This window comes from Terribacillus jepli, assembly GCF_047228925.1.
Lineage (GTDB): Bacteria > Bacillota > Bacilli > Bacillales > Amphibacillaceae > Terribacillus.
Map to the genome: position 1 here is coordinate 111,545 of NZ_JBFEGH010000002.1, position 115,343 is coordinate 226,887.

112 protein-coding genes, 1 tRNA gene, 1 other RNA gene, 1 pseudogene and 2 riboswitches (2 of these 117 running past the window's edge) are annotated in these 115,343 nt (G+C 45.0%); of the genes and pseudogenes, 24 read left to right on the forward strand and 91 right to left on the reverse strand.

All coding sequences use genetic code 11. From position 1 onward, the window contains the following. Nucleotides 1-521, reverse strand: partial view of an MFS transporter gene (locus tag AB1K91_RS02955; protein WP_413087998.1) — the 5' portion only. Its footprint begins 664 nt before the window's first position; only the first 521 of its 1,185 coding nucleotides appear in the window; its start codon is at nt 519-521; the stop codon falls past the left edge of the window. Nucleotides 522-727: 206 nt separating this feature from the next. On the opposite strand from AB1K91_RS02955, the gene AB1K91_RS02960 reads away from it, so the two are divergent. Next, nucleotides 728-2,323 (forward strand): solute:sodium symporter family transporter, encoded by a 1,596-nt coding sequence (locus AB1K91_RS02960; RefSeq protein ID WP_413088000.1) that lies wholly within the window; start codon nt 728-730, stop codon nt 2,321-2,323. Between the two features lie 30 nt (nt 2,324-2,353). On the opposite strand, the gene AB1K91_RS02965 is transcribed toward AB1K91_RS02960, so the two are convergent. Next, nucleotides 2,354-3,424 (reverse strand): methyl-accepting chemotaxis protein, encoded by a 1,071-nt coding sequence (locus AB1K91_RS02965; protein WP_413088002.1) that lies wholly within the window; start codon nt 3,422-3,424, stop codon nt 2,354-2,356. A 138-nt stretch (nt 3,425-3,562) separates the two neighbouring features. Here AB1K91_RS02965 and AB1K91_RS02970 point away from each other — a divergent pair, with 138 nt between their 5' ends. Further along, a complete protein-coding gene (locus tag AB1K91_RS02970) occupies nt 3,563-4,630 on the forward strand; it encodes a nitric oxide synthase oxygenase (protein WP_413088004.1) in 1,068 nt (355 codons plus the stop codon). Nucleotides 4,631-4,673: 43 nt separating this feature from the next. Here the strand turns inward: AB1K91_RS02970 and AB1K91_RS02975 are convergent, their stop codons facing one another. The 4 genes from AB1K91_RS02975 to AB1K91_RS02990 all read right to left on the reverse strand — a co-directional run bounded on the left by AB1K91_RS02975 (nt 4,674) and on the right by AB1K91_RS02990 (nt 8,356). After that, complete coding sequence (locus tag AB1K91_RS02975; protein WP_413088006.1) at nt 4,674-5,615, reverse strand: siderophore ABC transporter substrate-binding protein; 942 nt, start codon at nt 5,613-5,615, stop codon at nt 4,674-4,676. 95 nt (nt 5,616-5,710) lie between these two features. Then, a complete protein-coding gene (locus AB1K91_RS02980) occupies nt 5,711-6,466 on the reverse strand; it encodes an iron ABC transporter ATP-binding protein (protein WP_093725726.1) in 756 nt (251 codons plus the stop codon). Beyond that, entirely contained in the window at nt 6,463-7,413 is a 951-nt protein-coding gene (locus tag AB1K91_RS02985) for an iron chelate uptake ABC transporter family permease subunit (RefSeq protein ID WP_413088007.1), read from the reverse strand. Before AB1K91_RS02985 ends, AB1K91_RS02980 begins: the two co-directional genes overlap by 4 nt. Further along, the gene (locus AB1K91_RS02990; protein ID WP_413088009.1) at nt 7,406-8,356 is read right to left on the reverse strand and encodes an ABC transporter permease; all 951 of its coding nucleotides are present in this window, start codon (nt 8,354-8,356) and stop codon (nt 7,406-7,408) included. Before AB1K91_RS02990 ends, AB1K91_RS02985 begins: the two co-directional genes overlap by 8 nt. Nucleotides 8,357-8,669: 313 nt before the next feature. Between AB1K91_RS02990 and tlp the strand changes: the two genes are divergently transcribed. Next, nucleotides 8,670-8,909 (forward strand): small acid-soluble spore protein Tlp, encoded by a 240-nt coding sequence (gene tlp, locus AB1K91_RS02995; protein ID WP_413088010.1) that lies wholly within the window; start codon nt 8,670-8,672, stop codon nt 8,907-8,909. Between the two features lie 30 nt (nt 8,910-8,939). Here tlp and AB1K91_RS03000 read toward each other — a convergent pair whose 3' ends face one another. The 7 genes from AB1K91_RS03000 to AB1K91_RS03030 all read right to left on the reverse strand — a co-directional run bounded on the left by AB1K91_RS03000 (nt 8,940) and on the right by AB1K91_RS03030 (nt 12,859). Beyond that, on the reverse strand, nt 8,940-9,551 hold the full coding sequence (locus tag AB1K91_RS03000) for a spore coat protein (RefSeq protein ID WP_413088012.1): 612 nt from the start codon (nt 9,549-9,551) through the stop codon (nt 8,940-8,942). 66 nt (nt 9,552-9,617) lie between these two features. After that, a complete protein-coding gene (locus AB1K91_RS03005) occupies nt 9,618-9,749 on the reverse strand; it encodes a YfhD family protein (RefSeq protein ID WP_413088372.1) in 132 nt (43 codons plus the stop codon). A gap of 49 nt (nt 9,750-9,798) precedes the next feature. Continuing rightward, nucleotides 9,799-10,020, reverse strand: a complete 222-nt coding sequence (locus AB1K91_RS03010; protein WP_413088014.1) for an alpha/beta-type small acid-soluble spore protein — start codon at nt 10,018-10,020, stop codon at nt 9,799-9,801. Then, entirely contained in the window at nt 10,017-10,187 is a 171-nt protein-coding gene (locus AB1K91_RS03015; RefSeq protein ID WP_413088016.1) for a hypothetical protein, read from the reverse strand. The genes AB1K91_RS03010 and AB1K91_RS03015 overlap by 4 nt, the downstream gene beginning before the upstream one ends. A gap of 96 nt (nt 10,188-10,283) precedes the next feature. Then, nucleotides 10,284-11,135 carry an undecaprenyl-diphosphate phosphatase gene (locus AB1K91_RS03020; protein ID WP_413088017.1) on the reverse strand — a complete coding sequence of 284 codons (852 nt, stop codon included), beginning with the start codon at nt 11,133-11,135 and terminating at the stop codon, nt 10,284-10,286. A gap of 16 nt (nt 11,136-11,151) precedes the next feature. Beyond that, nucleotides 11,152-11,766, reverse strand: coding sequence for a DedA family protein (locus AB1K91_RS03025; RefSeq protein ID WP_413088019.1), 615 nt, complete (start codon nt 11,764-11,766; stop codon nt 11,152-11,154). 490 nt (nt 11,767-12,256) lie between these two features. Further along, nucleotides 12,257-12,859: a TetR/AcrR family transcriptional regulator gene (locus tag AB1K91_RS03030; protein ID WP_413088021.1), complete on the reverse strand. Its 603-nt coding sequence runs from the start codon at nt 12,857-12,859 to the stop codon at nt 12,257-12,259. Nucleotides 12,860-13,011: 152 nt separating this feature from the next. Between AB1K91_RS03030 and AB1K91_RS03035 the strand changes: the two genes are divergently transcribed. The 6 genes from AB1K91_RS03035 (at nt 13,012) to katA (ending at nt 19,343) form a co-directional block, all read left to right on the forward strand. After that, nucleotides 13,012-13,713, forward strand: a complete 702-nt coding sequence (locus AB1K91_RS03035; RefSeq protein ID WP_413088022.1) for an ABC transporter ATP-binding protein — start codon at nt 13,012-13,014, stop codon at nt 13,711-13,713. Beyond that, the gene (locus AB1K91_RS03040; RefSeq protein ID WP_413088024.1) at nt 13,710-14,720 is read left to right on the forward strand and encodes an ABC transporter permease; all 1,011 of its coding nucleotides are present in this window, start codon (nt 13,710-13,712) and stop codon (nt 14,718-14,720) included. Before AB1K91_RS03035 ends, AB1K91_RS03040 begins: the two co-directional genes overlap by 4 nt. 550 nt (nt 14,721-15,270) lie before the next feature. Next, the gene (locus AB1K91_RS03045) at nt 15,271-16,398 is read left to right on the forward strand and encodes a conserved virulence factor C family protein (protein WP_413088025.1); all 1,128 of its coding nucleotides are present in this window, start codon (nt 15,271-15,273) and stop codon (nt 16,396-16,398) included. Then, the gene (locus AB1K91_RS03050; RefSeq protein ID WP_413088026.1) at nt 16,399-16,827 is read left to right on the forward strand and encodes a BrxA/BrxB family bacilliredoxin; all 429 of its coding nucleotides are present in this window, start codon (nt 16,399-16,401) and stop codon (nt 16,825-16,827) included. A 572-nt stretch (nt 16,828-17,399) separates the two neighbouring features. Next, nucleotides 17,400-17,558, forward strand: a complete 159-nt coding sequence (locus AB1K91_RS03055; RefSeq protein ID WP_413088028.1) for a hypothetical protein — start codon at nt 17,400-17,402, stop codon at nt 17,556-17,558. 333 nt (nt 17,559-17,891) lie between these two features. Next, on the forward strand, nt 17,892-19,343 hold the full coding sequence (gene katA / locus AB1K91_RS03060; RefSeq protein WP_413088029.1) for a catalase KatA: 1,452 nt from the start codon (nt 17,892-17,894) through the stop codon (nt 19,341-19,343). 696 nt (nt 19,344-20,039) lie between these two features. On the opposite strand, the gene AB1K91_RS03065 is transcribed toward katA, so the two are convergent. From AB1K91_RS03065 to smpB, 5 genes are all read right to left on the reverse strand, one after another. Continuing rightward, nucleotides 20,040-20,870, reverse strand: coding sequence for a lysozyme inhibitor LprI family protein (locus AB1K91_RS03065; protein ID WP_413088030.1), 831 nt, complete (start codon nt 20,868-20,870; stop codon nt 20,040-20,042). A gap of 566 nt (nt 20,871-21,436) precedes the next feature. Next, on the reverse strand, nt 21,437-22,357 hold the full coding sequence (murB, locus tag AB1K91_RS03070) for a UDP-N-acetylmuramate dehydrogenase (RefSeq protein WP_413088374.1): 921 nt from the start codon (nt 22,355-22,357) through the stop codon (nt 21,437-21,439). Between the two features lie 152 nt (nt 22,358-22,509). Next, complete coding sequence (locus AB1K91_RS03075) at nt 22,510-23,127, reverse strand: nuclear transport factor 2 family protein (RefSeq protein ID WP_413088031.1); 618 nt, start codon at nt 23,125-23,127, stop codon at nt 22,510-22,512. Between the two features lie 639 nt (nt 23,128-23,766). Continuing rightward, nucleotides 23,767-24,132, reverse strand: a transfer-messenger RNA (tmRNA) gene (gene ssrA, locus AB1K91_RS03080). Nucleotides 24,133-24,228: 96 nt separating this feature from the next. Beyond that, nucleotides 24,229-24,693, reverse strand: coding sequence for an SsrA-binding protein SmpB (gene smpB / locus AB1K91_RS03085; protein ID WP_093725697.1), 465 nt, complete (start codon nt 24,691-24,693; stop codon nt 24,229-24,231). A gap of 115 nt (nt 24,694-24,808) precedes the next feature. On the opposite strand from smpB, the gene AB1K91_RS03090 reads away from it, so the two are divergent. Continuing rightward, the gene (locus tag AB1K91_RS03090; RefSeq protein WP_413088032.1) at nt 24,809-25,669 is read left to right on the forward strand and encodes a GNAT family N-acetyltransferase; all 861 of its coding nucleotides are present in this window, start codon (nt 24,809-24,811) and stop codon (nt 25,667-25,669) included. Between the two features lie 35 nt (nt 25,670-25,704). Here AB1K91_RS03090 and rnr read toward each other — a convergent pair whose 3' ends face one another. The 3 genes from rnr to secG all read right to left on the reverse strand — a co-directional run bounded on the left by rnr (nt 25,705) and on the right by secG (nt 29,142). Further along, a complete protein-coding gene (gene rnr, locus AB1K91_RS03095) occupies nt 25,705-27,993 on the reverse strand; it encodes a ribonuclease R (RefSeq protein ID WP_413088034.1) in 2,289 nt (762 codons plus the stop codon). A gap of 41 nt (nt 27,994-28,034) precedes the next feature. Further along, entirely contained in the window at nt 28,035-28,790 is a 756-nt protein-coding gene (locus tag AB1K91_RS03100; protein ID WP_413088035.1) for an alpha/beta hydrolase, read from the reverse strand. Between the two features lie 118 nt (nt 28,791-28,908). After that, complete coding sequence (gene secG / locus AB1K91_RS03105) at nt 28,909-29,142, reverse strand: preprotein translocase subunit SecG (RefSeq protein ID WP_413088037.1); 234 nt, start codon at nt 29,140-29,142, stop codon at nt 28,909-28,911. 213 nt (nt 29,143-29,355) lie between these two features. Here secG and AB1K91_RS03110 point away from each other — a divergent pair, with 213 nt between their 5' ends. The 5 genes from AB1K91_RS03110 (at nt 29,356) to ptsP (ending at nt 35,006) form a co-directional block, all read left to right on the forward strand. Next, nucleotides 29,356-30,108 carry a DeoR/GlpR family DNA-binding transcription regulator gene (locus AB1K91_RS03110; protein WP_413088038.1) on the forward strand — a complete coding sequence of 251 codons (753 nt, stop codon included), beginning with the start codon at nt 29,356-29,358 and terminating at the stop codon, nt 30,106-30,108. Continuing rightward, nucleotides 30,105-31,016 carry a 1-phosphofructokinase gene (gene pfkB, locus AB1K91_RS03115; RefSeq protein WP_413088039.1) on the forward strand — a complete coding sequence of 304 codons (912 nt, stop codon included), beginning with the start codon at nt 30,105-30,107 and terminating at the stop codon, nt 31,014-31,016. The genes AB1K91_RS03110 and pfkB overlap by 4 nt, the downstream gene beginning before the upstream one ends. Before the next feature lie 14 nt (nt 31,017-31,030). After that, on the forward strand, nt 31,031-32,941 hold the full coding sequence (locus tag AB1K91_RS03120) for a PTS fructose transporter subunit IIABC (RefSeq protein ID WP_413088041.1): 1,911 nt from the start codon (nt 31,031-31,033) through the stop codon (nt 32,939-32,941). A 77-nt stretch (nt 32,942-33,018) separates the two neighbouring features. Continuing rightward, on the forward strand, nt 33,019-33,285 hold the full coding sequence (locus tag AB1K91_RS03125) for a phosphocarrier protein HPr (protein WP_038564763.1): 267 nt from the start codon (nt 33,019-33,021) through the stop codon (nt 33,283-33,285). Nucleotides 33,286-33,290: 5 nt separating this feature from the next. Beyond that, on the forward strand, nt 33,291-35,006 hold the full coding sequence (gene ptsP / locus AB1K91_RS03130; protein ID WP_413088043.1) for a phosphoenolpyruvate--protein phosphotransferase: 1,716 nt from the start codon (nt 33,291-33,293) through the stop codon (nt 35,004-35,006). A 39-nt stretch (nt 35,007-35,045) separates the two neighbouring features. On the opposite strand, the gene blaI is transcribed toward ptsP, so the two are convergent. Both blaI and AB1K91_RS03140 read right to left on the reverse strand, forming a co-directional pair. Beyond that, entirely contained in the window at nt 35,046-35,420 is a 375-nt protein-coding gene (blaI, locus tag AB1K91_RS03135; RefSeq protein ID WP_413088045.1) for a penicillinase repressor BlaI, read from the reverse strand. 13 nt (nt 35,421-35,433) lie between these two features. Further along, nucleotides 35,434-37,197 (reverse strand): BlaR1 family beta-lactam sensor/signal transducer, encoded by a 1,764-nt coding sequence (locus AB1K91_RS03140; RefSeq protein WP_413088047.1) that lies wholly within the window; start codon nt 37,195-37,197, stop codon nt 35,434-35,436. A gap of 115 nt (nt 37,198-37,312) precedes the next feature. Here AB1K91_RS03140 and bla point away from each other — a divergent pair, with 115 nt between their 5' ends. Both bla and AB1K91_RS03150 read left to right on the forward strand, forming a co-directional pair. After that, nucleotides 37,313-38,215 (forward strand): class A beta-lactamase, encoded by a 903-nt coding sequence (bla, locus tag AB1K91_RS03145; protein ID WP_413088049.1) that lies wholly within the window; start codon nt 37,313-37,315, stop codon nt 38,213-38,215. A gap of 417 nt (nt 38,216-38,632) precedes the next feature. Then, nucleotides 38,633-39,403, forward strand: a complete 771-nt coding sequence (locus AB1K91_RS03150) for a DeoR/GlpR family DNA-binding transcription regulator (RefSeq protein ID WP_413088051.1) — start codon at nt 38,633-38,635, stop codon at nt 39,401-39,403. 34 nt (nt 39,404-39,437) lie between these two features. On the opposite strand, the gene fba is transcribed toward AB1K91_RS03150, so the two are convergent. From fba to AB1K91_RS03245, 19 genes are all read right to left on the reverse strand, one after another. After that, nucleotides 39,438-40,310, reverse strand: a complete 873-nt coding sequence (fba, locus tag AB1K91_RS03155; protein ID WP_413088053.1) for a class II fructose-1,6-bisphosphate aldolase — start codon at nt 40,308-40,310, stop codon at nt 39,438-39,440. A 34-nt stretch (nt 40,311-40,344) separates the two neighbouring features. Then, entirely contained in the window at nt 40,345-41,184 is an 840-nt protein-coding gene (locus tag AB1K91_RS03160) for a sugar phosphate isomerase/epimerase family protein (protein ID WP_413088054.1), read from the reverse strand. A 15-nt stretch (nt 41,185-41,199) separates the two neighbouring features. Beyond that, complete coding sequence (locus tag AB1K91_RS03165) at nt 41,200-42,063, reverse strand: sugar phosphate isomerase/epimerase family protein (RefSeq protein WP_413088056.1); 864 nt, start codon at nt 42,061-42,063, stop codon at nt 41,200-41,202. A 24-nt stretch (nt 42,064-42,087) separates the two neighbouring features. Beyond that, entirely contained in the window at nt 42,088-43,122 is a 1,035-nt protein-coding gene (gene iolG / locus AB1K91_RS03170) for a bifunctional inositol 2-dehydrogenase/D-chiro-inositol 1-dehydrogenase (RefSeq protein ID WP_413088058.1), read from the reverse strand. A 16-nt stretch (nt 43,123-43,138) separates the two neighbouring features. Next, a complete protein-coding gene (locus tag AB1K91_RS03175; protein ID WP_413088060.1) occupies nt 43,139-44,596 on the reverse strand; it encodes a sugar porter family MFS transporter in 1,458 nt (485 codons plus the stop codon). 19 nt (nt 44,597-44,615) lie between these two features. Beyond that, on the reverse strand, nt 44,616-45,509 hold the full coding sequence (gene iolE, locus AB1K91_RS03180; RefSeq protein WP_413088062.1) for a myo-inosose-2 dehydratase: 894 nt from the start codon (nt 45,507-45,509) through the stop codon (nt 44,616-44,618). A 16-nt stretch (nt 45,510-45,525) separates the two neighbouring features. Continuing rightward, nucleotides 45,526-47,436 carry a 3D-(3,5/4)-trihydroxycyclohexane-1,2-dione acylhydrolase (decyclizing) gene (iolD, locus tag AB1K91_RS03185; RefSeq protein ID WP_413088064.1) on the reverse strand — a complete coding sequence of 637 codons (1,911 nt, stop codon included), beginning with the start codon at nt 47,434-47,436 and terminating at the stop codon, nt 45,526-45,528. A 13-nt stretch (nt 47,437-47,449) separates the two neighbouring features. Further along, nucleotides 47,450-48,442: a 5-dehydro-2-deoxygluconokinase gene (iolC, locus tag AB1K91_RS03190; protein WP_413088066.1), complete on the reverse strand. Its 993-nt coding sequence runs from the start codon at nt 48,440-48,442 to the stop codon at nt 47,450-47,452. 16 nt (nt 48,443-48,458) lie between these two features. Beyond that, nucleotides 48,459-49,271, reverse strand: coding sequence for a 5-deoxy-glucuronate isomerase (iolB, locus tag AB1K91_RS03195; protein WP_413088067.1), 813 nt, complete (start codon nt 49,269-49,271; stop codon nt 48,459-48,461). A gap of 15 nt (nt 49,272-49,286) precedes the next feature. Further along, complete coding sequence (gene iolA / locus AB1K91_RS03200; protein WP_413088068.1) at nt 49,287-50,750, reverse strand: methylmalonate-semialdehyde dehydrogenase; 1,464 nt, start codon at nt 50,748-50,750, stop codon at nt 49,287-49,289. A gap of 495 nt (nt 50,751-51,245) precedes the next feature. Then, nucleotides 51,246-51,959, reverse strand: coding sequence for a 3-ketoacyl-ACP reductase (locus AB1K91_RS03205; protein WP_413088069.1), 714 nt, complete (start codon nt 51,957-51,959; stop codon nt 51,246-51,248). 207 nt (nt 51,960-52,166) lie between these two features. Beyond that, on the reverse strand, nt 52,167-52,910 hold the full coding sequence (locus AB1K91_RS03210; RefSeq protein ID WP_413088071.1) for an alpha/beta hydrolase: 744 nt from the start codon (nt 52,908-52,910) through the stop codon (nt 52,167-52,169). A 174-nt stretch (nt 52,911-53,084) separates the two neighbouring features. Then, on the reverse strand, nt 53,085-54,371 hold the full coding sequence (gene eno / locus AB1K91_RS03215) for a phosphopyruvate hydratase (RefSeq protein WP_413088072.1): 1,287 nt from the start codon (nt 54,369-54,371) through the stop codon (nt 53,085-53,087). Nucleotides 54,372-54,387: 16 nt separating this feature from the next. Further along, nucleotides 54,388-55,926, reverse strand: a complete 1,539-nt coding sequence (gene gpmI / locus AB1K91_RS03220; protein ID WP_413088074.1) for a 2,3-bisphosphoglycerate-independent phosphoglycerate mutase — start codon at nt 55,924-55,926, stop codon at nt 54,388-54,390. Beyond that, nucleotides 55,923-56,681, reverse strand: coding sequence for a triose-phosphate isomerase (gene tpiA, locus AB1K91_RS03225; RefSeq protein ID WP_093725667.1), 759 nt, complete (start codon nt 56,679-56,681; stop codon nt 55,923-55,925). Before tpiA ends, gpmI begins: the two co-directional genes overlap by 4 nt. A 22-nt stretch (nt 56,682-56,703) precedes the next feature. Beyond that, on the reverse strand, nt 56,704-57,885 hold the full coding sequence (locus AB1K91_RS03230) for a phosphoglycerate kinase (protein WP_413088076.1): 1,182 nt from the start codon (nt 57,883-57,885) through the stop codon (nt 56,704-56,706). Nucleotides 57,886-58,127: 242 nt separating this feature from the next. Then, nucleotides 58,128-59,135, reverse strand: coding sequence for a type I glyceraldehyde-3-phosphate dehydrogenase (gap, locus tag AB1K91_RS03235; protein ID WP_413088078.1), 1,008 nt, complete (start codon nt 59,133-59,135; stop codon nt 58,128-58,130). A gap of 42 nt (nt 59,136-59,177) precedes the next feature. Next, nucleotides 59,178-60,197 (reverse strand): sugar-binding transcriptional regulator, encoded by a 1,020-nt coding sequence (locus AB1K91_RS03240; protein ID WP_413088080.1) that lies wholly within the window; start codon nt 60,195-60,197, stop codon nt 59,178-59,180. 228 nt (nt 60,198-60,425) lie between these two features. After that, nucleotides 60,426-61,793, reverse strand: a complete 1,368-nt coding sequence (locus AB1K91_RS03245; RefSeq protein WP_413088081.1) for an MATE family efflux transporter — start codon at nt 61,791-61,793, stop codon at nt 60,426-60,428. 386 nt (nt 61,794-62,179) lie between these two features. On the opposite strand from AB1K91_RS03245, the pseudogene AB1K91_RS03250 reads away from it, so the two are divergent. Next, nucleotides 62,180-63,085, forward strand: a pseudogene (locus AB1K91_RS03250) (transposase). A gap of 107 nt (nt 63,086-63,192) precedes the next feature. Here the strand turns inward: AB1K91_RS03250 and acsA are convergent. The 6 genes from acsA to metX all read right to left on the reverse strand — a co-directional run bounded on the left by acsA (nt 63,193) and on the right by metX (nt 70,424). Next, nucleotides 63,193-64,878: an acetate--CoA ligase gene (acsA, locus tag AB1K91_RS03255; protein WP_413088083.1), complete on the reverse strand. Its 1,686-nt coding sequence runs from the start codon at nt 64,876-64,878 to the stop codon at nt 63,193-63,195. After that, nucleotides 64,838-65,590: an ABC transporter ATP-binding protein gene (locus tag AB1K91_RS03260; RefSeq protein ID WP_413088084.1), complete on the reverse strand. Its 753-nt coding sequence runs from the start codon at nt 65,588-65,590 to the stop codon at nt 64,838-64,840. Before AB1K91_RS03260 ends, acsA begins: the two co-directional genes overlap by 41 nt. Nucleotides 65,591-65,606: 16 nt before the next feature. Further along, nucleotides 65,607-66,383: an ABC transporter permease gene (locus AB1K91_RS03265; protein WP_413088085.1), complete on the reverse strand. Its 777-nt coding sequence runs from the start codon at nt 66,381-66,383 to the stop codon at nt 65,607-65,609. A gap of 6 nt (nt 66,384-66,389) precedes the next feature. Further along, nucleotides 66,390-67,391, reverse strand: a complete 1,002-nt coding sequence (locus AB1K91_RS03270) for an aliphatic sulfonate ABC transporter substrate-binding protein (RefSeq protein ID WP_413088086.1) — start codon at nt 67,389-67,391, stop codon at nt 66,390-66,392. Next, nucleotides 67,384-69,174, reverse strand: coding sequence for a PLP-dependent aspartate aminotransferase family protein (locus AB1K91_RS03275; protein ID WP_413088087.1), 1,791 nt, complete (start codon nt 69,172-69,174; stop codon nt 67,384-67,386). The genes AB1K91_RS03270 and AB1K91_RS03275 overlap by 8 nt, the downstream gene beginning before the upstream one ends. A 71-nt stretch (nt 69,175-69,245) precedes the next feature. Further along, nucleotides 69,246-69,355: riboswitch (SAM riboswitch) on the reverse strand. Continuing rightward, a complete protein-coding gene (gene metX, locus AB1K91_RS03280; RefSeq protein ID WP_413088089.1) occupies nt 69,354-70,424 on the reverse strand; it encodes a homoserine O-acetyltransferase MetX in 1,071 nt (356 codons plus the stop codon). Its footprint overlaps the riboswitch before it by 2 nt. Nucleotides 70,425-70,499: 75 nt before the next feature. Further along, nucleotides 70,500-70,612, reverse strand: a riboswitch (SAM riboswitch). A 651-nt stretch (nt 70,613-71,263) separates the two neighbouring features. Between metX and AB1K91_RS03285 the strand changes: the two genes are divergently transcribed. Both AB1K91_RS03285 and AB1K91_RS03290 read left to right on the forward strand, forming a co-directional pair. Continuing rightward, nucleotides 71,264-72,475: an ammonium transporter gene (locus tag AB1K91_RS03285; protein WP_413088091.1), complete on the forward strand. Its 1,212-nt coding sequence runs from the start codon at nt 71,264-71,266 to the stop codon at nt 72,473-72,475. A gap of 18 nt (nt 72,476-72,493) precedes the next feature. Next, entirely contained in the window at nt 72,494-72,844 is a 351-nt protein-coding gene (locus AB1K91_RS03290; protein WP_093725641.1) for a P-II family nitrogen regulator, read from the forward strand. 184 nt (nt 72,845-73,028) lie between these two features. Here AB1K91_RS03290 and AB1K91_RS03295 read toward each other — a convergent pair whose 3' ends face one another. Next, nucleotides 73,029-73,304, reverse strand: coding sequence for a hypothetical protein (locus tag AB1K91_RS03295; RefSeq protein ID WP_413088092.1), 276 nt, complete (start codon nt 73,302-73,304; stop codon nt 73,029-73,031). A 20-nt stretch (nt 73,305-73,324) separates the two neighbouring features. Continuing rightward, on the reverse strand, nt 73,325-73,624 hold the full coding sequence (locus AB1K91_RS03300) for a hypothetical protein (protein WP_413088093.1): 300 nt from the start codon (nt 73,622-73,624) through the stop codon (nt 73,325-73,327). 132 nt (nt 73,625-73,756) lie between these two features. On the opposite strand from AB1K91_RS03300, the gene AB1K91_RS03305 reads away from it, so the two are divergent. Next, complete coding sequence (locus AB1K91_RS03305; RefSeq protein WP_413088095.1) at nt 73,757-74,311, forward strand: GNAT family N-acetyltransferase; 555 nt, start codon at nt 73,757-73,759, stop codon at nt 74,309-74,311. Nucleotides 74,312-74,339: 28 nt separating this feature from the next. Here AB1K91_RS03305 and AB1K91_RS03310 read toward each other — a convergent pair whose 3' ends face one another. From AB1K91_RS03310 to AB1K91_RS03390, 17 genes are all read right to left on the reverse strand, one after another. After that, nucleotides 74,340-74,675: a cystatin-like fold lipoprotein gene (locus AB1K91_RS03310; protein ID WP_413088096.1), complete on the reverse strand. Its 336-nt coding sequence runs from the start codon at nt 74,673-74,675 to the stop codon at nt 74,340-74,342. Nucleotides 74,676-74,733: 58 nt separating this feature from the next. Then, on the reverse strand, nt 74,734-75,018 hold the full coding sequence (locus tag AB1K91_RS03315) for a holin (protein WP_413088098.1): 285 nt from the start codon (nt 75,016-75,018) through the stop codon (nt 74,734-74,736). Nucleotides 75,019-75,127: 109 nt separating this feature from the next. Then, nucleotides 75,128-75,964 carry a manganese catalase gene (locus AB1K91_RS03320; RefSeq protein WP_413088099.1) on the reverse strand — a complete coding sequence of 279 codons (837 nt, stop codon included), beginning with the start codon at nt 75,962-75,964 and terminating at the stop codon, nt 75,128-75,130. 88 nt (nt 75,965-76,052) lie between these two features. Further along, nucleotides 76,053-77,258 (reverse strand): MFS transporter, encoded by a 1,206-nt coding sequence (locus AB1K91_RS03325; protein ID WP_413088101.1) that lies wholly within the window; start codon nt 77,256-77,258, stop codon nt 76,053-76,055. Between the two features lie 243 nt (nt 77,259-77,501). Further along, nucleotides 77,502-78,695 carry a CaiB/BaiF CoA transferase family protein gene (locus AB1K91_RS03330; RefSeq protein ID WP_413088103.1) on the reverse strand — a complete coding sequence of 398 codons (1,194 nt, stop codon included), beginning with the start codon at nt 78,693-78,695 and terminating at the stop codon, nt 77,502-77,504. A 17-nt stretch (nt 78,696-78,712) separates the two neighbouring features. Continuing rightward, on the reverse strand, nt 78,713-80,476 hold the full coding sequence (locus AB1K91_RS03335) for a thiamine pyrophosphate-binding protein (RefSeq protein WP_413088105.1): 1,764 nt from the start codon (nt 80,474-80,476) through the stop codon (nt 78,713-78,715). 33 nt (nt 80,477-80,509) lie between these two features. After that, nucleotides 80,510-81,937: an aldehyde dehydrogenase family protein gene (locus AB1K91_RS03340; protein WP_413088107.1), complete on the reverse strand. Its 1,428-nt coding sequence runs from the start codon at nt 81,935-81,937 to the stop codon at nt 80,510-80,512. A 6-nt stretch (nt 81,938-81,943) separates the two neighbouring features. Continuing rightward, nucleotides 81,944-82,771 carry a citryl-CoA lyase gene (locus AB1K91_RS03345; protein WP_413088109.1) on the reverse strand — a complete coding sequence of 276 codons (828 nt, stop codon included), beginning with the start codon at nt 82,769-82,771 and terminating at the stop codon, nt 81,944-81,946. Nucleotides 82,772-82,795: 24 nt separating this feature from the next. Next, nucleotides 82,796-83,626, reverse strand: coding sequence for a sugar phosphate isomerase/epimerase family protein (locus tag AB1K91_RS03350; protein WP_413088111.1), 831 nt, complete (start codon nt 83,624-83,626; stop codon nt 82,796-82,798). Between the two features lie 64 nt (nt 83,627-83,690). Then, nucleotides 83,691-84,965 (reverse strand): TRAP transporter large permease, encoded by a 1,275-nt coding sequence (locus tag AB1K91_RS03355; RefSeq protein WP_413088113.1) that lies wholly within the window; start codon nt 84,963-84,965, stop codon nt 83,691-83,693. Between the two features lie 31 nt (nt 84,966-84,996). After that, nucleotides 84,997-85,512: a TRAP transporter small permease gene (locus AB1K91_RS03360; RefSeq protein WP_413088114.1), complete on the reverse strand. Its 516-nt coding sequence runs from the start codon at nt 85,510-85,512 to the stop codon at nt 84,997-84,999. 19 nt (nt 85,513-85,531) lie between these two features. After that, nucleotides 85,532-86,533, reverse strand: coding sequence for a TRAP transporter substrate-binding protein (locus tag AB1K91_RS03365; protein ID WP_413088116.1), 1,002 nt, complete (start codon nt 86,531-86,533; stop codon nt 85,532-85,534). A gap of 36 nt (nt 86,534-86,569) precedes the next feature. After that, nucleotides 86,570-87,616: a Gfo/Idh/MocA family protein gene (locus AB1K91_RS03370; protein ID WP_413088118.1), complete on the reverse strand. Its 1,047-nt coding sequence runs from the start codon at nt 87,614-87,616 to the stop codon at nt 86,570-86,572. Nucleotides 87,617-87,676: 60 nt separating this feature from the next. Beyond that, a complete protein-coding gene (locus AB1K91_RS03375) occupies nt 87,677-88,378 on the reverse strand; it encodes a GntR family transcriptional regulator (protein WP_413088120.1) in 702 nt (233 codons plus the stop codon). Between the two features lie 521 nt (nt 88,379-88,899). Further along, the gene (locus AB1K91_RS03380; RefSeq protein WP_413088121.1) at nt 88,900-89,280 is read right to left on the reverse strand and encodes a hypothetical protein; all 381 of its coding nucleotides are present in this window, start codon (nt 89,278-89,280) and stop codon (nt 88,900-88,902) included. A gap of 411 nt (nt 89,281-89,691) precedes the next feature. Continuing rightward, entirely contained in the window at nt 89,692-90,513 is an 822-nt protein-coding gene (locus AB1K91_RS03385; protein ID WP_413088122.1) for a glycerophosphodiester phosphodiesterase family protein, read from the reverse strand. Between the two features lie 385 nt (nt 90,514-90,898). Next, nucleotides 90,899-91,096, reverse strand: a complete 198-nt coding sequence (locus tag AB1K91_RS03390; protein WP_413088123.1) for a sporulation protein Cse60 — start codon at nt 91,094-91,096, stop codon at nt 90,899-90,901. Nucleotides 91,097-91,249: 153 nt separating this feature from the next. Between AB1K91_RS03390 and AB1K91_RS03395 the strand changes: the two genes are divergently transcribed. Next, nucleotides 91,250-92,065 (forward strand): SMI1/KNR4 family protein, encoded by an 816-nt coding sequence (locus tag AB1K91_RS03395; protein ID WP_413088124.1) that lies wholly within the window; start codon nt 91,250-91,252, stop codon nt 92,063-92,065. A 358-nt stretch (nt 92,066-92,423) separates the two neighbouring features. Here AB1K91_RS03395 and AB1K91_RS03400 read toward each other — a convergent pair whose 3' ends face one another. Further along, nucleotides 92,424-93,317, reverse strand: coding sequence for a DMT family transporter (locus AB1K91_RS03400; RefSeq protein ID WP_413088125.1), 894 nt, complete (start codon nt 93,315-93,317; stop codon nt 92,424-92,426). Between the two features lie 116 nt (nt 93,318-93,433). Here AB1K91_RS03400 and pdxR point away from each other — a divergent pair, with 116 nt between their 5' ends. Continuing rightward, nucleotides 93,434-94,828, forward strand: coding sequence for a MocR-like pyridoxine biosynthesis transcription factor PdxR (gene pdxR, locus AB1K91_RS03405; protein ID WP_413088127.1), 1,395 nt, complete (start codon nt 93,434-93,436; stop codon nt 94,826-94,828). Between the two features lie 166 nt (nt 94,829-94,994). Here the strand turns inward: pdxR and AB1K91_RS03410 are convergent. Further along, nucleotides 94,995-95,070 (reverse strand) — tRNA-Arg (locus AB1K91_RS03410). A 160-nt stretch (nt 95,071-95,230) separates the two neighbouring features. Further along, entirely contained in the window at nt 95,231-96,037 is an 807-nt protein-coding gene (locus AB1K91_RS03415; RefSeq protein ID WP_413088129.1) for a manganese catalase, read from the reverse strand. 301 nt (nt 96,038-96,338) lie between these two features. Here AB1K91_RS03415 and clpP point away from each other — a divergent pair, with 301 nt between their 5' ends. Beyond that, a complete protein-coding gene (clpP, locus tag AB1K91_RS03420; RefSeq protein WP_413088130.1) occupies nt 96,339-96,926 on the forward strand; it encodes an ATP-dependent Clp endopeptidase proteolytic subunit ClpP in 588 nt (195 codons plus the stop codon). A gap of 42 nt (nt 96,927-96,968) precedes the next feature. On the opposite strand, the gene AB1K91_RS03425 is transcribed toward clpP, so the two are convergent. The 21 genes from AB1K91_RS03425 to AB1K91_RS03525 form a co-directional block, all read right to left on the reverse strand. Continuing rightward, the gene (locus AB1K91_RS03425) at nt 96,969-97,631 is read right to left on the reverse strand and encodes an RDD family protein (protein WP_413088131.1); all 663 of its coding nucleotides are present in this window, start codon (nt 97,629-97,631) and stop codon (nt 96,969-96,971) included. Between the two features lie 11 nt (nt 97,632-97,642). Further along, nucleotides 97,643-98,650 carry a signal peptide peptidase SppA gene (gene sppA / locus AB1K91_RS03430; protein WP_413088133.1) on the reverse strand — a complete coding sequence of 336 codons (1,008 nt, stop codon included), beginning with the start codon at nt 98,648-98,650 and terminating at the stop codon, nt 97,643-97,645. Nucleotides 98,651-98,776: 126 nt separating this feature from the next. Continuing rightward, complete coding sequence (locus AB1K91_RS03435) at nt 98,777-99,043, reverse strand: HPr family phosphocarrier protein (protein WP_413088135.1); 267 nt, start codon at nt 99,041-99,043, stop codon at nt 98,777-98,779. A gap of 109 nt (nt 99,044-99,152) precedes the next feature. Next, nucleotides 99,153-100,103: a DNA-binding protein WhiA gene (gene whiA, locus AB1K91_RS03440; protein ID WP_413088137.1), complete on the reverse strand. Its 951-nt coding sequence runs from the start codon at nt 100,101-100,103 to the stop codon at nt 99,153-99,155. A gap of 32 nt (nt 100,104-100,135) precedes the next feature. Continuing rightward, nucleotides 100,136-101,080 carry a gluconeogenesis factor YvcK family protein gene (locus AB1K91_RS03445; protein WP_413088138.1) on the reverse strand — a complete coding sequence of 315 codons (945 nt, stop codon included), beginning with the start codon at nt 101,078-101,080 and terminating at the stop codon, nt 100,136-100,138. Beyond that, the gene (rapZ, locus tag AB1K91_RS03450; RefSeq protein WP_413088139.1) at nt 101,080-101,961 is read right to left on the reverse strand and encodes an RNase adapter RapZ; all 882 of its coding nucleotides are present in this window, start codon (nt 101,959-101,961) and stop codon (nt 101,080-101,082) included. Before rapZ ends, AB1K91_RS03445 begins: the two co-directional genes overlap by 1 nt. 14 nt (nt 101,962-101,975) lie before the next feature. Then, entirely contained in the window at nt 101,976-102,443 is a 468-nt protein-coding gene (locus tag AB1K91_RS03455; protein ID WP_413088140.1) for an 8-oxo-dGTP diphosphatase, read from the reverse strand. 288 nt (nt 102,444-102,731) lie between these two features. Continuing rightward, entirely contained in the window at nt 102,732-103,685 is a 954-nt protein-coding gene (gene trxB / locus AB1K91_RS03460; RefSeq protein WP_413088141.1) for a thioredoxin-disulfide reductase, read from the reverse strand. Nucleotides 103,686-103,778: 93 nt separating this feature from the next. Then, nucleotides 103,779-104,786: a tetratricopeptide repeat protein gene (locus AB1K91_RS03465; protein WP_413088143.1), complete on the reverse strand. Its 1,008-nt coding sequence runs from the start codon at nt 104,784-104,786 to the stop codon at nt 103,779-103,781. 117 nt (nt 104,787-104,903) lie between these two features. Beyond that, entirely contained in the window at nt 104,904-106,586 is a 1,683-nt protein-coding gene (locus tag AB1K91_RS03470; RefSeq protein WP_413088145.1) for a glycerol-3-phosphate dehydrogenase/oxidase, read from the reverse strand. 197 nt (nt 106,587-106,783) lie between these two features. Then, nucleotides 106,784-108,274, reverse strand: a complete 1,491-nt coding sequence (gene glpK, locus AB1K91_RS03475) for a glycerol kinase GlpK (RefSeq protein ID WP_413088146.1) — start codon at nt 108,272-108,274, stop codon at nt 106,784-106,786. After that, on the reverse strand, nt 108,274-109,116 hold the full coding sequence (locus AB1K91_RS03480) for an MIP/aquaporin family protein (RefSeq protein ID WP_413088148.1): 843 nt from the start codon (nt 109,114-109,116) through the stop codon (nt 108,274-108,276). Before AB1K91_RS03480 ends, glpK begins: the two co-directional genes overlap by 1 nt. A gap of 275 nt (nt 109,117-109,391) precedes the next feature. After that, the gene (locus AB1K91_RS03485) at nt 109,392-109,934 is read right to left on the reverse strand and encodes a glycerol-3-phosphate responsive antiterminator (protein ID WP_413088150.1); all 543 of its coding nucleotides are present in this window, start codon (nt 109,932-109,934) and stop codon (nt 109,392-109,394) included. Between the two features lie 31 nt (nt 109,935-109,965). Next, nucleotides 109,966-110,475 (reverse strand): acyltransferase, encoded by a 510-nt coding sequence (locus tag AB1K91_RS03490; protein WP_413088152.1) that lies wholly within the window; start codon nt 110,473-110,475, stop codon nt 109,966-109,968. Then, nucleotides 110,447-111,118 carry a pyrophosphatase PpaX gene (gene ppaX, locus AB1K91_RS03495; protein ID WP_413088154.1) on the reverse strand — a complete coding sequence of 224 codons (672 nt, stop codon included), beginning with the start codon at nt 111,116-111,118 and terminating at the stop codon, nt 110,447-110,449. The genes AB1K91_RS03490 and ppaX overlap by 29 nt, the downstream gene beginning before the upstream one ends. Nucleotides 111,119-111,136: 18 nt before the next feature. Then, nucleotides 111,137-111,961, reverse strand: a complete 825-nt coding sequence (gene lgt, locus AB1K91_RS03500; protein WP_413088155.1) for a prolipoprotein diacylglyceryl transferase — start codon at nt 111,959-111,961, stop codon at nt 111,137-111,139. Then, a complete protein-coding gene (gene hprK / locus AB1K91_RS03505; RefSeq protein ID WP_413088156.1) occupies nt 111,948-112,904 on the reverse strand; it encodes an HPr(Ser) kinase/phosphatase in 957 nt (318 codons plus the stop codon). The genes lgt and hprK overlap by 14 nt, the downstream gene beginning before the upstream one ends. 106 nt (nt 112,905-113,010) lie before the next feature. Further along, a complete protein-coding gene (locus tag AB1K91_RS03510; protein WP_413088158.1) occupies nt 113,011-113,367 on the reverse strand; it encodes a phage holin family protein in 357 nt (118 codons plus the stop codon). 1 nt (nt 113,368) lies between these two features. Further along, entirely contained in the window at nt 113,369-114,472 is a 1,104-nt protein-coding gene (locus AB1K91_RS03515; protein WP_413088160.1) for a DUF4097 family beta strand repeat-containing protein, read from the reverse strand. Between the two features lie 27 nt (nt 114,473-114,499). Further along, complete coding sequence (gene bshB2, locus AB1K91_RS03520; RefSeq protein ID WP_413088162.1) at nt 114,500-115,174, reverse strand: bacillithiol biosynthesis deacetylase BshB2; 675 nt, start codon at nt 115,172-115,174, stop codon at nt 114,500-114,502. Between the two features lie 15 nt (nt 115,175-115,189). Continuing rightward, nucleotides 115,190-115,343 carry the final stretch of a YojF family protein gene (locus tag AB1K91_RS03525; RefSeq protein ID WP_413088163.1) on the reverse strand. 194 nt of this gene lie beyond the right edge of the window, so only the last 154 of its 348 coding nucleotides appear in the window; its start codon lies beyond the right edge, outside the window — the gene reads right to left on this strand; the stop codon is at nt 115,190-115,192.

Below are 115,343 nucleotides of genomic sequence, written 5' to 3' on the forward strand. Positions count from 1 at the left end.
AATGCAATAAGCCAGAATACGAGTCGCCACTCGATAAGCGAACCAAGATAGGCTCCGAATGGCACACCAATCATGATGGCAATCGTCAGCCCGCCATTGACGGCTGCAATCGCCTGGACCCGTTTGCGCGGCTCCACCAGTTCACTCGCCATGACGAATGCCAACGCAAAAAACGGGCCATGGATAAAAGCGGACGTAACCCTTGAGACGAGTAAAACTGCAAAATTCGGTGCAGTCGCACTAATAATATTACTGATGATGAATACCAGCATGAATAAAAGCAGCATCGGCTTACGAGGCAGCTTGACCGAAAGTGTGGTCATAAGCGGACCAAATACCGCCACGCCAAGCGCATACATGCTTACCACAAGGCCGGCAGCTGCAATCGTCACCCCAAGGTCCTGCGCAATATGTGTCAACACACCCGTCACTACATATTCCGTCGTCCCGATGGAAAAAGCACAGATCATCAACACGGCAATCACTGTCGCGGGCTTGAACTGTCTGCTTGCTAAAGACATCTTGACTCCTCCTTTTTCTGACATGACATTGGCTAAAGATACAACAGATACGTGCTCGATACAAACCAAAACTCATTAATTTAACAAAAAAATCATAGGAAGCGGATTCAAATATTTTGATAGGTTTTGAAAGTTAAAGGCAGGGGAATTCCATGAGGAGGATTACAGCGCTCAGCTGTTGTGAAAGTACTTAAGGAGGAACAGATATGCTTTATGCGTTCATCATTCTATCATTTGTCATTGTTACGTTCGGAATTGCCTATTATTCCTGGCGAAAGACGAAGGGAATCGACCTTGCTACTTCGGACGGCTATTTCCTTGGAGGCCGCAGTCTGACAGGTATAGCCATCGGAAGCTCCATGCTATTGACAAATCTCTCCACAGAGCAGCTTGTCGGACAGAACGGTCAGACATTCGGCGGCAACTTCACTGCAATGGCATGGGAAGTCACATCCCCGCTCGCACTATTCGTCCTTGCATTTCTATTTCTTCCTCGTTATTTGAAAACAGGAATCACAACCATTCCTGATTTCCTTGAACAGCGATTCGATATGCGGACGCGTCAGTTTGTTTCTGTTTTGTTCATTCTTGGCTATATGACTTCATTCTTGCCAACGGTCCTTTATTCCGGGGCATTGGTACTGGATTCTATTTTCAACATAACTGGCGGCTTACATATCAGTACTTTTTGGGCCGTTGCATTGATTGCTGGTGTAATCGGGTTAGTCAGTCTTGGATACGTTGTATTTGGAGGATTACGTGCAATTTCAGCTGCTGACACCTTATACGGCATCGCCTTGATCATCAGTGGAATAGGTATTCTGCTGCTTGGCCTTTGGGCTTTGGGAGACAGCAGCATCACTGGCGGTATCGATAAGCTAATCGACAATCATCCTGAAAAACTGAATGCAATCGATAGCAGCAATGATGCCAATGTTCCTTGGCCGACAATCTTTACCGGATTGCTTGTAAACAACTTGTTCTACTGGGCAGCCAACCAAGCAATCGTCCAGAAATCACTAGGTGCTAAAAATCTGGCCGAGGGACAAAAAGGCGTCCTGCTGACAGGATTCTTCAAGTTGTTCGGCGTTCTTTATCTGCTATTGCCTGGTACGATAGCATTCCATCTTTACGGCGACACATTGAAAACTGCGGATGATGCCTATCCGACTTTGATCATCGATTTGCTGCCGACCGCCATAACCGGTATTTTTGCAGCCATCCTGTTCGGTGCCATTCTCAGCTCGTTCAATGGTGCATTAAGCAGTACGATGACATTGTTCACGTTGGACTTGTACAAGCCTATTTTCCGTAAGAATGCAACAGACTCCGAGCTTGTGAAAGCAGGTCGTCTATTCGCAATTGCAGTAGGTGTCATTTCCATTATCATTGCACCATTCATCATCTTCTTCCCTAGCGGATTATACAATTATCTGCAGGAGATGTTCGGATTCATCAACGTACCGATCGTGGCAGCCATTTTCATAGGATTCTTTACCAAACGGGTACCAGCTTTTGCGGTCAAGACCGCTATTGTTACCCACTTAATCTTATATGGGCTGTCCAAACTGCTATTCGGAGAAGTACATTTCCTTTATGTATTGGCGATCCTCTTCCCGTTCAGCTTGCTGCTTATGATTGCACTCGGCAAATGGAAGCCGCGGAAAGAGCCTTACGTACTAAGAGATGCAGAGGTTGTCGATATGACGCCTTGGAAATACGCGAAGCCGTTTGCCATCTTCATTACCATTTGCATCATCGGCCTGTATATCCTTTTCTCCCCTTGGGGAATTGCAGCCTAAGTGAAAAAGCGACCATTGCTGGTCGCTTTTTCATTGATTGTTGAATTTTTGCTGAATATCCTGCGTAATGGCAGTAACCTCCTGCATACTTGCTGCATTCTGTTCCGCCACGGAAACAATGCTATTGATACTATCTGTAACACCGCGTGTGTTATCGAGCACATCATACATTGCTGCAGAAATCGCTTCGATTTGACTGCTTGTGATTCCAATCTCTTTTTGCAGCTGCTCAAACGTGCTTTGAGTAGTCGTGATTTTATCCGAACCTGCAACTACGGCCTCCTTGCCTGCACCGAGAGCGTCGACTGCATCCTTCGATTCTGTCTGGATGCTTTGAAACACACCTGTTATATCTGTCACAGCAACGCGGACCTGGTCGGAAAGTTTGCGCACTTCATCAGCAACTACAGCAAATCCTCGCCCTTGATCGCCTGCCCGTGCAGCTTCGATGGCAGCATTCAGCGCCAATAAATTCGTCTGCTCGGCAATATCCTTGATTGCCTTCAGCAAAGAACTGATTTGCTCTGTCTTGCCATTCAAACCTCTTACTTTTTCATAGGAGAATGTGATCTTACTGGTTATTGTCTCCATATGATTTACGGAATCGTCCATATGAGAAGCGCCTTCTTTTGTCAAAGCATCCATTTCGGCTGCAATCTGTTTCGCTTCTTCTCCTTTCAATGCAACCATCATGACATTTTCTGCGAACTTCTGCATCGTCGCAGCCAGTTCTGCTGATGACTGGGATTGATTCTCCGATCCAACCGTCACTTCTTCCAATGCTATGACAATTTGCCTCAGCGCTTCACCTGTCTGTTCCAGTTCAGTGGTCCCCTCTTCTATCATTGGTTCAACATCAGGCTCGATTGTTGCTGCTGGTTCCTGAAAAATAGGCTCTTCCATAATCTGTTCGGCCGTCTCCTCCAGTTTTTCCTGTTTATATACAAAAATAAAGGCAAAGCTTCCCCCTGCCAAGACGAGACCAATGATAACATTGATCCACCATTCCAGAAAGAAAACCCTTTCATTTTGCAGGATAAGTAAACATGCATAAAGGTATCCCACACTCAGCATCGTGACTACATGTCGTTTCTTCATCATTGTTTCCCCCTTCCCCTCTCTTCTTTTCTATCGGCTAATTTGTTACAATCATGAATCTTTTTCTACAATTTCTGCCTCTTTAAGTCTTTTCTCAGTATGGATGCTATACTACTTGCTGACTAAAGGAGGTACCTTCACATGCAGGGACTTATGGAAGAAGCAATCCAGTTCATCCGGGAAAGCTACCAGGAGCTTGGAAAATCAGAAATGGAAACAAATCAGCGTCTGTCGGAAATCAAACATGACATAACTCAAAATGCAATATACACGCATACAACCGAAGAACTGGAGCATGGAGCCAAAATGGCATGGCGAAATTCAAATCGCTGCATCGGGCGCTTGTTCTGGAATGGATTAGAAGTGATAGATGCCCGCGATTCCATCAACGCAGAAGAAATAGTGCAAAAGCTGTTTGATCATATTGAAAAAGCAACGAATGACGGAAAAGTAAAACCATTGATCACGATTTTCTCACCGAACGAAAATATCCGGATCTGGAATCATCAGTTGCTTCGATACGCTGGATATGAGACAGAGCACGGCATCATTGGAGATCCTGCATCCATCCGTTTTACAGAAATGTGCCATACCCTTGGCTGGAAGGGCAAAGGGACAGCCTTTGATATCCTGCCGCTCATTGTACAAATCGGTGATGAGCAGCTCATACTTAAGGAAATACCAGCAGAAATTGTGAAAGAAGTACGTATCGAGCACGAGGAATATCCTGCATTTTCTGATCTTGGCCTGCGTTGGTACGCGGTTCCGATCATTTCGGACATGAAATTGGAGATTGGCGGCATCATTTATCAGGCAGCTCCATTCAATGGATGGTATATGGGCACGGAAATCGGCGCCCGGAACCTTGCCGATGAGAATCGTTATGACATGCTGCCGAAAGTGGCGGAGTCAATCGGGCTTGATCGAAGCAAGGCATCTACTTTATGGAAGGATCGAGCTTTGGTCGAACTGAATATTGCCGTGCTTCAATCTTTTCATAAAGCAGGCATTACAATTGTCGATCACCATACCGCAGCTAAGCAGTTTGCCCATTTCGAGAAGCAAGAGCAAAAAGCAGGACGTGATGTAACAGGTATGTGGAGCTGGCTCATTCCCCCAATGTCACCAGCGACGACCCACATTTTTCACCAGCCTTATCAGAATAAGATTCTAAAGCCGAATTACTTCCATCAAGAAAATGCCTACTGAAAAAAGCGCAAATGCATGTGCATCTGCGCTTTTTGGTTCTTACTTATTTCAATGCATCGGAGACTTCTTTTACTTTCTCCAATTCAGACTCCAGTCCGCCGCCAGATAGGTACCAGTAATCTGGGCTTAGATACGTGATGTGGTTTTCCTTGGCTGCATTCGTGCCATTTACCAACTCATTATCCAATACTTTTTCCGCCGAAGATGTACCGTTGCCTACAACAGCTCCGCGGTCAACTACGAACAAGTAATCAGGATTCTTTTCTGAAATGTATTCAAAGCCAATGGATTGACCGTGTGTGGAAGCTTCGATTGTTTCATCGACTGCAGGCACACCATAGACATCATGGATCACACCGAAACGGGAAGCTTTTCCATAAGCACTTACACTGCCGTCATTCACAAGTGTGATCAATGCTTTTTGGTCCATGCCTTCTGCTTTCGTTTTCAGTTCGGCAATTGCATCATCAATTTCACTTAATGCTTCTTCAGCTTCTGTTTCTTTACCTACGATTTTGGCAATTGTTTCGGTATTCTTTTTGAATGAATTCATATAATCCGTCGTGTCAACGCCGACATAAATTGTTGGTGCAAGCTCACTAAGCTGGTCATAATAATCGCTTTGTCGGCCGGAAATGAAGATGACATCCGGCTGCATTTCAGCGATTTTCTCCAAATCAGGCTCTTTCAGGCCGCCGACATTTTCATAATCGCCACTGCTGTATTTGGAAAGATAATCAGGAAGATTCTCTTGTGGGACACCAGCTACATCAACACCTAGCTTATCCAATGTGTCCAATGCTCCCATATCGAATGTAACGATCTTCTCTGGATTCTTGGTCACTTCCGTTTCACCTAGTTCATGCTTGATTGTAAGCTTTTCTTCTTCTTTATCTGCACCGCTTGCGTTATCGGAATTGCTTCCGCATGCTGCAAGCAGAAGTATGAATAATAGACCTGTCATCAACAAAGTTAGTTTTTTCATTTTATCCCTCTCCTTTTTCTATCTGATGGATGAATTGCTGGCCAAGAAAGGCATTATGCTTCATAACGGCACCACCCCTTTAACCTGTAAGCTGATTAAAAGTAAACACAAATCCGATTACAGCTTATATTATGGACGTCGATATCCAGATCATATATTGATTTCAGCACATCGGACTGGATGATATCTTCCGTTGGACCTTCTGCAACAATCTGGCCATCCTTCATCGCCACAATCCGGTCTGAATAAACAGAAGCGAAATTGATGTCATGGATGACGAGCAGGATCGTCTTCCCAAAATCCTCCACCAGCTTACGAAGCAGCTTCATCATTTGAACGGCATGCTTCATATCGAGATTATTCAGCGGTTCATCAAGCAGGATATATTCTGTATCCTGCGCCAGCACCATGGCGATGAATGCTCGCTGTTTTTGTCCCCCGCTCAGTTCGTTCAAGTATTTATCTTCCAATTCCTCCAGATTTACATAGGCAATGGCTTCACTAACCTTCTGCTCATCTTCGGCAGTGAGACGTCCGCTCGAATACGGGAATCGGCCAAAGCTGACTAACTCGCGCACTGTCAGTCTCATCTGGACGACATTGGACTGACGCAGAATTGCTATCGTCTTCGCCAAATCCTTACTTTTTTGTTTATGGACATCCTTACCGTCAAGATATACAATCCCATCATCTTGTTTCAGCAGTCGGCTTACCATGGAAAGCAAGGTACTTTTCCCTGCACCATTCGGACCGATGAAGGAAGTGATCGCACCGCGCTTCACCTCGACGGAAACATCCTGAATGACTTTCTTGGACCCAAAAAACTTGGAAAGCTTTTCTGCTACGATCATATCTTCTTACTCTCCTTTACTAATAAATAAATGAAGTAAATACCGCCAACAAAATTGATGATGACACTGATCGGTGTAGAGAAAGAGAAAATCCTCTCGACTATCAGCTGGCCGCCCAGCAGTGCGATGACACTGAGCAAGCTGGCTGCAATCAGTAAATACGTATGACGGAACGTTTGCAGGAACTCTCGTGCCAGATTGGCCGTCAATAGTCCCAAGAATGTGATGGGTCCAACCAATGCAGTCGATACGGCAACCAGTACGGCAATCACCAGGAACATCCGTTTGACGATTTTTTCGTAAGGGACTCCAAGGTTGACTGCATGATCACGCCCGATTGACATGACATCGAAATAATGACGGTATCGGAATATGTAAATACATAAGGCAACGATGATCACTGCCGAGACAAACAGGAGATTCGTATTTACATTTGTGAAGCTTGCGAACATACTATCCTGGATCAGCAGAAATTCATTCGGGTCGATAATCATTTGCATGAAAGATGAAAGACTGCTGAAAAATGTCCCCAGCACCAACCCGACAAGCAACAGCAGGAACAAATTATTCTCCCCTCTGCGGAACAGCAGCTGATATAATCCGAAAGCGAAGCCGACCATCAGCAGGATGGTGACAAAGAAATAGGCATCACTTTGGAGGATGGCGAATGTTCCTGAACCAAATAGGAAAACGACAATGGTCTGAATGAACATATACACACTATCGAGACCCATGATGCTTGGAGTCAAAATCCGATTTTGTGTGATCGTCTGGAAGACAACAGTCGATACACCAATTGATACCGCACATAAGAACATGGCTAAGATTTTTTCCAGCCGTGTACGCAGCAAATACTCCATCGCTTGCAAGTTCATATGGATGAACAAGTACAAACCAGCCAACCCAATGGCGATCAAAATGAGCAAAATAATTTTTCTTTTAAGCATAGGCCTTCCTCCTCAGCAGCATATAAAGGAAGATACCTGTTCCAATGACACCTACCATCAGACCGACAGAAATTTCATATGGGTAGATGATCAACCGCCCTGCTATATCACATACAAGCAGGAATAATGCACCGAGAACTGCTGTGTGCCAAATGCTGTTTTTCAAATTATCACCGCGATATATGCTGACAATGTTCGGGACAATCAAACCGAGAAACGGGATGACACCGACGGTCAGGATGACTACAGCGGTAATGATCGCAACAATGATCAAACCGACGTTCACAACATATTTATATGGAAGGCCGAGATTCGTAGCGAAGTCTTCTCCCATGCCAGCGACTGTGAACATGTTGGCAAATAAAAAGGCGACGATCAACAGCGGAACACTTATATAAAGAAGTTCGTAACGTCCTTCCATGATTAAGGAAAAGTCACCCTGCAGCCATGAGGACATGTTTTGGACCAAGTCGAATTTCAGTGCGAAAAATGTCGCAATGGAACTGACTACATTTCCTAACATAATTCCGACCAGCGGGATGAATATCGTATCTTTCTGCTTCAATCTTTGGAGGATACCCATGAAGAGCAAAGTGCCAAACAAAGCAAAGGCAGCAGCGATGCACATCTTCCATATCGGGCTAGCATCGGTAAAGAACAACAAGGAAACCAGAATCCCCAATCTAGCCCAATCCATCGTTCCTGCAGTTGTCGGTGATACAAATTTATTCTGGGTGAGCTGCTGCATGATCAGTCCGCATATGCTAAGACTTGTACCGGCCATGACAATACTCAGCATCCGGGGCAGCCGGCTGATTAGCACAATATTCCAAGCTTCCTCATCCATGTTCCACAAAGCAGAAAAAGATACGTTTTCCACTCCGACAAACAGGGAACAAACAGCTAGTAGAACAGTAATGATAAGCAAGTAAATCAACTTCATAAGCGTCAAACCTTTTCAGCAGCATCGATGATACTGATATTCATTATCAATTAGATTCTTATTAAGTATAGTAAATGGAAAAAGAGTCGTCAATAGAATCTTAGTATCTCTTTAAAAATATTGACAGTTCTGTTACAAGGCATTATGCCCTTAACAAATGAAGACACTAACAGCCATACTGCACAGCTCCCTGATATTATGACGCAGAGCCATACAAGGAAAATGCCCTTTCCATCATAGGGACATGAGATATACATAACTTCCCCTTCTATAGTGGATACTATTTTATATCTGCTTGGAAAGGAGGTTTATCATGACAAAACCAAATCCGGACAACCGCGCAGATAATGCCGAAAGGATTGAGGATACAATCCAGCATACGCTGCAGCGGGTACATCAGACTGAGGATTTCGTCAAAGCGAACAGTGAGCATTTAACAGATGAGGAAATCTCCTACTTACACGAAAAGAACGACCGACGCGCAGCAAGTGTGGACAGCCTGCGCCATGAATTGAAAGAAGAAGCCAATTATCAGCAGCAAAAAGATCAATAAGAAGGTCCGCCATGATGGCGGACCTTCTATTTAATGCATTTGATTCATAGGAGCCGTATCATAACTTTGCATCATAGCAGCCATATCACTTGGCTGTAATTGAGCTACCTGATAATAATGATGTTTGTTTTGATACAAGAAGATTTCATAGCTCATCTCGATCAAGTTCGGTACGGAATCAGCTACAATCCTTCTTAAAACCGGGTTTGTCAGTTCACAGGCACTTTGTGCACTCATGGAAGCAAGTCCTTTCACCTGTGAAAGCATATACGTGGAGACACATTCGTCTGTAACTTCGTTGACGGATGTGATTGGCTTTTTCGGCTTCGCCGGCTTTATTCCGTACACAACATCATTTCCTTGCTGCATGCTGTAGGAAGTAGTCGGCACTGTCGGATCCTGTCCAGTCTTGAAAGATTCAACCATTGTATTATACGTTTGCTTCAGGAAATCACCTTGGCGTTGTGCAATTGTCTTGAGCTCCGTATCTTGGATGAATTGTTCAAAAATTTTATATTGATCCATCACACTGATCATTCCAGTAAGAATTTCATGCGCATCAAAGATTTCATGACCACCATGGTTCTGTTTGCCATGCAATGTTGTCGGCTGATTTTGTGCAGTCTGCATTTGGTTTTCCAAAGTGATTACCCCCTATGAATGTCGTGCATTGTTAGTATGGCATACGCTGCGGGCAGATATGACCGGTTATTTATGCCTTTTCTTAACGCGGGCATCAGCGGCATCAGAACGGGCCTGCGCCTCCAAATCGTCAACATCTGCTTCCTCCTGGGAAAAAGCGATATCTTTTCCGTCCCCATCCAAATCAGTATATTTCATATAATAATCTTCCAGTGACTTGTCCTTGTCGTTCACGGGCTTTCCCTCCTTAACGGTGCTTCAGATTCTCTTCTGCCATCCGTATGAGTTCGCGGACCATGTTACCGCCGATACTGCCGCCTGTCTTTCCATTATCCCGGCTTGTTTTATTTCCTAAGTCCCCAGCCTGTTCTGTTTTATATGGCTGGTTGGCCTCCTGGATGATTTGATGCTTCAGCCGATCAAGACCTTCCCGGGCTTGGGGAATCAAAATACGGTTGCGCCTAGTCATCGGTAATGCCCAAGTGTATGTGCATCACCTGTATTGCCTTCATAGTCGGCCCGCACATGCTTTTTGTTCGGATCCTGCTCGTCCCGGTTGGCTGTAAGTCCTTCCTCCATGCCCGGCTGATACGTATCATCAATCCAGATTCCACCATCAACGCGATGCTTTTTCATGATGCTTCTCCTCCTTTCTGCATTAGTTTCTGTCTTTGGCGCCATAATATGAAAGGCACTTCTAGCCAAAAAAAAGACCCCTGTACAAGACAGGGATCAGTTGTTGATGATCAAGAAAATTACGATCACAATCGCCAAAGCGATACGATAGTAGGCGAAAGGAACGAGTTTGTATTTGGAAATGATTTTCAAGAACGTCCGGATAGCAATCAGTGCAAAGATAAACGCGCTGATGAATCCTACGATGAAGAATGGAATCACATCAGGTGTAAAAGCATGCAAGTGATTACGCAGCGAGACAAGGCTTGCTCCAGCCATGATAGGCACTGCCATGATGAAAGTGAAGTCTGATGCAACGCGGTGATTCAATCCAAGGATGACACCGCCGGAAATTGTTGCTCCTGAGCGGGAGAAACCAGGCCATAAAGAGATACACTGGAATAACCCGATCAGAAAAGCTTTTTTATACGTAAGACCATCCAATGAATCGATTGTTTCTGTCTTTTTGGATGATACTTTATCTGCAAAGATCATGAAAAATGCCCCAACGACCAATGCTACGATAACATACCATACGGAAAACAGATACTCATCAATCAGATCATCAAACAATAGTCCAAGGATCCCTGCCGGCAGCAAGCCAACAATAACGATTCCAAGGTTGAACTTATTTTGTTTTCCCGGCATCGCCTCTTCTTTTCCTTGCAGCTTGCGAATACCAAGTATCTGCATGAACTTGTCCCAAAATACAATGACAGAAGCCAAGATGGAACCAAGCTGAATGACGATGATGAACGTATTTGCCACTTCGTCGTTGAACAATTCATGTATTTTCAGCCACATATCATCAACGATGATCAAGTGACCAGTGGATGAAACAGGGGCAAACTCTGTCAATCCTTCGACCAGCCCCATGATCAAAGCCGAAAAGAACTCAATAATACTCATGCCTCTACTCCTCTAATTACTTTTTCTTTTTATTCCTTCTGATGAACCAGATGACGAACAGGACGAAAATAATCGCCAATACCACGATGACGACATCCTGGTAATAGCCCAGATATGTTTCCACCGTCGTCCAGGACTCACCGAGCCACAAACCAAGCAATACTAATACTGTATTCCAAATGAGTGTCCCTAATGTCGTAAAGATCAGGAACAGCGGGAAGTTCATATTTGACATCCCGGCTGGTATGGAAATCAAGCTGCGGATCACCGGTACGAATCGGCAAAGGAAAATGGTCCATACACCATACTTATCGAACCAAGCATCAGCTTTATGTATGTCTTCTTTTTTTATGCGCAATATATGTCCCCAGCGGTCCACGATTTTCTCCAGGCGCTCGACATCCAAAAGAAGCCCGATCCCGTAAAGGATAATAGCTCCGATGACTGCACCAATCGTCGCTGCGATAATGACACCGACTGCCGTTACACTAGCCGAAGTTGTTGTCAAAAAGCCGCCGAACAGCAGGATGATTTCCGACGGAATCGGTGGGAATACGTTCTCGCCAGCCATCAGCAATACGATTGCAAAATAACCGAATTGTTCCATAAACTGCGTTATCCAATTATCCATTTCACAACTCCAAACGTAAATTATTTACCAAATCATTATAGCATCCTATGCTCAAAAAAGTGGAATTTTTTACGGATTATTAACATTCTAGCAGACAGTGATCGAGAGGTTAATAGAAACAGAGACTTAGTTTTCACTGGGCTGCAGTCCTAGAGGCATTCTTATATAGATGAATGTGCATAGCAATAACCGACTGACGAGGCTTTAGTTGTAACAGATAGGTTGCCAAACTTTCAAGAACCCGTTATACAACCGCGAAAACATAGTGCTAATAACAGCTGTTCAATTAGTTAGCTTAATATTTAAACTCACATAAGATTTAAAAAAGCATTTTTATAAAAAGTTCCCCCTAATTGGAGAACTTTTTATAACGAAGATCATGAAAGCTAAGAATGAAATTATGACTACTTATAGCTGCAGAATTTATCGGCAGCTTTTCATTACAAAGAAAATCAGACTTACGGATTTAATTTATAGGTGTACATGAATTTTAAGGAGCTAATCCAATACCCAACCCATTGATAGGTCCATTGGTACTTAATTGAACAATAAATGAAGCCATCTGTTCCGGTGTATAAGGCTTATTGTTTGCTACCCACCAATATAGCATACTGCTGATGGCAGCACTCAGGAAGGTCAGTAGAATATCCCTGGGCAAAGGCAACGCTTGTTGACCGAAGAGTTCTCGAAAACGTTCTTGAAAGACATGTAGGATAGCCGATTCAAATCTATATTTTAAGTTTTCTACCTCATCTCGTTTAATTAGTAACTCATAAAATTCACTGTCTTCTTCAACAAGCTGAAACACATACTTTATTGTGTTTAAGAAGCAATCCTTATATAAAATACCCTCTGTAAGATGAGCAGCAGGTCGATATATGTTAAGTATCCTGTCCATACGTTTTTGAATTAACTTTTCCAAAAGATCGAACTTGTCAATGTAATGTAAGTAAAATGTAGCTCTATTAATCATCGCGCGGTCTGCAATTTGTTGGATGGTTATTTTACTAAAATCCTTTAATTTTAAAAGTTCAAGAAAACTGTTTTCTATTCCTAATAAGGTTTTCTTTACTCTCAGATCTGCTGCAGTCATTTAATATTCCCCCTGACTAGACATATTCTTAAATTTGTTGTTTTATTAACAGTTACTCTTTTTTGTGAATTGAACCTCTCTTCCTGCTATTCCATAATTATACATGAATCAAATGTGTTTTATACAACAACGGTTGAATGAGGAGGAGCGTTATGATCACTTTAAAGCAAGTAACGATAGGAAAAGGAAAGCATCCTATTCTAACTGATATAACCTGTACAGTTAAGCAAGGAGAATTAGTTGGCTTGATTGGGCCAAGTGGATCTGGGAAAACAACAATGTTCCGTGCACTTGCCGGCATTATAAAAGTTCAATCCGGTCAGATAAAGATAAAGGAAAAGTTACAACCAACGTTAGAAGTAAGCAAGTACATAGGTTATATGGCACAAAATGATGCCCTATACGGTGAATTAACAGCCGAAGAAAACTTACTTTACTTCGGATCTCTTCATAGGCTAAAAGGGGAGAAACTAAGGGAAAGGGTAGAACAGCTACTTATTTTCGTTGACTTAAATCATGTCAGAAAAAGGAAAATAGCTCTCTTCTCAGGTGGGATGAAACGTAGATTAAGTTTAGCCATTGCGCTTATACATGACCCGGATATTCTACTTTTAGATGAACCGACAGTTGGTATTGATCCAAAATTAAAAATAGAGTTTTGGCAGGAATTCCAACGTCTTAAGAAATCAGGCAAAACACTCTTGCTTTCCACACATTTGATGGACGAAGCCGAAGCCTGTGATCGATTATTATTTATGCGAAATGGAAGGCTATCTGACGCTGGTACTCCGGAGAAATTAATTCAACATTATGGCTCTGTTGATAATGCTTTCTTAAAGGAGGCACAAGCATGAGATCCTTCATGATTGCAAAGCGTATAGGAATGCAGCTATTAAGAGATAAACGTACACTGATGATGATGTTTGCAGCCCCAATGCTTGTACTGTTCTTATTATATAGTGCATTGAATGCAGGGAGTGCTGAGATACGAATCGGAACTGTAGGAGATGGACCTTTTAAAACCGAGGATTGGGAAAACTACAGTTCAAAGGCTACTGCCTTAGCTCAGATGAAGAAAGGAAACCTAGACGCATTTGTATTTCCAGAAGGAAATGCATATGAAATTTTTATTGAAGGTACGGAAAACGCGAAAAGAAACGCTGCATATCATATAATTACAGACAAACTCGAACAACAAAACGAAACCGACAATCAAAAAATACCTGTTCATACAAAATATATGTATGGTGGTGAAAATCTATCTGCATTTGAGGAAGTCGGTCCTGCGTTAATGGGATTCTTTATCTTTCTTTATGTCTTCATCACTTCCGGGGTGAGCTTTTTACGCGAACGTACATTTGGTACATTAGAGCGCAGCTTAGCAACCTCAATCAGAAGATCTTATATGTTGATTGGTTATTTTTTAGGCTACTTACCTTTTGTTGCTTGTCAAGCTTTCATCATCGAAGTGTTTGCTATTTATGTTTTAGATGTTCCGCTTGAAGGAGATTTGCTACTTTTGACCATTGTTTCCTTAATCATTGCGTGTATTGCTCTAGCGTTAGGATTGCTGTTATCCGTCTTTGCTAAAAATGAGTTTCAGCTTATTCAATTCATTCCAATTCTTTTGGTACCCCAAATTTTATTCAGTGGATTATTTGATTTAGCCGGCGGCGAGCAATGGATAAAAGCAGTAGCCAACATCATGCCCCTTTCTTTTGCCACCCATGCACTAAATGCAATTATGTTGCGTGGGGAAGATATAGACTGGATATGGAGTGATTTACTTATACTTTGTAGTTTCTTTGTACTATTTATTTTTGCTAACTCTATTATGCTTCGGAAAGAGCGACCATATTAAAGCAATTATACATAGTACAATAAATAGGTAATAAGGCAAAAGACTCTAACAATGCTTAAATTGAAGTAGCTTCGATACTTTAAAACAAAAACTGCAATAGCCTTACCTTTTAAAATAGTATATTTCCTACAATGTCACTGTGCTACTTCAAAACTCAACTTACGTTCATCTTTTTACTGTAGCAGCCGCCAAACAGATGCTTATTAATTTTAATCTTGCAGTTTGCTAGTAAGATTACCCCTTAGCTGATGTAGTCGAATAGTTCACGAAGAGAAAATGAGACTCCTATTAATCACAGACAAGGGTGCTTTTTTCTGTTCTGATTTCCATGCAATCGTGCTTTTATGATTTTGGCGGTTTCAGGATCGGGTAATGCGCCCGAATATGCTTTTAAAGTATTGCTCATTTATATACTACATCAGATCTAAAGATAACCAAAAGGCAGCTAAAACACAGGCGCCAGCCGGAGAGCCGCATTGTCGCAACTTTCACTTCATCTGTGATATAGTCTATAGGAAGAAAAATCATTATTGTGTATAGGGGGAATACGATGAAAATCGTGACTATCGAGCCTACCCCAAGTCCATACTCGATGAAGATCGTTGTGGATGATATGCTGCCGATGGGCAGCAGTTTCGATTATAAAAAAGAAACGATAACGACTGCCGATCCGGATTACATCCAAGCGCTATTCCAAATCGAAGGTGTCAAAGGGATTTATCGTGTTGCAGACTTCCTTGCTCTGGAACGAAGTCCAAAAGCAGCCTGGGAAACAATCCTCCCTTCAGTTCGCGCGGCCTTCGGGGAGAAAGATTCAGACGCTGCAGCAGAAGCAGGCAACGAGGAACCGCACTTTGGACAGGTAGATGTCCAGATTCAGACGATCTACGGCGTACCGATGCAAATCAAGCTTCTGTTTGAGGATCAAGAGAAGCGGATCGGACTTCCGGCTTTGTTTACCGAAGCAGCAATAGAAGCCGCTGGGGACGATAATATTGTTTTTGCCCGCAAATGGGAGGAACAGTATCCTCGTTACGGTGATCCGGAGCAAGTCGGTCAGGATATCTATGAGGAACTGCTGGCAAGCTACAGTCCCGAACGCCTGCAAGAACTTGTTACCCGCGCCAAGAATCCTCAAGCCCCGCTGCCTGAACGAAAGTCGCCGACTATGGCGGTCTGGGAAGAAGAGGATTGGCGTGTACGTTATCGGGCACTGGATGAATTAGAGCCGAGTATCGAGCATCTTGCCTTCCTTGATAAAGCATTACAAGATCCAAAGGCATCCATTCGCCGACTTGCCACTGCCTATCTTGGCATGATAGAAGATAAAGCTGTCCTGCCTTTACTCTATCGCGCCCTGCAGGATAAAGTCGTGACAGTCCGACGTACGGCTGGCGACTGCCTTTCCGATCTCGGATTCAAAGAGGCAACACCAGCCATGGAAGCGACACTTGCCGATTCGAATCGGATCGTCCGCTGGCGGGCCGCGATGTTCCTTTATGAACTCGGGGATAGTGAAAGCCTGCCTATCCTTGAAAAAGCAGCAAGGCAGGAAATGGAATTTGAAGTGAAGCTGCAGCTGAATATGGCCATCGAACGGATTGCCGGCGGTGAAGCAGCAAAAGGATCCGTCTGGAAACAAATGACGGAAGCAGCCAAACAAAAGGAGGAACAATAAATGAATGCATACGAAGAATACATGCGCGGTATCGTCCAGCCGATGAGGGACGAACTGACACAAGCAGGATTTGAGGAACTGACAGACTCAGAACAGGTAGAAAACTATGTAAAACAAACAAAAGGCAGTACCTTGGTCGTCGTCAATTCTGTTTGCGGCTGTGCAGCAGGGCTTGCACGTCCCGCCGTTAGGGAATCCCTGAAAAATGAGAAGAAACCAGAGCATCTTGTCACGGTATTTGCTGGACAGGACAAGGAAGCAACTGAAAAAATGCGTGAATACTTCACGGATCAGCCACCATCCTCCCCATCCGTCGCATTGATGCAAGATGGAGAATTGGTTCACTTCATTCCTCGTGAGCAAATTGAAGGCTACGATGTGGAAGAAATTGTGGAGAATTTGACAACTGCTTATAATAACCATCTGTAAGAGCTGCCTGTGCAGCTCTTTTTTCTTTGAAGTCATGCAGTAAAACATCTGCCCAGAGCATATTCCTTTAACAGCTACCAGTAGCAGGAAGTAGATATGCATATTCGATCCCTTTGCTTTCCTGTGCTGTGATTTTACCAATACGGATGGACTTTGCAAGTTCCGCATACCTGCTCCATTTCATCGGATGCCTTGCGAATTGCTGTTCATGCTTATCTATGTAACAAGCGAAGGTTAGTAATTAAGTTATCCAATCTCAGTTTCAATCCCTACTTGAGAAAAGACTGCAGCACCCAAATGAACCGAAGGCTTTACTGGGACAATTGAATATCGAAGTAAAATAGAAAATCACATCACGCATCCCTGTTACTTACATAAACTGATGGATGTTCCGCCATAACAAAAAGATACGCTCTTAATCGGTGCAATAGCCTCGTAGATGTAACAACTTCCAACAACTCAATGACAAGCACATGATATTGAGGGTGATCAGCTTATCCATTTTACGATACGGCGGAGATGAATTTATCATCCTTAACCTACGCTAAGCTGACATGAATCCTTGAGCCAGCTTGACGCGTGGGAATGAAGCCAAGTTAAACATATATCCCATTGCAGCGAGCTTCGGCATCCATGGTTTTGCACGCGGCACCACAAAGACAATCACCGAGATCAATGAACTTGCCGATTGGAAAATGTATAATGCGAAACAGCAGACAAAAGCAGCCTAACACCAATAATTGGACCTCTCTCCATATTGAAAACCCTTTCATATTTTGCTAGACTTAAAGTATCCGAGGAGGGGTGCCAATGTGGAAAACGAACTTGTTAATCAGCGGTAGTATTATAGGATGTGCATTAGTCACATGGGTAGCTTCTTTATAAAACATTTGAAAACGGTATCATTTCATTTATAAGGGTAAACTGGCTTTCCAGCTGGTTTGCCCTTTTTAATATCTTCGTAAATAAGTTTATAATTATTATAATTAAGTATTGATTTTTAATAAAAAGATGTTACTATATTGTTAGATTTACTAAACACTACATATTATGAGGTGATTTTCTTGGCAGATAAAAAATTGACTACAAGCTGGGGAGCTCCAGTTGGCGATAACCAGAATTCACAAACTGCTGGTTCACGTGGACCTACACTGATCCAGGATGTGCATTTAATTGAGAAACTAGCACACTTCAACCGCGAACGCGTCCCTGAACGTGTTGTACACGCTAAAGGTGCCGGTGCACATGGTTACTTCGAAGTCACCAATGATGTTTCCAAATATACAAAAGCAGCCTTCCTTTCAGAGGTTGGTAAAAAAACTGATATGTTCATCCGTTTCTCAACAGTAGCTGGTGAACTAGGTTCTGCTGATACAGTACGTGACCCTCGTGGTTTCGCTGTTAAATTTTATACAGAAGAAGGAAACTATGATCTAGTCGGTAACAATACACCGGTATTCTTCATCCGTGATGCGATCAAGTTCCCTGACTTCATCCATACACAAAAAAGACATCCGCAGACGCATTTGAAAAACCCTGATGCGGTATGGGATTTCTGGTCTCTTTCTCCGGAGAGCCTGCACCAGGTTACGATCCTTATGTCTGACCGCGGTATTCCGGCAACATTGCGCAATATGCACGGTTTCGGTTCCCATACATTCAAATGGGTGAACGAACAAGGCGAAGGCGTTTGGGTGAAATATCACTTCAAGACGCAGCAAGGTGTGAAAAACATGGATCCGGCAGTTGCTGCAAAAGTTGCTGGTGAACATCCTGATTACCATACAGAGGATCTGTTCAACGCAATCGAAAATGGCGATTTCCCTGAATGGAAGCTTTATGTTCAAATCATGCCGCTTGAAGATGCAAACACATACCGCTTCGATCCATTCGATGTAACAAAAGTATGGTCCCAAAAAGATTACCCGCTAATCGAAGTTGGCCGCATGGTATTGAACCGCAACCCAGAGAACTACTTCGCGGAAGTGGAACAAGCTACGTTCTCTCCAGGAACACTTGTACCTGGTATCGAAGTATCCCCTGATAAGATGCTTCAAGGACGTCTGTTCGCTTACCACGATGCTCACCGTTATCGTGTAGGTGCCAACCACCAAGCACTCCCGATCAACCGTGCACGCAACGAAGTGAACAACTATCAGCGTGATGGTCAAATGCGTTTCGATAATAATGGCGGAAGCGGCGTTTACTATGAGCCGAACAGCTTAAACGGACCAAAAGAAGACCCTGCAAGCAAGATGGCACCATTCGAAGTTTCCGGACAAGCTGACAGCGTTGCTTATGACGAAAACGACCACTACACACAACCAGGTGATCTTTACCGTCTAATGACTGCTGATGAAAAAACTCGCCTTGTACAGAACTTCGTTGATGCGATGAAACCTGTTACAAGAAAAGAGATTCTTGAACGCCAACTAGGTCATATCTATAAAGCTGATAAAGAATGGGGCCAACGCGTCGCTGACGGCCTGGGAATTGCACTTCCACAAGAAGTTTGATCCGAGATAAAACAAAGGATAGATGAACAATAATGTTCGTCTATCCTTTTTCTTTTACGTATTTATGCAATTCACCAAACAATTGATGAATTGGTTTCCCCCTCTATAGATGTAGGGGATGGCCAAGATCATATCCGCTACATATTAGATATAGATGTAGCAAAAAGAGACTATTGATTTTAGTCTCTTTTCTATGGGTAATTCTATTACTTTGTGTTCCTTTTCCAAGAATTTGTCCTAGCTATGACAGTCACGACCGATTTGACTGGTTTGTGTTCATTCATTTGTCTTGCCTCTTTTTGTTTTTATTTTGCTAATAGTGGCCATAACATTTATCGCTAGAATAATTGCTGACATTATGAGATAGAACAACGCTAACATTCTGCTGTCAGACCAGTGTGTATATACTTATTGAAAATGCAATGACCATAAAATAGGACCAACAAATAAACCCTACTGATACAGTATCGAATTTAAACACTATGTCATCTCCCACCGCTTGGAATATTGATCAAACCCATAAGAGACTTTACGTAACCCCATTTAACTTTGTTCCGCTCCCATACGAAGATCTATGTAATTCCCAAGTATTATTACTGCAAGTACTTAGAATTGTTACGGCTAATAGTAATTAATATAAGAGATATCTTCTTCATACTAGATCCTTTCGCAGCTAGTCTAAATTCTGATGGATTGTCACTTCATATAGCTTGCAATCAACTCATAGCATCTTTCTCTTGTAAGAGTAGCCTTCGTAGCCACTAGTTCTAATGTTTCCATACTACCGCCTTCATACTTTAGAGATGCTTCTTTTGCCTCATTGTCTCGTTCCACAATCCAAGTTCGTTGTTTTTCTTTTAACTCATTCATTTCATCTGTGGACAGCTGTTCATTAAGTACACCATATATTTCGTTTAGTTTAGCGTCCCATTTTTTGTATCTCTCATCTTCTTGATCGACCATATCTTTCGTTGTATATTTAGCCTCTGCATTTCTATCTGCTTCTTCCATTGCGTTCAGCTCTTTAAGATAATCATTTTTCCCTAAAGTATTTTCATTCTCTGTAGCAGCGGAAGCCTGAAATTCTTCATAAGTCCCGTCCTGATAAACGCTATAGTAACCCAAGTTACCAGTCTTCCCAGAAGCTCGTATAGATACATCTACTAGTTGTACTACATAATAAGAACCCTTCTGATTGTTCAAAAGCTTTCCGTCTGTACCAAAAGATATATCTTCATCTTTCCCCTCTTCCAACTGTTCCTTTAAGAATTTTACAGCCTGATCTCCGCTAGATATTGAAATGTTATCTTCAGCAGATGTTGAGGATTTATTTTCATCCTCGTTTTTATTCGATTCATTATTATCTGAACCTGTTTCTGTAAGAGCATTTGTTTTTTCTTTTACAGAAACATTGTTTGTTTCAGTATCAGCACTCTTTGTAGTCTTTTCATCTGATGAATCACAAGCAGCCAGTGCAAAAAAAGCTATAGCGGACATTGCCGTTAGAATCATTTTTTTGTTTTTCATTCTATTTCTCCCCCTCCACAAAATATCTTACCATAAAATTACCAGATTCCTTTCAAGAAAAGAAACTTCATAAAATATGGATGATAATTTATATTTTATCTATCCTTAATCAAGTGTGCTTAACATTAAAAAAGCAGAAACTTCCTCTAATGTTTAAAGTGACTAAACCTAAACAAAAAAAGAGAGGAAGTTCTGCTTGTATAAAGAGCTTACGACAGATATTCTGCACTTACCAAACCTTCAGCTAAATGGGTGAAGAGAACGTATAGAGAATGGATGGATCCTCAAGATGGTGCCTTTCTCCTCTGAATCATGTTTGTCCCCTAATTTCCAAAAAAGCGTGAATTCATGCGCGTCCTAAAGCTAATTTGTGTTTCTCTCGTTTCTCCGTAAGGGGAAAGGAGAAAGTGGAAAACGAATCAGTATTCACCTTCATGGCGGTGAACCGCCAGAATAGCTCAAATTACTATATTTCCAAACCAATAACTTGAAAAGATCTCCATTACCAAAATATGGTAATGGAGATCTTTCTTAGCCAAGTGAGCTAGTTCGTCCCAGTCACTATCTCATTCATCAGGAGAGTCCCCTATGATTCGAACTTCCCGGTGCAAACTGACACCGAATTTCTCTTTAACTGTCTCCTGCACATGTTTGATCAGATTGATATAATCCGATGCTGTGCCATTGGCTACGTTCACCATGAAACCAGCATGCTTACCAGAAACCTCTACACCGCCAATTCGTGTCAGCTGCAGGCCGGCATCCATGATCAGCTTCCCGGCAAAATGGCCCGGAGGACGCTGGAAGACGCTGCCACAGGAAGGATATTCCAACGGTTGCTTCGATTCACGAAGGAACGTCAATTCGTCCATCTTCGCCTTGATTGCCGTCTGGTCGCCCTCCTCCAACACGAATGTTGCTTCTACAGCGATGTAATGATTCTTTTGCAGGATGCTGGTGCGATAACTAAGCTCCAGCTCCTCACTTGTCATCACTTTGCGCTCACCGCTATCGGTAATGACGACTACCTGCTCCAATACATCCTTCACTTCTCCGCCATATGCACCAGCATTCATATACAATGCTCCGCCGATGGAGCCAGGAATGCCGCAGGCGAATTCCAAGCCAGTCAGGCTGGCATCCAGTGCCATTCTGGAAACATCGATTATAGCCGCACCTGATTGAGCTGTAATTCTGTTGCCCGCTACCTTGACTTCATCCAGTTTCGTCAGGATCATGACCACCCCGCGCAATCCGCCATCCTGGATGATGACATTCGATGCATTGCCGAGGATTGTCAGCGGCACTCCATTTTCTTTCGTATAGGCAACAATCTGTTCAATTTCTGAGTAACTCCGTGGAAAAACGAGTACATCCGCTTTCCCGCCCACCTTCGTATATGTGTAATCTGCAAGTGGCGCTTCTATCAGTACATCATTAGCTTCTACAAACTGCTTTAAGTCTTTCCCAAGCGTGTTCACATTCATCATATAATCCCTCATTACTGTATTAGCCGCTGCAAATGCAGCGTGCCCCAACCTGTATTGTATACCACATCTCACACACGTGACAATGCCCATATTCACCTGTTAGGCAAGACACCAATAGTTTATGCAAAATGCGATCAGATGCACCTGCTTCACAGCATCGAGCAATGTCCGGCGATAACTTGGTATTGGTCACCGATCAGCTGCCATACGCGTGTATAGATATAGTCTCCGCTGATTTTCTCGCTTCCTGCCTGCCCTTCCAAATGGATACGCGAAATCGCCACTGCCCCATCCTTTGTCGATTTGATCTGCAAATCTTTACACGATACTTCCGTAAAGCGGACAGCAAGTGTCCGGTGCGCTTCCAAGTCCATTTCTTTCGTCAGATAGCTGCCTTCATGATTGATGAAAACCAGGTCGTCATGCAAGAGCGTATCCAATAAAAAGATATCACGTGTCTGCATTGCTTCCCGAAGCTCCTGCTCCAGCAGTTCGAATTGATCTTGGGTCTTGCTTTCTTCTTCCTTTGGATAAGTACTTTCAGTTTGATCAGCTTGGTCAAACTGATTCAGATCTTCCATCTCATCTGTCTGTTCCAGCGATTCAATTTTGACTATATGCGCCGTCGCAATATGTACGTCCCCAATTACGATAAATGATTTGTTCATCATGCCTTGATTATTGGTGATATGCTGCAGAATCTGTTCTTCTGATGCTTTTGTTACGATCTTTTCTCCGGTTGATAAGGTAATATGTGTTTCAGCCATTGTTGTGACCCCATTCTATTCAAAGTTTCTTTGTATCTTAACTAGTTCATGCAGTTAATCTAATTGTATCCCCTTGATGACCTTTTAGAAAGGTATATGGTTTGATCTGCCTATTCCTATATATATTCCGAAACTGTTTAGAGTAAGGCAGAACCGGAAGGGATAGGCTATATGTGTTAATGGGAGATGTGCAAGATGAGTAATGAAACGCGAGAATATCGGGACAAGGGGTGCCGCATACAGGCGTCTATACTTGTCAATCCGGTGAAAAAGTGGCAATCAAAGCATATGATGTGTTTCCCCGCTGCGCTGCACATGTTTCCTATGATGAGCTCCCTATTTTATTGATGGAAGAAGCTTTAATTTTCACCAATACTTCTCTGCCTTTGGTAAAGGCTTGTCAACGTCGATAAGCTTCAGTACGTCTGGAGATCCTTATTTTCTGCATAGAATTGCTTTCATTTTTCCACCTCTATTTTAATGAAGTATCGCAATCTGCAACCAAAAAGGACATTTCCTCGTCTTACATTATTAACCGCCAATAAATTCCACACTAACCAAAGGGGACATCAGGAAAATAAAAAAGCTTCGAAATACTGAAATCAGCATTCCGAAGCTTTCTCTTCCATCCGTATGTAAGGATGGAGACGGTGGGAGTCGAACCCACGTCCAAAGATAACGGCACTCAGGCATCTACGTGTGTAGTCGTCATATTATAATTCGCACACGCTTCGGCCTAACGACAGGCTTTCAGCGAGGCTAGCTTGATTGTCTTCTTCCGATCATCCGCAAGCGGAGGATGATGGCGTAGCCCACTTCAGTTTGAGACCCTCGAATCTGCCACATGGGCGATAGCAGCAAGGATCCTCCAGTGCTACTTACGCAGCTGCTAGAGAGTAGTTGTTGTTAGTTTTGCCAGTTATATTTAGGCGTAACGTTTTACGAGCCGTAACCTCGACACGCAGCCTGAGCTCGAACTATCCCTGTCGAATCCGTAACGTCCCCATGATAATGGGGGCTACAGGAAGTAACCCGATCACTTAGGATTAAATCAAATCCCAGACAAGTTCCATTATATCATCTTTATCAGGAAATGCAAGTTTAGTAATCACGATCGCGCATAGCGCGGTCTACATCGCGTTTCATTTGCTTTTGTTTGAGATCTTCCCGTTTATCGTATTTCTTTTTCCCTTTTCCGACACCAAGCAGGATTTTCGCAAAACCGTCTTTGATGTACAGTTTGATCGGCACCAGGGAATAACCTTGCTGCTGCGTCTGGCCGATCAGTTTGTCGATCTGTTTGCGATGCAATAGCAGCTTCCTGGTCCGTGTCGGATCATGGTTGAATCGGTTTCCTTGTTCATAAGGCGATATATGCATATTGATGATACGGACTTCGCCGCGGTCGATTCGCGCAAAACTATCTTTTAGATTCACTCGGCCGGCGCGGATCGATTTGATCTCGGTACCTTGCAGAACGATACCAGCCTCGATCGTCTCTTCGATTGCGTAATCGAAATTGGCCTTCTTATTCTGTGCGAGTACTTTACCTTGTCCCTTAGCCATAGACTTCTTCCTCCTAACTACGAGCTTTATTTTATCAGAAACTGTATGATAATCCTAACGATTCATATACTGAAACGGGTATGGACAAGCGAACCCGATTGAGAGGTGTACATAGATGACGATAATAAGACAATTGACGATGGATGATTACCGGGCAGTGCTCGATATGCAAACTGGTATCGAGGATGATTATGTGCTCAACATTTTCCCTAAGCTGATTGAAAACCCAGCTCAATCCCTGTTCGGTCTGATGACGGAGGAAGGGCTTGCTGCAGTGGCAGGAGTATTCCGTTTGCCGAACGGAAACGGTATTTTAGGCAGATTGCGCAGTGATATCCGCCATCAATCAAAAGGAAATGCTACAGCATTACTGAAGCATATCATTGCCTATTGTGAACAAGACCCGAGGATGAATTGGCTTGGTGCCATCACCCGCAAGTCCAACCTTCCTGCACAGCGGGTACTGGACAAGCTCGATATGCGATTTGACAGCGACTTTATCAGTCTGCTGATGGAAAATTCGTGGAAGTTTAAGATTCCTGCTGCTGCACCATGGCAGCCGATTGAAGGAACGGAGGCAAAGCGTAACGCAATCGAACAAGCAGCCAAAGAGACAGCACTGGCTTTCTATCCATACGAAGCATATTTCCCTATTCCATACGCATCCGCCATTCTAGAGGATGAGTACATAGAAAACCTGTCCGTATTCCGCAATACAGATGCCAGTCGTATCATGATGATCCTAGAAGACTTTAAAGGCAGGGACATAGCCCAAATCCAATATTTCTGGCCGGATGTGTTTGAACAGGATGGCTTGTGGGCTGCTGTCTTTCATTACCTAAAGCAATCCGATAAACAGCTCGTTCCACAGCTGGACGTCTTACCTGAGACTGCTTTCAATATACCGGCAGCCTTTCGCGACAGTTTTACCGAAGACGATGATCCTTGGCTCATTTACGGAAGATATATCAGATAATAAACGCCCCGACCGCATGGGTCGGGGCATTTATTTTATGGTCTTTTTCTTGTATTGCGCTTCTTGCTCTTCTTCCCTCTTGCCGGCGGTTTCCGTTTGCCTTTGTTCTTCGGCGGACGGTGATCGCCAGGCTTTTTCTTCTTATCTGCCTTGATGATGGTTGGCCGGTCGCGATTTTCGCGTGGTTTCCTCGGTTTCATGCCGACCACCTCAAAATCGATGACACGCTCCTCGATATTCACTTTCACGACACGGACCGTGATTTCATCTCCGATTCGGAATTGGTTGCCAGTCCGTTCGCCAATCATTGCATAGCGCTTGTCATCGAAATGGTAGAAGTCATCTGTCAGATAACTGACATGCACAAGACCCTCGATCGTGTTCGGCAACTCGACAAACAATCCGAAGCCAGTGACAGAACTGATGACGCCATCAAATTCCTCGCCGATTTTATCTTGCATGTACTCGGCTTTCTTCAGATCGTCCGTTTCCCGTTCTGCATCGACAGCAGCACGTTCCCGTTCCGAAGACTGTCTCGCGATTTCCGGCATCCGTTCTTTCCAATGATCTTGTGTCTTTTTACCCAGTTGATTGTTGACGATATACGTGCGAATCAATCGATGCACGATCAAATCCGGATAACGGCGGATCGGCGAGGTGAAATGTGTATAGAATTTCGTCGCCAACCCGAAGTGTCCCAAGCCTTGCGGGTCATATTTCGCCTGCTGCATCGAACGCAGCATAAGGCGGTTGATGATCATTTCTTCCTGCGTGCCTCTTACCCGTTCCACGATCTTTTGCAAGGTCTGTGGATGGATATCCGAAGATGACCCTCTGACTGTATAGCCTAAGCTCGTGATGAATTCGAAGAAATGCTGTAATTTATCTGGATCCGGGTCAGTGTGGATCCGGTGTATGAACGGAACATCCAACCAGTGGAAATGCTCTGCCACCGTTTCATTGGCAGCGAGCATGAATTCCTCGATCAGCTTCTCCGCAACAGACCGCTCACGAAGAATAACATCGATCGCTTTTCCTTCTTCATCGACTGCAACCCTTGCTTCTGGGAAGTCGAAATCGATTGCTCCCCTGTCCATCCGTTTTTTACGAAGGATAGCAGCTAGATCCTCCATTTGCTGGAACATCGGGACAAGTTCTGAATAACGGGCTTTCAGCTCTTGATCATCCTCTAGCAAAATCCGGTTCACGTCGCTATAAGTCATCCGTTCATTCGTCTTGATGACACTTTGGTAGATCTCATGTTCCACCACTTCTCCTTGTGGAGTGATTTGCATATCACAAGTCAAAGTAAGCCGATCCACTTGGGGATTCAAGGAGCAGATTCCATTGGAGAGGCGATGCGGAATCATCGGGATTACCCGGTCAACCAAATACACACTCGTTGCCCGCTCCAAAGCCTCTTCATCAATCGGAGAGCCTTCTTCCACATAATAGGAGACATCGGCAATGGATACCACCAGTCGGTAATTCCCGTTTTCCAGACGGCTGACAGCGACGGCATCATCCAAATCCTTCGCGTCAGCACCATCAATCGTCACCGTCATCATATCCCTGAGATCCCTGCGGTTTTCTATTTCATCAGGATTGATTGTATCCGGTGTATTCCCCGCTTGTTCCAATACTTCGGGAGGGAATTCAGTTGAAATGCCATGCTTATAGATGATGGAAAGTATATCGATACCTGGGTCGTTTTTGTGACCAAGTATCTGGATGACTTCTCCCTCTGCACTCATTCGCCCTTCCGGATACTTCGTGATTCTGGCAATCACTTTGTGTCCGTCTGTCGCTCCGCCGGAAGCCCCTCGCGGTATGAAGATATCATTCGGTATCCGCTTATCATCGGCAATCAGGAAACCGAACCGGCCGTTATCTTCATATGTACCGACAACTTCCGCTATTGCCCGCTCCAGGATCCGGACGACTTGTCCTTCACGACGCTGCCCGTCCTCCGCCTGATTGTCGATCCGTACAAGTACCGTATCATTATTCATGGCAGACTGCAGATCGCTATAGTGGATATATACATCATCCACACCCTCTTCATCTGGTATGAGGAAAGCAAATCCCTTGGCATGCATTTGAATCTTCCCACGTACAAGATTCAGTTTCTCAGGCAATCCGAAGCGATTGCTTCTCGTCCGAACGAGCTGTCCTTCTGCTTCTAGTTCATTCAGCCCTTTGACAAGGACAGTGAACTCACTTGCTTCGTCGAGCGATAATTGCTGCTCAATCTCTTCGACTGTTAACGGCTTTTCTGCATTTTCTTTAAAATAATTCAATATCTTCTGCTTGATTTCGTCCATTATTGCTTCACCTTCTTTTCGGCTTTTTCATCTAGTATGAACTATTCCCAATCAAGCGATTCGAGAAACTGATACACATCTTCATGCAGCTGCTCTTTTTCTTTTCCCATCGTAATCACGTGGGAAGAGTTCTCGTACCACTTGATCTCCTTGAAATCGGACTCCGCTTTTTCATATATATAGTTGGCACTGTCCGTATTGATCATTTGATCTTCTGTCGCTTGCACTACGAAAAGAGGGGTGTATATTTCATCCACATGTTTGCTTACATCCGTGATGAAAGCTCCCAGACGCTGGAACATATCCGCAGTTGCCTGCGCCCCCATCAGCTCTTCTAATTCCTTTTCGATAGTCTGGTTGTCTTTTCCTTGTAATTGTTTATGTTGTCTCGCATATAGTTTGAACCCTTTGTTCAATTGGCTTTCGTTATCGAAAAACATGGGCGAACACATCGTGATGACGCCTCTAACCGGGTAGGAATAAGCAAGTTTCAAGCTGAGTACCCCACCTAGTGACAAACCAGCTACAGCGATTTTTTCATATCCTTGATCCTTCAAATACTGATAGGCAGCCTGTACATCCTCCCACCATTCATCAGAATTGGAGGCAACGATATCATCAGGAGTTTTCCCATGTCCGCGATAGATTGGTGCATGAGCGGTATATCCTTTGCCGGCAAGAAAACGTCCCATCATCCTTACATCAGCTGAATGACCAGTAAAGCCATGCAGCAGCAGAACAGCACGATCTCCTTTCCCCTCGAATGTGAACGGCTCTGGCTGTTTCATTGTGACCATATGTATCTCCCCTGTATGACTATTTATATAGTAGATTTCCGGACTAGTTTTCCCTTCCTCGGGAATAAATAATCCCCCACCACAGAAGTTGTGACGAGGGATGGAATTGACTATTCGATTATTGCAGGACGTACGCCAAAAGGAAAGTCAATATAAAAAGAATGACTCCTGTAACGATTGTTGCACGATGGAGGAACAAGTCCAAACCACGGGCCTTCTGCTTTCCAAACAATTGTTCAGCTCCACCGGATATCGCCCCGGACAGACCTGCACTCTTACCGGATTGTAAAAGGACTAGCGCAATAAGCGCGATGGCATCGATTATTAATAGAACTACTAAAGCTGTCTGCATCCCAGCACCTCCTATAACGGCAAATACCTACGTCAACTGTAGCACACGTGTCAGATAATTGGCAAGATGTTCTTGTCCTGTCGACAAGTTCTGACAAAAAATTGAACGTTTTTTAAGAAATATGAATTTTTATGATGTTTTTTGATTTTTTTTGGTTGCAACGTGAAACCGTTTCCTTTATAGTGTAGATAAGTTCAGGAGGAGGTAATGGAAATGCTTACACCTGAGCGGCAGGAAATGATCCTGCTGATGCTGCAAGAGCAGCGCGTTGTCACGATTCCCGAGTTAGTGGAATCGACAGGCGCCTCCGTCTCGACAATACGCCGAGATTTAATTGAATTGGAAAAGCAGAAGCTGCTTCAACGTGTCCATGGCGGCGCAACGACTGTGTCATCATTAAGCTACGAAATGAGCTATACCGAGAAGGAAACGCAAAACCAGTCTGGTAAGCAATTGATTGCTGCCTATGCTGCAAGTCTTGTCGGAGAAGATGAATGCATCTTTCTGGATGCCGGCACTACGACATATCAGATGATTCCGTTCTTAACAGGCAGAAATGTAACCGTCGTCACAAATGGTCTGACTCATTTGGAGGCGCTTTATGAAAAGGACATCACCGTGTATGTAACCGGCGGTTTAGTAAAGGATAAAACGAGAACTTTAATCGGCAGGGGTGCGATGACCGCACTCTCCCAATACCGTTTTGATAAATGTTTTCTCGGGACAAACGGTGTCCATCTAGAAAATGGCTATACAACGCCAGACCCAGAAGAAGCTGCCATCAAACGGCAGGCATTGCTTCGATCGAACGAGCCCTTCGTATTAGCTGATCGAAGCAAGCTGGATAAGACTACTTTTGCACATATAGCTGATTTGACAGAAGCAAAGCTCGTCGTCGATCATGCCAGTTCGAAACAACTAACTGCTTACAAGAAACTTACATCAATAAAGGTTGTGGACTCATGAATTACACATGTACGCTGAACCCATCCATCGATTACATCATGCACGTGGACGGTTTTGAGGCAGGAGATTTGAACCGTGCCACCCAGACAGCCTATTTCGCCGGCGGGAAAGGAATAAACGTTTCCCGTTTACTGAAACGACTGGATGTGGATACGACGGCTTTAGGATATATCGGCGGTTTTACCGGCGCCTTTATCCAAGAAACACTGGAAAGTGCCGGTATTGAACATCAATTCATTGAAATAAATGAACCGACACGTGTCAATGTAAAACTGAAATCCGGTGCCGAAACGGAAATTAACGGACCAGGTCCATCCATCACGACAGAACAGCTTGCCCTGCTTTTCGAACAAATCAGAAGCCTTGGTAATAATGATGCCCTCATTGCAGCTGGCAATGCGCCCGGCTCCGTACCGGCGGATATTTACGCAAGGATGGCAGATATTTGCGAAGAGAATGGAACAAGATTCATTGCTGATACTTCAAGCTCTGCGCTCCGTGATTTAATCGGCAAGCGTATGTTCCTCGTCAAGCCGAACCACCATGAACTTGGTGAGCTTTTCGACACAACGATCACTTCTATAGAAGAAATCGTCAGCTACGCACGGAAACTGCATGAAACAGGCATCGAAAATGTTATTGTTTCCATGGGTGGTGAAGGTGCCATCTTCGTGAACAAGGATCATGCCTGGAAAGCCCAGACACCAAAAGGAACGGTAAAGAACTCCGTGGGTGCTGGCGATAGTATGGTGGCAGGATTCATGGCCGCATATGAAAAATCAGGTGATTATAAACAAGCTTTCACCTATGCAGTAGCAGCAGGAAGTGCTACGGCATTCAGTGACGACCTCGGCGAAAGACAATATATAGAGGAATTAGTCAGCCAAGTCAAACTCACATCTATCTAAGAGGGGTGTTAACCATGCGCATTACAGAACTATTAACAAAAGATACAATCATTTTGCAGCTGCATTCCCAATCAAAAGCGGATGTCATCGAAGAGCTTGTTTCCAAACTGGACCAAGCTGGCAAATTGAATGATAAAGAAGGATTCAAAGACGCAATCCTTGCACGTGAAGCTCAATCTACAACAGGAATCGGTGAAGGAATTGCCATTCCGCACGGTAAATCCGCTGCCGTTAAAACACCGGCCATCGCCTTCGGCCGTTCCAAGGAAGGCCTTGACTATGAAGCATTGGATGGACAACCATCCCACCTATTCTTCATGATTGCAGCTTCCGAAGGGGCTAACCAGACACATTTGGAAACTTTGTCTCGCCTTTCTTCTTTCTTGATGGACAGTACGTTCCGGTCAAACATTGAAAATGCGACAACAGAAGAAGAAATCATGTCCATCATCGATGCGAAGGAAAAAGAAGAGCTAGGTGAAGAAGAAGAAGAAGAAAATCCAGCTGCAGAATCGGCACAGGATGCACCAGGCACACAAGGTAAAGTGCTTGCCATCACTGCCTGCCCTACTGGTATCGCGCATACATTCATGGCTGCAGATAAGCTGAAGCAGACAGCAGCAGAGATGAATGTCCCGATCAAAGTACAGACGAATGGAGCCGGCGGAGTCAAAAACCGTCTGACAGATGAAGATATTAAAGATGCAACAGCGATTATCGTTGCAGCTGATGTCAATGTCGATCTTAGTCCATTCGAAGGCAAACACGTTCTGCAAGTACCGGTTGGACGTGCGTTGAAGATACCGAAAGAACTGATCGAAAAAGCACTTGCCCAAGATGCACCAGTTCATCATCACAAAGGCAGCAGCTCAGAAGCGGCAGCAGAAGGCGGACAAAAGAAAGAACAACGCTCAGGTTTCTATAAGCACATCATGAATGGTGTTTCCAACATGCTTCCATTCGTTGTCGGCGGCGGTATCCTGATCGCACTCAGCATTCTTTTCGGGGAATTGTTCCCGGACAGCCGTTTTGCCGAAATGCTGAATGAGATCGGCAGCAGCCAAGCGTTCTTCCTGATCGTTCCTGTACTGGCAGGATTCATTTCCAGCAGTATTGCCGATAAACCAGGTTTCGCACCGGGTGCCATCGGTGGTTTGATTGCCGTTACTTATGGTCATGGTGACGCAACCAGTTCCGGATTCCTTGGTGGTTTGATTGCCGGTTTCCTTGCAGGTTATGTAACGCTTGGTATTAAGAAAGCTTTAGCTGGCCTTCCTCCTGTATTGGAAGGATTGAAGACAATTCTCTTCTTCCCAGTATTGAGCATTTTCATCACAGGTATGATCATGCTGTTGATCAACCCGTCATTGACACAAGTATATGTAGCACTTTCTGACTTCCTAGAAGGTCTTGGAGGCACGAATTTAGTTCTGGTAGGCCTTGTACTTGGTGCCATGATGGCTATCGACATGGGTGGCCCGATCAACAAAGCAGCGTATACATTCGGAATTGCAATGCTTGATGCAGGCAACTTGGAATTCATGGCAGCTGTTATGGCTGGTGGTATGGTACCACCGCTAGGACTTGCGCTGGCAACTTCCTTATTCCGCAACAAGTTTACGAAACAAGAAAGAGAAACCGGTAAGACAGCATATGTGCTGGGAGCATTCTTCATTTCGGAAGGTGTCATTCCATTCGCAGCTGCCGACCCACTTCGCGTCATTCCGGCAACAGCGATCGGTGCTGCTGTAGCAGGCGGTCTATCAGCATTCTTCGGAATCGGATTGAATGCACCGCACGGCGGAATTATCTCAGCAAGTCTAGTTGATGGAAACCCATTGCTTTACTTCCTTTCCATCATTATCGGTGCTTTTGTCACAGCTATTATTGTAGGACTATTGAAAAAAGACCTAAGAAAAGTATAAAATAAGATAGAATGAAAGCATTCACATTACAAGGATGAAAGCATTCACATAACAAAACTACTCTGGAGGTATTTACCATGGCAGAAAAAACAATGACAATCACAGATGAGACTGGCGTACACGCTCGTCCGGCTACAATCTTAGTAAATAAAGCAGGCGGTTTCAAATCCGACATCCAGCTTGCATACAATGGTAAAAGCGTTAACCTTAAATCTATCATGGGTGTTATGAGCCTAGGTATTCCACAAGGTGCTGAGATCACAATCTCCGCTGAAGGCGACGATGCAGAAGAAGCAGTCAACACAATTGCGGAAACAATCAAAAGCGAAGGCCTAGGAGAATAATTCCAATGAGCATGATAAACGGAATTGCAGCTTCAAATGGTATTGCGATTGCAAAAGCATACCATTTGGCTGTACCAGACCTCTCTTTCGATAAGACGACTGTTGCGAATGCGGAAGAAGAGATCAGCCGTTTGGATGCTGCCCTCGAGATCAGCAAACAAGAGTTGGAGAAAATCCGCGAGAATGCCCGTGTGTCACTTGGCGACGAGCACGCCGAGATTTTCTCGGCTCATTTGCTTGTCTTGGCAGATCCTGAACTGATCAATCCTGTCAAAGACAATATCCGCAATAACAGCATCAATGCAGAAGCTGCTCTTGATGAGACAGCTACGATGTTCATCGACATGTTCCGCAGCATGGACAATGAATATATGAAAGAACGAGCAGCTGACATCCAGGATGTCACAAAACGCGTGATGGCGCACTTGCTTCAGGTTTCCTTCCCGGATCCTGCACTTATAGATGAAGAAGTTATCATTATTGCAGAGGACCTGACTCCTTCGGATACAGCACAGCTTAACAAACAGTTCGTGAAAGGGTTTACGACAGATATAGGCGGACGTACTTCCCATTCCGCCATCATGGCCCGCTCGCTTGAGATACCTGCTGTTGTCGGTACGAAGTCCATTACATCTTCTGCTGCCAACGACGTCATGATCATTGTTGACGGCATCGAAGGTACTGTCATCATCGATCCGACAGAGGATGAAGTTGCGACTTACAAAGCGAAACAAGAAGCTTTCGAACAGCAAAAGCAAGAATGGGCGAAGCTTAAAAATGAACCTACCGTTACAACAGATGGTGTTCATGTGGAGCTTGTGGCAAATATCGGTACGCCAGAAGACGTTACCGGCATTCTGAACAATGGCGGCGAAGGTGTCGGTCTTTACCGTACGGAATTCCTTTACATGGGTAAGAGTGAGCTTCCAAGTGAAGACCAACAGTTCGAATCCTATAAAGCCGTACTTGAGCAAATGGGTGAAAAGCCTGTCGTAGTTCGTACCCTGGACATCGGCGGCGACAAAGAACTCAGTTACTTGCAGCTTCCAAAGGAAATGAACCCATTCCTGGGCTATCGTGCAATCCGCCTTTGCCTGGAGCGTGACGATATCTTCCGTGTGCAGCTTCGTGCCCTCTTGCGTGCAAGCGTATACGGAAATCTGAAAATTATGTTCCCGATGATTGCGACACTGGAAGAATTCCGCCAAGCAAAAGCGATCCTTCTTGAAGAAAAAGATAAGCTTACTGCTGATGGCGTAGCAGTCTCTGATTCGGTTGAAATCGGTATCATGGTTGAAATCCCTTCCACTGCGGTTGCTGCGAAGCAATTTGCGAAGGAAGTAGATTTCTTCAGCGTCGGCACAAACGACTTGATCCAGTACACCATGGCAGCTGACCGCATGAATGAACGCGTAAGCTACTTGTACCAGCCATACCACCCAGCTATCCTGAATCTTGTGCATAATGTCATCGAGGCAGCACATGCAGAAGGAAAATGGGCTGGCATGTGTGGTGAGATGGCAGGCGATGCAATTGCAATCCCGCTTCTTCTCGGCCTTGGCCTTGATGAGTTCAGCATGAGTGCAACAAGTATCCTGCCAGCAAGAACACAAATCACGAAGCTATCCAAAGCAGACATGCAGGAACTTAGCCAAGAAGCATTGGCTCTTAGCACTGCTGATGAAGTGGAACAGCTTGTCCGTCAAAGAACAGGACAATAAGGAAACAGCTCTCCGATTGGAGAGCTGTTTTTCTTTGGGTTATTTACTTTTTTTCTCCAGCATCTGACGGAGCTCCTTCATTTCCTCCTCCGATAGGGCATCTTCTTCAATAAACTGAGCTAGCATGGACTTCATCGTTCCACCGTAAATACGATCGATAAAGGATTTTGCCTCGGCACGCTGACATTCACTTTCAGCGTACAGCGGATAGAAGGAATATACCCTATGTTCTTTATTGACACCGACAACTTTCTTTTTCGTAAGCCGATCCAGCAATGTACGTATCGTTTTGGGCTTCCAGTCCGCTTTAGCAAGAGCTTCCACAACCTCATTTGCTGTCAGCGGCGAATTCTCCCAAAGCACTTTCATTATTTCCCATTCTGATTCGGATATATTAGGAACATTTTTCGCCATTTTCCCCACTCTCCTATTGATAAATCTGCTTTTCTTTTAATATTCTTAGTGTGATTTCTGCAGCGTTGCTTCCCGTAGCATTTCCGTCCCTTAAATTCATTGCGAAAAAATAAGTGTCCGATGTTGTTTCTACAAAACCAATGAACCAGCCATTCGCTGCTTTACCATTCACGATGCCAGTTCCAGTTTTCCCATAAAGTACGGCTCCATGTTTTTGCTCCAGCATCAATGATGCTTTGACTTCCTTGATGTTTTCAGGATCGGCGTTGAATTTATTATGGTAAAAATCACGCAGCAGCTCCACTTGTTCAAATGGGGCTATCCTTAAGGATGACTCCAGCCAAAAGTCTTCTATTCCTCCTGATATATCCTCATTGCCATAATGGTATGCTGCTAACATCTTTTGTATCGTCTGCTCCCCGACTTGTTGATCGAGGTTTTGGAAGTACCATGTAACCGAATTACGCATCGCAGATTGCAAATCTTGATTTTGGTTCCAAGTCTCATATTCATAATGGCTTCCATCCCAATTCATATTAGTAGCTTTAGGCTGGATGATGCCTGCTTCCAAAGCTGTTAAAGCACTATATATCTTGTAAGTGGAATTAGGAGAAACTCTTTGAACACTCTGCTCTTTATTATGAATAAAATACTTGTCTTTTTCCATGCTGTATAACACGAAACTGCTGTTATCGCCCTTGAGAAAGGCACTTAAATCCTCTTCCTCTACATCTTTGTCCTGGATATGATATTGTTCATCCGAGAAAGCTGCTGCACGGAAGGCTGGCACCTGTATCGTCACAACGAGTCCCATGACCATTAATATAGCCATGCTCTTCCAAATGAGCTTCTGTGCATGAAAGCTGCCGCGTGTTATATGCAGAATCCGTTGCTTCAGATGACTCTTGGAGCTAATGATTGGATGGATAAGCTGATCGAGCCTTAGCTGTTGCGATTTTTCGGCATAATGCAGGATCGTCCTTCCATAATCCAAGTTCTCTTCGTCATTATTCAAGGATTGCATCACAGCAGCATCACAGGCAATTTCCCGGTCCAGCCGCATTTCCTTCCATGCATACCAGACGAGCGGATTAAACCAATGTAAGATTCGAGCCAGCAAAAAGAGATAATTCCAATGCACATGTCTGCTTTTATAATGATGTAATTCATGAAGCAGGACATGTTTTAATTCCCTTGATACACCTTCTTTTTCAACTGTTGCTGGCAGAATCAGATAGGTATGAAACAATCCAAAAATGAATGGCGAGGTAACCGAAGAAGACTGTTTTAGCTTGATCTTTTTCCGTATGGATAGCTGTACTTTGCAAAGCTGAAACAGCTCGTTTATTTCATCATCACGTATGGGATGTGCACTTCTTACTAGTTTCATTAGTTTCTTCAGTGTGAAGAAAACTGCCAATACACCAATAACAATACCAGATATCCAAATAAAATTGATCAGCCGGCCCAATAAGGAAACATCTATACGCGTGACCGAACTTCCAAAATCATTCATCCAGCCAGTTTGGGATGTAGCAGATAGAATGGAATGATTGACAGCATTATGTCCAGTCATTTTTTGCACGGATATTGGTTCTGCCATTCCAAAACGCTTAAACGGCAAGAAAGGAAGCAATAAAGATCCCAGCACGAAAAACCATAAATAATATCGCCACGCTGGTGCGAGATGCGCAGCAAGAAACCGTCGAATGAATAAAATGATTCCTATTGTAACAGATGATAATGTCAATACCAGCAGCAATTGAACAAAAGTCACTTTTCCTCTCCTCCTCTCATCCATCCTTCCAACTTCTATTTTACAGTTGACAGCCCTGGATTACAAATGTAATATTGACTACAGTTGTAATCCAATTAAGAAAAGGAGAAGAAAAATGAAAATTTTAACCTACTTATTTAGTACAATATTCGCTTTCTGTTTGCTGACTGGCTGCTCCAGCAGTACGAATGGTGGTTCAGATACAAGTTCCTCCGCCCAAGCTGCAGAAGGCTCCCAAGAGCCATTTGCCGATTTGGAAAAGACTTACGACGCGGATCTGGGCGTCTATGCAGTTGATACTGGCTCCGGGAAAACCGTTGCCTATCGAGAAAATGAACGATTTGGCTTTGCCTCTACCCATAAAGCATTGTCAGCAGCTGTTTTGTTGCAGCAGAACTCGCTGGAAGACCTCAATAAAAGAATCATGTATACCAGCGATGATCTGGTGAACTACAATCCAATTACCGAAAAACATGTTAAATCTGGTATGACGATAAAAGAGCTCGGCGAGGCTTCTGTCAGTTACAGCGATAACACTGCAGCCAATTTGATTTTTAAGGAAATCGGCGGTCCGGATGGTCTTAAACAAGCATTGCGGGATATCGGCGATCAAGTGACAGAACCTGCAAGAATCGAGCCGGAATTAAATAATGTAAAACCAGGTGAAATACAAGATACCACCACCCCAAAAGCTTTGGCAGAAAGCCTCCAAGCCTTTACATTAGGGGACGGTCTTCCTCCTGAAAAGCGCCAGCTTCTTATTGATTGGTTAAAAGGCAATACGACAGGCGACAATCTCATTAGGGCTGGTGTACCCGAAGAGTGGGAAGTCGGTGACAAAACCGGTGCTGGATCTTATGGGACTAGAAATGATATTGCTATCCTTTGGCCGCCTGATAGCGAACCGATTGTAATGGCTGTTATGTCAAGCCGCGATGAAGCTGACGCAAGCTATGATGATACGTTGATTGCGAAGGCTGCCCAAGAGGTTGTTTCCATGCTTTCTTCTGGTGAATGAAGGCATGACTCATTACTTGAATAAGAGCATACCTATCGTTACGTCTAGCCTTTAAAGCACAAAATAACCCTACAGATTGGGCATTTCAACCTAATCTGTAGGGTTCTTCTTATTTCAGAGTTGTTTTTGGAGTTACAATCTTTTTTAACAGGGAGTTACTGCACTTCCAGCTTAACCAACTAGAAGCATGACAAGCTGGCTGCTTTATTCTTGGAAGAATCCATCCTTCCTATTCATTTTGTTAGGATTGTTTCATGTTCCGTTCGTGTACGATCAACATGATACCCAGACCGGCTTCTCACATGGTGAAGTATTGGTTAATTTTTGGTATAATGATACTAAGCAATGTATTTATTTTTCTAAATAAAGGATAAGATTTTAGTAGATTATTGAAATGTCTATAAAGGTGGAGAATCCATGCTAAAGCTACAGCGGATAGAACAGATTAAAGATTATGTTTTAGAGCATCAGACTGTTTCACTGGATAAACTTGTGGAAGTATTCGGAGTATCAAAAAACACAATAAGGCGCGATGTGCAGCAATTAGTGGACACCGGGGAGATTAAAAAGGTATATGGCGGCGTTTCTGCCAAGCAAATCCGTTCTTCTCATTCGCCTTTGGAACCCTTCACGGAACGTAAAACACGAAATCAGCAGCAAAAGAGACAGATCGCGGAATTGGCTGCTTCTTATGTAGAAGATGGGGATATCATTTTTATAGATTCAGGTACAACGACTGTAGAGATGCTCGATTTCATAAAAGAAAAAGAAGTAACGATCATTACGAATAACCTTGATTTCATCAATGGATCTTTTCCATATGAAAATCTTCAAGTAATCTCCATGGGCGGTATCTTCCAGCGCAAGACACGTTCGTTCTCCAGTTTCCGCAACTTGGAGCTGTTCCAAGCTTTCAATATCAACAAAGCGTTCATGGCATCGACCGGTATTTCCATCAATCATGGCGTGACGAATTCCTCCCCAGTTGAGAGTGATATCAAGCAGACTGTCGCTGAAAGAAGTGCAGAAGTATTCTTATTGGTGGATCATCAGAAGTTCGGCAAATATGCTTTGATGACGTACAGCAAGCTCGAGGACATCGATTACTTAGTGACGGATAAGAAACCCGAAAGCAATTATCTGCATTTTGCCGAGGCAAACGGTATCGAGATGTTATACCCGGAATGACGGAAAGCCAGACACGATTGTGTCTGGCTTTAACTTATGCCGATGAGCTAGATACCGTTCGTTTCGAGGTTCCGAAATCCCGCATCTTTCTTTTGACGGTTTCCGTCACAGCCTGCATGCCAGGGATGAGCAGTTCTTTGGCATCATATCCATCCGAATCTCTCCTGGCAGCATGTCGGACCGCCTTCGTCCAAGCTTGCAGACATTCCGTATTCACATTGATTTTAGCATGGCCAAGCTTGATCGCTTTTTGAATCTGCGGAACCGGAATTCCCGAACCGCCATGTAAAACCAATGGCACGCCTGTTTTGGCTTGGATTTCTTCCATTTCCCTGAATCCCAGCTTTGGCTCTCCCTGATAGACGCCATGTACTGATCCAAGGGCAGCCGCAAGCGCATCTACACCTGTCTTTTGCACGAGTGAACGGCATTCTTCGGGATCGGCATAGATGATGCCGCCAACTAAACCATCTTCCATCCCTCCGACCGATCCTACCTCGGCCTCGACCGAAACATCATGCCTGCTGGCGATCTCCACCACTCTGCTCGTATCGTCGATATTTTGCTGAATCGGTGTATGCGAACCATCGTACATAACAGAGGTAAAGCCTGCATCGATTGCTTGCAAGCAGCGTTCGACTGTTTTGCCATGATCAAGATGAAGGGCGACAGGAACAGTGATTTCCATCTCTTCTGTCAATGCCTTTACACTTTCCGCAATCAAGCGGAAGCCGCCAAGATAGTCGACAAGCCGATCGGATGCTGCCACAATCACCGGGCCTTGCTCCTCTTGCGCGGCCCGCAAAATCGCTTGGACCCATTGGACACTGTTCATATTATACTGCCCCACTGCATAGCCATGCTGCAAGGCATGCTGAAGCATCTCTTTCATCGGAACAATCGACATCGATCTTCCTCCTTCCCCTAACTATGGCTGCACTTTAAGCAAATGAGAAATGCTTGGATATGACTTCCAGTGTCGTATCTTTTGCCTTCTTAATCACTTCTTCCGGCTCCATGTTGTAATATTCCGGGCGAAACAGCTCGATGGAGGCAGCTCCTTCAAATCCTTTTTCCCTCAGTATATGGAGGATACGATCCAAATCGATGGCACCGTGTCCCGGCCATACTCGATCTTCATCGACCAGACTCCCGATTGGAAAATCCTCCGTGTCGTCGATATGGAGAATGAAAAGCTTGGAAACATCCGCCTGCACAAGCGATTCGATACTGGAGCCCATGGCATGGAAATGAAAGCAATCGAAGACAAGTCCGACATTTGGATGATCAACTGCTAGAATGATGTCATAAGCTTGCTCGAATGTATTGATGGTACTGTCCGGATGACCGATAAATTCAAGGGCAAGTTTGACTCCATATGGCTCTGCCATGTCGGCTAGTTCCTTCAGGACAGCGACACTGCTGGCTCTGATATCCTTCTTCAGGAACTTTTCCTTCGTCACCAATGGCACTGCTACGATATAAGGCACATCCAAAGCTTTCGCATAAGCAAGCATTTGTTCGAATTCCTGCATTATCTCTTCGAACGCTTCTTCTGTACGATTATTGAAGTAAACAAGGGCATTCAGGGCGAGCGGCTTGATATGATTCTCCTGGAAGTAAGCAGCCAGCTGTTCAATGGACTGTTGTTCCAGGTATTCAGGGAGCTTATCCATCGTCCGTATTTCAATAAAATCATAACCATGCCGCTCACACAGCTCCAAATCGATTGCTAAGTTGGAATTTTCCAGTGTCGTTGCTTCATTGAAACATAATTTCATCACTTTCCCTCCTCGTCAGTTGATCCCCAAGCCTTCTTTCATTTTCCCGAGCATCAGTTTGCTTGATTCATCGGCTTTGTCTACCCAAGCAAATACTGCATTTGTTGCAATCCCGTCGAAATTCATCTCTTTCAATTTACGGAAGATGGTATCAAAATCGACTTCACCTTCTCCAATATTCAAATGCTGGTGAATGGTCGCTTCTGCGCCTGGCGGATTGACGATATAGCGCAAACCTCCTGCAGCTTTATGATTGAATGTATCAGCGAACAATACGTGCTGTAGGCGGTCCCCTGCTTCTTCGAACATAGGTGCTATATCCCCTTTCCCTTCATCGTAGAAGAAAGTATGGGCAGTGGAGTAAACGAGATTGATCCAATCGCGGTCCAATGCGCGGATCATATCGACAGCTCCCCGATTCGTTTCGATAAAGTCATAAGGATGTGCTTGGAGGTTGAGCTTTACCCCCTCTCTTTCAAAGACAGGAATCAATTCATCCATCGATTTGATGAATTTTTCTTCACAGATGACGGGCTCATATTTTGTACCGTTGAATTCACTGTTCATCAAGTCGACATCCAGCTCCACGGCTACTTCGATGGCTCGCTGCCAGTTACGGACAGCAGCCTGACGGCGGTCCTCGTCAGGACCAGCCCAATAATACAATGGCAGCAAGGAAGATATCTTCACGCCTGCATCCCGGAGCCACGTCTTCAGATTCTTGATTTGGGTGCGATCCACTTTTGGATATTTATAGAATGGACAAAAGTCCTCCCGCGGCGACAATTCGATATATTCATAGCCGAGTTCGGCTGTTTTATTGACCATGTCCTTTAAAGAAAGGTTCGCATACATTGTTGGATCCAAAGCTAGTTTCATTGATTAATCCTCCGCTCTTAAGATTTAGGCATGTGCTTTTGTTTCGGTTTGATAAAAGTCCGGTGTGCTTTCCAATGAGATAGGTTCTTTCTGCCCTGATTCCTGGGCTTTCAGGCAAGCATCGGAAGTGACAGCTGCCACGTATCCATCCCAAGCTGATGGTCCAGATGGAATACCTTGCCGGCTGATGCTGTGAATGAAATCTTGCAGTTCCCTGTCATATGCATCGACGAACCGCAGCTTCCAATCATGCAGGATATTCGTACTCAACTTGCCATCTTTTCGTATGGAAATGCTTTCGACTTCCGGCAGGCTGACTATACCCTCTTCCCCGACGACTTCACATTGGATATCATAGCCATATTTGCAGTTGACGGACACTTCGACCTGGATCAAGACACCAGAAGCCGTTTCCAGCATGATGACTTGCGGATCGCGCAGATGAGGAAGCGCATGCTTATTCTTACGCGGAAATAGCACTTGAGCCGACACATAATCATCATCCAGCAGCCAGTGAAGAACGTGAATTTCATGGATCAGCGTATCCGATATTGCCATATCCGTCGTATACGCCTCATTCACTTCCGGGTTGCGATGCGCACATTTTACCATGAGAGGTTCACCGACGATATTGGTATCCAGTGCATGTTTCAGCTGCATGTATCCACTGTCATATTGCCGCATGAATCCAACTTGGACCAATCTTTTGCCATGCTCCATCTCTGCTTTGACAATATCCATACAGCCTTTCGCTGTAACTGCCAGCGGTTTTTCACAAAAGACATATTTCCCAGCTGCAATTGCTTTGAGGACAGTGGCTTCATGGGCCGGTCCCCAGCTAGTGACAAAAATCGCATCGACATCTTCTGCATTGATCAACGCCTGGTCATCCGGATAAATGACAGCTTGTATGCCAAGTTCCTGCAATGCCTGATCGGCAGATGCTTGATTGACATCTGTCACCGCTACAATTTCTGCCCCGGATAAACGCTGCTCGACCCGATTCATATGTTCTTTGCCAATTGCCCCTGTGCCAACCACGCCAATTCTGACTGTCATGTTTTTTCCTCCTTAGTCATGCTTTTTTCTGGGCAGGAACCGTTTTTGGTATGACACGATTCCGAAAACTTTGTTCCAGTTCCTCCAATGTCCGATCTTTTGTCTCAGGCAGGAATTTGTGTACAAAGGTGATCGCCAATATACCGAATATTACAAAAACAAAGAATGTAGTGGATAAGCCGACACTACCGAGTAATATTGGGAACGTGAGCCCGATTGTAAAATTCGTTATCCAAAGACAGAATACTGTCACTCCCATCCCGATTCCGCGCAAATGCAATGGGAAGATTTCTGATAGCATCAGCCATGTAACCGGGGAAATGGCTCCCTGCTGGAATGCCAGGAAAGTAACCGTAAGCGACAGAACGATATACGGCAGGGCAGCTGAACCTTCAAACGCTAAACTCACAATACCGATGGCAAGTAAAGCACTCGATGTTCCAATGAGCCCCGTCAAGAGCATCGGCCTTCTGCCTACTTTTCCTAATAGCCATATACCGACAAATGTTGCCGCTACTGAGATGACACCATTGGCAATATTGCCGGCAAGTGCTGCCTGTGTCTCAAAACCTGCATCTTTCAGGATTTCCGTTCCATAATACATGATGGAATTTACTCCGGTAATCTGCTGTACGACAGCGATCCCAAGTCCAATCAGTACTATCTTGCGCACCCATGGAATCGTTAAATCCTTGAATGTCGCTCGTTTAATTTCCGACTCCCTCGTCACCGCTTGCTGGATTTCCTGGAGCTCGGCTTTTGCCCTTCTTTGTTCCCGTACTTGCTGCAGGACACGCATCGCTTCGCCAATTTTGCCCTTTGAAGCCAGCCAGCGCGGACTTTCCGGCATGACAAGCATCCCGAACCAAAGTGCCACTGCTGGAAGCGAGGCAATGACAAGCATATAGCGCCACACATGATCATTGTCCCCAAGTACGCTGCCGATGATGGCATTGAAGGTGAAAGCGAGCAGCTGACCCGTGACGATCATCAGTTCATTCATGGTCACCATTTTTCCTCGGCGCTCTGCTGGCGACATCTCTGCCAGATAAGTCGGAACTGTCACGGAAGCTCCACCGACAGCTATACCAAGGATGAAGCGAAAGAGTACCATCATCTCGGTATTCGGTGCAAACGTACAGCCCAAAGCGGCGACAAAGAATATCAGGGCAAGCATAAGGATATTGCGTCTGCGGCCGCGCTGGTCGGATAATCTGCCCCCGAACACAGCACCGAAAGCAGCACCCAGTAATAACGAACTCGTGACAACACCTTCTGTAAGCGGTGTCAAATTCAACTGGTCTTCTTCCGACATGAACGGTAACGCTCCGTTGATGACACCTGTATCATAACCGAATAATAATCCGCCAAATGTGGAAATCAAGGTGATTCTTCGCAGCGCTTTATTCGGTGTACTTGAATTGGGTTTCTTTTCTTCCTGTTCCTGCGTGATATCCTGCTCCTTCTTCCCCATATTCCCCTCTCCTCTGCAATTACCGGTAGTGAACTAGATTATCGTCGATATATTTGCGGGCAATCAATGCATATTCAAGCGGATGAGCGATTGCTGGATCTTGCTCTGCTTCGATGATGATCCATCCTTGATACTGGTAATCATGCAGTAAATCGTATACTTGCTTGAAATCGATACATCCGTCTCCCGGAACAGTGAACATCCCGTTCAGGAAAGATTTCAGGAACGACTGCCCCTTCTTTTTGCAGTCTTCCACAACCTGTCTGCGGGCATCTTTGAAATGAACATGCTTGATTCGGGCATAGTGTTTTTTAAGTACTGTGAGATAATCGCCATCCGACACATACAAATGCCCTGTATCGAATAACAAATGAACATAAGCTGGATCTGTGGCTTCCATCAGCCTATCGATTTCTGCTCCCGTTTGTATACCTGTGCCTAAGTGATGATGATAAACGAGATGCAGCTTGTGCTCTGCTGCAATTTCACCCAACTTATTCAATCCAGTGCTTACAATCTCCCATTCATGATCCGTGAACATGGGCTTATCATCAAAAACGTTTTGCTCGAGTGCCTGCACACTATACGTCTGCTCCGATACAACGATGACACTTGCTCCAAGCTCTTGCAGTGATTCACATTGCCGCTTGAAACCATTTGCAACGACCGGCAGGCCATCCTGGATCAAATAACTGGAAAACCATTTGCCCGCAATGGAAAGATTGCGCAGCTGCAGTTCTTTTTTCAAGATTTTCGCTTCAGGAAAGAAACCGCCGATTTCCGTACCTTGAAAGCCAGCGACCACAATATCGCTGAGGAGATGCTGGAGCGTATTCTCCGCTCCGATCTCCGGTATATCATCATTGCGCCAGCCGATAGGAGATATCCCCCATTTGATATTTCCCTCTCCCATGCGGAACCCTTCTTCCTTAATATTGTTTGGCACGCTCAAGCATTTGTTGTTTTGCTTCGTAAGCACGCTTCACACTGTCGTTTTCCGATACTTCGGCCACTCCGACATGCCACCAGCTGTCATAGCCTTCGCTCATCGTCTTCGGCAGCACCTTCATTTCAATCAGAGTGGATACATCCTGCTGCTTGGCATCTTCAAGGGCTGCCTTCAGCTCCTCCACCGTATTTGCCCGATATGCCTTCGCTCCGTATGCTTCCGCGATTTTAGCATAATCGACATTGACGATCTTGTCGTCATGCGTCCGGAATTCACAGAAGTAACTGCCGCTTCCATGCTCCATTTGTAAGTTGCTGATGCAGCCGTAACCGGAATTATCAAAGAGCAGTACGTTGATTTTCTTTCCATATTGGATTGACGTGAGAAACTCCGAATGCAGCATCAGGAAGCTGCCATCCCCCACCATTGCATAAGCTTCCCGGTCTGGCTCCGCCAGCTTGATACCGAGCGTTCCCGATACTTCATAGCCCATGCACGAATATCCATATTCCAGGTGATAAGTGTTCGGCTTTGTTGGATTCCACAGTCGCTGCAAATCACCTGGCAAGGAACCTGCTGATCCGATCACGACACTTTCCGGATCGATCGTTTCGTTGATTGCAAGCAGTGCTGTCGTTTGCGCAAGCTCCGTATCCAGTGCATCTGCATACTCATTCAGAACTTCCTGGGTGAACTGCTCTTTCACTTCCGGGTCAAAGTCTTCCCTGCTGAAAGTCACTTCACTAAGACGCTTGCGTTCTGCTTCCCATTCGTTCTTCAGCTCAGCGATTCTCGTTCCGAAGGCAGTTTTATATTCTCCCAGAATCGGAGACAGCGCTTCCAAAGTGACTTTCGCATCGGCAACGACCTGGAATGCATCAAGCTTATAGGCTTGCAGTCGACTGACATTGATGTTCAAAAACTTGGCAGTTTCAAAATCGAAAGCTGTCTTGGAGGAAGTAGCAAAATCGGTATAGCGAGTACCGATACCAATAATCAAATCCGCTTCCCTGGCTGCTTTATTTGCCGCAAGGGTCCCAGTAATACCCAGTCCGCCAAGATTATTTTGGAAATCACTTTCGACTGTCGATTTGCCAGCCTGTGTTTCAACAAGTGGAATCCCATGCTTTTCAGATAAGCTGACCAATATATCCCTTGCATCGGAATACTTCGCTCCGCCGCCAACCAAGATGACTGGCTTTTGGCTGGCTTTGATCAATGCTGCCGCTCCTTGCAGTTCCCGTTCCACGGCCGGCTTCCGATCGACGTAATGCACACGTTTTTCAAAGAAAGATCTATTAAAATCATATGCTTCTCCCTCGACATCCTGGGAAATGCAGATGGTTGCCGGTCCTGCTTTTCCCGGGTCGGTCATGACCTCGAATGCCCGGATCAAACTGGACATAAGCTGCTCCGGCCGGGTTATTCGATCCCAGTAGCGGGAAACTGGTTTAAGCGCATCATTTGTCGTAACGGCCTGGCTGTATTCCTGCTCCACCTGTTGCAGTACTGGATCAGGCTGCCTGGTGGCAAACGTATCTGCAGGCAGCAGCAGCACCGGAATATTATTTGCCAAGGCTGTTCCAGCCGCGGCCGTCAAGTTCGCTGAGCCCGGACCTACAGAAGTTGTCACAGCGTAAATCTGACGGCGCAGTTTCTGCTTGCTGAAAGCAACGGCAGCATGCGCCATGCCTTGCTCATTCTTACCTTGAATGACTTTCAAGTGACCAGCATCCTGCTCGAGTGCCTGCCCGATACCGAGTACATTACCATGTCCAAAGATGTTGAAGATTCCCTCGACAAAAGGCATTTCTTCTCCGTCAAAAGAAATGTACTGCTGATTGAGAAACTTCACGAGGGCTTGTGCGGTCGTCAATCTCACTGTCTGCATCCGTATCTCCTCCTTACCGATGCTGTGCTTCTGTGTGGGAAGCTATCAGATTTTCGATTTTATCCACCGTGGGCATTGCTTCGGAAGAACTATGCTGGCTTACAACGATCGAGGCACTGGCACTGCCGTATCGAAGCGCAGCTGCGATGTCCTTTCCGCTGATCAATGCATATAAGAAGGCAGAAGCATAGGAGTCACCGGCCCCAAAGGTTTTCAGCACTTTCGTCAAGTAAGCCTGACTGGCGAACTGCTGTCCACCCTTTGTATAGGCATAGGAGCCTTCCACACCATGCTTGATAACAATCAAATCGGGTTCATGTTGGAACAAATACGCTGTCGTCACTTCATTTGTTCCGCCGCGCTTATGTTCCAGAACATCGAATTCATCACGAGTTCCGATGACAATATCGGATTGCTCGGCAACAAGTCGGTAATAAACAGAGGTTTCTGCTTCGGATTGCCATGTATAAGGTCGGTAATCCAGCTCGAATATGACTTTGACGCCGTTTCGCTTGGCGTCTGCCACTGCTTTAAGGACCGCTTCACGGGACGGGCTTTTGCTTAGCGCTGTTCCCGACACGAGCAGCACCTTGGAACTGGCAATATAGCTTTCGTCCACTTCTTCCGGACGCAAGTATAAGTCAGCGACGTCATCCCGGTACATCAGGATACTGCATTCTTCCGGACTTTTGATTTCCGTAAAAGCAAGTCCGGTCTTATGCCCATCTTTATCCACGATCATCTGGGATGTATCGATTCCGGCATCTGCCATGTACCGACGGATGAAGCGGCCGTGCTGATCATCGGAAATCTTGCCGATGAAGCCGGCTTTCAGCCCGAGCCTGGAGCTTCCGATACTGATGTTTGCCGGTGATCCGCCTACGTATTTCGTAAATGTCATCGTCTCTTCCATCGGCCGGTTATATTCCGTTGCATTCAAATCGATGCAAGCCCGGCCGATCGCTATAATGTCGTAGACCCTGTCTTTTGGGAAATTGTACTGCATGCTTATGAGCTCCTTCCTATTTGAGCATCCATTCATGATCCGGATCGTTATGGAATTTCCAGATCCGCTTCGGTCCGGCCATGACATTCAGATAATATGATGTATAGCCAGCTGGAACACCTACCGGATGATAACCTTTCGGTACGACGACGACATCCTGGTTCTCCACTGCCATCGTTTCATCCAAATCTCGTTCATCGGTATATACACGCTGAAAGACAAAACCTTGGGGCGGATCCATTTCGTGGTAATATGTTTCTTCCAGGAATGATTCCTCCGGTAAGTTATCCTGATCATGCTTATGGGGCGGATAACTGGACCAGTTGCCGCTTTCTGTATAGACTTCCACGACAAGCAGACTATTTGCCGCCGGATTTGTCTCTGGCAAAATATCATGTACCAGCCGCTGGTTAGCACCACTTCCTCTTTGGAGTACGGCGATGCTGTCAGCAGGGATCAATCTTGTCGGCAGCTGTTTTTCCGAAGGGGAATAACAGAATGCAACCGTTGCATCGCTGACAGCTTCTATACGGAACGAGCGATCATTCGAAATATAGACCGCATCGGTCGGTTTCTTTTCAAAAACACTTTTCCTTGTCCCGATATCGGGATAAGATTCCTTCCCTTCCGACACAGTGAGTTTACCAGTCACAGCTACTATGCAGCACTCTGCTGTCCCGGTTTGTTCTTCGTATATAGCGCCCTGATCCATTTCGATCAGTTTGAAGCCTACATATTCCAGACCGGATTGTTCCTTCAACACTTCCTGGACAATCCTGATGCCGTCCTGTTTCGGTGTTTCTTGTTTTTTCTTCAACAGATTTGCCATTGAAAAAGCCCTCCCCTATTCAAAAGTTGGTGTTTTGTAGCGTGCAGTGACAACTTTCTTACGGGTATAGAAATCCACACTGTCTTTCCCATTTGCGTGCAGGGTACCAAAGAAGGAAGATTTCCAGCCCGAGAATGGGAAGAAGGCCATTGGAGCCGGTACACCCAAATTGATCCCGAGCATGCCAGCATCGATATTTTCCCGGAAGTAACGGATGGCGGATGCATTGGACGTGAACAAACATGCTCCATTGGCGAATTCGGACTGGTTGGCGACTTCCACCGCTTCCTTCAAATCCTTCACTCGGATAATGGATAGGAACGGTGCGAAGATTTCATCTTGCCAGATCGTCATTTCCGGACTTACATCGTCAAAAATAGTCGGTCCGATGAAAAAGCCATCCTCACTTGCTCTATCGCGGCCATCACAGACGATCTTAGCTCCTTCATCCAAGCCTTTTTGGATGTATGCTGCTGTGCGTATCTTATTTTCTTCACGGATGACAGGTCCAAGGAATACGCCATCTTCCAACCCATTGCCTATCTTCACGTCCTTGGTTGCCTGCGTCAGCCGGGCAACAAATTCATCCGCTATCCCTTCCTCGACGGTAACAACTGCACAAGCCATGCAGCGCTCGCCAGCAGAACCGAAAGCCGCCCCGATGATGTTCGTGATTGTTTCATCCAAATCGGCATCATTCAAGACGATGGTATGATTTTTTGCACCTGTCAAAGCTTGCACACGTTTCAGGTTTTCACTGCCTCGTTTGTAGACATACTCTCCTACCGGTTTTGATCCAACAAAGGAAATCGCTCTGACTTTTGGATGATCGAGGATGCCATTTACTACATCATGCGCTCCGTACACGACATTGAATACACCTTTTGGCAGGCCAGCTTCAGTGAATAGTTCCACCAGTTTTTGTGTCAGCAAAGGCGTCTTTTCTGATGGCTTCAAGATAAAGGTATTGCCAAGGGCAATTGCCATCGGGAACATCCAGCATGGAACCATCATCGGGAAGTTGAAAGGAGCAATTCCACCGACGACACCAACTGGATAACGATAATTGGCAGCCTCTACATCCGTAGCGATGGCAGCGAGGGAATCTCCCATCATGAGTGTCGGTGCACCAGCAGCAAACTCAACATTCTCGATACCTCGCTGTACTTCCCCCAATGCTTCTTTTAAATTCTTTCCGTTCTCTTTCGTAATAAGTTCAGCCAATTCCTCTTTATCCCGAAGCAAAAGCTGCTGATAGTTGAAAAGAATCCGTGCCCTTTTCGGCACCGGCACTTTTGACCAAGTCTTGAATGCTTCACTGGCCACGCTGACAGCATGATCGATATCTTCCTTCGTTGAAAATGGTACATGAGCGATTACTTCCTTGGTGGCCGGGTTGTAAACTTCTTCATAATCTGTTGCCGTGCTTTCCACCCATACGCCATTGATATAGTTTTTCATTTTCACCGCTACTGTCATGATTGTTTCCTCCCTCTCCTGTTTAAGATAGCTATTTTCCTAGGCAGACATCGGATCAACTTTCAAGCTGTCATTCTATCGCAGTGCCCCTTCCTATTCATTAGTAACTTTTGATTAAGTTTTGGTTGTTTTCTTATTACATCATAATGAATAAAGCGCTTTCAGTCAAATGAAAACTTGTATTTTTCTGAAATGATAATTACTCATTCAAGAAATATTCAAGATAAGATCAAATTTATTACAATCATGGTGCTTAAAACTATTCCATCCAAGTCGATTTATGCTTACAAACTAAAAAACTGCCGAGATTCCTCGACAGTCTGCTGCTTCGCTATTTGGATAAATGTTCATTATATATATTTTGATAATACTTGCTTTCGCCTTTTGATTACTTCTTCTGTAGTAAGCCGGTAATACTTTGCCGAAATACTTATAAATAAAAAAGCGGGACATTCGATAATCAAAATATCGAATGTCCCGGAATAAAGTGTGATCTTATGGATTAGTTGACCATAGACCAGCAGATTTAATGAATGTGCGGCTGTTCAGTTTCAGCTGTGCTACGACAAATTCGGCAATATCTTCTGGCTGCATAACTTTGTCAGGATTACCATCTGTCAGTTTATTTTCATATGCCAAGTCAGTTGCCACTGTACTTGGTGTCAGGGCTGTTACGCGAATGTTATGCTTGCGTACTTCCATCGCAAGAGATTCGGTTAAGCCAAGGACGCCAAACTTCGATGCGCTGTAAGCACTTGTAGCAGGTGCTCCTTTTTGACCGGCTGTGGATGAAATATTGATGATATCGCCGGATTGTTGTTCGATCAAGCCCGGAAGTACCGCGCGCGTGACGTTGTACACGCCCATTAAATTCACATCGATGATCTGTTTCCACTCTATTGGATCAAGATCCATGAATCCGCCAAATTTTGCGATACCAGCGTTATTGATAAGGATATCAACTCCGCCAAGTTCATCTGTCACCTTTTCGATTGCTGCGGTGACATCTTCCAAGCTGGAAACATCCGCTGCTGCATAAGCTGTCTTGACGTTTTCAAGCCCTTCTGCTGTTGCTTTTACATGTTCTTCCGTGCGGCCGATCAAGCCTATATGGGCACCTTCTGCTGCCAGTGCTTCTGCCAAGGCGCGTCCGATACCACGTCCACCACCTGTAATGATAGCTCGTTTTCCTTGTAATGACTGTGCCATGCTGTATGTATTCCTCCTTAAATGAAAAACCATTCGCTCTATATTATCAACCCGCTTGCCAGTTCAACAAGTGTTTTGCTCAATAGGTAAAACAATCATTGTTATTATGTGATAATTCTTTGAAAGCATACCTGTAAGATTACGATGGCAAGCTTATTATCCGATAACAGGGATGAGCAGACCTTCATTTTTACAAGGGGAAAAAGCCTATAGGTTAGATTCAATGAATTCAAGTGTTTTATCAATGATAACTTGCTGATCATGATCAAGGGTTGCAACATGATAGCTGTTTTTCAACGAAAATATCGATTTTCTTTCGGACGCAATCCCATCGTAAATTAGTTGTGCATTAAATGGAGGGACTACGTGATCCTCATCGGAAACAAAAATCAGCGCTGGACAGGTAACCTTGGACAGATTCTCCTTCACCTTTTCCATCAATTGTAGTATTTCCTTCACAGATTGGACCGGAGTCTTTTCATAAGCGAGCTCTTTTACTTCCGGATTTTTGATATCAGAGCCGATGGCATCCAGAAACCTTACATTTTCCAGCTCGTGTACATTTTCCATCGACGGCACTGTTATTGCGGCATTAATCGGAATGATTGCACGGATATCCGGATAATTTTCTGCCATATATAACGTCAGGGTGCCTCCCATTGATAAGCCGGTAACAAAGATTGTATCACATCGCTCCTTCAGCCACTGATACCCCTCTTCAATGGATCCAATCCAATCCTGATATGCAGTTTGTTCCATATCTTCATAGTGTGTCCCATGTCCATCCAGCCGCGGTCCGCAGACAGTGTAGCCAGCTCTGGCATAAGCCTCTCCCAACGGGCGCATACTCTGGGTAGATCCTGTAAAACCATGGGATACGAGTATCCCTATTTTATTTCCTTCAAAGTAAAACGCTTCTGCATTTGGTAGTACTGGATACTGATTTGACATACGACTCCTCCTTATATCGATACAACCATCATGATATACTCAGTTTTTCAATGTCATGCCATGAATGAAAGCGGTTACTATCCATAATAACGTTCCCGATATTTTTAAGCAACGCAAACGTCTTTACATATAAAAAGAGGATGAGCTCAATTTAGCTCATCCTCTTCTTGTAACTTATTTATTCAAGTTGTAGAAAGATGCAAGTCCGCCGTAAATGCCGGATGCTTTCAACTCATCTTCGATACGAAGAAGTTGGTTGTATTTCGCAACACGGTCAGTACGGGATGGTGCACCAGTTTTGATTTGGCCAGCGTTTGTCGCTACAGCGATGTCAGCGATTGTTGCATCTTCGGATTCACCGGAACGGTGAGAGATAACAGCTGTGTAGCCAGCGCGTTTCGCCATTTCGATAGCATCGAATGTTTCAGTAAGTGTACCGATTTGGTTCACTTTAACAAGGATGGAGTTGCCAACGCCTTGCTCGATACCTTGTTTCAAACGTTTTGTGTTTGTAACGAATAGGTCATCACCAACAAGCTGTACTTTGTCGCCGATACGGTCAGTCAACAGTTTGTGGCCTTCCCAGTCGTTTTCGTCCAAACCATCTTCGATAGAGATGATTGGGTATTTGCTAGTCATTTCTTCATACCAAGCAACCATTTCTTCGGAAGTGCGGACAACGCCTTCACCTTTAAGGTTGTACTTGCCATCTTCGTAGAACTCAGAAGATGCTACGTCCATTGCAAGTTTCACTTCTTCACCTGGTTTGTAACCAGCAGCTTTGATTGCTTCTACGATTGTTTCAAGAGCTTCTTCGTTAGAAGAAAGGTTTGGTGCGAAACCACCTTCATCACCAACACCAGTGTTCAAGCCTTTGGACTGAAGAACTTTCTTCAGGCTGTGGAAGATTTCCGCACCCATGCGAAGTGCTTCTTTGAATGTAGGAGCTCCTACAGGCATGATCATGAATTCCTGGATATCAACGTTGTTATCCGCATGCTCCCCACCGTTTAGGATGTTCATCATTGGTGTTGGAAGTGTTTTGGAGTTGAATCCGCCAAGATAAGTGTAAAGCGGTACACCAAGGTGATCTGCGGCTGCGTGAGCAACTGCCATGGAAACACCAAGGATTGCGTTGGCACCGAATTTGCCTTTGTTTTCTGTACCGTCAAGATCGATCAAAAGCTGGTCGATGATCACTTGGCGAGTAACATCGATACCGATCAATTCTGGAGCGATTTTTTCGTTTACGTTAGCAACCGCTGTTTGTACGCCTTTGCCAAGGTAACGATCTTTATCACCGTCACGAAGCTCGACTGCTTCATATTCACCAGTGGAGGCACCACTTGGTACGATTGCAGAACCGAAAGCACCGGATTCTGTTAGGACTTCTACTTCTACTGTAGGGTTACCGCGGGAGTCAAGGACTTCGCGTGCATATACGTCAGTAATGTATGGCATTATTTATTCTCTCCTCTTATTTTTTGATCAGGCTTGAGCCTGTCATTTCTTCTGGCTTCTCGACATCCAATAGATCCAATAGTGTCGGTGACAAGTCGGCAAGGATACCGCCGCTGCGGAGCTCGACGCCTTCTTTTGTCACGATTACCGGAACCGGATTCGTTGTATGGGCAGTCATTGGTTTATCTTCCAATGTGACTACTTCATCGGAGTTGCCATGGTCAGCCGTGATGATGGCATGACCACCTTTTTCAATGATTTTGTCGACGATTTTGCCAAGGCATTCGTCAACTGCTTCGATCGCTTTCACAGTCGGCTCCAACATACCAGAGTGACCAACCATGTCCGGATTGGCGAAGTTCAGAATGATCGCTTGGTGTTTGTCCTGATCCAAGTCATCAAGTAACGCGTCCGTCACTTCATATGCACTCATTTCAGGTTTCAGATCGTATGTGGCGACTTTCGGACTGTCGATCAGGATACGATCCTCACCAGGGAACTTCTCTTCGCGTCCGCCGCTCATGAAGAATGTCACATGCGGGAACTTCTCTGTTTCAGCAATACGCAGCTGTTTGATGTTGTTCTGGGAAAGCACTTCCCCGATTGTGTTATCCAAGTTGACCGGCTTGTACGCTACGTCGCCGTCCACTGTTTCACTGAAATTCGTCATGCAGACAAACTGATCGATAACAGGCGGGTGTTCGCCTCTATCAAAGTCACGGAAGTCTTTGTTTGCGAATGTCCGAGAGATCTGAATAGCACGGTCCGGGCGGAAGTTATAGAAGATGATGGAATCATCATCCTGTATTTTCGCTACCGGTTCGCCGTTTTCCTCTGTAATGACAGATGGAAGTACGAATTCATCATAGATTTCATTCTTATAGGAATCTTCAATGACATCGTACGGGCTCTTATAAGCAGGACCTTCCCCATAAACCATGGCATCATACGCTTTTTTCACACGATCCCAGCGTTTGTCGCGGTCCATGGAATAATAGCGTCCTGTAAGTGTTGCAATCTTACCGACACCGATTTCCTTGATTTTGTCTTCAGTCTGATCGATGAATTCTTTCGCGCTGCGCTGACCGACATCACGACCGTCAAGGAAGCCATGGATGTATACTTTCTCCAATCCATGCTTTTTAGCAAGTTCTAGGAGCGCAAACATATGTTCAATGTGGCTGTGTACGCCGCCGTTGGACAAAAGACCGAAGAGGTGCAGACTCTTATCGTTCTTTTTCGCATGCTCGACTGCATTGACCAGCACTTCGTTATCATAGAAGTCGCCTTCTTTGATGGACTTATTCACACGGGTAAGACTTTGGTATACGATGCGTCCGGCACCGATATTCAAGTGACCTACCTCGGAATTCCCCATCTGGCCTTCAGGCAAGCCAACAGCCTCTCCGCTAGCCGTAAGCTGGTTATGCGGATACTTGTTCCAATAACGGTCGAAGTTCGGCTTTTTGGCATGTTTCACTGCATTACCCTTTTCTTCATCGCGGATACCGAATCCGTCAAGGATGATAAGGGCAGCTAGTTTGTCCTGACTCATTTTGCACCAGCCTCCACAAGCGCTAGGAAGGAATCAGCTTCCAGGCTTGCACCGCCGACCAAAGCGCCGTCGATATCGGATTCAGAAAGAAGTTCGTCCACGTTAGCTGGCTTTACGCTTCCCCCGTATTGGATGCGTACAGCATCAGCTGCTTCAGCGGATACTTTCTCACTTACAACATTGCGGATGAAGGTGCAGACTTCATTCGCTTGCTGCGCTGTTGCAGTTTTACCAGTACCGATAGCCCAAACAGGCTCATAAGCAAGGATGACTTTTGCAACTTGTTCAGCAGATAGACCTTCCAAAGCCTTTTCGACTTGGCCGCCGACTACTTCGTTCGTTTTATCAGCTTCGCGCTCTTCAAGCGTTTCACCGATGCAGACGATTGGAGTGATATCATGCTGCAATGCTGCATGTGTCTTTTTGTTTACAGACTCATCTGTTTCATTGTAATACTCACGACGTTCGGAGTGGCCGATTACCGCATATTCCACACCGATGCTCTTCAGCGCTGTCGGGCTGATTTCACCAGTGAAGGCGCCGCTTTCTTCATAGTGCATCGTTTGAGCAGCGATTTTAAGATCAGTGCCCTCAGTTTGTTTCACCAATTCAGTCAAATACAAGGCTGGTGAACAAACGATTGCTTCCACTTTATCACTGGATGGAATCTTCGCTTTTGTCGCTTCGATGAATTCTTTTGCTTCGGAAATTGTTTTGTTCATTTTCCAGTTTCCTGCGATTACGTTTTTACGCATTGTTTCCCATCCCTTCGTCTTTTTATTTATCGTCTAATGCAGCTACGCCAGGAAGTTCTTTACCTTCCATGAATTCAAGGCTGGCACCGCCGCCTGTGGAGATGTGATCCATTTTGTCCGCTAAGTCGAATTTCTCTACAGCAGCAGCAGAATCACCACCGCCGATGATGGAGAATCCTTCTCCTTCAGCTAATGCCTCACCGACTGCTTTTGTACCGCCAGAGAATGCGTTTAGCTCGAATACACCCATTGGTCCATTCCAGATGATCAATTTGGAATCTTGAACGATCTGTTTGTATTTCTCGCGTGTTTTCGGTCCGATATCGAGCGCTTCCCAATCTGCCGGGATTTCTTCGATGCTGACTTCACGCTTGTTTGCATCTTCGGAGAAGTCATCTGCTACGATGACATCGACAGGCATCACCATGTTAACGCCTTTGTCTTTTGCCTTCTGCATGAATTCCTTCGCCAAATCGATCTTATCTTCTTCCAGCAAGGATTTTCCGATTTCGAAACCACGAGCTTTGATGAAGGTATAAGCAAGACCGCCGCCGATGATCAAGTTATCCACTTTGTCTAGCAAGTTGTCGATGACACCGATTTTGTCTTTTACTTTCGCTCCGCCGATGATTGCTGTGAATGGACGCTCTGGATCAGATAGTGCTTTACCCAGTACTTCCAATTCACGTTCAAGCAAAAGACCAGCAACGGCTGGAAGATGCTCTGCAATACCTGCAGTGGAAGCATGCGCACGGTGTGCTGCACCGAAAGCATCATTCACATAAACATCCGCCAAGGAAGCGAAAGCTTTCGCCAATTCCGGATCATTCTTTTCTTCGCCTGGCTCAAAACGCACGTTCTCGATAAGAAGTACATCACCATCAGCAAGCCCAGCTACTGCTTGGTTCACTTCTTCGCCATGCACTTGATCCACTTTTGCAACTTCTTTATCAAGCAAGTCGCTCAGACGCTGTGCAACTGGATCCAAACGCAAGTCATCCTTCACTTCACCTTTTGGACGGCCCAGATGGCTTGCCAAGATCACTTTCGCACCTTGCTCAACAAGATGCTTGATCGTCGGAAGGGCAGCCTTGATCCGTGTATCATCGGTTACGGTGCCATTTTCCATTGGTACGTTGAAATCCACTCGGCAGAATACCTTCTTGCCGGCTACGTCGATATCGCGGATTGATTTCTTATTCATATCTACGCCTCCTCGAATACTTGTTACCTATGTATCTGTTCCCTCTATGCATTCGCCGTCGGCAGCTTCTGTTCCTTGCATTGACTGACTAACGATCGGCACTGGGCTAGCACCAGAAATCAGGAACTCTAGTATAAGCAGCTCCTTCCGCCTTTCGTTAGGCTTACACATAAAAAGAACAGGCATAGGTCAAAAGGGAGGGAGGTGCTCCTCCCTCCCTTTCTACCATTGCTTATTTACAATTAGATGCCTTTGCTTTTCAAGAATACAGCCAAGTCGACACAACGAGTGGAGTATCCCATTTCGTTATCGTACCAAGAAACAACTTTCACCATGTTATCTTCCAATACCATTGTAGATAGTGCATCAACTGTAGAAGAGTTTGTGTTTCCGATGTAGTCGGAAGAAACAAGTGGCTCTTCGCTGTAACCAAGAACATGGCTAAGTTCGCCTTCAGCAGCTTCTTTCAAAGCAGCGTTCACTTGTTCAGCAGTCACGTTTTGGTCGAATTCAGCAACCAAGTCGATAAGGGAGGCATCTTTAACCGGTACACGCATTGCCATACCGTTCAATTTACCTTTAAGTTCAGGCAATACTAGAGAAACTGCTTTAGCAGCACCTGTAGTTGTAGGAATGATGTTTTCCGCTGCTGCACGCGCACGACGGTAGTCTTTATGCGGCAAATCAAGGATTTGCTGGTCGTTTGTATACGCGTGTACTGTTGTTACTAGACCACGTTTAAGTCCGAATTTGTCATGAAGTACTTTTGCAACCGGAGCCAAGCAGTTAGTAGTACAAGAAGCGTTGGAAAGCACAGTGTGCTCAGATGGGTCGTAGCTGTTTTCGTTAACGCCCATTACGACAGTAAGGTCTTCGCCTTTAGCTGGTGCAGAGATGATAACTTTTTTCGCTCCTGCTTCAACGTGTTTCTTCGCATCTTCACCATTTGTGAAAATACCAGTAGATTCAACTACTACTTCTACACCAAGATCTCCCCAGCCAAGGTTAGCAGGATCGCGCTCAGAAAGAACTTTGATCTCTTTACCGTCAACAACTAGGTTAGTGCCGTTTACGGATACCTCTGCATCAAGGACACCGTGAACAGAATCATACTTTAACAAATGGGCAAGCATATTCGCATCTGTAAGGTCGTTGATTGCAACTACCTCTGCTTCGCTGTTTGCTAGCGCTTGACGGAATACGTTACGTCCAATACGTCCAAAACCGTTAATACCAATTTTTACTGTCATGAAAATTTCCTCCTTGTAATAACTGAATGATTAAAGGGTTTATTATCCCTTTATTAACTGGTTCGCTGCCGCCTCATCCGTCACCAGGATATTGTTTTGTCCCAGTTTGAAGTATGAGGCGATTGCACGAGCTTTCGAGGCACCGCCTGCAATAGCTATTACATGTTCTGCTTTATCCAAGTCCTCAAGCTGTAATCCTACCGTCCGTACACGGTGGACCACATTCCCCTCAGCATCGAAGTAATAACCAAATGCCTCACTTACTGCGACACCGCTTTTGATTTTCGCAACAAGCGGTGCAGGCGTCCGTCTCCGTTTTGCCATCGTCATGGCGTCACCGATACCGTGAATGACCACATTCGAACGGTTGATGATGGACAGGACTTCCTTGACGGAAGGCTCTTCGATAATCGTCTGATAAGATTCTTCCCCGATAGGATCAGGAACATACAGCAAGCGGTACTGGCTTCTGGCGCGTTTTGCCATCGCCGCACAAATCGTATTCGCTTCATTTTCCACCTGCTCGCCAATTCCGCCGCGTGCAGGTACGAACATGACATTCTCCGCTGTATGAATCGGCGGCATCGCTGCTGCCAGCGCTGCCATCGTGGTGCCTCCCGTCACTGCAACCGTATAGTTCGGATGCAGCATACCTTCCAGAAGCTGGGCGCACCGTTTTCCCATCTCTTGTTTTACCCAATCCTGGGTATCACTATTACCGGGGACGACAATACAATTATCTATTCCTAGTGTTTCCCGGACACGCTGTTCCAAAACACTAATTTCAGAGGCTTCGAGCATAAATGCTTCCAATTGCTCGTGAACTTCCAATCCTTCCTCAGTGATCTGTACCCCTTTTGTCGTGATATAGATCAATCCTTGGTTCTGAAGGAAGTCGATTTCACCTCTGACTACTCGTTCTGCAAGATTCATGTTTTCAGCAAGTGTGCGACGTCCCAGCGGCCCCATTGTCTTGACGAATTGCAGGATGCCGTATCTTCGCTGCATAATTGCCAAGACATCCGGGAAAAGCTTTTTTTGTAGATCTATTACCGATCGCATAACATACCCCTTCTTCATAAAGCTTAATGGGTCAAAATCGTCCCAGTATGTCATATATTGTCCCACTTGCTATAAAAAAAATTCCTCTTGCAGGATTATCATAACAGTAAGCCCCTCTACATTCAACTTAAATCAACCGAAAAAAACAATTTATTCATATATTTATTTAACTTAACATTTTCATAACAAAAAAGGCACCGACATTGCGTCGATGCCTTTGTTCTATAATCAAGTGAGTGCAGTTTCCGGAACCGCTGCCTGTTCTTTCTTTTCCCAAGGACGGGAGCGCCATCTCCGGTAAGCAAAGATGCCGCGGAACCATTCGTCGATTCCCATTGCAATCCAGACGCCAAGCAATCCGAGACCGAAGGACACACCAAGCGCATAGCTAAAGAGTACTGCGATCCCCCACATGCTGATGACACCGATGATAGCTGGGAATTTTGCATCACCCGCTGATTTAAGGGAACTCATCAAGACGATATTCATCGCCCGGCCTGGCTCGGTGAAAGCAACCGCCCAAAGAATCGGGATACCTACCGCTAAAATAGCAGGATCTTCGGTGAACATTTGCAGAATAGGTGCACCAGTCAAAGCGAAGCCCATGGAAACAATGAAAGATGCGATCATGGCAATCTTCAATGTTCGCAACCCACGCTTCAATGCCCGGTCGAACTGCTTACCGCCGATATAGCGGGACACAAGCAGCTGGGTACCTTCGGCAATGGATAATGTGAACAAATAGCAAAGCATGGAGATATTATTGATATATACACGCGCTGCCAGGGAAGCATCCCCAAAATTCGCTACGATTGCTGTGATGACAATCTGGGAATATTGATAGGACAAGTTCTCCGCCGCGGATGGAACACCGATGACAAGGATATCCTTGATATCTTTGACATTCAGCTTAATCAAATTCGTTCCTGTAAAACGAATTGCCAAGTAACGGGAAACAAAATAGAACAAAACAACAACCGCAAAAATACGTGCAATCACTATTGTCCAAGATACGCCGACAACTCCAGTGACCGGCATACCGAATAAGCCAAAGATTGCTACAACATAACCAATTACACTCAATACGTTCATTAAGACCGCAACGACCATGGATACTTTTGTACGGCCATTTGCGCGCAGAATCGCACTAAGCGTCAAAGACAAAGATTCCAGGAACAATGATGCTCCACTTATTTTTACAAAGGTAGTCGCATATGCAAGCGTCTCACCTTTTAAATCGAAGAAACTAAGAAATACAGAACCGAACAATACGACTACTGCAGAAACGATCAATCCGAACCAAAAGTTCATTCCGAATGCTGTCCGGGCAGTCTGCCGGGCATGTGCCAAATCCTCAGCACCGAGCTTCTGGCCGATGATGATCATGGAGGCAATAGACGTGACGTTAAAAACCAAAATAAAAATGCTAATCAACTGATTGGCTACGCCGACTCCGGCAGCAGCTAAATCTGAGTAATGACTCAGCATCAGTGTAGCAACGATACCCATTCCCATATGAAGGGCCAATTCAATAAACAGTGGCCAAGAGATACGAAACAACGTTTGCTCAGATGTAGAAGTTGGATGGTTACCCAACAGACATTCTCCTTTTCGTTAAAATCAAACTCACTCTATATTAATCCTTTTTTTGAGAATGTAAAGGGCTTTGTAATAAAAAAACAAAATAAATATTCGACATGAAAATACATCCGTAACAGCATATCTTTCTTAATTTTCAATCAACCGCCACCAATGACCAAGCAAACGTTTTCAAAATAATTTAATAAGACAGATTCCACCTTTCTTACTCACTATGGATAAGAGAGTCGGAATTCCAATTTGCATAAAAAAAGCCCTCTTCATTTGGAGGCCACTGAAAAAGTCCATATGCAAGATTTTTACGAGGGTTTTCTCGATGATAATCGGGAAAACCCTCGTTTTTTCATATATAATGGTTGTATTATTACTAGGTGGTGTTTTCTGTGATCTCCAACCAACAATCCCTTAACCTCAGTCCATTTATGGCTATTTATGATATCGTTGTGCCGCAGGATAATATGCTTCGGCAGATGAATGAACTTGTCGATTTCTCTTTTGTTTTGGAAGAGCTACAAGCAAAGTACTGCCTTGATAATGGTCGCAATGCGGTACCTCCCATTCGCATGTTTAAATACCTCTTACTGAAAACCCTTTGACTTATCAGATGTCGATGTGGTCGAACGATCAAAATAAGATATGTCTTTTAAATACTTTCTCGATATGGCGCCAGAAGATCCCGTCATTCATGCCAGTTCCTTAACGAAATTTCGGATATTACGCTTGAAAGACGTTGGATTATTAGATTTGCTTATTCAAAAAACTGTCGAGATAGCCCTCGAAAAAGAACTTATAAAAAGCACCTCCATTATTGTGGACCCACCCATACAAAAGCCCGATTCAACCAGAAGTCCCCATTGGAGTTCTTGAAGGAAAAATCAAAGCTGCTTCGCAAAGCAGTTTACCAAGTGGATGAACGGATGAAAAAGAAATTTCCTGCCAAACCGATCGCAGAGGACCTTTCTGATGAACTGTCCTATAGTAAACAGGTCATCGAAGCCGTGGAACAGGAAGGGTGTTATAAAGAAGGCGCCAAGACGAAAACGTATTCGGTCACATTAAAGTCTCCTGAGCACCTGGAACAGAAGCTGTTTCAGGAAAGTCCTCATTTCCAGGAGAAAGCGAAAGAACGATATAAGATCGAAGCGAAAAATAGTGAACTCAAGCATAGACACGGGTATGATGTGACATCTTCCTCGGGTCTCGTTGGCATGGAAATGCAGGGAGCCATGGCAATATTCACAGTGAATCTAAATAGGATAATGAAACTAATGAAAGAACCAAAGGGATAAAATCAACGAAAAAGGAGGTCTGTCCGTTCAATTTTGAACAGACGGACCCCTTTTTTTGTTTTCACATACACCATGAAAACTAAAGCATTAGTTTTTCAGTGGCCTCCTCATTTGGAAGGCGTTTTTAATGCTAATTCTTTCTCCAATTCCCGCTGCTTCAATTCCCGACGCAGGATTTTTCCACTGATTTGTGTTTTCGGCAGCTCAGCCATTACTTCTATTTCCCTCGGTGCAGCATGAGCGGCCAGATTTTTACGAACGAATAATCGCAACGATTCTAGCAGCTCTGGCGTTTCCTTGTAGCCATCGCGCAATGTGATGAAGGCTTTGACGATTTCCCCGCGAACAGGATCCGGCTTGCCGATGACACCGGCTTCTGCAACAGCAGGGTGCTCAATCAGTTTACTTTCCACTTCGAATGGTCCGATACGCTCCCCGGAGGAATTGATCATATCGTCATTGCGGCCTTGGAAGAAGACATAACCATCTTCATCCTTCAGTGCCAGATCCCCGGAGATATACCAGCCTGGATAAACGAAGTAACTATCATACTTGTCTCTATCGCCCCAGATATCCTGCATCAGACCAGGCCAAGGAGTCTTGACGGCCAGCTGACCAATCGTATTGGCTGGCAGCTCGTTCCCATCTTCGTCCAGGATGCCGACTTGGATACCCGGGAATGCACGCCCCATTGAACCAGGTTTAATAGGTTCCGATGGCAGGTTGACGATGATATGTCCGCCTGTTTCCGTCATCCACCACGTATCGTGGATTCGCAGCTGCAAGTTATCCCAAGCCCATGTAATGACATCAGGGTTGAGCGGCTCTCCGACACTGAGGATATGGCGCAAGCTGGACAGATCATACTCTTTATACAGATCACCTTTCGCCTTCAGCAAACGGAAAGCTGTCGGTGCGCTGTAAAGCGTCGTCACTTTGAGATCTTCAATGATTTTGTACCAAGATTCTGCCTTGAAGCGTCCGCCTTGGATGACGATTGTTGCCCTATTCAGCCATGGTGCGAACAAACCATAAACACTTCCTGTGACCCAGCCTGGATGGGAGGTGCACCAATATACATCATCATCTTGGACATCCAGCACCCATTTGCCTGACACAGCATGATGGATCAACGAACGATGGACATGGAAGACGCCCTTGGGCTTCCCGGTCGAGCCGCTTGTGTAATGGATGAGCAGGCCGTCTTCTTTGTCGACCCATTCCACGTCTCCTGAAGTGGACGAATCTGGCTGCGCTGCATTTATATCTTCTATTAATAGGATCTTCTGCAAGGAAGGGATATCCTTTGCCGGTACCCGCTTGATCAAATCCTGATCTGTGATAAGCAAGGTGCCACCGCAATCATTGATACGATCCCGTACCGCATCTTCCATGAACGCTTCGAACAGCGGACCCGCAATGGCACCAACCCGGATCGTAGCCAAGATGGCAACATAGCATTCGGGATTCTTCGGAAGAAAGATGAAGACGCGGTCTCCTTTGGTTACACCATGTGAGCGAAGAACTTTTGCATAGTGTTCGATTTTTTGCTGCAGTTCCCCAAATGTCAGACTGGATTCCAGCACCCCATCTTTCACATAATGCAGTGCAGTCTTTGCGCCATGACCTTCTGCCACATGACGATCGACAGCTTCATAGGAAGCATTGCATTTACCGTCTTTTCTGTCGAGCAGTTCCTCTTCAAGCGCTTTCCAGTCGTGACTATTCACTGCCTCCTGATAGCTTGGCAGATTATGCTTTCTGTCCGATTTTGGTGACAAGGCTGTAGTCATAAGTCTGTTCCTTCCCTTCCAGTAAATCTAGTATGTCTTCTTTCCATTTGCCAAGAGCTGCGCTACCGCGGGAGCGCGGTCTTGTTAATGCTATTTTCAAATCCTTTGCCAATGTGGATGGCCTTCCTTGCAAAAGTAAGACACGATCGCTTAAATACAAGGCTTCATCGATATCATGCGTTACAAGGATGATCGTCGTGCCGAATTCCTCCCAAATCTTCAAAAGGAGTTCCTGCAGCTGCATCTTTGTAAATGCATCCAATGCACTGAATGGTTCATCGAGCAGCAGGATATCAGGTTCCGTGACAAGTGCACGGGCGATGGCAGCCCGCTGCGCCATCCCTCCGGAAAGCTCACGAGGATATAGTTTTTCCGCCTCCTTCAGGCCGACCAGATCCAAATAACGGCGAGCTTTTCCTTCATTGGCTTTCCGATCGCCCTTCAAGCCGAAAGTGGCATTGGCTAACACCGTTTTCCATGGCAAGAGCCGCGGCTCCTGAAAGATAAACCCAACACGCTGGTCGGAGGCTATGGTGATATTTCCTTCATAATCCGGATCAAGACCAGCCAGTGCCCGCAGTACTGTACTTTTGCCGCAGCCGCTTGTACCGAGCAGGCTGACGATTTCCCCCTTCCCGACCGAGAAATTCACTTGCTGCAAGACTTGCTTTTCCCCGAAGCGCCTCCCCAGCTGATCCACTTGTAATGTCATGCTGATTCCTCCCTCGTCATTTCGCTAATGCTGTATCCTGCCAATGAAGCGATCGTTTTTGGATGATTTTCAACACCCAATCCGTCAATTTACCAAGCAGGGCAAACAAGAAGATGCTGGCGATGATCACATCGGGAGCGTATGTGTTCTGCCCTAAAATAAGCAGATAACCGAGCCCTTGACTGGCACCCATGATTTCCGCCGCCACAACGAACATCCAGCCCAGACCAAGACCGCTCCGCAAACCGGTCAGGAATGAAGGCAATGATGCTGGAAGGATGATCCTTCTTACAAGCGCTACACCGTCCAGTCCATACATCCTGCCTACTTCAATCAGTTTACGATCCACGCCGCGGATACCATCGACGATATTCAAGTAAACCGGGAAGAATACGCCGACTGCGATCAATGTTACTTTCGATGTTTCACCGATTCCCATCCAGAGGATGAATAAAGGCACCCATGCCAGCGATGGGATCGAACGGAATGCTTGGATCAGCGGATCGAAAAATCGCTCTGCAAGTTCGGAATAGCCCACAAGTGTCCCCAATAGGATAGCTGCGGCCGTCCCGATGATGAAACCGATGAATAGTCGGTAAACCGTAAGCAATACGTGATCCTGCAAGGTACCGTCCTGCAAATACGTAATGATCGTTGACAGAATGGCACTAGGCGCAGGGAGCTGATAGGCAGGAATGACTCCTGCCCTGCTCAAGATCTCCCATGCTGCCAGCAATATGATCGGCAGCAAAGAACCGAGCAGTACAGGATGTGTCCGCAGTTTCTTCCACATAAAGCATCATTCCTCTCCAAGTTCTTCTGCAAATTTCGGTTCGATATAACCATCAACCGTCTCCGCTACATCTTTGTTGCCTTTCCATAAATTCGCTTTCTCCAGAACAGCGCCTGACTGGTTCAGAATCTCCCGCTGGGTATCGCCTGGTACAGATTCTGAAAAATCATTGCGTTCCAGCTGTTTTGCTGCTACTTCCTGGCTGATATTTGCCTCTTTGGCAACGATTTCTGCTGTCTCTTCCGGATTTTCTTCGATCCATGCTCTTGCTTTGTCATAAAGTTTCAAGACTTCCTGCACTGCTTCAGGATGGTTTTCAGCGAATTCTTCCCGAACATTCAGGAAATTATATGTGTTGAAATCCTCGTTCCGATAGAATAATTGCGTGTCATTTTCCAACTCCAGCTTTGCCATGTGGGGATCAAGACCTGCCCATGCATCCACATCACCGGAAAGCAGGGCGCTCGCTCCATCGGCATGCTGCAAGTTGACGATTTCGACATCTTGTTCATCCAGACTAGCTTCCTGCAGGGTACGCTGGAGGAAGATATATGGATCAGTACCGACAGTAGCGGCTACTTTCTTTCCTTTCAGATCCGCAGGGTCTTTGATGTCGCTATCCTTTGTCGTAACAAGCGCCGTCCATTCAGGCTTCGATGCCAAGTACACACCTTTGATCGGGTTGCCATTCGCCTTGGCAAGCAAGGCAGCGCTTCCTGCTGTGGAACCAAAGTCCACGCTGTTACTATTGAGGAATTCGAGGGCCTTGTTACTTCCTTGGCTGAGTGTCCAAGTGACTTCAATGTCTTGATCCTTGAACGCTTCTTCTGCCCACCCTTTATTTTTTATCACCAAACTGGCCGGAGAATAGTAGGCGTAATCCAAGCGAATCTGTTTCAAATCGCCCGAAGCACTGCTTGAGTTCCCGCAAGCTGCCAGAAAAACGATGACGAAAACACTGAGTAAAGCCAGTAAACTTCTTTTATCTATGAGGGGAATCTTATTCATCAACTGCTACTCCTTTATCATCCAGTTCACATGCATAGGTGCTGATCGTTCCGCGCAGTCGCTGTGCTTCTTTATAGGTGCAGCGGTTATGGACAACCTCCAATCCCGCTTCACGCGCAATTGCAGCTGCTTCTTCAGAAACGACACCTTCCTGCAGCCAGAATATTTCCGGACGAATCTCTGCTGCTTCCTTGGCCAGCTCTACTGCCGCTTCCGGACTGCGGAAAATCTGAGCGATATCGATTTTCCCTGGTACGCTTCTCAGGTCCGGATAAGCTTTTTCTCCTAGAACAGTTGTTTCAGCAGGGTTTACTGGTATGATCTTGTATCCGAGCCGTTGCATCTTCCGGGCCAATCGGTTGCTTGGACGCTGCTCTTTACTGCTCAGTCCCACTACTGCAATTGTCTTTTGACGGCCTTCAGCATCCGTTGCACTGCCAAGCACTTCCCGGATGACAGCTTCATCATTGATGACGATTTTTCGGGATTCGGAACGGATTCCAGTAGCCTTCTCCAATGCACGATCCAAGTCGTGGATGAGATCATCGACTGATTCGATTCCAACAGACAACCGGACCAATTCCTCTTTTACTCCGGTAGCAGCCAATCCTTCGGCATCCAATTGAAGATGTGTAGTGGATGCAGGATGGATGATCAATGATTTGGCATCACCGACATTGGCAACATGCGACCAAAGCGCAACGTTATTGATCAAAGCGGCACCAGCTTCCCTTCCGCCTTTGATACCAAAGTTGACAATGGAACCAGCACCGAATGGAAGCACCCTTTTTCCGATTTCATGGGAAGGATGGCTGCTGAGTCCCGGATAAGCAACCCAATCGACTGCTGGATGCTTTTCAAGATAATTTGCCAATTTTTCTGCATTTTGTACGTGGCGTTCCACGCGCAAATGCAATGTCTCCAAACCTTGGATGAGCTGCCATGCATTGAATGGGCTAAGTGCAGCACCCAGATCGCGTAGTAATTGAACACGCAGTTTCGTGCTGAAAGCAAGTGTACCGAAATCGAATGCATAGCGGATACCGTTGTAGCTTGGATCAGGTTCAGTAAAAGTCGGAAATTTCGGTGAATTCCAATCGAATCGACCCCCGTCAACAATCAATCCTCCTATGGAAGTACCGTGACCGCCGATCCACTTTGTCGCACTATGGACGACAATATCCGCACCAAGTGTTATTGGCTTGCTTAAAATTGGTGTAGCGAACGTACTGTCGACAATGAGCGGAATTCCTGCATCATGCGCCACCTCTGCCACCGCTTCCACATCGAGCACATGCAGACTCGGATTTCCGATGATTTCCGCGAAAACAGCTTTGGTTTTATCTGTGATTGCCGCACGGAATGCTTCCGGATCAGTTGGATCGACGAATTTAACAGTGATTCCGTACCGCGGCAGCGTTGTCTGAAAGAGGTTATACGTTCCGCCATACAAGTTGGCTGCTGCTACGATTTCATCGCCAGCGCTTGCCAAGTTCAGGATACTGTAGCTGATAGCTGCCATTCCGGATGCAACGCCGACTGCTGCGACACCATCTTCCAGCAATGCAATCCGTTTTTCCAAAACATCCACGGTAGGGTTGCCGATTCGGGAATAGATATTTCCTGGCTCATCAAGTGCGAATAGACGCTCTGCATGATCTGTATCATGGAATAAGTAAGAAGTCGTCTGGTAAAGTGGCACCGCTCTTGAACCTGTAGTCGGATCTGGTGCTTGCCCGCCATGCAATGCTAATGTTTCTGCTTTGTATACTTGATTTGTCATTTTGTCATTCCTCCAGTTTATATAATGAAAAAAGCAGCTTCCGGTAAGAAGCTGCTGCATATGCACAAAACTCCTTATCTCCCAAACTTTCTGTTTGCTGGATGTAGCACCTTAAAAGCCATTGCCGCTTACAGGTTGCCGGGTTTCATCGGGCCAGTCCCTCCACCTCTCTTGATAAGTCAATATGAAATTTTCATTGGCTGCTCGAGTACATCGCGGATGTGGTGTCCCCACTTCTCAAACTCCAGCAGAAAACCATCATGTCCATAGATTGTATCCACATCCACATGCCGGGCACTTGGCACTGCCGCTGCAAAACCCTTTATCTCTTCCGGCGGGAACAGCAGATCTCTCGAAAATCCGAATGTCAGCACAATTGCCTTTATTTTTTGGGCAGCTGCCTGCCACCCGCCTCTTTCCCTGCCGATATCGTGACTGTTCATCGCTTGTAATAAGGTCATATAGCAATTGGCATCAAAGCGATTAACGAGTTTTTCCCCTTGATAATTCAAGTACGACTCCACCTCATAAGCTGCATCATCTCTTCCGGAGGCAGCTCGGCGGAAACGTTCATTATATTGATGATCGGAACGGTAAGTAAGCATCCCTACCATCCGCGCCAGGCCGAGACCAGCTGCAGGTAATCTGTCTGCAGTATAGTATCCATCGTTCCAGTTTGGATCGGACGTAATGGCTGTCTTAGCCAAATGATTATACGCAATCGCATAATCACTCACAAAGGGGGTCGCTGCGAGCGGAATCAGCACATCCATAAAATCAGGATACATAACACCCCATTCCATAACTTGCATTCCTCCCAATGATCCGCCGATCACCGCCTTTAAATGAGAGATTCCTAGTTTCTCCAATGCCAGACGTTGAACCGAAACCATGTCCCGGATCGTTATTTCCGGAAAAGCTGCTGCATACGTGTCTCCTGAAACTGGATTCACCGACACTGCACTCGTTGTCCCATTGCATCCACCCAGTACATTGAATGTCATGACTTGGTATCGGCCGGTGTCGATGTAACCGTCCTGCTGCAGCAACCCATTCCACCATCCAGGTGCTGTATCAGTTCCGATTGCAAACTGATCTCCTGTCAATGCATGACAGACAAGCACCGTTTCTCGTGAGGCGGGTCCGCTTCTTTCATAGGTCACCTCGACATTTGATAAGATATCACCTGATTCAAGCTCGACATCCCCGATGAGAAGTTTGCCGGTTTGGTATGACAGTTGTAAATCCATGTTCCGTACGCTTCCTCCCCTCAATAAAAAAGGCCACCCTGAGAGGACAGGGTGGCAATATGTACCGACTTGTCTCTCTCATCTCTAAAGTGCTTTACGCACTTTCAGGAATTAGCACCTTAAAAGCATTGCTGCTTGCAGGTTGCCGGGCATCATCGGGCCAGTCCCTCCGCCTCTCTTGATAAGAGCTTGCTATTGATTTGTTAACAGGATTGTAGCATGGGTTCCATATATGAGTCAACGATAAATTCTGAAATTTCTATCAAGATATTTTATCCTTAGAAATTTGGACGCCCCGCATCAGCTAATGCCAATGCGGGGCTAAAATGTAACTTTTCTATTGTGAGTAGAGGATACCTAATACATCCTCCTGCCGCGGTACTTGTTCCACATGGTAGTTTTCACTTATACGATGCAATCCCTACCTCTATTGCATCCTCACGGCTCCTAGGCCGTTCCAGTCTGAATAAGTACTTCTAATTAAAACTATAGCAGAATGCCAATGACCTTCGATAAAGTTACTCAAACATCGAGGACGTTAACTATCTTATCACCCTTTACAGTTATTGTCAAACTTCCGATGTAGCACTTCTCCGCAGCTATTTAACTATTCCCGCTATAAAATGGTGCAAACCACCCCAAAATTCCCATCTTTCTAAAACTCAGTCCCATTTTAGTAACGCTTTATAACAAATAAATTGAAAACACTTACACTTTTTGGTCAGAAATATTCACGTAAGATAACCTGACAACTTTGTTACATTTTTTTGTCTGGCACTTATAATGAAAAAAGATTTAAATTTTCAAACAATAAAGAAAACACACAGGGGGTAGAGAAAATGGATATGACTAATACGGTATTCATGTTTGTCGCAACCGTCTTGGTATGGTTGATGACACCAGCACTCGCACTCTTCTACGGCGGGTTGGTAAGAAGTAAAAATGTGCTGAGCACAGCAATGCACAGTTTCACAACTATGGCGATTGTGTCGATCATCTGGATCATCGTCGGCTTTTCGCTTGCGTTCTCACCAGGTAATGGAATTATTGGCGGATTGGATTTCTTCGGACTGAATAATGTCGGGTTCGAACCGAATGAAGGACACACCATTCCATTCAATTTATTCATGATGTTCCAAATGACATTCGCAATCCTGACAACTGCCATCGTGTCTGGTGCTTATGCAGAACGTATTCGTTTTCCTGCATTCATTCTATTTACAGTTCTTTGGGTCCTCATCGTCTATTCCCCGCTTGCACACTGGGTTTGGGGCGGCGGCTGGATTGCGGAAATGGGCGCACTTGATTTTGCAGGAGGAAACGTTGTCCACATTTCCTCCGGTCTTGCCGGATTGGTCGTTGCGATTGTCATCGGCAAACGTAAAAATGCCGGCACCACTGCACCTCATAACTTGATTTTCACCTTGATCGGCGGCGCGCTGCTTTGGTTCGGCTGGTTTGGATTCAATGTCGGCAGTGAACTTGCTTTCGATGATGTCGCAATGTATGCCTTTATCAACACGAATACCGCTGCTGCTGCTGGTGTACTTGGCTGGATGATCATCGAATGGATGATCAACAAAAAACCCACACTGCTGGGAGCTGTATCCGGTGCGATTGCCGGCCTTGTCGCCATCACTCCTGCTGCTGGTTTCGTCTCCCCGCTTGCCAGCATTCCGATCGGCTTGATTGGCGGCATCGTCTGCTTCTGGGGCGTCGGCTGGCTAAAGCAGAGGCTAGGGTATGATGATGCACTCGATGCCTTTGGCTTACACGCAGTAGGCGGAACATGGGGCGGTATCGCAACTGGCTTGTTCGCAAGCGACTCCATAAACGCAATTGTCGAGCACAACGGTCTTTTCTACGGCGGTGGTATTGATCTATTATGGAGACAGGTAGTAGCCATCATTGCGACATTCGCCTTTGTCGGCATTGTGACATTCATCTTGATTACAATCGTTAACCTCATCTTCAAGGCACGTGCTACCGATGAAGAAGAAGCAAAAGGTCTGGATCTGACGATGCACGGCGAACGTGCCTATCAGGATTAATTTAAGGAGGAACGGTATATGAGTGACATGTTCAAGGTTGAGATTATTACAAGGAGCTCAGCGGATCTTGAAGCTTTCAAAATGAAAATGGCTGAAATCGGGGTATCCGGCATGACCTTCTCCCATGTGCAAGGCTGCGGCCTGGAAGAAGGCTATACAGAGTTATACCGAGGCGTAAAGAAAGTGCAGAATGTGTTCGATCGGCTGAAGGTGGAAATCGTTGTCAGCTCTGTTCCCGTCGATGACGTCACCAAAGCTGCGGCCAGCATACTTCATACTGGCAAAGCAGGTGATGGAAAGATTTTCGTCTATCCGATCCAGCAAACGATTGATATCAATACAGGAAAACAAGGCCCAGCTGCCTTGTGACAGAAGCGCCACTTTATGGTGGTGCTTTTTCTATGTAAAAAGCCAGCCTGTAACAGGCTGGCTAGGAGAAGAACGTGAGCAGACAAGTAACACTGAGATATTTGTTCGCATAGGATGTTGCAAAAGGCTGTAGAGCAATCCCGCCTTTGGCTGGAAGCACTGGCGGGAGGGCTCCTGCGCTTTTTTATTCTAGATGATAGATCTTGGCTGTGCCTGGATCATTATGATAGGAATTGCGATCATCATCCACAAGCTTTTTCAGTCTCTTCAGAGCATTCTCGAATTCATGTTCCGACAACTTGTTCGTCGCGCGCAGCGAGCAGAGCATCGCATATGCAATCGGCATTGTATTCACTTCCATGATGATATCCACATCGGCGTTACCACTATGGGCAACGCTGGATTTTGTGCTGTAACCAGTGCTTTTAAATGGATTTTCATATTTTCTCAGATTACTCATTGTTCTTCTCCTTTCTTGAATTATCTACCGTATTTTTTGCGTTTGCCGTGACCATTATGGCCGCTGTTTGCATCATCTTCGCTATCTAGCTCACTGTCTACCTTTGATTTAGCGTTGACGTAAGAGTTACCGCTTTTGTAAACTTCCGCGTAGTTGTAGTTGAAGTTGTAGTTTTTGGATTTGCTTTCACTATCACTTTCACTTTCAGACTTCACATGGTTTTCCCATTCAAAACTCTCGTCATTACCGCGATGTTTATCGTAGCTCATATACTGATTACCTCCTTCATATTTGTTCTTTTTGTCGTGTCTTTCCCCCATCTGCACTACCTCCTTCGTTTTTGTATTTGTCTTACAGTTATAAGCTATGCTCTGAATCGGATTGTGTATGGTCAAAGTGTCCGGGGGCAAACATGGAATTTGATGATATAGTGAAAGGAGGAGGTGTTCAGGATGCAATTCGATTTTCAATCCTGCGCTGATGGCGTGTTGGTGCGGCCGCTGCGCAAAGGGGATTATTCCAAATGGTTCAGCGGCTTCAGCAGACGCAAGCTGTCACAGCATACCCACGATCCAGGACTGCTTGATATGACCGCATGTACAGACTCTTGGTTTTCCGATTTAGTGGACAAGCATCAGCGGCTGGCTGCCGAAGATAAAGCATATGTTTTCGCTGTCTTCAAGGAAGCGGATGGTTCCCATCTTGGCATGATTGATTTTTCCACCTTGGCGCGAGATGACTTTCAATGGGGAAGGATCGGCTATACGATTCATAATCAGTACTGGGGCAATGGCTACGGCAAGGCTGCTGTACATATGGCATTGGATATCGGAGCATCCAAGCTCCATTATCAGCGAATCGAAGCACATATCAACTTGGACAACCCGCAATCAATCGCCCTTGCTAAAAGCGTCGGTATGCGTTTCGAATGCATCCGCAAAGGCTTCATTCTTGAAAACGGTCAGTGGACAGATCACCTTGTCTTCGTTCATACGGCACAAAAATGACGGGCTTCTGCCGAAGCCCGCCGAAACTTTATTTATTTTCCTCTTCATATTCCCTTGTCAGGTTCCTTGCTCCTTCCGGCATTTCATCATGCCGCTCATAGGTGCCGCCATCCAATTCTTCATACACAGCTTGCTGCTCTTCTCCATTTGTATCATAACGGATTTCAACATAACCGCCATCTGCATATACATGGAAATTTGCATTCTTTCGTTTCAGCTTTACATCTCCTTGATCAGAAAGATGCTGATTCTCCAAGTCGATTACCTGTTCGATTTCCGAATCGTACTGGGATCCTAATGGCTGCAAAGCCAGGAATAGTAGTATCAATATTATTGGGATGATGATCAGCAGCTTTTTCTTCATATGGTTTGACCTCCAACAGCGTTTTACTATTCCTTAGCCTGATCGGGGCTTTTTTAAACTATTTGTCCGGCGGAGGTTTTCTTGAGAAGAGTGTATTATACAGTCCAGTGCTGGCCAGCCCGGCTATTCCACCTGCCCAAAGCCGGGCAGCAAGCTCAAAATCGGTAAACGGGTAAGCAGCTGCTCCCAGGAGTGCACCGACAACGACACTAAGGATGGCATGATAAGGCACAAATCGAGGAAAGCTCCGTTTCAGCAGTTCCATCACCGCCGTCACTATCGGAGCGAGGATCGTCGCAAATACAAGCACTTGATACATTGTTTCATTTTGAATCGGATCCAAGAGTCACACCTCCTTCTTATACTGCATATTATGCGGACAAGAAGGGAAGTGCATTTGATATTGACCCACCAGAAAAAGACGTACAAGCTGTACCTGTACGTCAGACTGTTCACATCATCGATTTTGGCGGCATTGTATCATGATACAGGAACGGGGCCGGTTTGAGCTTAGGCGCTCCTCCGAACGGTTCCGGCTCAGCCACATAATTGAATTGACCTCTGCCATCCATACTCGGTCCGCTTGCCCAACGTCCTTTTGAGCTGGCATCCCCGCGCGAGAAGTTAAATAATGTATATGCTACTTCTCCTTTTTCAAGTTTCCTCGGGAATGTTGTCGGTACCACGATGTCCCCTTCCCTTTCCTCCAATTCCTTGATGGCAGCGACCCACTGATTCTGATGCATGGTATCCCGCGCTATCAAGAAGGAGAGCATATCACGTACACCCGGATCATCTGTCATTCCATACAAGCGGGTCACTTGCAGGCGCCCTTGGGATTCAGCATTCAAGTTGGCCCGGAAGTCAGCAAGAAGATTTCCGCTGGAGATGATGTATTTGGCATTCCAAGGATAACCTGCCGCGTCCGCTGCCATAGCTCCAAGACCTGCTACGATTCCATGCTGGGGATTCGTCCCACCCAAGATGGCATTCAATGCCGGATCAGTTTCATATGCATTTTTTTGATCTTCAAAAGGTGCATCATCCAACAGTCTCGCTATCATGGTTGCAAGCATTTCAATATGTGCCATTTCCTCTGTTCCTGTATCCAATAGCAAATCCCGATATTTATCATCAGCTCTCGTGTTCCAACCTTGAGTAAGATACTGCATCGCTACTGTGATTTCACCGTACTGTCCGCCCAACACTTCCTGCAGCTGTCTGGCAAATACGGGATCCGGCTTAGATGGCTTGGCATGATATTGTAATTCTTTGATGTGATAAAACATGTTCCATCCATCCTTTCGATTTTATCCAACGCAGAATTATATGAACATCGAAGGGAAAGTATGCCTAAGCTATCTGCAAGGGCGGTATTCAATTTCCCAATACTGACTCCTGCTGCTTTTTACCTTTCCATTTAAAAGTTATCACCAGACCAAAAAGCAAAATTACTGCAGAGAACAAATACGGATAATGAATATCGATATCGAAAAGTATTCCTCCCAGCGCCGGACCGATTATATTGCCCAAGCTTGTATAAGTCGAATTCATGCCAGCTACAAATCCTTGCTCCTTACCTGCAGTTCTGGAGAGGAATGTTGTCAAGGCCGGACGCAATAAATCAAATGCCAGGAAAATGAAGCAGGTTACGGCTAACACTGCGATAAAGCTGGAAATCAATGTCGATAAGATCGCTAAAATACCGCCTATTATCAAACATGATTGTATCAGCATCTTCTCACCCATCAGATCGACCATTTTTCCAAATAACAGTACCTGTACAATGACACCGAAAATCGAACTGATCGTTATAATCATCGCTATATCCTTTGGTGTAAAGCCGAACTTGTGATCGGAAAATAAACTGAACACCGTTTCATAGGCTGATAATCCGAAAGCGAGGACAAATACAATGAAAAACGCAATGAAGTAAATGGGATGCAATGATTTTTTCAAGTCACCGACAAAACTGGTCCCTTTTTTACTTTCTGCGATTTCAGCAAGCTGATCCTTGGACAGAGGTTCTTTCAGTATGAAAATAGATAGGAAGCAGGCTAAAAAGGCAATGATCGCCGCAACATAAAAAGGCATGCGAATACCATATTCGGCGATATAACCACCAAGACCTGGCCCGATGATAAAACCTGTGCTGATTGCAGCGGAAATGTATCCCATTGCTTTCGGCCTTTCTTTATTCGTAGTGATATCGGCTACATATGCTGTGACACCAGGCATGATGAAAGAAGCACTGATGCCGCCCAGTATCCTTGAGAGATAAAGCAGCCAAACTTGCGTCGATAAACCGAAAAGCAGCTCAGAAACAGCGAAAAGAAACAAACCTGCTGTAATGAGCTTCTTTCTTCCGTAACGATCCACCCATCGGCCGGCGAACGGAGACATGATTAATTGCGCACCAGCAAAGGCAGCAACGAGGTAACCCATTGTCTTGCCTGATAAGTGCATAATATCCATGAAGGACGGCATAACCGGAATGATTAGACCCATCCCTAAAAAGGCGATGAACAAATTACTTAATAAAATTATCAATACCGACTTTTGTTCTTTTATTGGCTTCTTCAAAAATCATTTCTCCTTCTGCTGGGGAACTACAGCTAGAGCATATTAGACATGTATGCTTTTCCATTCAGCATCATTCACCAAAAAGTTAAGTTTACTTAATTAATATATTTTTCATTATAATTGTTTCCCGTACTTTGTAAAGCCATCAAAAGAATTCAAAACAAAACAGCAAGGATGGCAAACTGCCTTATCCTTGCTGATCACGCCTCTGCTCTGTTCATCTTGAACCGTAAACTAGAGTTGTTATATTACGCCGTGTTGTTTCAACGTCTTTATCTCCTCAAGGGAATAACCTAAACCCTTCAAAATTTCTTCATTATTCTCCCCCAAATCCGGTGCAATCGACCGGATGCTGCCCGGTGTCTTTTCAAATTTGGGAACAATACCAGGTACTTTGATGGCTCCAAGTCGTGGGTGCTTTACTTCTACAATATTTTCACGTGCCTGATATTGCTCATTTGCAAATATGTCAGCTACACTGAGTACCGGACTGATCGGCACACCGAATTCATCCAGTTTCTGCAATAACGCTTCTCTCGGATGATTGCTGATCCAATCGGCAACAATTTGATTGATTGCTTCATTATTTTCCAGTCGGCTTGCGTTCGTGTGATAACGTGTGTCTGTCAGTAAATCAGCGCGATTCATTGCAGCTGCCAGGCGATTGAAAGTTGTATCAGTGCTCGTAACCAGCACGACCCAATGCTCATCCTTCGTTTTGAAGGTTCCGGATGGGGACGAATGTCCTGCTAAACCAGGGGAACGTTCACGGATTTTTCCAAGCTGATCATATTCGGCTACGAGAAATTCCATCATGCGAAAAACCGATTCATAAAGCGCGACATCTATCATCTGCCCATCCCCGGATGCATTTGTATCACGGTGGTATAGTGCCGTAACAGCGGCAAAGGCAACATAGATTCCGCAAATATAATCCGTTAGGGAAAATGGCGGACTGACCGGGTGCCGGTCGGCGAATCCTTGTAAATACGTGTAGCCGCTGAATGCTGTGGCCGGGGTTCCGAAGCCAGCCTTTTCCCGGTATGGCCCAGTCTGTCCATAGCCAGAAACACGAATCAAGATTAAATCTGGATTGAGTTCTTTTAAGACATCGTAGCCTACGCCCCATTTTTCCAGTGTCCCAGGTCGGAAATTCTCCACCAGGATATCATGCGTCGCGGCAAGCTTCTTCATGATTTCCACACCTGCTGCTTTATGCAAATCCAGCGTCAATGATTTTTTATTCCGTGATAAACCGGGCCAGCGCAATGGCTCATCATCCTTGAATGGACCGACACTTCTTGATGTATCTCCTCTTCCCGGAATTTCCACTTTCGTAATTTCTGCACCAAAATCCCCTAGTAATGCCGTTCCGAATGGTGCTGCGATCATGGTGGAAACATCCAGCACTTTCACACCCTCCAAAGGTGTTGGCATGATCTTCTCCTCCTTTCTTAAGGAATGCTCACATGTGACTTTTCATCATCAGGAGAATATATATCATTGATATTCCACTTTCCGTCTGTCGGAACTGGCTCATTTTTCATCGCTACATCGATTACTACCGGTTCATTTGCGGCAATTGCCTCTTTCAGCACACCTTTGAATTGTTCAGCGGATTCAATCTTGATTCCTTTTATGCCATATCCTTTGGCGATGGCAGCAAAATCCGGTGTATAACTGCTGCCATCCGCCTGGAATCGTGTGCCATAGGTTGTATCGTAATGTGCCATTTCCAGACCGGCGATAGTACCAAAGGCACTATTATTCATGACAACCCAAACAACCGGGATATTTTCTTCTTTTGCTGTGGCGAGCACAGACGGATTTTGTCCGAATCCACCATCGCCAATCAGCGAGACTACCACTTTGTCAGGGGCGGCTATTTTTGCTCCGATTGCTGCAGAACTGCCGAAGCCCATTGTGGCAAAACCACCCGGTGTCAAAATGGATCCTGGTGTATAAATAGGGAACTGCTGACCAACGCCATTTTTATTCCAGCCTACATCCGTTGTAAGATATGCATCCCGCGGCAGGACATCGCGCACCTCAGTCAAGATGCGCTCTGGTTTCATCGGGAAGGCAGTGCTGCTCACGTTTTTAGAAATGCTCTCCCGAAGTGATTGACGATAGTTTACGATTGCTTCTCTTAATTGCTCGTTTCGGTCGATACCATCCGGATACAACCGCTTTGCCACACGATTCAATGTGATGAATGCTTTTTTCAAGTCAGCAATTGCGCCAATTTCAGCGGGATAATTGCGTCCGATCTCATTTGGGTCGATATCGATATGAATCAATTTTGTTTTCGGGAAATCGAAAGTTACGTTATCATACCAAGAGCTTGAATCGGCTTCAGAAAAACGGGTGCCCGCTCCGAATAGATAATCGGCATTTTTCGTCTGCTCATTGATGAATTTTGTACCCCAAAAGCCAGTCATGCCAAGTGCCAGTTCATGGTCATCAGGCAAGACGCCTTTTCCCATCAAGGAATGGGCGACCGGAATATTCATATGCTCCGCAAATTCCCGCAGCTCGCGCGTGGCATCGGCCAAAACGACTCCGCCACCGGCATACAGAACCGGACGATCTGCCTGTGCCAGTTTCTCTACGATGCGTGCTGCTGTCTCTTCATCCAATGAAGGTTTTTCCACCACCTGGATATGATGATCCAATAGCTTAAAAGCCTCTTCCTCGATTTCCGTTGAGAATATATCCATCGGCACCGAAATAAGGACAGGGCCTGGGCGGCCGCTTTCTGCCAGCTGGAATGCTTTTTGAAGGATTTCTGGAAAAAGCGCTGCTTGATCGACGCGCCATGCTCGTTTTACGAATGGACGATAAATTTCATATTGAGCGCCGTCAGCGTGCATATTCACTTCCTGGTGAGGATGCTTCCCGTAGTAGTAGCTTGGTACGTCGCCTGCAATGACAACCATAGGAATCGAATCCAACGCTGCATTGGCAACACCGGTTGCGGCATTCGTCAAACCGGGTCCTAAATGACTCAGTACTACTGCTGCTTTCTTCGTAACCCTGGCGTATCCGTCCGCTGCATGCGAAGCGATTTGCTCATGGCGCACATTGATGAATTTGATTGAGCTTTTTTCCAATTCAGCCAGCACTGCGATATTGGTATGGCCGCATAGCCCGAATATATGCTTTACACCGCGGGATTCCAGGTATCTGACTAACTGCGCCGAAATCAGTTTTTTCATGATAAAGTATCCTCCTAGCTCTTTGTGTCCTGCTCACAGGAAATCCTGCAGCACGATCATCTTCATTTCCGTCATTTCTTCTGCAGCAAATCGCGGACCTTCCCTGCCGATGCCGCTATCCTTTAAACCACCATACGGCCAATGATCAAGACGGAAATTCGACGAACCATTGACGATTACACCGCCGACTTCCAGTTCTTTTGCAGCCTTGCGGATGACTTCCAGTGAGTTTGAAAAAATGCCCGCTTGCAGCCCGAATTCCGAATCGTTCACATCTTTGATTGCTTCATCCAAATCGGCATAAGGCAGTACACTGACTACAGGACCGAATACTTCCTGGCACACGACCTTGCTTCGTTTTTTTGGTTTCAGCAATATTGCCGGGTCGATGGAAGCGCCGTCTACATTCCCGCCGTGGATCAGCTCTGCTCCTTCAGCCACAGCTTCATCGATCCATTGTTTGACCCGCTCTGCTGTCTGCCTGTTCACGACACACCCGACATCCGTACGTTCATCTTCCGGATTGCCGACAATGAGCGCTGCTGTGAAATGCTTTAACTTCTCGACAAATGGGAGAAAGATTTGTTCGTGGACATAAATGCGCTGGACAGAAATGCAGCTCTGACCGGCATTACTAAACCCTGTTTTTGCACAAATGGCAGCCGCCCGCTCTACATCGGCATCCTGATGCACTATGGTTCCTGCATTGCCTCCGAGTTCCAGCAGCGCCTTTTTCATCCCGGCAGTCTGGCTGATTTGCCTGCCACCTGGAACCCCTCCGGTGAATGAAACAAGATTCACTCGATCATCCTGCACGATTTGTTCACCTATTTCCTTTCCGCCCAAGACCATATGAATTGCTTGGACGGGCATCCCGGCTTCCAGCAGCAATTCCACAAGTGCTGTCGCGATCAAAGGCGCTTGCGGTGCTGGTTTCAATAAGGTGACATTTCCAGCGGCAAAACTCGGACCAATTTTATGACAAATCAAATTCAGCGGCGCATTAAATGGGGTAATTGCTGCAACCACTCCTACTGGGATGCGGAATGTCAACGCCATGGAGGAAGTCCCACGGTCTGATGCCCCTCCCGGCAACGTCTCCCCAAACAGCCGTTTTGCTTCCTCGGCTGACAGCTGCAATGTTTCAATCGAGCGGGCAACCTCATCACGCGTATTTTTCAGCGCCTTGCCCACTTCTTTTGCAATCAGAATCGCAAATTCTTCCTTGCGTTCCTCCAGCAGCACTGCTGCCCGATACAGCACCTTTGCCCGGAAAGCAGGTGAAAGATTTGCAATCTTTTTCTTATGGAGACGTGCTGCTTCCAACGCTTGGGCAACCTCATTTTTGTCCGCCGTGAATTGGACACCAACTGTTTCACCTTGATAGGGACCTATCACTGGCATAGGCTCGCGATTATCCTCCAACCAAATCCCATTCACGAATGGCCGGGCCTTTCGCATTTGCTCTCACTCCTTTTGCGCGTCATTCGGGATAACACCTGTATATCGGACAAGCTTCTCATCATTTGGACAAGGGCCCTTGATCAACGTTCCTTGCATCAATTCCTCGTAGGCATGGGCGACTATCCCCATTCCTCGCGACAGGGAGAAGATACCTTTTGCTGCTTTTGCCGGAATACCGATCTCACACTGGATGGCTGCAGAAATACCATCAACATTGACCGTAAACTCCCGTTTCTTCACTGCTGACATGGATTGCCGATAGTCCTCAAGAATAGCCAGATATTCTCCGCTGATTTCGCCGCTGTCGATCACTTTCTGTGACAAATCATACAGCCTGCTGACACGCGGATCCTTGTCATGCAGCTGATGACCAAAACCTGGAAGCTTCTTTCCTGCCGCAAGGAATTGCTGGACGTTTTCCGCTACAGCATTTGTATCAGCAGCCAGTTCCGCCTTCGTTTTATATAAGAGGTCCATTGCACCTTCCACAGCTCCGCCATGAATATCCCCCAGCATATTGATGCCAGTGGCAATAGCCGAATTAAAGCTGACACCACAAGTTGCTGCCATTCTCGCTGCCGCTATCGATGGGGCACGCGGGCCATGGTCGGCACCGGCTACGAGCACACTTTCAAACAATTTGGCTTGCTGGTCGGTCAATTCCTTACCTGTCAGCAGAAAATACAGCATTTGGCTGTAGGTAATATTTCCGATCAAATCTTCTACTTCTTTCCCGCGAAGGATGATTTGATTTTTCTTGATGTCGCTGATCTCCGTTTCCCACCAAGCTCCGCCACTTTTGTAATGCTCCAATGCACTTCGTCTGCTCATGTTTTCACCTCGTATTCTTGTACACTAGTATATGTTCACATCATCCAGGTTCAGACTGATATATTCCTTTGCCGACTGCAAGCACCTTTTGGCATATTCTTCAAAACCCAACCTCTCTGAGCGCTGCAAATGCGGTATCTCTAAAGAATATGGCACTTTCGGAATCTCTTGTAATATATCTCTGATCGGAATACCACCCTCGCCGATGTAAAGACGCTCCTCCCGCATGATCTTGATCATCTGCTCTTTCGTTGTTGGGATTTCCTTTACTGCATCACATAAGTGAAACATACGGAACCATTCGTCAGGTATTCCTTTGAGATCGCTTACATTTTCTTTCGAGCGGTGAAAATGGTGGGCATCGATCATGAGCCCGGCATTTTCCTGAGCTGCAGCGCGCAGCATGCTGACTGCCTGCTTCAATGTTGCAACGGATGCAACAGGGACGAATTCCAATTCTATCGTTAGTTGATACATTCTTGCCAATTCACATAATTCGATGAAACGTTCGTTTGCAAAAACAGCATCATCTGTCCAAACGCTGCACAGCACATGCCGCGCCCCTAGTTCTGCTCCGACTTCAAAGGCCGGTTCGTACTGTTTTGGATTCATGCCATTCACTATTCTTGCTAGCTCGATATCCAGTACTTGGAGCCCGGTTTCCCGAAGTGCTGCCTTTGTTTGTCTCAGCATCTGCCTATTATCAGCTAAGTCATAATCCGGCTCATCTCTCAATCCCATACAAATCGGTCTGATGCTTACAAAATCAAATCCTGCCCTGGCTGCGACATACGTAAGGGCTGGGGGAGGACATGCCAATGCTGTCAGATGCGCTAACGAAAATTGATCCTTCAAAGTGAATCAACCTTTCTGTTTGTTCATTCTTCTGAGCAAAATCCGCCATCTTTTTTATTTGATCCTAGCCACCCAATAAGAGCAGCGCTATTTCCGGAATGAGGATGATAAGAATCAGTGCAAGAAGCATGATTGCAATATAAGGGACGATAGCTTTTGAGATTTTCATGATCGACAAGCCGGATATTTCGCTGGCAACAAATAAATTGACGCCAATAGGTGGTGTGATGAATCCGATGACCAGTGTCAGGATGATGATTATCCCATAATGTACCGGATCAAATCCCAGCTCGATTCCAACCGGAACCAACAGCGGTGTGAAAATAATGATTGCTGCCGTTGTATCCATCACCATTCCGACAAAAAGCAGCAAGATCACAATCAGGGAGATCAGAATCACAGGATTGTCGGAAATCGACAGCATTCCGCCGGCAATTTTAGCAGGCATTTGTTCAATGATCATGATTTTTCCGAATGCTGTGGCGGCCCCGATAATCAGCATGATAGTCGCCGACATCAACGCTGCATTCCGGCATACATCATACAAGTCTTTAAGCTTCAATTCTTTATACAGCAGCACCCCTGCTATCAAACCGTATACAACAGCGACAACCGCTGCTTCAGTAGGTGTAAAGAAACCGCCATATATACCGCCTAAAATGATCACAGGTACAATAAGCGCCCATTTGGCATCCCAGACAGCATGTGCCAAGCGTTTGAAAGAAAAAGCTTCCCCGGTTCCGCTGTATCCTTTCTTCCTGGCATAAAAATAGACATAGATAAGCATCAACACAGCAATCAATAGACCTGGCAGTATGCCAGCTATAAAAAGATCACCAACCGCAGTCCCGCTTGCTACGCCGTATACAATCATTGGAATACTCGGAGGCACAATCACGCCTAATGTTCCAGCAGCCGCAACTATGCCAGCGGCAAACTGCTTGCTATAACCTATCTGAACCATTGCAGGAATCATGATTCCCCCGACGGCAGCAACAGTAGCTGGTCCAGAACCTGATATGGCAGCAAAGAAAAAACATGTAATAATCGTCGTCATCGCGAATCCGCCTGCTATATTCCCAACGACTGATTCTGCTACCTTGATCAATCGTTTGGAAAGCCCCCCCTTACCCATGATCTCCCCAGCTAAAATAAAGAATGGTATTGCCATGATCGGGAAGGAGTCGACAGAAGTGACTAATCCTTGAGCTAAAAATTCCATTGGCATATCTTGAGCGTATAAAAGCGTAGCAACGGATGACAAAGCTAGCGCAATACCGATCGGGACGCTTAATAACAGCAAGAGACCAAAGCTGCCAAACATAATGATCGCAGACATTTCTCACTCTCCCCACATCAAATTTCCAGCATTAGAATGCAGATGTTTGCTCTTCATCGGACAGCTTTTCCCCGCTGCGGAGCAGATGGAATTGTTGCAGCAGCTGCTGTATGATTCGCCAGGATGTCAGCAGCATACTGACAGGTGCTGCCATATATACCAACCCCATATTTATTTGCAATGCCGGAGAACTCTGCCCCCACAGATAAATCTGGGTACTGATTTTACCGCCATAAATCAATAGCATCACTGCGAATGATAAGAACAGCAAATTCACAATGATATGGAGGATGACTCGCTGCTTCCCCTTCAGCAATCTATAGATTGCATCAATGCTTATATGCCGCTGTTTTTTCACTCCGTAGCTTATCCCGATAAAAACAAGCCATATAAAGCAGTAACGAGCTAATTCTTCTGACCAGCCAATAGACGATCCCAAGATAAAACGCATGATGATTTGTGCAGAAATGACGACGACCATCACAGACAGTAAACAAACCATCATGCATTCCTCAACGTATCGATTCAACCATCGAATAGGCTTCACAAAGACCTCCCCCAATCCGTCAATTGGTTTCTACCTCTATTTGCTTCAACCATTCATCTCCATACTTCGCTATATATTTTTCACGAACCGGCCTGGTTGCTTCCCGGAAACGCTCCAGCTCTTCCTCACTTAGTTCTGTAATCTTCATCCCCTTCTCTTCTACAATCGCATAACTATCCTTGACTTCCTCCTGATTCATTTTCCGCTGCTCCTTTTGCACTTCATCCGCAACACGTTCCACTGCCGCTTGTTCTTCTTTCGTCAATGATTCCCAGAAAGGCTTACTCACCATGAAAGGACTCGCATTGTAAATATGATTGGTGACAGTCAAATGATCCTGTACCTCATAAAAATGACTGTTCACCACATTTCCCACCGGATTCTCCTGGGCATCGACGGTACCTTGCTCCAGCCCGATATACAATTCACCGTAGTTCATCGGCGTCGGATTGGCGCCCAGTTCACTCCAAAGTTCCATATGCCATTCATTTTCCAGCGTCCGAATATCGATTCCTTTGACGTCATCTATCGTTTTGATTTCACGCACATTATTGCTTAGCATCCGAAACCCATTTTCCCAATAATTCAATCCAACTACGTTCTGTTCGTCTAATTCCGCCAATAAACGCTCGCCCACTTCACCATCTAAAACGCGGTAAGCTTCTTCCTCGTCAGCAAACAAAAATGGCAGTTCGAAAACGTTAAATTCATCAGCAAACTGTGCGATCGGCCCTGTCGACATCGATGCCCCCTGGATCGTGTTCAGCTGCATTCCTTCAAAGACTTCTCTGTCCCCTCCGATAACACTGTTTGTATAAACTTCTACATCAATGCTGCCAGCCGTTTCTTCCTCCAATCTTTCTTCAAATAAATACAGTGCTTTACTCAAGGAACGATCATCCGGCGTAGCGTTTGCAAGTCGCATGACTTTCACTTCTTTTTCTGCTGAAGGAGCATTATTGCAAGCGCTTACAAATAACAGCATGCCAATCAATGATAAAAACAGAAACAATTGTTTCATCCAACCCCCACTTTCCCCTGAATGGAACGATTGTGCTTATTCACTTATAATCTCTTGCAGTCTGACACTTCTCTTCTCACGAATGGAAAGATTGATTGCCTCCAGTACTTCCAACGTTCTTAAACCAGCTTCTCCTGGTACGCGCGGAACAATTCCCCCTTTCAATACATCTTCAAAGTGATCTAATTCAGCAGCTATTGGATCTACAGTCTCAGCAGGCACGTATTGCTTTTCAACCAAAGGATGCTTCCACCCGTATTCTTCCTCGCTGTATTGATAACAGCGAAAACTCGGAAAAGCCAAACTCCCTTTTGTTCCGAAAAAGTAATAACAATCTTCATCATAATAATGATAGATCGGGTTTTCCTTTAGATTGAATTCATAAGACCAAGGAGATGGCACACCATCGGTCAAGAAATAGTGGATAACCGTCCCATCTTCTGCCTCCAAGATTGCCGTGACCGCATCCTCCACGTCAGCTGACCGAACCTTATTCTTCCCGACCGCGTAAACGCTTTCAATAATTAAGTCGGTAACATAGAGCAAGTTATCCAAATCATGAATGCCATTGATCAACAGCGGACCTCCGCCTGCTTTCACACGCCAGGCTTCTTTGTAATAGTCATGATCTTTGGCAAGGGCCCACATCATATTCACACCGACTAATTCGCCTATGACCTTGCTTTCCAGCAGATTCTTCAGATGATTGATCTTTGCCGAATAGCGACGATGATGCCCGACTAAAAGCTGCACCTGTTTTTCCCGGCAATGATCAATCATCTCCCGGGCGGCAGCAGTTGTGTCGGCAATCGGCTTTTCCACCAGACAATGCAAGCCTTTATCAGCACAGTATGTCACAGCTTCTTTGTGCAAGTGGTTTGGCAGGGTGATAATCACGCCATCCAGCGAACAGTTATCGATCAATTCCTTATAATCCGCATATAAAGGAACATCCAGCTCTAATGCCCGTTCTTTTGCACCAGCGTTGTTTCCAGCTACCGCCACCAATGTAAGCCCAGCCGTTTTTTTTGCCTGCTGTGCCAATGTAAATCCATGGTTCAATCCCAACACTGCAATCCGCATCCTGTTAGTCTCCTTTTGCACACTAGTATACAAGTCATCGAATGACACAAAGCCCATCTATTAAGCGTGAGCTTCAAAATACTCGGCATACTTCTCCATTATCTCGCCATAGTGACTGGCAGCTGTGTCGAGATGTCGATGAAGCCTCTGCACAACTCCTTCTGCGTCGTTATTTTGGATCAAGATAATTAAGTCTTCATGGTCACAAATGACACGATCCATTTCCCTCGTCTCAAAAAATTCCAAATAACGGATCCGATTCACATGGCCCCGTACCTGACGTACGACAGCCCCTAAAGTCTGATTCCCGCATATTTCAAGGACTTTATCGTGAAAAACCTCATCATAGTGATAAAAAGTACCAACATCATCACTTTTTGCCGCATCCCTTTGCTGATCCATAATATGCATTAAATCAGCCTTATACTCACTGACCCTAACATCAGCTTGATTCCATTTGACAGCAGCATCCTTAAAAGCGACAGCTTCCAGACTCTTTCTGACTTGGAACGCTTCCTGCACCTTTTTCTTCGATATATGCTTCACCCGGTTACCCTTTTGCGGAATGATCTGCAGGAACCCTTCTGAAGCAAGCATTTGAATCGCTTCCCTGACAGGCGTTCTGCTCAGCCCCAACTCATCGGCTATTGCACTTTCATAAATCATCTGCCCCGGTTTGTATTGTAATGTGATGATTTTATTGTATAAATGTTTATACACTTCATAAGCTAATGTCTTGCGCTGAACAGTGAACTTATTCATTTTGATCATCTCTTCATATTGGATTATATAAAGCGAAAACTGTACTAGTATACATGTAATGGATTGCGCCCCATGCTTCCACTGTATGCATTCGTCTTGGATTAATTCCGGATGACAAGCAAGAAAATAAGCAAAAAAAAATCCTGCAAAATAGTTTTGGGAGGATTATTCCAAATTCAGGAGCCTTTGCTTAACAACATGCAATATGCTACCATCAAAATTGACAAAGGGTATTTCCGGTAAAGAAGGAGGTAGTTAAAAATCAAGTATTTAATCCCGCTGATACTTTTGGCTGGAATCTTGCCTTTGATCGCTACAAACTTACCTGGATCCTTAGATGACTTATCTGTACTCCTTTGGTCAATATCATTCTTTATGTTTATAGTCGCCTTTTACATAGCACTGAAAAAAGCCAAGAACAACCATAAAAATGCACCGCACTAGAAGAAGTGCGGTGCATTTTTTGGGACGCCAATTTCATCTAAAGAAGAGAATGGGGATTCATTCAGAATATACATTTTTCACTCCGTAACCACATTCCCCTTTTTCACTCCAGTTAAAATAGTGACCAAGATGCTACAAATACTAAGAATGGCACCTAGACCTCCGACAAAAATTACCGGGATACTAGGAATCAATAAACCTGCAAGAATAAGACTTGTAAATGCGAAGACGATAAAGGCTTGATAAATAGCTGAAACAATTTTTACTGCCAGATGACCGAAGAACGATAAAATGAAAGGCGGTAAAAACAACAATGCTATTATTCCAACATTCAACCAAATAATCATTGGTTCGTCGAATGAAACCGTATTCGGACCTGTTGGATTTGCAGCAGCTAATAACAAAGCAATAATAGCTAAAACAAAAAGAACAAACACAAAAGACAATCTTTTTACCATGGGAATTCTCCTTTAAGATTTTTTGTATCCATATTGGAAATACTTCTACGGCGAATGCCAACGGGCAGCACTACATTGATGGATAAACAATGCACACCGTAAAGGTATCTACATGGCAATTATCCATACTCCAAGTAAAGACTCCGCCGTTGCAGTTTAATACTATATTTACCAGAAAATGAGATACACTATGATTTGGTACGTAGTACTAATTGAAATGTTTCATTCTTAACCAATAAATTATTTCAATAACCTGATGATAATCATTAGTCGAAAATACTTTCAGGGTTCCGTTTTCTATCCTAGACAGGCACACTGCCAGAACCCTAGCCATTTCAATCACATTATTTAATATTGGGTAATATCCATCTCCACAACTCCTTTCCACCACTTTCCATAAAAAAAGATCCGTTAGTTTAACGGATCCAATTCCTGTATTGCGTATTCTGGATTATTTGTAAAGGTCCCATCGACTTTTAGAGCGAACATCTTTTTGGCTAATTCCTTTTCATCATCGTAATAGTACGTATGAACCTTTAAATCACAATCGTGCGCCATCTTTATAAGGTTTTCATCCGTGCTCCCAGCATAGGTTCCGATAGCAAATGCAAATTCATTGATGGCATTCAATCGTTCTGCTGTCAGCTCTTGAATTTCTTTTTTTCGAAGCAGTCTTACAAGTTTAATTTCCGGATTAAGCTCATGAATCTTGACCAAACTTGCCTCGTCAAAAGACTGAATAATTACATTATCGTCATGAATCTCGAAGTCTTTTAAAATTTGAGTTAACTGGTCTTCCATAATAATTTTACCGTTTTCATTGCTTCTCGTTTCAATGTAATATTTCACACCATTTTCATAGCGGGAAACAATGTCCTGTAACGTTGGGACCTTCTCGCCTTCCCCAGCATCCAAGGACTTTATATAGTCCAAATTCAAATCACTTACCCGTCCTTTTCCATTAGTGGTGCGGTCCACTTCTTCATCATGCATTGCAATTAGTTCCCCGTCTTTTGTCTCCCTTAAATCTATTTCAATATAATCAGCTTTTTCTTGGATCGCTCGATCATAGGAAGAGAAGGTATGCTCTGGTTCTATTTCAGATGCACCTCGATGCGCTATAACTAAAGGTTTATATTCAGGGGTTGTACTGGAATAAGTCTCACTTGTAAATGAGCATGCGGTTATAAACAATAGGCTACAAATTAGTATAAAACTCATCATTTTTTTCATAATGCTACTAAACTACCATAACATGAAATTTTTAACAAGTTTTATAGGTGATTTGTCTATCCTTCTACTTTGTATTCTTCATCCGTAATATACTTGAAGTCAGCTCCGTTCTTCATTTCAGGATTCAACGCTGCTGGATCCGATTTCGGTCAATATCGCCCTTAACAAAGTGGGGTTAACCGAAGTTGCCTGGCTGGACCCAACAGGCTTAACAGAAATATGCAATTAATAATTTGAATGACCCAGTATAAGACCCCAATACTACCTTCTTTGCTCAAGCATTGGTATTCGCTCCTTAGGATCCTGCCACATCTGTCCCCCCTCCATTATTTCCTCTATCCCCCCTTTCAAAAGAAAAAGCACCCCTAGAGAGATGCCCTCATATCTACTTATAAATAATCAAAGAACTGTAACTAGTATCTGGGCTGCTTGACTTTGGATTCTCTACAGAACTTGTGCTGAGTTTGATGTCGATTAGCGTACTACTATTTTCACGTATTTCATCTAATAGTGAATTTACCTTCTTCTCTAAACTACTTGCTGAAGATGCTCCAACAACTTTTACTTTTTCATCCATCATCATAATTCTTCCTTTTCTGCTTTTATTCGACAGACAAGAAGGATGTTCCTCCATTAAATAGACAGAGCTTGGGAGTGATTAACTCTCCTGTTTTCTGTACCTGAACTATTCCCTTAATGTTATCATTGCCATATATTTCTTTTGGGGAGCGATGGTATGGCTAAAAACACCGCACTATGGCAAGGCAGTGAAGCAGAAGATTATTATCCTGTTTTAGAAATTACAACTTCAGATATAGAAACATACGAAGATGAACACGGCATCGAACTTCCCTCGTTATATAAAGAGCACCTGCTAGAGAAAAATGGCGGTAGACCCGTATTTGATTCTATACCAACTAATGCTCCTACCACATGGGCTTACGACCACGGTAACGTTAATGTCATATTTGGACATAGAGCTGATGATGGCATCCTGGATACTGATATTCTTATCAAGGAATGGGGGCTCCCAGAAAATATAGTTGTATTTGCTATGAGTGAAGATAACGCCTTCTTTTACTTTGATTATTCAAGTCAAAAAGAAAATCTTTCCGTCAAAATATTTGAGCCTGAAGGTGATTTAAAAGCATATGAAGTCGCTGAAAACTACGAATCATTTATAGCTAGTCTATATAAAGATCCGACCGATGAAGAGATAGAAGCTGCGCTACAAGAAGCTGAAGACAAATGGTCAGATAGAGGCTTATTTGACAAATATATTGCAGATGACAATCTCGGGGAATTACTTGAGGGCATTACCTTCTATAGTACTTCTGAAAATCTAAATTGGGTTACTCAAAAAATTATCGATTTAAGCAGAAGTAAACATTCAGCAGTCCGTGTAGCAGCTGCCGAATTAATACTAAGCATTGTCGAATACAATTATGAAGATGTTGATTCCAAACTAATTGCAAAAGCAATAGAAGTTTATAATCGTGATATTGACCCTGATGTCCAATCCTATATGGAAGATATTAAAGAAAATATGTAAAAAAAATCTTAGACGAGCTTTTCAATAAAATGAGGGTTTAAATTCATTCCAAACCACGAGGGTTTCGAAATGTTTGCAAAGTGCTTTTGGATCAAAAAACAGCAAGAGCAGCATAACGCCAAACTCTTGCTGTTTTTCTATGTATTAGCGCGATCGGAGGGATTCGAACCCGGCAGACGTGATACCAGAGAACCATTTCTCCTTATGTGGATATGATTAGATATATTTTTGTCACATATAATATGCGGATATTACTGCTCAAGAAGTTTGTGGATTCTATTTCTAATTAGGCTCACTACATTAGATAAGATGTTAAATCTTATACAGAAAGGATACGCAGACTTCACATCTCAAGCCCTTATTTGTTTTTTTCGACTCGCGAGGCAAGAATAATAGAAGAACAGACACATAGTAACCCTAGAAAGTGATAAGAATTTAAGGATTCTCCTAGAATTAGTGAAGCTAAGGTAATTGTGCTTAACGGCATTAAGCTGGTTAAAATACCAGTCTGGTATGCGGGCAGTACAGAGGCACCTGAATACATTAGCAGAAAAGCTGCAACAGTGACTATGATAGCCGAATAGCCGACTAGTACCAAATCTGTAGCTGAATGAAATTGATAGCCAGAAGTCACAGTTTGAAATATTGCTGACGGAAAAAAAAGAATGGTCCCAAAAAAAGAGACCGATGTGCTGATAGCAACTGGACTGACTTTCCTCGTAGTATATTTTCCTAGAATGATAAATATTGCTTCGGCAATAACTGAACAAATAATAAGCACATTCCCGAAAATTTTAAGAAGATTGAATTCACGTATCACCTGAAAATCAGTAAGCTGTAAACACAGTATCCCTCCGATACTTAAGAGAATAGCAATACTCTTTAATCGAGATAACTTTTCTTTTAATACTATATATCCTAAGACGGCAATAATTGCTGGAAGAATACTTGATATGATTCCAGCTTCTGAAGCTGTGGTCCATTTTAAACCGTATAAAAGAAAGATGTTATATAGAAATACACCTGCCAAGGATTGTAAAAAGAGAATTCGTACCAATCGAAGAGAAAAAACAGGCATACCTTCTTTCCAGATTAATAGAGGTAGAAATATGAGTGTGCTAATGAAAAAACGCATTTCAACCGCAAGAAATACAGGTATGCTCTCTACCATCAATTTTCCACTTACAACAGCACTGCCGACAATAATCATTGCAGCTGATACTTTTAAGAAAGCAATTCTTTCCTTTGACATAGAAATACCTCCAATTATGGTTCTGGTTTCCTGTAGAATATACATTGTAATATTGGTCTTAAGTAGAGCCAATTAAGGACGAAATTGAAAACCAATTTTTAAGGAGGAGATGCGTTGTGTGGATTGAGATAGAAAGAGATCATTCACTTCCCTTATCTTGGCAGCTTCATTTGCAATTGAAAGAGAAAATATTAAAAGGCATGATTGTTGGCGGGCAGCGGCTCCCCTCAACTAGATCAATGGCTGAACAGCTTGGTATTTCCCGTAATACAGTAGTTGAAGTATATGAGCAAATGACTGCAGAGGGATATCTCAAAACGAAGGCAGGAGCTGGGACCTATGTGGTTGAAGGAATTCTTATGGATAATTTCCGCTTAGAGAAGCCACCCATAATTAGTGCTCGTGAGGATGAGAATAAAAAAGAGTATATCGATTTTCGTTCTGGGTTTCCTGCTCTTTCCTCTTTTCCAAGGGTGGCATGGTCTAAAGTAGCGAAGGAAGTATATGAATCATGTGCAGACGATTTATTTGGGTATCAGGAACCACAAGGTAGCGAGGAACTTCGTAAGGTGGTTGCGGCATATCTTTACAGGACTCGAGGTATAGAATGCGCCCCTGCGAACATAGTCATCACTTCTGGAGCGACTCAAGCATTTCAGTTGGTTGCAAATGCTATAATAGAGCCTGGAAAAATGGTATATGTAGAGGATCCAATTACTAAAGAGATACCAGAAATTTTAAGCTGTACTGGAGGCATTATACATCCAATCGCAGTTGATAAGGATGGCTTGACAACAAACTCGCTTCCAAGAAATAATCGGCAGACTATCGTCTCTGTTACCCCTTCACATCATTTTCCACTTGGTGCAATATTGTCAGCACACAGGAGGATAGAACTGATTCGATTTTCAGAAGAAACAGATAGCATGATAGTGGAGGATGATTATGACAGTGAATTTCGCTATAACGGAATGCCTGTTAGTGCTCTTTATAGTTTAGCTCCCCAAAGAGTTGTCTATATTGGAACGTTTAGTAAGATTTTATCTCCAGCACTTCGTATCGGGTACGTTATCATGCCAAAGCATTTGATAAATAATGCCCTTCAGGTCAAACGGTATCTTGATTATCATTCACCTATTCTGAATCAAGTGATCCTCGCTCAATTTATCGCGAAGGGACATCTGGAAAAGCATGTGAATAAAATGAGGAAGCTGTATAAGGGAAATCGTGAGTTACTTTTAAGTAATTTACAAAAGAACTTTCCTAAAGTAAGAATAATTGGATCTTCATCTGGATTGCATTTTACAGCGGCTTTTCCTGGTGTTGAGTTTAATGACAAACTGTTAAGATTAATAAAAGAAAATGGCATCTTAATCCAAGGAGTTGAGAAGCATGCAATAAATAAAGGAAGATATGCTAATCAGCTTATTTTTGGGTATGGGAATTGCAATGAAATTGAGATAAAAAGAGGTGTCACTTTATTAAGGGAGATACTTGAAGGTAAAGTGTAATATATCAACTCTACATATTCACTGAAATATGGTGGGTCTCTTTTTAAAAGATAGTAAAATAAAACGATGGAACATCGAAGATTAGGAGATTGCTAGTATTTATCGAAAAACCAAAAACAGCAAGAACGGCATAACGCCAAACCCTTGCTGTTTTTCTATGTATAAGCGCGCTCGGAGGGATTCGAACCCCCGGCAGACGTGGTACCGGAAACCACCGCTCTATCCGACTGAGCTACGAGCGCATATGTAATTAATGTGACAACGATTATTATACGGGAGTTTATTATTTTGTGCAAGTACTTTATTGATAGTCCGTCATACTACTGCAGGAAGACTTCTTTCTTCTTTATCTAAAAAAGGAACTGCCCACTGGCAGTTCCTGCTGAGGTAATCAGTTGCTTTTTATTTCGGATACATATATTGAGGTGCTGGCTGCAGCTCTTGTTTTTCACCGTGAGCTGTTGGTGTTTGTTCATAGTTGAACTGACCTCCGTCTGGGGCAGTTCCATTTGCCCAGCTGCCTTCTTTAGAGTCTTCTCCTTCAGAGAAGTTGATCAGGCTATGGGAGAAGTTATCTGCTTCAAGCTCTTTCGGGAAGGAGCCTGGCACGATGACGCCATTCTTCTCTTCCAATTCACGTGCAGCAGCGATCCATTGGTTTTGGTGCATGGAATCACGTGCCAATAGGAAGGACAGCATATCGCGTACACCTTGGTCTTCTGTCATTTCATATAGACGCGCAACTTGCAGACGACCTTGTGATTCGGCATTGATGTTGGCGCGAATATCAGCTAGGAGGTTACCGCTTGCGATGATGTAGCCAGCGTTCCAAGGAACACCGTTACTGTCTGTCGGGCGTGGTCCCAGACCAGCAACAATCGCATGCTGTGGGTTCATACCGCCGAGGATAGCTCCGATGACAGGATCCTTCGCTGCTTCTTCCTGTTCTTTGACAGGTGCTCCATCAAGCAGACGGGCAATCATCGTTGCGATCATTTCAACGTGACCGATCTCCTCGGTAGCTGTATCCATGATCAAGTCTTTATATTTTTCTTCACCGCGGGCGCTCCAGCCTTGGAATAAGTATTGAAGGGCCACTGTGATTTCACCGAATTGTCCACCCAAGATTTCCTGCATTTTCTTTGCGAACAGCGCGTCTGGCTTGTCTGGTCTTGCTGGATATTGTAGTACTTTCGTATGGTTGAACATGTTGTTACCTCCTAGAGCTTTTTTTGCTTTCCGCTGATTACATTCCACCCTGGTAAAATTTCTAAACCATTTCCTGAAGCTGCAATTAAAATGAAAAGTGCACTTGTTTGCAGGAGATTATCTATTGAAAGTCAAAGTTAACGGGATACTGTATTTCTAGCGTTTATTTGCCTTTCAACTAGGGAAATATGGAATAGGCGATAGAAAGTTAGTATTTTGTTTGACCTTTATTGACCTTTTAGGTAAGATAAGGTTAGTCATTACTTAGCATAATGAGCTCATATCCAAAGGAGGATCTACTATGAATCTAATCCCTACAGTTATCGAACAGACAAACAGAGGAGAACGCGCTTACGATATTTACTCCCGTCTGTTGAAAGACCGGATCATCATGCTTGGCAGCGCGATCGATGATAATGTTGCCAACAGCATCGTTTCTCAGCTGTTATTCTTGGCAGCGGAAGATCCGGAAAAAGAAATTTCCCTATACATCAACTCACCAGGCGGATCCATCACTGCAGGTATGGCAATCTACGATACAATGCAATTCATTCAGCCGCCAGTATCGACCATCTGCATCGGTATGGCAGCGTCCATGGGTGCATTCCTATTGACTGCTGGTGAAAAAGGCAAACGTTTCGCACTTCCAAACAGTGAAGTGATGATTCACCAGCCTCTAGGTGGTACACAAGGCCAGGCAAGTGATATTGAAATCCATGCTCGCCGCATCATCGAAATGCGCAAAAAGCTAAACGAAATCATGGCAGAGCGCAGCGGTCAACCACTTGAGGTAATCGAGCGCGATACAGACCGTGATAACTTCCTTACAGCAGAACAAGCAGTGAACTACGGCTTGATCGATAAAGTAATGGAGAAAAAACCTTCATAAGACAGAAAAAAGCCATCCGGCAAAGTGCCGGATGGCTTTTCCTTATTCATGGATGACAAGTGTATCCGCAAAAAGATCGTGTACCCCTTGTTTCCTTGGTGTAAATGCTACAACAGCATAAAGGATATACAAAAACAATAAGCGGTGTATGAAACGGCCTACCACTTCCCGAACCAGCGTATCCGACCAGGACAGACGTCCTCCGTCCTCCCGGATGACGCGTAAACCGAAGATCATCTTGCCTAAAGTCTGTCCGCGCCATTTTGTCATGAACAGGAAATAAGCAAAGAAAATCAATCCGCCAAGTAAAGCGCTGACGCTCCACTTCCAAAGTGTCGCTTCATAAAAAGCGTCTATCATCGTAAAAGGCTGGACGAGCAAACCTGTCAAGCTGAATACGACGAGGAGATCGACAAGATAAGCCCAGAAACGCATCCAAAATCCAGCATAACGCTTTTCAGCTGCTGTCTTGGAGGATGCACCTGCAGGCTGTTCCGCCACTTCCCGATCAAAATCGCCACTCCCTTGATAGGTATTATCCTGGACTTGTGCAACTTTCCTTGGCACGGCATATTCGTCAGTCTCCGCAGATCCAGTTGTTCCTTCATGTCCTTCAGTCCCCGCAGCTCCCATTATCTCTGTCGTGGAAATATCCTGATCAGGTGACGTCAGTTCTTCTGGATGCTCACGTTTTTCTTTATCCATGCTAACGCCTCCTATTCCGTATAGAGATACATAGCTTCCGGTGAATTAGATTTGCCCATCAATTCCTTGATACCGAGCAGGTCGGAATCAGATACAAACAAATCTTTCGCAGCTGTTGCCCAGAAGGACCCCATACCGAAGCCGCTTCCCGTATATTCAAATACTTCTGCACCCTCAAGTCCTTGATCTTTCTTCATCATGGCAATCGTGTCTTCCAAATCACCTAAATCGTCAACCAAGCCATTTTCAAGCGCTTGTTTTCCGGAATAAATACGTCCATCTCCAAGCTCGCGCACTTTATCTTCCGGCATACCTCGTCCGTCTACGATGACTTGGACAAAGTCAGCGTACATATCATCGATGATGGACTGCAGGATATCCCGTTCTTCATCTGTCATTTCACGTGCCCCGGACATGATATCCTTGTGTTCGGCACTTTTGATGACTTCTTCTTTGATACCGATTTTATCGGCAAGCTCTGCATAATTCAATGTGGACATGATGACACCGATCGAGCCAGTGATTGTAGCAGGATGAGCAACGATCTTGTTGGCACTGGCTGATAGATAATACCCGCCGGAGGCTGCCATGTTACCCATCGATACATAAACAGGTTTTCCATATTCCTCCTGGATTTCTACGACTTTATCATGAATTTCTGCACTCTCGACTACGCCGCCTCCAGGACTGTTCACTTCAATGATGATCCCGCCGACTGTATCATCCATGCCGGCCTGCTCCAGTTGATCCAAAAAGGCTGTATGATTATATGTATCGCTTCCCAATAGTGAAGCTTCTTCTCCTGTATCCTGTATCGTACCTTCCACTTTCAGCACCGCTATCCGATTCATCATATCCCCATCCTCGATGATCTCCTCTCCCAAGTAAGATCCCCCAGTTGCCGAATCAATTGCTTCTGTAAAGTTGCTATTGATGACTGTAATCAAGGTCTGGAAACCGAGCGACACGGCCAGCAGGAAAGCAGCGATTCCGATTGCGATCCAACGTTTTGCGTTCAAAATGTGATCTCCTTTCTTTCTCCATAAAAATCTTACAATACATAGCCTACACTAGGTAAGCTTCCCTTACCACAAATTAGCAAAAAAAAAGTCCTGAAATTATTCAGGACTTTTTTAGGAGATGAATCAACTGGCTTGTGAAGGAGCGGTAATGAAAGCAGCCAGTTCCTCCATGGCTTCTTCTTCATCCGGACCGTCGATTTTCAAAGTGATCAATTCTTCCTGGGCGATGGCCAGACTCATCAAACCCATGATGCTTTTTGCGTTGACCGATTTGTTCCCTTTTTCCACATAAACAGAGGCACTATAACGATTGGCTTGCTGGACAAAGCTTGCCGCTGGTCTGGCTTGCAAGCCAGTATCCAGGGTGACACGCAACGTTTTTTGGATCACATGTGATTCCTCCCATTTTCCAAGTAAGCGCTATCAAACCTTTGAAAAAGAAAACACCCATATGAGTGTCTTCTTAGTATACCACATGCTATATATGCTTCATACCTGCTTATGCTTTTTTGATAGATGTCCCATTTCGAAGTCTTTCAGCGAACTCATCTATTTTGCGGAGGCGGTGGTTGATGCCGGATTTACTGATTTTACCGGTGGAAACCAATTCCCCAAGTTCCTTCAATGACACATCCTGATGCTGGACACGGAGTTCAGCTATTTCCTGCAGTTTCTCAGGCAGCGCCTCGATTCCGACTGTGTTCTTAATGAAGTTGATATTCTCCACTTGGCGGAAAGCAGCACCGATCGTCTTGTTCAGGTTGGCTGTTTCACAGTTGACAAGCCGATTGACGGAGTTGCGCATATCACGGACGATCCGGACATCCTCAAATTTGAACAATGCGCTGTGAGCGCCTGCAATATTGAGGAACTCCGTAATCTTCTCGGCTTCTTTCAGATAAGTAATGAAGCCCTTGCGTCGCTCTGTACTGCGAGCATGCAGGTCGAATGTATTCATCAGCTCGCAAAGTGCATCACTATGTTCCTTATGTGTATTGAATATTTCCAGATGGTAAGAAGATGTCTCCGGATTATTCACCGAGCCGCCAGCAAGAAAAGCACCGCGCAAGTAGGCTCTGCGTTTTTCAGCAGTATCGGTAAACGAAGTGCTGATTGTACGGACGAATGTGAAGTGATCCTTAAGGATTTCCAAACTGCGCAGCAAATCATCCACTTCTTTGTTTAAACGTACAATGTAGACATTGTTCTTCTTTAATTTCATCTTTTTCCGGACAAGCAGTTCGATTGGATGGTGGTAAATAGCCTTCAGCAGCGTGTATATACGTCTTGCGATCGCCGCATTTTCCGTCTGGACATCCAGCATGTATTCCTGTCTTGAATAAGAGACAGAACCATTCATCCTGATCAGGGCTGCCAGCTCACTTTTCACGTCCGTCATTTCTATCGGAATGGTCGTCAATTCCTTCTTTATTTCTGATGCAAAGCTCACGAAGTTCTCCCCCCTTTTCCTGCGCCATTCGCTTACAGCATCGCATAAAGCAGATTGGCGATTTTGTGCGTATCGTGACGGAGCTTCCGCTGGTCATGGTCAATGATATCTGCTTCGATCACTTCAATCCCCAATGACTTCAAGCGGCTGATATCATATACGACCGGTTCTGCGTTCTCCTCTGCGTAATCTTCACGGATGTCTTGCTCAATCGCACTGTTATTCACGACAATTGCCGAGACAATATCAGCTCCAATGTGATCATGTATGGCTTGGATATGATCACCCGCTGTATAACCCGTCGTTTCTCCATATTGTGTCATGACATTGCACACATAGACAACTTTGCCACGTGCTTCCCGTAAGGCATGCTCGATCTCCGGTACGATCAGATTCGGCATGACACTCGTATAAAGACTTCCTGGACTGATAACGATCAAATCAGCCTGCTTGATAGCCTCGATTGCTTCCGGCAACGGCTTGACGGGAAGCGGACTGACAAATACTCGTTTAATTTGTTTATTTGCAAGCGGGATGTTCGATTCCCCGGTCACGATCTCACCGTCCATCATCTCCGCATGCAGCACGACGTTCTGATTGGCGATCGGATAAATATTGCCTTTCACTTTCAGAACCCGTGAAATTTCCTTGATGCCATTATAAAAATCACCAGCGATGGAAGTCATTGCTGCCAGCAGCAGATTCCCCATTGAATGTCCGGATAACCCATTGCCATTCTTGAACCGATGCTGGAACAAATCAATCAGCATCGGCTCGGCATCAGCCAATGCCGCGATGACATTCCGAATATCCCCTGGTGCCGGCATCGCAAGCTCTGTACGCAATTTCCCTGAGCTGCCGCCATCATCAGCAACTGTGACAATCGCCGACAAATCGACAGGAAGCTGCTTCAGTCCTCGCAGCAAAACAGGCATGCCTGTCCCGCCCCCAATTGCAACAATCTTTTTCCTTATCATCAGTGGCTTTTCCTTTCCACATCACGGTGCGTGACATGCGTCGCATAGTTATCGCTGTACCGTTTCGCCAAATACTCTGCAATAGCTACTGAGCGATGCTGTCCGCCTGTACAGCCGATGGCGATGACAAGCTGGCTTTTCCCTTCCTTCCGATACTGGGGCAGCATGAAAGTCAGCATATCCTCCAGCTTCTGCAGGAATGTATGCGTATCGGACCATTTGAACACATAAGATGACACCGGCTCATCCAAGCCCGTCTGCGGTCTGAGGTTCTCCACATAGAAGGGGTTCGGGAGGAAGCGAACATCAAAGACAAGGTCTGCATCAATCGGTAGACCGTATTTAAAACCAAAGCTCATCATTTGAACCGTGAATTCCTCATAATCAGCATCCTTGAAGCGCTTCATGATTTTCTCACGGAGCTGCTTCGGTTTCAGCGTCGATGTATCGACGATGAACTGGGCTCTTCCCCGCATCTGATCAAGCAATGCTCGTTCCTGCTGTATACCTTCGAGCGGAAGTCCTTCCGGTGCAAGCGGGTGCGTTCTGCGTGTTTCTTTATATCTGGTGACAAGCACTTCATTTTTCGCATCGAGGAAAAGCACTTGCGGCTCCAGCCAATCCTCCAGGGTGAGCTTGTCCAGCGCTTCGAACAAGGAATCAAAGAATTCCCTTCCACGCAAATCCATGACAAGCGCAACTTTTTTGATATCATTGGCTGCATCCCGCATCAAATCAAGGAAGGTCGGCAGAAGTGCCGGAGGGAGATTATCCACACAGTAGTAACCCAAATCCTCGAAACTTTGGACAGCAACCGTCTTGCCTGCCCCGGACATACCGGTGATGATGACGAGCTTTGTTTCATTCAACTGTTTCTCCATACGTATCCCCCGTTTTATTCTGGTGTCTTCGGATCCAGCTTCGACTGCAGCAGCTGTCGATCCTCTGTGTAGACGAATGTGCCGAATAATGGCTCATCGGTGCTGAACATATGCGCGAATATATCCCGATCTCCCTCTGCCATCGGCAAATCCTTGATGTCCTTGATATCTATCCATTCCAGCTTGCCTTCCTGGCTTTCTTCAAGCAATTCACCAGTATATTCTTCCGCGAAGAAGGTGAACATCATCCATTCATGTACAACTTTCTCATCTTTCTTTATAACAAAAGTAAATGTACCGCGAAGCTCTGGTTCATGTACAGTCAGTCCTGTTTCCTCCCAGAACTCCCGGACAGCGGTTTCCTTGACGGACTCTCCCAGCTCCATTTTTCCTCCGGGCGCCGAGTACCAGCCTTTACTTGGTTTCTTCAACAAGAGAACTTTATCATCAACTGCCAAGATGCAGTTTGCAACACGTTGCATGCTTCCACCTCTTTCTCTGTGTAAGTGGACATGTCGATTCGTTTTACACATCACTCTATATTATACTATTTCTGTTTCGCTTCAAACAGTAATATGTTTCCTTAATCTTTGCCAATAATCGCCGTAATCCCCCAAAAACAAAAAAATGCATAGGTGCCGAGGCACCTATGCCAATAACTAATTTATCTATTAAAAGGGGGTCAATTAGTTAAATCCAGTATAGCAAATGATTATGTCGCCCATGTTACAGCAGCATTAAGAATCATTTACAAGGAGAAGCCTGGCCGCTTATTTACCGATTGCGTCCAACTCTTCTTTCAAACTTTCTACATACGCTTGCGCTGCTTGGGCTGCGATACTGCCATCCCCTGTTGCTGTCACGATTTGTCGAAGTTCTTTGTCACGGATGTCCCCGGCAGCAAAAATACCAGGCACATTTGTTTCCATCCGGTCATTCGTGTGGATATAGCCAAGATCATTTGTGATGCCAAGGGATTGGAAAGGCTCGCTGAGCGGCACCATGCCGATGTAAATGAACACCCCATCCGCTGATTTTTCATATTTTTCACCAGTGCGCTGGTTTAACAGTGTCACACTGGATACTTTATTATTTTCGCCATTGATTTCCTCGACAGTTGTGTCCCAAATGAAATCGACTTTTTCATTTGAGATGGCACGCTGCTGCAGTATTGGCTGTGCACGTAATTTGTCACGGCGGTGTACGATTGTAACCTTCGATGCAAAACGAGTCAGGTAAACACCTTCCTCGACAGCGGAGTCCCCTCCGCCGACTACGATCAACTCACGATTTTTGAAGAATGCACCATCACAAACGGCACAGTAAGAAACACCGCGTCCGCTCAATTCATCTTCGCCCGGTACGCCAAGTTTTTTCCACTTCGCACCTGTAGTGATGATAAGGGAGCGTGTTTTATATTCTTTATTGCCGGCGATGATTGTTTTATATTCCTTGCCGTCTTTTACTTCTTTGATGTCGCCGTAAGCATATTCTGCACCGAATTTTTTCGCATGCTCAAACATTTTATTGGAAAGATCAGGTCCCAGGATGGAATCATAACCAGGATAGTTCTCCACGTCTTCCGTATTCGCCATCTGACCGCCCGGGATACCTCTTTCGATCATAAGTGTATCAAGATTTGCACGGGAAGCGTAAACCGCTGCTGTCATGCCAGCCGGCCCCGCACCTGCAATGATTACGTCATAAATTCTCTCTTCCGTCATACAAAGAACCCCTTTCATCTATATATCAGTCATTATCTCTACTCATTAGCATATAAGATTCTTTCTGTAACGTCCATCTTTCTGCCTATCGCTTCAGGAAAGCCAGTAAAAGTCGTCTTTATTCAGATGGTTGAATCTGCGGCTGCCTTCCTGCCACAGCTTTTCAGCATATTCTCCGTTACCGGCCTTCTTCGCCGCCAAACTGAACCACTTATAATAAGAAGCATGTCCTTTCACTCGCCTTTTATCCAGATGGAGGAAGCGATCAACCGCATCTTCGTAATAGCCAGTCATGGAAAAAGCGCACGCGATGCGCAAATGCTGCTCCTCATGGATCGGGAAAATATTGCGAAGCAGGCGCAGATGCTCGTCTCGTTGCTCATAATAACGCATATCATGATAAAACACGGCCAGATTCACATGTGTATAAACAGAGACATGCTCACTCTCCAAATGCTCCTCTTCCATACGTATTGCTTCTTTCTGGTTTCCAGTGTAGAAAAGCGCCCTGGCATACTCATGCTTTGCCAGCATATGTTCAGGAAACATGCTCATCATTTCTTCCAGGATAGGTAAGGCGAATTGCCATTCTTCCCGTTCCAAATAGTAAAAAGCCGACTCTTGGAACATGATGAGCTCATCTTCTTCCTCTGTTGTCCAGAGCTCATCGTCCTCTTCCTCAGCTTCGACATATGTCAATAGTTCCTCCGCCTGCTGATGGAAATCCCCATCCGGATCCATCTCCAGATACAAGTTGGCAAACTTCTCTGCCTCATGCATATAACCAAGTTTGGAATAATTATAAGCAAGCATATAGAAGCATTCGGCATAGCTGTCACCGTGCTCTTTGATAATATCATCAAGAATATAAATCGCTTTATGAAACGAACCCATTTCCGTAAAAATAACCGACTTCTGGCAGTGATAGATCACTTCCGTCGGTTCTTTTTCAATCGCTTTTTCAAGCCATTTCATAGCTTTATCCAGCTTACCGTTCCGATAGGCCTCGATGCCCTTTGTATAATAGAAATCTCCTTCCGGTATGAAGGGGATGATGTTAGTCGGTTGTGCCTGCTGCTCTGCTGGTTCCAGCGTTTGCATGTGTTTCCTCCTACTGCATTAGATATCCCATGAAGTATATCATATTTCCACATCCGGTCCTACACCTTAGAAAAAAAGACTGTTCCCCCTAAGGGAAACAGTCTCCTGGATGACTGATTAAACAGTTTGCAAGTCGTCTTCTTTGACTGGTACAACTGCTTCTTTAGCCAAGACGTCCAGTTCACGTGTATATTCTGCTTTCTGCTCAGCAGAATAACCCAATGTTTCAGCCATGTAATCGATGACCGCATCTTTGTACGTATGAACGAAGTCGATGTTGAACAGCAACGCACCTGTGCGTCGAACAAAGAAATCGACTGGTTTGTATGCAAGCTCTTCTTCGATTGCATAACGAAGCTGTGCAAAGACAAGAACATCAATGTTGGCAGCTTTCGCTTCATCCTTCAATGTTTCGAAACGTTCGAAGACTTTATCAACGTTCGCTCCGTAACGGCTTACCATCTTAAGTGCGTCTTCAGCAGAAAGACCGATGGCTTTCCCTTCATCCACTTTACGCTCTTTGAAGCGCTCGAATCCTTTGGATCCGCCTACTTCCCCACCGGAAATTGGCAGGTTTTTCGTATCAGCTTGGGAGTAAAGGATGCCTTCTTCTTCCTTGAACTGTTTAGCAACAAGATCCACCGCTTCAATCGCCATTTTACGGTAACCAGTCAGCTTACCGCCCGCCATGGAAATCAAACCACTGTCAGAAACGAAGATCTCATCTTTACGGGAAATCTCGCCTGGTTTCTTGCCTTCTTCTTGAATGAGCGGACGAAGACCAGCCCAACTTGATTCCACATCATCTTTTGTGATTTCTACAGTCGGGAACATGTAGTTGATGGAGTCGATGATATAATCACGATCCTCAACAGTCATGACTGGGTGCTTGATGTCGCCTTTGTAAGTGGTATCTGTTGTACCGACATATGTTTTGCCTTCACGCGGAATCGCGAATACCATCCGGCCATCTGGTGTATCGAAGTATACCGCTTGGCGCAATGGGAAGCGTTGTCCGTCGAATACCAAGTGAACACCTTTTGTAAGGTGCAAAGTTTTACCTTTTTTGGAGCCGTCTTTTTCACGGAGCGTATCTACCCATGGACCGCCGGCATTGACGATTTTCTTCGCGAAGATACGGTGTTTTTCACCAGTTGTAAGGTCTTCTGCTACGACACCAGTCACTTTACCGCCAGCATCGTAGATGAATTCGATAACTTTCGTATAGTTGATTGCATTGACACCTTTTTCAACTGCTTTTTTCAGAACTTCCAATGTCAAGCGGGCATCGTCCGTTTTGTATTCCACGTAACGGCCGCCGCCAAGCAAGCCTTCTGATTTGACAAGCGGCTCTCTTTCCAATACTTCATCGCTTTTCAGCATTGTACGACGTTCAGCTTTTTTAACACCTGCAAGAAAGTCATAAACGCGCAAACCAATGTTAGTTGTGAACGGACCAAAAGTACCGCCTTTGTGGAAAGGAAGCAGCATCCATTCAGGTGTTGTTACGTGAGGGCCATTTTCATATACAATTTCACGTTCTTTACCTACTTCTGCAACCATCTTGACTTCGAATTGTTTCAAGTAGCGCAAACCACCGTGAACCAATTTCGTTGAACGGGATGAAGTACCTGCAGCGAAGTCCTGCATTTCCACAAGACCTACATTCATGCCGCGCATTCTTGCGTCAAGGGAAATACCGGAACCAGTGATCCCACCACCAATGACGAGAAGATCCAAAGGTTTATCAGTTAAGTTCGTATAAATTTCGTTACGCTTTTTACTAGAGAAAACAGTCATGCTTGAACACTCCTTTTTAGATTCAGCGCTCTTATATTTCTATACCCCATTAGAGTAGAAGTCATGTATAGAAAACAGAAAGAGACCACAAATAATCCATACAATGTATAGATATTCGCGGTCTCTCCAATGTCTCGGGCCGAATCATTAACTTGTGAATTCAGTATAACATGCCCAGCCCGATTTGAAAAGTTATATTACTTGAAAGTACGTGTAGCTTCCACAGCTTTTTTCCAGCCTGCGTAGAGCTGATCTTTTTCTTCTTTGGAGCGGTTTGGCTTGAACGTACGGTCGATCTGCCATTTGTTGGCGATCTGTTCGCGGCTTTCCCAATAGCCGACCGCTAAACCAGCCAAGTAGGCAGCACCTAATGCTGTTGTCTCCTGGATGACTGGACGTTCTACGTCTACATCAAGCATATCGCTTTGGAACTGCATAAGGAAATCGTTTTTCACGACGCCGCCATCAACGCGAAGCTGTTTCACGTCGATACCGGAATCCTCGATCATTGCATCGACGACGTCCTTGGATTGGAAAGCAAGGGATTCCAATGTCGCGCGTGTAATATGCGCACTTGTTGTACCACGCGTGATACCGAACATCGCACCGCGTGCATCACTATCCCAATACGGTGTACCAAGTCCAACGAAGGCAGGAACTACATAAACACCACCATTGTCTGATACGCTAGTCGCAAGGCGTTCGCTTTCAGGAGAAGACTCGATGATCTTCAAGCCATCGCGAAGCCACTGGACAGCAGAACCTGCTACGAAAATACTTCCTTCCAGCGCGTATTCCACTTTCCCATCAAGTCCCCAAGCGATCGTTGTCAACAGACCATGCTCGGATTTAACAGCTTCCTCACCTGTATGCATAAGAACGAAGCAGCCTGTGCCGTAAGTATTTTTCACCATACCCGGCTCAAAGCAAGCTTGACCGAATAGGGCTGCGTGCTGGTCCCCAGCGATACCAGCGATTGGAACTTCTTCACCGAAGAAATGATAGTCGATAGTTTGTGCGTACACTTCAGAAGAGGCTTTTACTTCTGGAAGCATGTTCTTCGGTACATCAAGGATCTCAAGCAATTCATCATCCCATTTAAGGTCATGGATGTTATACATCAATGTACGAGCCGCATTGGAGTAATCGGTAACGTGTGCTTTACCGCCAGATAGCTTATAAACAAGCCAAGTGTCGATTGTACCGAACAGTAAATCACCGTTCTCCGCTTTCTCACGGGCGCCTTCCACGTTATCCAAGATCCATTTGACTTTTGTACCAGAGAAGTAAGCATCCAATAGCAAACCAGTCTTTTCACGGAACAAATCGTTATGACCTTTTTCGATCAAATCGTTTACGATATCAGCTGTCTGACGGGATTGCCAGACGATTGCTTTATAAATCGGACGGCCAGTGTTCTTATCCCAAACGACTGTCGTTTCACGCTGGTTCGTAATACCGATCGCCGCTACCTGTTTAGCGTCGATGTCCGCTTTACGGAGTACTTCTGCCATACAAGCAGAAATGGATGTCCAGATTTCGTTCGCATCATGCTCTACCCAGCCTGATTGTGGGAAGAACTGCTCGAATTCCATCTGTGCAGTTTCCACGATGTCGCCATTTTGGTTGAACAAGATTGCGCGTGAGCTTGTTGTACCTTGGTCAAGTGCCATGATAAATTTTTCCATTATTTAATCCCCCTCGTTTTTGCACCATTATTCGCAGCTGCTTCTGCGTTTGCTTTTATAAGTTCCCCTCGAACTGCAGCGATAATGATTACTAATAGTACAGCAGATAAAATCCAGAAACCTACTTGCAAGTCTTCCATGAAAAATCCGATATAGAAATATGCACCGTACGCTCCGCCTAGCAATGGACCTACAACTGGAACCCACGCATACTTCCAGTTGGAAGAACCTTTGCCCGGAATCGGCAGCAATGCATGAGCGATACGCGGACCTAAATCACGGGCTGGGTTGATCGCATATCCTGTAGGACCGCCAAGCGCCATCCCGATAACAACGATGAGTAAGCCTGTAATTAGTGGATTGAATCCTTCTGCTAAAGAGTTGCCTCCAATGAATAGAATACCAAGCATTAGGATGAAAGTGCCAATGATTTCTGTCAGCAAGTTCGAAATTGGACTATCAATTGCAGGATCCGTCGAGAAAACGGAAAGTTTTGCCATTGGATCGGACGTTTTCGCCCAGTGCGGCAAGTAAACAAGGAATACGAGTACAGCACCTAAGAACGCTCCAAGCATTTCACCAGCAAGGTATTCGGGTACCACATTCCAACCGATATCCCCTTTAATAGCCAATCCCAGTGTCACGGCAGGATTTAAATGCGCTCCTGAAAAACCACCTACAGCGTATGCTCCCATCGCTACTGCTAGACCCCAAGCGATCGTAATTACAATCCAGCCCGAGCCCTCACCTTTGGATTTGCTCAAGTTACTTACTGCTACTACTCCCCCACCGAAGAGTATTAGTACCATTGTGCCGATCGTTTCGGCTGTGAAGATACTCATTGTGATTGTCCCCTTTATTGATAGAATTTTTCGGAGAGCGCTTTCATAAAGCGTCCAAAATAACCGCACTTTTGCAGAATCATAAAAAATAGCTACATTCAACCTAAAATTATTATTAAGGAAGCGCTGTCTTTTGGATTAGAAAAATCCATTACCTAATATAACATAGTAACCGCCCAGCGTGTACTAAAAAGGTAATGGATTCTCCGTATCTCCGATCATTAATATTAACTTATAGGTAGACTTTACACCTAATTGAAAGCGGTGTCAAGGACTTACCATAAACTTTTTTTAGAAGTTGAAACCGCTGTCGCTCCCGCTTCCAGCGCGGCATCCACGTCTTTTTGGGTGCGTATGAGCCCGCCAGCGATGACCGGAACGCCCACTTTCTCGGATACTTCTTTTATCATATGAGGAATTAACCCCGGCAATACTTCGATGTAATCGGGCTGTGTTTTCTTAACGAGTGAAAGATTATGATCAAGTGCATGACCATCAATCAAAAACAGTCGCTGGACAGCAGTTATCTTATATTTTTTAGCTGCATTGATGACATTCGTCCTTGTCGATATGACACCATCCGGTTTCAGGCGCTGGCAGACAAAGTCCATCCCGGCATCATCCGTTTTCAGTCCCTGTATCAAATCAACATGAAGAAACACTTTTTTACCTGCTTTTTTGGCATATTTGATCTGTGAAGGAAGCTGGGCGATCCTTGTTTCAAGCAGGACCATCATCTGCATATCTTCCCGCTGGAGCAATTCATCGAAATCCCGCTCATTTCGGGCTGCAGGTAAAATCAATTGTCCTAAATCCATTCTTTACCTCCTTATGAAACAAGCAGACACACTAGGTTGTCTGCTTGTCCTGTCGTTGTTCTGCTGTATAAATCATTTGCATTGGATTTCCGCCGACCATTGCACCGGGGGGTACATCCCGATGAACAAGCGTGGCAGCGGAAATGACCGCTCCATCCCCGATCGTGACTCCTGGAAGAATCGTCGTATTGGCTCCCACCATCACATTATCCCCGATGATGACATCTCCAAGCCGGTATTCATTCGTCAAGTATTCATGGGCCAGAATGGTGGTATTATAGCCAATGATGGTGTTTTCCCCTATCGTGATCCGTTCGGGATACAGGAAATCAGGAACGACCATGACGGCTAACGCTGATTCTTTACCGATTTTCATTTTGAGGAAAGCACGATACAACTTGTTTTTCAAACCAAGAAAAGGCGTATAACGACCAATTTGGACAACCACGAAATTCTTGGCTACTTTCCAAAAAGAGATTGTTTTATATAACTGCCAAAGCGAATTAGATCCTTTAACGGGATAGCTTTCCGTTTTCCGCATGCGCGTCTTCCTTTACGATATCAAGTAAATCACGGATATCTTCCAGCATATAATCAGGTCCATAAGGAAGCAAGGATTGTTTTCCCTTGATCGACCAAGCCACTCCAGCAGTTTTTGTACCGGCATTCTTACCTGACTCGATATCATGATAATTGTCTCCGATCATGATTGCCTCCTCCGGGACACTGCCGAGCGCTTCGAGCCCTTTCAAAACTGGTTCTGGATGCGGCTTAGCATGTTCGATATCATCATACCCAATCACGACATCAAACAATCCTCCGAGACCGCATACTCTAAGACCGCGTTCTGCTGTATCCCGCACTTTCGTCGTTACGATACCAAGCTTAAAGCCTGCTTGTTTGAGCTGCTGCAATGTTTCAGCCACATACGGATAAGCCTCTACATAAGCATCATGATGTTCCAGATTATGCTCCCGATAAGCTGCGATCATTTCTTCTGCTCTTTTTGCGTCGATATTCTCAAAGACATCCTTCAGCGGCGGACCGATGAATGGAAGCAGCTCCTCCCGCTCATAAGTCCGACCCATATATTGCTCCAGCGTTGCCGTATAGGATGCCAAAATCAGACTATTCGAATCGATCAGTGTTCCATCAAGGTCAAATAACAATGTCGTGATTGCCATAATCGCACTCACCTCTTTCTATTTCTTATCTTTATAACGAGGTGTTTTCGACCCTGGACGGCGTCGGATGATGATGATGATCACCGCGATGACGATGGCCGAGATGGAGACGATCTGCGCTGCCCGCAAGCCATCAGCTACAAGACTATCCGTCCGCATCCCCTCGATGAAGTAGCGTCCGAAACTATACCAAATCAGGTAGAACAAGAACAATTCGCCGCGTTTCAAATTCACTCTGCGCAAAAGGAGCAAGATGATGAAACCAAGGACATTCCATAGTGACTCATAAAGGAATGTCGGGTGATAGAGCACCCCATCGATACACATTTGGTTATTGATGAAATCCGGCAAATACTGAATGAAGTTCTGGTATGCATCTGCTGAAACCGCGCCTCCATGAGCTTCCTGATTCATGAAATTGCCCCAGCGGCCGATTCCCTGAGCGAGGATCAAGCTTGGTGCTGCAATATCTGCCAGCTGCCAGAACGATATCTTTTTCACACGACAGAAGATGATGGCTGTAATGATAGCCCCAATCAATGCCCCGTGGATGGCGATACCGCCTTCCCAGATTGCGAATACCTTCCAAAATGGACCATCAGCATAGTTTTCCCATTCGAACGAAACATAATAAATCCGTGCACTAATGATAGCTGCTGGAATCGCGAATACGAGGAAATCAACAAACGTATCTTTATGTAATCCGCGCTTTTTCGATTCGCGGATTGCCAGCCATAAACCAATGGCAGCACCGACTGCAATGATGACGCCATACCAGTAGATTGATACCGAACCGAGCTGCAGAAATACCCGGTTCAACGGTTGTGCTTCACACATTTCCATCCGTCATATCTCCCTCATTGTCTTTTCCTGTTTCTATCATTTTCGTCAGACGCTGTGAAAATTCCTCCGCCGCATTCACACCCATCCGTTTCAGGCGGAAGTTCATGGCAGCTACTTCGATGATGACTGCCAAGTTACGCCCCGGGCGTACAGGAATCGTCATTTTTGGTACGTTCACATCCATGATTTTCATCGTATCTTCATCCAGTCCAACTCGATCATATTGTTTCGATTGATCCCAAGTTTCCAGATTGATGACGATGGAAATCTTCTTATGGCTTCGTACTGCCCCTGCACCAAACAGCGTCATCACATTGATGATGCCCAAGCCCCGGATTTCCAGTAAATGCTCGATCAAAGATGGCGAATTTCCAATGAGCGTATCATAATCCTCCTGTCGGATTTCAACACTGTCATCGGCAACGAGACGATGGCCGCGCTTGACGAGCTCCAACGCTGTTTCGCTTTTTCCGACACCGCTCTGCCCGGTAATCAAGATCCCGATTCCGTAGATATCCACCAATACGCCATGGACTGCAGTGAACGGAGCAAATCTTGCTTCCAGGAAGTTCGTGATCCGGCTGATGACACGCGTCGTCTTATGTGGCGAACGTAAAATCGGAACACCAGCAGCCTCCGCTGCTTCCTTCATCTCCTGTGGCACTTCCTGACCTCTTGTAATGATCAGACCTGGTGTAATATCAGAACAAATCTTCTCAAACCGATCTTTCTTCTGTTCGCTTGTCAGCTCCTCCAGAAAGGAGAGCTCCGTTTTGCCGAACAGCTGCAACCGATCTTTCGGATAATATTTAAAGTAACCTGTCAACTCTATACCAGGACGGGAGATATCACTCATGAAAATTTCACGTTGTACGCCTGTATCCCCTGTCAGCAATTCCAGATTGAAACGATCCAGTAAATCCTGAATGACTACTTTTGCCATTATAACCCTCCATCCTAACAATTCTTGTTTATTCTAGCATACTTCCTGAAAATATAGATACCTAGGCATGAAAAAGGCCTTGCAGCTTTTCGCCGCAAGGCTTTCTTCAGTTTGTGATCCGATCCCGGATGAGCCAGTTCAGGACGAGGTTCAGCAAGGCAAGTATGATTGCTGCAATGATTGCTGTCCCGAACCCATCGATTATGAAATTCTCTCCGATCAAACCTTGTGTGATCATCAAGGTAATTGCATTGATGACAAATAAGAACAAACCAAACGTCAAAGCAGTCAACGGCAGCGTCAAGACAATCAGCACAGGCCGGACAAGGAGATTCAAAATCGACAGGATGAAACTTGCCAGAATAGCAGTCCCGAAGCCTTCTACATAAAAGGAGTCGAATATGCGGCTGACGATTATCAATGAAACGCTATTCAGCAATAGTGTCAAGATCCATCTTAGCATGTTATGGAAGCACCCAGACCGAACCAGTTTTCGTGTTCGCTTCCAAATGCAGCTTTTCTTGTGCTGCTGGATATGTTTCGAATTTAAGTGCTTTCTTGACGACTTCCTTCGATTCGTCGATGACGATATATTCATCCAAGTCACAGTGCAGTGATCCGATATTCGTCGTAATCCGTCCATTCAATGGAATGGCCGCCAAGGATTTCAACCGAATGCTGCCATTGGTCGCCTTGAAAAATGCACTATCCGGATCTGAATTATGCCACTCGCAATGGATACTGCCATTGAACGTTTGGGCATCAAGCTTGCGAAAACTTCCCTCAAGCCGCAGGGAGCCATTGACAGATTCACAAAGCAAATCCTTTGCTGTCACTTGCTTCAGCTTGATACTGCCATTTGATGTCTCGGCACTGACAATCGAACCGCCGCCTCCATGGAGGTCGATGCTTCCATTGGTCGTCTTGCAATAGATGTTCACACTGCTCACCGAATCAGTTTGGATCGTTCCATTGAAGGTTTTCACGATGCATTCATCGTACACCGCTTCCGGGACATATAAGATGATTTCCGGTTTGATCCGTTTATCCTGCAGCGAGAATTGCAATTTGCCATCTGCAACGGCAAAATACGCTTTATCCGTGAATCGTCTTCTGGCAGCCTGTTCATCTTCCTCCTGATAGACTTTCGCTTTAGTTTCCAGGCGAGCAAGCGGTTCGGTCCAGCTTTTGATCGTCACTGAGCCATTATAGATTTTCAGTTCTATTTTCCCGAATGTCTCATCTGCCTGAAATATATGCTCAACTGTATAATGATCGCCGAAGTTCAAATCCAAGTCAGCATTCTTGATCTTCGTGAAAGCCTGCTGGACATATTGCAGCACTTTCGGGCCGACTGCCTTTTTCTTGGCTGTTTTACCGACACGCTCTGTTTTAGGCTCTTCTCCTGCTGTAACAAGCTCCTGAACCATCGGCTCCTTCTCTTCATCCGTATTCTGCACAGCACCAAAAGCACGCTCATCCAGAGCCGCAAGCTCCAGCTCCGCTTCTTCAGCGGTAAGCTTTCCTTCTTCGAGCTGTTTCAGAATTCTCTTTCTCTCTGTTCTCATACATAGCCTCCTTTACACATATACGAATCATATGTTCTCGAAGTTCCAAGTATAGAATGTCTCCTCTTTGAAATGTTCCAACGCTATTGCTTCCATGTTTTCTTCCGTAAGCTCTGCACCAGTGACATTACCGAGTACACCTTGTGCTTGGGATGTATGGCAAAGGATGGCCTTCACCTTTGTCTTGACGAAAGGACGGATATCCTGGACAACATCAGGCTTGCCGAGTATCTCCTGATATCCGCGCATGAACGCCTGGGCCCAAACTGTCGGACGTGCGCTTTCTTCCATCCGTGATACAGCATCGATGGCAGCTGCACCCAATGCATTATGGTCCGGATGGACAGCATAGTCTGGATAATGTGTGATGACTAGCGTTGGCTTGATCTGTTCCAAAAGCCCTTTCAAATGATCGCTGACCTTGGATAGATCCTCGAATTCCAAGACCTTATCCCGGTAACCAAGCATTTGCAGTTCCACATCCATTACCTTGCAGGCATCCTGTAATTCTTTCTTTCTGATTTCCGGCAAGGATTCGCGAGTCGCAAAAGTCGGATTACCCATATTGCGTCCCATTTCACCCAATGTACCGCACAAGTATGTGACCGGCACACCTTCTTCCCTGAACTTAGCAATTGTGCCAGCAGCTCCGAAAGCCTCGTCGTCCGGATGCGGGAAGATGACTACTACGTGTTTTTCCATGATTATTGCTCCTCCTTAGAATGCTGTCTCGCTTATTTCCAATGAAACCATCAATCGGCCTTCCCGATCATGACCAGCCATGAGCAGTCGATTCTTCTCATCCACTTCCCATGCGTTCAGTCCTTCTGCGTAAACCCAGCCGTTTTCAGTCTTCAATCCAACGCGATAG

Coding starts and splice junctions, on each gene's coding strand:
- AB1K91_RS02965 (WP_413088002.1), bottom strand. CDS start 3,424: ATGATGAAGAAACGACATGTAGTCACGATGCTGAGTGTGGGATACCTT.
- AB1K91_RS03385 (WP_413088122.1), bottom strand. CDS start 90,513: ATGAAAAAAATGATGAGTTTTATACTAATTTGTAGCCTATTGTTTATA.
- AB1K91_RS03390 (WP_413088123.1), bottom strand. CDS start 91,096: ATGATGATGGATGAAAAAGTAAAAGTTGTTGGAGCATCTTCAGCAAGT.
- AB1K91_RS03455 (WP_413088140.1), bottom strand. CDS start 102,443: ATGCAACGTGTTGCAAACTGCATCTTGGCAGTTGATGATAAAGTTCTC.
- AB1K91_RS03340 (WP_413088107.1), bottom strand. CDS start 81,937: ATGCGAAAGGCCCGGCCATTCGTGAATGGGATTTGGTTGGAGGATAAT.
- pfkB (WP_413088039.1), top strand. CDS start 30,105: ATGAATTACACATGTACGCTGAACCCATCCATCGATTACATCATGCAC.
- AB1K91_RS03090 (WP_413088032.1), top strand. CDS start 24,809: ATGACGATAATAAGACAATTGACGATGGATGATTACCGGGCAGTGCTC.
- murB (WP_413088374.1), bottom strand. CDS start 22,357: ATGAATGTGAACACGCTTGGGAAAGACTTAAAGCAGTTTGTAGAAGCT.
- rnr (WP_413088034.1), bottom strand. CDS start 27,993: ATGGACGAAATCAAGCAGAAGATATTGAATTATTTTAAAGAAAATGCA.
- AB1K91_RS02960 (WP_413088000.1), top strand. CDS start 728: ATGCTTTATGCGTTCATCATTCTATCATTTGTCATTGTTACGTTCGGA.
- AB1K91_RS03275 (WP_413088087.1), bottom strand. CDS start 69,174: ATGACAAATCAAGTATACAAAGCAGAAACATTAGCATTGCATGGCGGG.
- ppaX (WP_413088154.1), bottom strand. CDS start 111,118: ATGGCAATCACGACATTGTTATTTGACCTTGATGGAACACTGATCGAT.
- AB1K91_RS03375 (WP_413088120.1), bottom strand. CDS start 88,378: ATGAATAAGTTCACTGTTCAGCGCAAGACATTAGCTTATGAAGTGTAT.
- AB1K91_RS03260 (WP_413088084.1), bottom strand. CDS start 65,590: ATGACATTACAAGTGGATCAGCTGGGGAGGCGCTTCGGGGAAAAGCAA.
- AB1K91_RS03015 (WP_413088016.1), bottom strand. CDS start 10,187: ATGAAAAAGCATCGCGTTGATGGTGGAATCTGGATTGATGATACGTAT.
- iolB (WP_413088067.1), bottom strand. CDS start 49,271: ATGGCAAATCTGTTGAAGAAAAAACAAGAAACACCGAAACAGGACGGC.
- AB1K91_RS03020 (WP_413088017.1), bottom strand. CDS start 11,135: ATGAGTATTATTGAGTTCTTTTCGGCTTTGATCATGGGGCTGGTCGAA.
- AB1K91_RS03370 (WP_413088118.1), bottom strand. CDS start 87,616: ATGCGGATTGCAGTGTTGGGATTGAACCATGGATTTACATTGGCACAG.
- iolA (WP_413088068.1), bottom strand. CDS start 50,750: ATGACAGTAGCGGTGAAAATGAAAAACTATATCAATGGCGTATGGGTG.
- AB1K91_RS02985 (WP_413088007.1), bottom strand. CDS start 7,413: ATGCTTAAAAGAAAAATTATTTTGCTCATTTTGATCGCCATTGGGTTG.
- smpB (WP_093725697.1), bottom strand. CDS start 24,693: ATGGCTAAGGGACAAGGTAAAGTACTCGCACAGAATAAGAAGGCCAAT.
- eno (WP_413088072.1), bottom strand. CDS start 54,371: ATGCCATACATTACTGACGTATATGCACGCGAAGTCCTTGACTCCCGC.
- blaI (WP_413088045.1), bottom strand. CDS start 35,420: ATGGCGAAAAATGTTCCTAATATATCCGAATCAGAATGGGAAATAATG.
- rapZ (WP_413088139.1), bottom strand. CDS start 101,961: ATGGAGAAACAGTTGAATGAAACAAAGCTCGTCATCATCACCGGTATG.
- AB1K91_RS03395 (WP_413088124.1), top strand. CDS start 91,250: ATGGCTAAAAACACCGCACTATGGCAAGGCAGTGAAGCAGAAGATTAT.
- AB1K91_RS03345 (WP_413088109.1), bottom strand. CDS start 82,771: ATGAGCAGACGAAGTGCATTGGAGCATTACAAAAGTGGCGGAGCTTGG.
- AB1K91_RS03480 (WP_413088148.1), bottom strand. CDS start 109,116: ATGAGTATCTTCACAGCCGAAACGATCGGCACAATGGTACTAATACTC.
- AB1K91_RS03490 (WP_413088152.1), bottom strand. CDS start 110,475: ATGCGGAAAACGGAAAGCTATCCCGTTAAAGGATCTAATTCGCTTTGG.
- AB1K91_RS03110 (WP_413088038.1), top strand. CDS start 29,356: ATGCTTACACCTGAGCGGCAGGAAATGATCCTGCTGATGCTGCAAGAG.
- AB1K91_RS03175 (WP_413088060.1), bottom strand. CDS start 44,596: ATGGGGAAGAAGGAGCAGGATATCACGCAGGAACAGGAAGAAAAGAAA.
- AB1K91_RS03510 (WP_413088158.1), bottom strand. CDS start 113,367: ATGCTAAGATGGATCTTGACACTATTGCTGAATAGCGTTTCATTGATA.
- AB1K91_RS03355 (WP_413088113.1), bottom strand. CDS start 84,965: ATGTCTGCGATCATTATGTTTGGCAGCTTTGGTCTCTTGCTGTTATTA.
- AB1K91_RS03150 (WP_413088051.1), top strand. CDS start 38,633: ATGCTAAAGCTACAGCGGATAGAACAGATTAAAGATTATGTTTTAGAG.
- AB1K91_RS03160 (WP_413088054.1), bottom strand. CDS start 41,184: ATGAAATTATGTTTCAATGAAGCAACGACACTGGAAAATTCCAACTTA.
- tpiA (WP_093725667.1), bottom strand. CDS start 56,681: ATGCGTAAAAACGTAATCGCAGGAAACTGGAAAATGAACAAAACAATT.
- AB1K91_RS03300 (WP_413088093.1), bottom strand. CDS start 73,624: ATGGGGGAAAGACACGACAAAAAGAACAAATATGAAGGAGGTAATCAG.
- AB1K91_RS03205 (WP_413088069.1), bottom strand. CDS start 51,959: ATGGCACAGTCATTACAAGGAAAACGAGCTATCATTACAGGTGGTGGA.
- AB1K91_RS03010 (WP_413088014.1), bottom strand. CDS start 10,020: ATGACTAGGCGCAACCGTATTTTGATTCCCCAAGCCCGGGAAGGTCTT.
- AB1K91_RS03365 (WP_413088116.1), bottom strand. CDS start 86,533: ATGAAACAATTGTTTCTGTTTTTATCATTGATTGGCATGCTGTTATTT.
- clpP (WP_413088130.1), top strand. CDS start 96,339: ATGAATCTAATCCCTACAGTTATCGAACAGACAAACAGAGGAGAACGC.
- AB1K91_RS03290 (WP_093725641.1), top strand. CDS start 72,494: ATGAGTGACATGTTCAAGGTTGAGATTATTACAAGGAGCTCAGCGGAT.
- AB1K91_RS03040 (WP_413088024.1), top strand. CDS start 13,710: ATGAGATCCTTCATGATTGCAAAGCGTATAGGAATGCAGCTATTAAGA.
- AB1K91_RS03470 (WP_413088145.1), bottom strand. CDS start 106,586: ATGACTGTTTTCTCTAGTAAAAAGCGTAACGAAATTTATACGAACTTA.
- bshB2 (WP_413088162.1), bottom strand. CDS start 115,174: ATGGAAAAACACGTAGTAGTCATCTTCCCGCATCCGGACGACGAGGCT.
- AB1K91_RS03270 (WP_413088086.1), bottom strand. CDS start 67,391: ATGAATAAGATTCCCCTCATAGATAAAAGAAGTTTACTGGCTTTACTC.
- fba (WP_413088053.1), bottom strand. CDS start 40,310: ATGTCGATTGTTCCGATGAAAGAGATGCTTCAGCATGCCTTGCAGCAT.
- trxB (WP_413088141.1), bottom strand. CDS start 103,685: ATGACGGAAGAGAGAATTTATGACGTAATCATTGCAGGTGCGGGGCCG.
- AB1K91_RS03005 (WP_413088372.1), bottom strand. CDS start 9,749: ATGAAATATACTGATTTGGATGGGGACGGAAAAGATATCGCTTTTTCC.
- AB1K91_RS02975 (WP_413088006.1), bottom strand. CDS start 5,615: ATGAAAAAACTAACTTTGTTGATGACAGGTCTATTATTCATACTTCTG.
- AB1K91_RS03515 (WP_413088160.1), bottom strand. CDS start 114,472: ATGAGAACAGAGAGAAAGAGAATTCTGAAACAGCTCGAAGAAGGAAAG.
- tlp (WP_413088010.1), top strand. CDS start 8,670: ATGACAAAACCAAATCCGGACAACCGCGCAGATAATGCCGAAAGGATT.
- AB1K91_RS03120 (WP_413088041.1), top strand. CDS start 31,031: ATGCGCATTACAGAACTATTAACAAAAGATACAATCATTTTGCAGCTG.
- AB1K91_RS03425 (WP_413088131.1), bottom strand. CDS start 97,631: ATGGATAAAGAAAAACGTGAGCATCCAGAAGAACTGACGTCACCTGAT.
- AB1K91_RS03210 (WP_413088071.1), bottom strand. CDS start 52,910: ATGTCAAATCAGTATCCAGTACTACCAAATGCAGAAGCGTTTTACTTT.
- AB1K91_RS03285 (WP_413088091.1), top strand. CDS start 71,264: ATGGATATGACTAATACGGTATTCATGTTTGTCGCAACCGTCTTGGTA.
- AB1K91_RS03100 (WP_413088035.1), bottom strand. CDS start 28,790: ATGGTCACAATGAAACAGCCAGAGCCGTTCACATTCGAGGGGAAAGGA.
- iolE (WP_413088062.1), bottom strand. CDS start 45,509: ATGGGAGAGGGAAATATCAAATGGGGGATATCTCCTATCGGCTGGCGC.
- AB1K91_RS02990 (WP_413088009.1), bottom strand. CDS start 8,356: ATGAAGTTGATTTACTTGCTTATCATTACTGTTCTACTAGCTGTTTGT.
- ptsP (WP_413088043.1), top strand. CDS start 33,291: ATGAGCATGATAAACGGAATTGCAGCTTCAAATGGTATTGCGATTGCA.
- AB1K91_RS03230 (WP_413088076.1), bottom strand. CDS start 57,885: ATGAATAAGAAATCAATCCGCGATATCGACGTAGCCGGCAAGAAGGTA.
- AB1K91_RS03465 (WP_413088143.1), bottom strand. CDS start 104,786: ATGCAAACGCTGGAACCAGCAGAGCAGCAGGCACAACCGACTAACATC.
- iolC (WP_413088066.1), bottom strand. CDS start 48,442: ATGCAGTACAATTTCCCAAAAGACAGGGTCTACGACATTATAGCGATC.
- AB1K91_RS03035 (WP_413088022.1), top strand. CDS start 13,012: ATGATCACTTTAAAGCAAGTAACGATAGGAAAAGGAAAGCATCCTATT.
- AB1K91_RS03320 (WP_413088099.1), bottom strand. CDS start 75,964: ATGTTTTATCACATCAAAGAATTACAATATCATGCCAAGCCATCTAAG.
- AB1K91_RS03065 (WP_413088030.1), bottom strand. CDS start 20,870: ATGAAAAACAAAAAAATGATTCTAACGGCAATGTCCGCTATAGCTTTT.
- AB1K91_RS02980 (WP_093725726.1), bottom strand. CDS start 6,466: ATGATCGTAGCAGAAAAGCTTTCCAAGTTTTTTGGGTCCAAGAAAGTC.
- AB1K91_RS03295 (WP_413088092.1), bottom strand. CDS start 73,304: ATGAGTAATCTGAGAAAATATGAAAATCCATTTAAAAGCACTGGTTAC.
- AB1K91_RS03305 (WP_413088095.1), top strand. CDS start 73,757: ATGCAATTCGATTTTCAATCCTGCGCTGATGGCGTGTTGGTGCGGCCG.
- metX (WP_413088089.1), bottom strand. CDS start 70,424: ATGGATTTACAACTGTCATACCAAACCGGCAAACTTCTCATCGGGGAT.
- AB1K91_RS03240 (WP_413088080.1), bottom strand. CDS start 60,197: ATGCGATCGGTAATAGATCTACAAAAAAAGCTTTTCCCGGATGTCTTG.
- AB1K91_RS03030 (WP_413088021.1), bottom strand. CDS start 12,859: ATGACTGCAGCAGATCTGAGAGTAAAGAAAACCTTATTAGGAATAGAA.
- iolG (WP_413088058.1), bottom strand. CDS start 43,122: ATGACAGTCAGAATTGGCGTGGTTGGCACAGGGGCAATTGGCAAAGAA.
- AB1K91_RS03415 (WP_413088129.1), bottom strand. CDS start 96,037: ATGTTCAACCATACGAAAGTACTACAATATCCAGCAAGACCAGACAAG.
- AB1K91_RS03335 (WP_413088105.1), bottom strand. CDS start 80,476: ATGAAAAAACTGATTTCGGCGCAGTTAGTCAGATACCTGGAATCCCGC.
- AB1K91_RS03400 (WP_413088125.1), bottom strand. CDS start 93,317: ATGTCAAAGGAAAGAATTGCTTTCTTAAAAGTATCAGCTGCAATGATT.
- gap (WP_413088078.1), bottom strand. CDS start 59,135: ATGACAGTAAAAATTGGTATTAACGGTTTTGGACGTATTGGACGTAAC.
- AB1K91_RS03265 (WP_413088085.1), bottom strand. CDS start 66,383: ATGTGGAAGAAACTGCGGACACATCCTGTACTGCTCGGTTCTTTGCTG.
- AB1K91_RS03445 (WP_413088138.1), bottom strand. CDS start 101,080: ATGATAAGGAAAAAGATTGTTGCAATTGGGGGCGGGACAGGCATGCCT.
- glpK (WP_413088146.1), bottom strand. CDS start 108,274: ATGGAAAAATTTATCATGGCACTTGACCAAGGTACAACAAGCTCACGC.
- bla (WP_413088049.1), top strand. CDS start 37,313: ATGAAAATTTTAACCTACTTATTTAGTACAATATTCGCTTTCTGTTTG.
- AB1K91_RS03485 (WP_413088150.1), bottom strand. CDS start 109,934: ATGGATTTAGGACAATTGATTTTACCTGCAGCCCGAAATGAGCGGGAT.
- AB1K91_RS03330 (WP_413088103.1), bottom strand. CDS start 78,695: ATGCCAACACCTTTGGAGGGTGTGAAAGTGCTGGATGTTTCCACCATG.
- AB1K91_RS03025 (WP_413088019.1), bottom strand. CDS start 11,766: ATGGATAATTGGATAACGCAGTTTATGGAACAATTCGGTTATTTTGCA.
- acsA (WP_413088083.1), bottom strand. CDS start 64,878: ATGACTACAGCCTTGTCACCAAAATCGGACAGAAAGCATAATCTGCCA.
- lgt (WP_413088155.1), bottom strand. CDS start 111,961: ATGGAAATGTGTGAAGCACAACCGTTGAACCGGGTATTTCTGCAGCTC.
- secG (WP_413088037.1), bottom strand. CDS start 29,142: ATGCAGACAGCTTTAGTAGTTCTATTAATAATCGATGCCATCGCGCTT.
- AB1K91_RS03125 (WP_038564763.1), top strand. CDS start 33,019: ATGGCAGAAAAAACAATGACAATCACAGATGAGACTGGCGTACACGCT.
- hprK (WP_413088156.1), bottom strand. CDS start 112,904: ATGGCAAAAGTAGTCATTCAGGATTTACTGGATCGTTTCAATCTGGAA.
- iolD (WP_413088064.1), bottom strand. CDS start 47,436: ATGCAGACAGTGAGATTGACGACCGCACAAGCCCTCGTGAAGTTTCTC.
- AB1K91_RS03050 (WP_413088026.1), top strand. CDS start 16,399: ATGAATGCATACGAAGAATACATGCGCGGTATCGTCCAGCCGATGAGG.
- AB1K91_RS03165 (WP_413088056.1), bottom strand. CDS start 42,063: ATGAAACTAGCTTTGGATCCAACAATGTATGCGAACCTTTCTTTAAAG.
- AB1K91_RS02970 (WP_413088004.1), top strand. CDS start 3,563: ATGCAGGGACTTATGGAAGAAGCAATCCAGTTCATCCGGGAAAGCTAC.
- gpmI (WP_413088074.1), bottom strand. CDS start 55,926: ATGAGTCAGGACAAACTAGCTGCCCTTATCATCCTTGACGGATTCGGT.
- AB1K91_RS03380 (WP_413088121.1), bottom strand. CDS start 89,280: ATGGTAAAAAGATTGTCTTTTGTGTTTGTTCTTTTTGTTTTAGCTATT.
- AB1K91_RS03045 (WP_413088025.1), top strand. CDS start 15,271: ATGAAAATCGTGACTATCGAGCCTACCCCAAGTCCATACTCGATGAAG.
- AB1K91_RS03310 (WP_413088096.1), bottom strand. CDS start 74,675: ATGAAGAAAAAGCTGCTGATCATCATCCCAATAATATTGATACTACTA.
- AB1K91_RS03075 (WP_413088031.1), bottom strand. CDS start 23,127: ATGGCTGAAACACATATTACCTTATCAACCGGAGAAAAGATCGTAACA.